The 114,564-nt window shown below is 60.2% G+C and carries 100 protein-coding genes and 1 tRNA gene (2 of these 101 only partly in view); 67 read left to right on the plus strand and 34 right to left on the minus strand.

The window, feature by feature from the left end:
• The 7 genes from AC3Y64_RS00735 to AC3Y64_RS00765 all read left to right on the plus strand — a co-directional run.
• A protein-coding gene (locus AC3Y64_RS00735) for a TauD/TfdA dioxygenase family protein (protein WP_489986082.1) crosses the window boundary here: on the plus strand, positions 1–716 show its 3' portion. It extends 181 nt beyond the left edge of the window; the window shows 716 of its 897 coding nt (coding positions 182–897); its start codon lies beyond the left edge, outside the window; its stop codon occupies positions 714–716.
• Between the two features lie 22 nt (positions 717–738).
• Positions 739–1,599 (plus strand): ABC transporter ATP-binding protein, encoded by an 861-nt coding sequence (locus AC3Y64_RS00740; RefSeq protein WP_016985557.1) that lies wholly within the window; start codon positions 739–741, stop codon positions 1,597–1,599.
• Between the two features lie 20 nt (positions 1,600–1,619).
• Positions 1,620–2,486, plus strand: coding sequence for an ABC transporter permease (locus tag AC3Y64_RS00745; protein ID WP_489986083.1), 867 nt, complete (start codon positions 1,620–1,622; stop codon positions 2,484–2,486).
• 197 nt (positions 2,487–2,683) lie between these two features.
• Positions 2,684–3,601, plus strand: a complete 918-nt coding sequence (locus AC3Y64_RS00750) for a LysR family transcriptional regulator (RefSeq protein WP_257356710.1) — start codon at positions 2,684–2,686, stop codon at positions 3,599–3,601.
• Positions 3,602–3,791: 190 nt separating this feature from the next.
• The gene (locus tag AC3Y64_RS00755) at positions 3,792–5,330 is read left to right on the plus strand and encodes an MFS transporter (protein WP_489986084.1); all 1,539 of its coding nucleotides are present in this window, start codon (positions 3,792–3,794) and stop codon (positions 5,328–5,330) included.
• Between the two features lie 26 nt (positions 5,331–5,356).
• A complete protein-coding gene (locus AC3Y64_RS00760) occupies positions 5,357–6,427 on the plus strand; it encodes an HlyD family secretion protein (protein ID WP_489986085.1) in 1,071 nt (356 codons plus the stop codon).
• Entirely contained in the window at positions 6,424–8,004 is a 1,581-nt protein-coding gene (locus AC3Y64_RS00765; protein ID WP_489986086.1) for an efflux transporter outer membrane subunit, read from the plus strand. Before AC3Y64_RS00760 ends, AC3Y64_RS00765 begins: the two co-directional genes overlap by 4 nt.
• On the opposite strand, the gene AC3Y64_RS00770 is transcribed toward AC3Y64_RS00765, so the two are convergent.
• On the minus strand, positions 7,985–8,674 hold the full coding sequence (locus AC3Y64_RS00770) for an NYN domain-containing protein (protein ID WP_489986087.1): 690 nt from the start codon (positions 8,672–8,674) through the stop codon (positions 7,985–7,987). The two genes, AC3Y64_RS00765 and AC3Y64_RS00770, sit on opposite strands and share 20 nt — an antisense overlap.
• A 486-nt stretch (positions 8,675–9,160) precedes the next feature.
• On the opposite strand from AC3Y64_RS00770, the gene AC3Y64_RS00775 reads away from it, so the two are divergent.
• Genes AC3Y64_RS00775 through AC3Y64_RS00790 form a run of 4 tightly spaced genes read left to right on the plus strand, consistent with a single transcriptional unit; the run spans position 9,161 to position 13,859 of the window.
• The gene (locus AC3Y64_RS00775) at positions 9,161–9,940 is read left to right on the plus strand and encodes an efflux RND transporter periplasmic adaptor subunit (protein WP_489986088.1); all 780 of its coding nucleotides are present in this window, start codon (positions 9,161–9,163) and stop codon (positions 9,938–9,940) included.
• On the plus strand, positions 9,937–11,256 hold the full coding sequence (locus tag AC3Y64_RS00780; protein ID WP_489986089.1) for an efflux RND transporter periplasmic adaptor subunit: 1,320 nt from the start codon (positions 9,937–9,939) through the stop codon (positions 11,254–11,256). Before AC3Y64_RS00775 ends, AC3Y64_RS00780 begins: the two co-directional genes overlap by 4 nt.
• Positions 11,257–13,353, plus strand: coding sequence for an efflux RND transporter periplasmic adaptor subunit (locus AC3Y64_RS00785; RefSeq protein WP_489986090.1), 2,097 nt, complete (start codon positions 11,257–11,259; stop codon positions 13,351–13,353).
• A gap of 11 nt (positions 13,354–13,364) precedes the next feature.
• Positions 13,365–13,859, plus strand: a complete 495-nt coding sequence (locus AC3Y64_RS00790; protein WP_489986091.1) for a GNAT family N-acetyltransferase — start codon at positions 13,365–13,367, stop codon at positions 13,857–13,859.
• Between the two features lie 58 nt (positions 13,860–13,917).
• Here AC3Y64_RS00790 and AC3Y64_RS00795 read toward each other — a convergent pair whose 3' ends face one another.
• Positions 13,918–14,229, minus strand: coding sequence for a DUF6916 family protein (locus AC3Y64_RS00795; protein WP_489986092.1), 312 nt, complete (start codon positions 14,227–14,229; stop codon positions 13,918–13,920).
• A 56-nt stretch (positions 14,230–14,285) separates the two neighbouring features.
• Entirely contained in the window at positions 14,286–14,873 is a 588-nt protein-coding gene (locus AC3Y64_RS00800; RefSeq protein ID WP_489986093.1) for a phage tail protein, read from the minus strand.
• A 239-nt stretch (positions 14,874–15,112) separates the two neighbouring features.
• On the opposite strand from AC3Y64_RS00800, the gene AC3Y64_RS00805 reads away from it, so the two are divergent.
• From AC3Y64_RS00805 to AC3Y64_RS00835, 7 genes are all read left to right on the plus strand, one after another.
• Complete coding sequence (locus tag AC3Y64_RS00805; protein WP_489986094.1) at positions 15,113–16,693, plus strand: glycosyltransferase family 39 protein; 1,581 nt, start codon at positions 15,113–15,115, stop codon at positions 16,691–16,693.
• A 149-nt stretch (positions 16,694–16,842) separates the two neighbouring features.
• The gene (locus AC3Y64_RS00810; protein ID WP_489986095.1) at positions 16,843–17,688 is read left to right on the plus strand and encodes a sulfotransferase family protein; all 846 of its coding nucleotides are present in this window, start codon (positions 16,843–16,845) and stop codon (positions 17,686–17,688) included.
• Positions 17,689–17,744: 56 nt separating this feature from the next.
• Positions 17,745–24,161: an Ig-like domain-containing protein gene (locus AC3Y64_RS00815; protein ID WP_489986096.1), complete on the plus strand. Its 6,417-nt coding sequence runs from the start codon at positions 17,745–17,747 to the stop codon at positions 24,159–24,161.
• A gap of 46 nt (positions 24,162–24,207) precedes the next feature.
• On the plus strand, positions 24,208–25,725 hold the full coding sequence (locus AC3Y64_RS00820; protein WP_489986097.1) for a TolC family protein: 1,518 nt from the start codon (positions 24,208–24,210) through the stop codon (positions 25,723–25,725).
• Entirely contained in the window at positions 25,709–26,314 is a 606-nt protein-coding gene (gene cysC, locus AC3Y64_RS00825; protein WP_489986098.1) for an adenylyl-sulfate kinase, read from the plus strand. The genes AC3Y64_RS00820 and cysC overlap by 17 nt, the downstream gene beginning before the upstream one ends.
• Positions 26,311–27,096, plus strand: coding sequence for an aspartyl/asparaginyl beta-hydroxylase domain-containing protein (locus AC3Y64_RS00830; protein WP_489986099.1), 786 nt, complete (start codon positions 26,311–26,313; stop codon positions 27,094–27,096). The genes cysC and AC3Y64_RS00830 overlap by 4 nt, the downstream gene beginning before the upstream one ends.
• Positions 27,084–28,058, plus strand: coding sequence for a sulfotransferase family protein (locus tag AC3Y64_RS00835; protein ID WP_489986100.1), 975 nt, complete (start codon positions 27,084–27,086; stop codon positions 28,056–28,058). Before AC3Y64_RS00830 ends, AC3Y64_RS00835 begins: the two co-directional genes overlap by 13 nt.
• On the opposite strand, the gene AC3Y64_RS00840 is transcribed toward AC3Y64_RS00835, so the two are convergent.
• A complete protein-coding gene (locus tag AC3Y64_RS00840) occupies positions 28,024–28,782 on the minus strand; it encodes a slipin family protein (protein ID WP_003220464.1) in 759 nt (252 codons plus the stop codon). The two genes, AC3Y64_RS00835 and AC3Y64_RS00840, sit on opposite strands and share 35 nt — an antisense overlap.
• A gap of 2 nt (positions 28,783–28,784) precedes the next feature.
• Positions 28,785–29,315 carry an NfeD family protein gene (locus AC3Y64_RS00845; RefSeq protein WP_489986101.1) on the minus strand — a complete coding sequence of 177 codons (531 nt, stop codon included), beginning with the start codon at positions 29,313–29,315 and terminating at the stop codon, positions 28,785–28,787.
• A gap of 184 nt (positions 29,316–29,499) precedes the next feature.
• Here AC3Y64_RS00845 and AC3Y64_RS00850 point away from each other — a divergent pair, with 184 nt between their 5' ends.
• Positions 29,500–29,745: a DUF2789 domain-containing protein gene (locus tag AC3Y64_RS00850; RefSeq protein WP_158959096.1), complete on the plus strand. Its 246-nt coding sequence runs from the start codon at positions 29,500–29,502 to the stop codon at positions 29,743–29,745.
• Between the two features lie 3 nt (positions 29,746–29,748).
• Here the strand turns inward: AC3Y64_RS00850 and AC3Y64_RS00855 are convergent, their stop codons facing one another.
• Together AC3Y64_RS00855 and AC3Y64_RS00860 are read right to left on the minus strand one after the other, a co-directional pair.
• The gene (locus AC3Y64_RS00855; protein ID WP_489986102.1) at positions 29,749–30,030 is read right to left on the minus strand and encodes a type II toxin-antitoxin system RelE/ParE family toxin; all 282 of its coding nucleotides are present in this window, start codon (positions 30,028–30,030) and stop codon (positions 29,749–29,751) included.
• Positions 30,027–30,305, minus strand: coding sequence for a CopG family ribbon-helix-helix protein (locus tag AC3Y64_RS00860; protein ID WP_158830279.1), 279 nt, complete (start codon positions 30,303–30,305; stop codon positions 30,027–30,029). Before AC3Y64_RS00860 ends, AC3Y64_RS00855 begins: the two co-directional genes overlap by 4 nt.
• 200 nt (positions 30,306–30,505) lie before the next feature.
• On the opposite strand from AC3Y64_RS00860, the gene AC3Y64_RS00865 reads away from it, so the two are divergent.
• The 11 genes from AC3Y64_RS00865 to pgaD all read left to right on the plus strand — a co-directional run bounded on the left by AC3Y64_RS00865 (position 30,506) and on the right by pgaD (position 44,720).
• Positions 30,506–30,934 (plus strand): MarR family winged helix-turn-helix transcriptional regulator, encoded by a 429-nt coding sequence (locus tag AC3Y64_RS00865; protein ID WP_489986103.1) that lies wholly within the window; start codon positions 30,506–30,508, stop codon positions 30,932–30,934.
• Positions 30,931–32,994: an FUSC family protein gene (locus AC3Y64_RS00870; protein ID WP_489986104.1), complete on the plus strand. Its 2,064-nt coding sequence runs from the start codon at positions 30,931–30,933 to the stop codon at positions 32,992–32,994. The genes AC3Y64_RS00865 and AC3Y64_RS00870 overlap by 4 nt, the downstream gene beginning before the upstream one ends.
• Entirely contained in the window at positions 32,991–33,200 is a 210-nt protein-coding gene (locus AC3Y64_RS00875; RefSeq protein ID WP_007917703.1) for a DUF1656 domain-containing protein, read from the plus strand. Before AC3Y64_RS00870 ends, AC3Y64_RS00875 begins: the two co-directional genes overlap by 4 nt.
• Positions 33,197–34,099 carry an efflux RND transporter periplasmic adaptor subunit gene (locus AC3Y64_RS00880; RefSeq protein WP_064389057.1) on the plus strand — a complete coding sequence of 301 codons (903 nt, stop codon included), beginning with the start codon at positions 33,197–33,199 and terminating at the stop codon, positions 34,097–34,099. Before AC3Y64_RS00875 ends, AC3Y64_RS00880 begins: the two co-directional genes overlap by 4 nt.
• Positions 34,096–35,538 (plus strand): efflux transporter outer membrane subunit, encoded by a 1,443-nt coding sequence (locus AC3Y64_RS00885; RefSeq protein WP_489986105.1) that lies wholly within the window; start codon positions 34,096–34,098, stop codon positions 35,536–35,538. The genes AC3Y64_RS00880 and AC3Y64_RS00885 overlap by 4 nt, the downstream gene beginning before the upstream one ends.
• A gap of 93 nt (positions 35,539–35,631) precedes the next feature.
• Entirely contained in the window at positions 35,632–36,267 is a 636-nt protein-coding gene (locus tag AC3Y64_RS00890; RefSeq protein ID WP_158959091.1) for an NADH:ubiquinone oxidoreductase subunit N, read from the plus strand.
• 318 nt (positions 36,268–36,585) lie between these two features.
• Positions 36,586–38,091, plus strand: a complete 1,506-nt coding sequence (locus tag AC3Y64_RS00895) for a YdgA family protein (RefSeq protein WP_489986106.1) — start codon at positions 36,586–36,588, stop codon at positions 38,089–38,091.
• 257 nt (positions 38,092–38,348) lie between these two features.
• Complete coding sequence (pgaA, locus tag AC3Y64_RS00900; RefSeq protein ID WP_489986107.1) at positions 38,349–40,829, plus strand: poly-beta-1,6 N-acetyl-D-glucosamine export porin PgaA; 2,481 nt, start codon at positions 38,349–38,351, stop codon at positions 40,827–40,829.
• Positions 40,830–40,841: 12 nt separating this feature from the next.
• A complete protein-coding gene (gene pgaB, locus AC3Y64_RS00905) occupies positions 40,842–42,839 on the plus strand; it encodes a poly-beta-1,6-N-acetyl-D-glucosamine N-deacetylase PgaB (RefSeq protein WP_489986108.1) in 1,998 nt (665 codons plus the stop codon).
• A 1-nt stretch (position 42,840) separates the two neighbouring features.
• Positions 42,841–44,196, plus strand: a complete 1,356-nt coding sequence (gene pgaC, locus AC3Y64_RS00910) for a poly-beta-1,6-N-acetyl-D-glucosamine synthase (protein WP_489986109.1) — start codon at positions 42,841–42,843, stop codon at positions 44,194–44,196.
• Entirely contained in the window at positions 44,193–44,720 is a 528-nt protein-coding gene (gene pgaD, locus AC3Y64_RS00915; RefSeq protein ID WP_489986110.1) for a poly-beta-1,6-N-acetyl-D-glucosamine biosynthesis protein PgaD, read from the plus strand. Before pgaC ends, pgaD begins: the two co-directional genes overlap by 4 nt.
• 122 nt (positions 44,721–44,842) lie before the next feature.
• Here pgaD and AC3Y64_RS00920 read toward each other — a convergent pair whose 3' ends face one another.
• Positions 44,843–46,366, minus strand: a complete 1,524-nt coding sequence (locus AC3Y64_RS00920) for an FAD-dependent oxidoreductase (RefSeq protein ID WP_489986111.1) — start codon at positions 46,364–46,366, stop codon at positions 44,843–44,845.
• A gap of 139 nt (positions 46,367–46,505) precedes the next feature.
• On the opposite strand from AC3Y64_RS00920, the gene AC3Y64_RS00925 reads away from it, so the two are divergent.
• The 5 genes from AC3Y64_RS00925 to AC3Y64_RS00945 all read left to right on the plus strand — a co-directional run bounded on the left by AC3Y64_RS00925 (position 46,506) and on the right by AC3Y64_RS00945 (position 50,321).
• Complete coding sequence (locus tag AC3Y64_RS00925; protein WP_489986112.1) at positions 46,506–47,066, plus strand: YbhB/YbcL family Raf kinase inhibitor-like protein; 561 nt, start codon at positions 46,506–46,508, stop codon at positions 47,064–47,066.
• Between the two features lie 89 nt (positions 47,067–47,155).
• A complete protein-coding gene (locus AC3Y64_RS00930; protein WP_489986113.1) occupies positions 47,156–48,835 on the plus strand; it encodes a vWA domain-containing protein in 1,680 nt (559 codons plus the stop codon).
• Between the two features lie 30 nt (positions 48,836–48,865).
• Positions 48,866–49,447 (plus strand): RNA polymerase sigma factor, encoded by a 582-nt coding sequence (locus AC3Y64_RS00935; RefSeq protein WP_489987911.1) that lies wholly within the window; start codon positions 48,866–48,868, stop codon positions 49,445–49,447.
• A complete protein-coding gene (locus AC3Y64_RS00940) occupies positions 49,444–50,034 on the plus strand; it encodes a hypothetical protein (protein ID WP_489986114.1) in 591 nt (196 codons plus the stop codon). Before AC3Y64_RS00935 ends, AC3Y64_RS00940 begins: the two co-directional genes overlap by 4 nt.
• A gap of 20 nt (positions 50,035–50,054) precedes the next feature.
• Complete coding sequence (locus AC3Y64_RS00945; protein WP_489986115.1) at positions 50,055–50,321, plus strand: hypothetical protein; 267 nt, start codon at positions 50,055–50,057, stop codon at positions 50,319–50,321.
• Positions 50,322–50,373: 52 nt separating this feature from the next.
• Here the strand turns inward: AC3Y64_RS00945 and AC3Y64_RS00950 are convergent, their stop codons facing one another.
• A complete protein-coding gene (locus AC3Y64_RS00950; protein WP_489986116.1) occupies positions 50,374–51,414 on the minus strand; it encodes a virulence RhuM family protein in 1,041 nt (346 codons plus the stop codon).
• A 200-nt stretch (positions 51,415–51,614) separates the two neighbouring features.
• Positions 51,615–51,691: transfer RNA gene (locus tag AC3Y64_RS00955), tRNA-Arg, on the minus strand.
• A gap of 442 nt (positions 51,692–52,133) precedes the next feature.
• On the opposite strand from AC3Y64_RS00955, the gene gabD reads away from it, so the two are divergent.
• From gabD to AC3Y64_RS00970, 3 genes are all read left to right on the plus strand, one after another.
• Positions 52,134–53,576, plus strand: coding sequence for an NADP-dependent succinate-semialdehyde dehydrogenase (gene gabD / locus AC3Y64_RS00960; protein ID WP_489986117.1), 1,443 nt, complete (start codon positions 52,134–52,136; stop codon positions 53,574–53,576).
• Positions 53,577–53,761: 185 nt separating this feature from the next.
• On the plus strand, positions 53,762–55,039 hold the full coding sequence (gabT, locus tag AC3Y64_RS00965; protein ID WP_489986118.1) for a 4-aminobutyrate--2-oxoglutarate transaminase: 1,278 nt from the start codon (positions 53,762–53,764) through the stop codon (positions 55,037–55,039).
• A gap of 137 nt (positions 55,040–55,176) precedes the next feature.
• Entirely contained in the window at positions 55,177–56,388 is a 1,212-nt protein-coding gene (locus AC3Y64_RS00970) for an HDOD domain-containing protein (protein WP_489986119.1), read from the plus strand.
• Positions 56,389–56,524: 136 nt separating this feature from the next.
• Here AC3Y64_RS00970 and AC3Y64_RS00975 read toward each other — a convergent pair whose 3' ends face one another.
• Both AC3Y64_RS00975 and desA read right to left on the minus strand, forming a co-directional pair.
• Positions 56,525–57,514, minus strand: a complete 990-nt coding sequence (locus AC3Y64_RS00975) for a GGDEF domain-containing protein (RefSeq protein ID WP_489986120.1) — start codon at positions 57,512–57,514, stop codon at positions 56,525–56,527.
• 144 nt (positions 57,515–57,658) lie between these two features.
• Entirely contained in the window at positions 57,659–58,843 is a 1,185-nt protein-coding gene (desA, locus tag AC3Y64_RS00980) for a delta-9 fatty acid desaturase DesA (RefSeq protein ID WP_489986121.1), read from the minus strand.
• Positions 58,844–58,989: 146 nt separating this feature from the next.
• On the opposite strand from desA, the gene dibA reads away from it, so the two are divergent.
• The 6 genes from dibA (at position 58,990) to AC3Y64_RS01010 (ending at position 65,351) form a co-directional block, all read left to right on the plus strand.
• Positions 58,990–60,909 carry a phosphodiesterase DibA gene (gene dibA, locus AC3Y64_RS00985; RefSeq protein WP_489986122.1) on the plus strand — a complete coding sequence of 640 codons (1,920 nt, stop codon included), beginning with the start codon at positions 58,990–58,992 and terminating at the stop codon, positions 60,907–60,909.
• A 247-nt stretch (positions 60,910–61,156) separates the two neighbouring features.
• Positions 61,157–61,339, plus strand: a complete 183-nt coding sequence (oscA, locus tag AC3Y64_RS00990; protein WP_007917682.1) for a sulfur starvation response protein OscA — start codon at positions 61,157–61,159, stop codon at positions 61,337–61,339.
• 145 nt (positions 61,340–61,484) lie between these two features.
• Complete coding sequence (locus tag AC3Y64_RS00995) at positions 61,485–62,498, plus strand: sulfate ABC transporter substrate-binding protein (protein WP_489986123.1); 1,014 nt, start codon at positions 61,485–61,487, stop codon at positions 62,496–62,498.
• 155 nt (positions 62,499–62,653) lie between these two features.
• Positions 62,654–63,472 carry a sulfate ABC transporter permease subunit CysT gene (cysT, locus tag AC3Y64_RS01000; RefSeq protein ID WP_008080019.1) on the plus strand — a complete coding sequence of 273 codons (819 nt, stop codon included), beginning with the start codon at positions 62,654–62,656 and terminating at the stop codon, positions 63,470–63,472.
• Positions 63,473–63,485: 13 nt separating this feature from the next.
• Positions 63,486–64,358 carry a sulfate ABC transporter permease subunit CysW gene (gene cysW, locus AC3Y64_RS01005; RefSeq protein WP_034151824.1) on the plus strand — a complete coding sequence of 291 codons (873 nt, stop codon included), beginning with the start codon at positions 63,486–63,488 and terminating at the stop codon, positions 64,356–64,358.
• 3 nt (positions 64,359–64,361) lie between these two features.
• Positions 64,362–65,351, plus strand: a complete 990-nt coding sequence (locus AC3Y64_RS01010; RefSeq protein ID WP_102354732.1) for a sulfate/molybdate ABC transporter ATP-binding protein — start codon at positions 64,362–64,364, stop codon at positions 65,349–65,351.
• Between the two features lie 146 nt (positions 65,352–65,497).
• Here the strand turns inward: AC3Y64_RS01010 and AC3Y64_RS01015 are convergent, their stop codons facing one another.
• Positions 65,498–66,025 carry an Mpo1 family 2-hydroxy fatty acid dioxygenase gene (locus AC3Y64_RS01015; RefSeq protein WP_150692866.1) on the minus strand — a complete coding sequence of 176 codons (528 nt, stop codon included), beginning with the start codon at positions 66,023–66,025 and terminating at the stop codon, positions 65,498–65,500.
• Between the two features lie 84 nt (positions 66,026–66,109).
• On the opposite strand from AC3Y64_RS01015, the gene AC3Y64_RS01020 reads away from it, so the two are divergent.
• Positions 66,110–66,787, plus strand: a complete 678-nt coding sequence (locus AC3Y64_RS01020; RefSeq protein WP_489986124.1) for a Crp/Fnr family transcriptional regulator — start codon at positions 66,110–66,112, stop codon at positions 66,785–66,787.
• Between the two features lie 101 nt (positions 66,788–66,888).
• On the opposite strand, the gene uraH is transcribed toward AC3Y64_RS01020, so the two are convergent.
• Both uraH and AC3Y64_RS01030 read right to left on the minus strand, forming a co-directional pair.
• The gene (uraH, locus tag AC3Y64_RS01025) at positions 66,889–67,299 is read right to left on the minus strand and encodes a hydroxyisourate hydrolase (RefSeq protein WP_016987599.1); all 411 of its coding nucleotides are present in this window, start codon (positions 67,297–67,299) and stop codon (positions 66,889–66,891) included.
• Between the two features lie 12 nt (positions 67,300–67,311).
• The gene (locus tag AC3Y64_RS01030) at positions 67,312–67,797 is read right to left on the minus strand and encodes a GlcG/HbpS family heme-binding protein (protein ID WP_489986125.1); all 486 of its coding nucleotides are present in this window, start codon (positions 67,795–67,797) and stop codon (positions 67,312–67,314) included.
• Positions 67,798–67,933: 136 nt separating this feature from the next.
• Here AC3Y64_RS01030 and AC3Y64_RS01035 point away from each other — a divergent pair, with 136 nt between their 5' ends.
• From AC3Y64_RS01035 to AC3Y64_RS01050, 4 genes are all read left to right on the plus strand, one after another.
• Positions 67,934–68,614: a heavy metal response regulator transcription factor gene (locus AC3Y64_RS01035; RefSeq protein ID WP_158959061.1), complete on the plus strand. Its 681-nt coding sequence runs from the start codon at positions 67,934–67,936 to the stop codon at positions 68,612–68,614.
• On the plus strand, positions 68,604–69,992 hold the full coding sequence (locus AC3Y64_RS01040; RefSeq protein WP_489986126.1) for a heavy metal sensor histidine kinase: 1,389 nt from the start codon (positions 68,604–68,606) through the stop codon (positions 69,990–69,992). Before AC3Y64_RS01035 ends, AC3Y64_RS01040 begins: the two co-directional genes overlap by 11 nt.
• A 110-nt stretch (positions 69,993–70,102) precedes the next feature.
• On the plus strand, positions 70,103–70,351 hold the full coding sequence (locus AC3Y64_RS01045) for a helix-turn-helix domain-containing protein (protein ID WP_095125245.1): 249 nt from the start codon (positions 70,103–70,105) through the stop codon (positions 70,349–70,351).
• A complete protein-coding gene (locus AC3Y64_RS01050) occupies positions 70,344–71,567 on the plus strand; it encodes a type II toxin-antitoxin system HipA family toxin (protein ID WP_489986127.1) in 1,224 nt (407 codons plus the stop codon). Before AC3Y64_RS01045 ends, AC3Y64_RS01050 begins: the two co-directional genes overlap by 8 nt.
• Before the next feature lie 3 nt (positions 71,568–71,570).
• Here AC3Y64_RS01050 and AC3Y64_RS01055 read toward each other — a convergent pair whose 3' ends face one another.
• On the minus strand, positions 71,571–72,575 hold the full coding sequence (locus tag AC3Y64_RS01055; protein WP_489986128.1) for an AraC family transcriptional regulator: 1,005 nt from the start codon (positions 72,573–72,575) through the stop codon (positions 71,571–71,573).
• 100 nt (positions 72,576–72,675) lie between these two features.
• Here AC3Y64_RS01055 and AC3Y64_RS01060 point away from each other — a divergent pair, with 100 nt between their 5' ends.
• Positions 72,676–73,749: a fatty acid desaturase gene (locus AC3Y64_RS01060; protein WP_489986129.1), complete on the plus strand. Its 1,074-nt coding sequence runs from the start codon at positions 72,676–72,678 to the stop codon at positions 73,747–73,749.
• 129 nt (positions 73,750–73,878) lie between these two features.
• Here the strand turns inward: AC3Y64_RS01060 and AC3Y64_RS01065 are convergent, their stop codons facing one another.
• From AC3Y64_RS01065 to AC3Y64_RS01075, 3 genes are read right to left on the minus strand one after another with little or no spacing between them, the layout of a single operon-like run.
• Positions 73,879–75,489, minus strand: a complete 1,611-nt coding sequence (locus tag AC3Y64_RS01065; RefSeq protein ID WP_489986130.1) for an arylsulfatase — start codon at positions 75,487–75,489, stop codon at positions 73,879–73,881.
• A 14-nt stretch (positions 75,490–75,503) separates the two neighbouring features.
• Complete coding sequence (locus AC3Y64_RS01070; RefSeq protein ID WP_489986131.1) at positions 75,504–76,319, minus strand: ABC transporter ATP-binding protein; 816 nt, start codon at positions 76,317–76,319, stop codon at positions 75,504–75,506.
• Positions 76,316–77,914, minus strand: a complete 1,599-nt coding sequence (locus AC3Y64_RS01075) for an ABC transporter permease (protein ID WP_489986132.1) — start codon at positions 77,912–77,914, stop codon at positions 76,316–76,318. Before AC3Y64_RS01075 ends, AC3Y64_RS01070 begins: the two co-directional genes overlap by 4 nt.
• A 393-nt stretch (positions 77,915–78,307) precedes the next feature.
• On the opposite strand from AC3Y64_RS01075, the gene AC3Y64_RS01080 reads away from it, so the two are divergent.
• A complete protein-coding gene (locus AC3Y64_RS01080; RefSeq protein WP_489986133.1) occupies positions 78,308–79,321 on the plus strand; it encodes an ABC transporter substrate-binding protein in 1,014 nt (337 codons plus the stop codon).
• Between the two features lie 42 nt (positions 79,322–79,363).
• Here the strand turns inward: AC3Y64_RS01080 and AC3Y64_RS01085 are convergent, their stop codons facing one another.
• Entirely contained in the window at positions 79,364–80,284 is a 921-nt protein-coding gene (locus AC3Y64_RS01085; protein WP_489986134.1) for a LysR family transcriptional regulator, read from the minus strand.
• 181 nt (positions 80,285–80,465) lie between these two features.
• On the opposite strand from AC3Y64_RS01085, the gene AC3Y64_RS01090 reads away from it, so the two are divergent.
• Positions 80,466–81,386: a TauD/TfdA dioxygenase family protein gene (locus AC3Y64_RS01090; protein WP_053116486.1), complete on the plus strand. Its 921-nt coding sequence runs from the start codon at positions 80,466–80,468 to the stop codon at positions 81,384–81,386.
• A gap of 107 nt (positions 81,387–81,493) precedes the next feature.
• Here AC3Y64_RS01090 and AC3Y64_RS01095 read toward each other — a convergent pair whose 3' ends face one another.
• Positions 81,494–83,110, minus strand: coding sequence for an alkaline phosphatase family protein (locus AC3Y64_RS01095; RefSeq protein ID WP_489986135.1), 1,617 nt, complete (start codon positions 83,108–83,110; stop codon positions 81,494–81,496).
• A gap of 214 nt (positions 83,111–83,324) precedes the next feature.
• Positions 83,325–84,269, minus strand: a complete 945-nt coding sequence (locus tag AC3Y64_RS01100) for a LysR family transcriptional regulator (RefSeq protein ID WP_489986136.1) — start codon at positions 84,267–84,269, stop codon at positions 83,325–83,327.
• Positions 84,270–84,434: 165 nt separating this feature from the next.
• Between AC3Y64_RS01100 and AC3Y64_RS01105 the strand changes: the two genes are divergently transcribed.
• The 12 genes from AC3Y64_RS01105 (at position 84,435) to AC3Y64_RS01160 (ending at position 96,751) form a co-directional block, all read left to right on the plus strand.
• Positions 84,435–86,795 carry a TonB-dependent receptor gene (locus AC3Y64_RS01105; RefSeq protein WP_489986137.1) on the plus strand — a complete coding sequence of 787 codons (2,361 nt, stop codon included), beginning with the start codon at positions 84,435–84,437 and terminating at the stop codon, positions 86,793–86,795.
• Between the two features lie 23 nt (positions 86,796–86,818).
• On the plus strand, positions 86,819–88,162 hold the full coding sequence (locus AC3Y64_RS01110; protein ID WP_489986138.1) for an aryl-sulfate sulfotransferase: 1,344 nt from the start codon (positions 86,819–86,821) through the stop codon (positions 88,160–88,162).
• Positions 88,163–88,444: 282 nt separating this feature from the next.
• Positions 88,445–89,248, plus strand: a complete 804-nt coding sequence (locus tag AC3Y64_RS01115) for an energy transducer TonB (RefSeq protein WP_489986139.1) — start codon at positions 88,445–88,447, stop codon at positions 89,246–89,248.
• 44 nt (positions 89,249–89,292) lie between these two features.
• Positions 89,293–90,018: a MotA/TolQ/ExbB proton channel family protein gene (locus AC3Y64_RS01120; RefSeq protein ID WP_489986140.1), complete on the plus strand. Its 726-nt coding sequence runs from the start codon at positions 89,293–89,295 to the stop codon at positions 90,016–90,018.
• Between the two features lies 1 nt (position 90,019).
• Entirely contained in the window at positions 90,020–90,421 is a 402-nt protein-coding gene (locus AC3Y64_RS01125) for an ExbD/TolR family protein (protein ID WP_003220570.1), read from the plus strand.
• 273 nt (positions 90,422–90,694) lie between these two features.
• Positions 90,695–91,276 carry an alpha/beta hydrolase gene (locus tag AC3Y64_RS01130; RefSeq protein WP_489986141.1) on the plus strand — a complete coding sequence of 194 codons (582 nt, stop codon included), beginning with the start codon at positions 90,695–90,697 and terminating at the stop codon, positions 91,274–91,276.
• Between the two features lie 52 nt (positions 91,277–91,328).
• Positions 91,329–92,261: a sigma 54-interacting transcriptional regulator gene (locus AC3Y64_RS01135; protein WP_489986142.1), complete on the plus strand. Its 933-nt coding sequence runs from the start codon at positions 91,329–91,331 to the stop codon at positions 92,259–92,261.
• A 167-nt stretch (positions 92,262–92,428) separates the two neighbouring features.
• On the plus strand, positions 92,429–93,226 hold the full coding sequence (locus AC3Y64_RS01140; protein ID WP_489986143.1) for a MetQ/NlpA family ABC transporter substrate-binding protein: 798 nt from the start codon (positions 92,429–92,431) through the stop codon (positions 93,224–93,226).
• 571 nt (positions 93,227–93,797) lie between these two features.
• On the plus strand, positions 93,798–94,463 hold the full coding sequence (locus AC3Y64_RS01145) for an amino acid ABC transporter permease (RefSeq protein WP_489986144.1): 666 nt from the start codon (positions 93,798–93,800) through the stop codon (positions 94,461–94,463).
• A complete protein-coding gene (locus AC3Y64_RS01150; protein WP_489986145.1) occupies positions 94,444–95,103 on the plus strand; it encodes an amino acid ABC transporter permease in 660 nt (219 codons plus the stop codon). Before AC3Y64_RS01145 ends, AC3Y64_RS01150 begins: the two co-directional genes overlap by 20 nt.
• Positions 95,100–95,882, plus strand: a complete 783-nt coding sequence (locus AC3Y64_RS01155) for an amino acid ABC transporter ATP-binding protein (protein WP_489986146.1) — start codon at positions 95,100–95,102, stop codon at positions 95,880–95,882. The genes AC3Y64_RS01150 and AC3Y64_RS01155 overlap by 4 nt, the downstream gene beginning before the upstream one ends.
• Positions 95,879–96,751, plus strand: coding sequence for a transporter substrate-binding domain-containing protein (locus AC3Y64_RS01160; protein WP_489986147.1), 873 nt, complete (start codon positions 95,879–95,881; stop codon positions 96,749–96,751). The genes AC3Y64_RS01155 and AC3Y64_RS01160 overlap by 4 nt, the downstream gene beginning before the upstream one ends.
• Before the next feature lie 117 nt (positions 96,752–96,868).
• Here the strand turns inward: AC3Y64_RS01160 and AC3Y64_RS01165 are convergent, their stop codons facing one another.
• Complete coding sequence (locus tag AC3Y64_RS01165) at positions 96,869–98,029, minus strand: AAA family ATPase (RefSeq protein WP_489986148.1); 1,161 nt, start codon at positions 98,027–98,029, stop codon at positions 96,869–96,871.
• Positions 98,030–98,166: 137 nt separating this feature from the next.
• Between AC3Y64_RS01165 and AC3Y64_RS01170 the strand changes: the two genes are divergently transcribed.
• The 3 genes from AC3Y64_RS01170 to AC3Y64_RS01180 are packed head-to-tail and all read left to right on the plus strand — an operon-like array spanning position 98,167 to position 103,381.
• Positions 98,167–99,270: an efflux RND transporter periplasmic adaptor subunit gene (locus tag AC3Y64_RS01170; protein ID WP_489986149.1), complete on the plus strand. Its 1,104-nt coding sequence runs from the start codon at positions 98,167–98,169 to the stop codon at positions 99,268–99,270.
• Positions 99,267–100,331, plus strand: coding sequence for an efflux RND transporter periplasmic adaptor subunit (locus tag AC3Y64_RS01175; protein WP_489986150.1), 1,065 nt, complete (start codon positions 99,267–99,269; stop codon positions 100,329–100,331). Before AC3Y64_RS01170 ends, AC3Y64_RS01175 begins: the two co-directional genes overlap by 4 nt.
• Positions 100,328–103,381, plus strand: a complete 3,054-nt coding sequence (locus AC3Y64_RS01180) for an efflux RND transporter permease subunit (protein WP_489986151.1) — start codon at positions 100,328–100,330, stop codon at positions 103,379–103,381. Before AC3Y64_RS01175 ends, AC3Y64_RS01180 begins: the two co-directional genes overlap by 4 nt.
• A 100-nt stretch (positions 103,382–103,481) precedes the next feature.
• Here the strand turns inward: AC3Y64_RS01180 and AC3Y64_RS01185 are convergent, their stop codons facing one another.
• From AC3Y64_RS01185 to tcyJ, 11 genes are all read right to left on the minus strand, one after another.
• Positions 103,482–104,111 carry a class I SAM-dependent methyltransferase gene (locus AC3Y64_RS01185; protein WP_489986152.1) on the minus strand — a complete coding sequence of 210 codons (630 nt, stop codon included), beginning with the start codon at positions 104,109–104,111 and terminating at the stop codon, positions 103,482–103,484.
• A gap of 376 nt (positions 104,112–104,487) precedes the next feature.
• Positions 104,488–105,132, minus strand: a complete 645-nt coding sequence (locus AC3Y64_RS01190) for a methionine ABC transporter permease (RefSeq protein ID WP_034151854.1) — start codon at positions 105,130–105,132, stop codon at positions 104,488–104,490.
• Positions 105,122–106,243 carry a methionine ABC transporter ATP-binding protein gene (locus tag AC3Y64_RS01195; protein ID WP_489986153.1) on the minus strand — a complete coding sequence of 374 codons (1,122 nt, stop codon included), beginning with the start codon at positions 106,241–106,243 and terminating at the stop codon, positions 105,122–105,124. The genes AC3Y64_RS01190 and AC3Y64_RS01195 overlap by 11 nt, the downstream gene beginning before the upstream one ends.
• A 2-nt stretch (positions 106,244–106,245) precedes the next feature.
• Complete coding sequence (locus tag AC3Y64_RS01200) at positions 106,246–107,055, minus strand: MetQ/NlpA family ABC transporter substrate-binding protein (RefSeq protein WP_489986154.1); 810 nt, start codon at positions 107,053–107,055, stop codon at positions 106,246–106,248.
• Between the two features lie 125 nt (positions 107,056–107,180).
• Positions 107,181–108,539 (minus strand): LLM class flavin-dependent oxidoreductase, encoded by a 1,359-nt coding sequence (locus AC3Y64_RS01205; RefSeq protein WP_489986155.1) that lies wholly within the window; start codon positions 108,537–108,539, stop codon positions 107,181–107,183.
• A complete protein-coding gene (locus AC3Y64_RS01210) occupies positions 108,539–109,732 on the minus strand; it encodes an SfnB family sulfur acquisition oxidoreductase (protein ID WP_489986156.1) in 1,194 nt (397 codons plus the stop codon). Before AC3Y64_RS01210 ends, AC3Y64_RS01205 begins: the two co-directional genes overlap by 1 nt.
• A 25-nt stretch (positions 109,733–109,757) precedes the next feature.
• Entirely contained in the window at positions 109,758–110,999 is a 1,242-nt protein-coding gene (locus AC3Y64_RS01215) for an SfnB family sulfur acquisition oxidoreductase (protein ID WP_489986157.1), read from the minus strand.
• A 289-nt stretch (positions 111,000–111,288) separates the two neighbouring features.
• Positions 111,289–112,053, minus strand: a complete 765-nt coding sequence (locus AC3Y64_RS01220) for a hypothetical protein (RefSeq protein ID WP_489986158.1) — start codon at positions 112,051–112,053, stop codon at positions 111,289–111,291.
• A 463-nt stretch (positions 112,054–112,516) separates the two neighbouring features.
• Positions 112,517–113,266, minus strand: a complete 750-nt coding sequence (gene tcyN, locus AC3Y64_RS01225; protein ID WP_489986159.1) for an L-cystine ABC transporter ATP-binding protein TcyN — start codon at positions 113,264–113,266, stop codon at positions 112,517–112,519.
• A 2-nt stretch (positions 113,267–113,268) separates the two neighbouring features.
• Positions 113,269–113,934, minus strand: a complete 666-nt coding sequence (gene tcyL, locus AC3Y64_RS01230) for a cystine ABC transporter permease (protein WP_007918741.1) — start codon at positions 113,932–113,934, stop codon at positions 113,269–113,271.
• Positions 113,934–114,564, minus strand: the 3' portion of a protein-coding gene (gene tcyJ / locus AC3Y64_RS01235; RefSeq protein ID WP_489986160.1) for a cystine ABC transporter substrate-binding protein. 170 nt of this gene lie beyond the right edge of the window; 631 of the gene's 801 nt are visible here — the last part of the coding sequence; the start codon falls outside the window, past its right edge; the stop codon is at positions 113,934–113,936. Before tcyJ ends, tcyL begins: the two co-directional genes overlap by 1 nt.

Raw genomic sequence — 114,564 nt, forward strand, 5'->3', positions numbered from 1 at the left:
GCGACCAACAAATTACCCCGCAACAACAAATCGACTTCAGCCGCCGCTTCGGCGTGCTGCAGATCCACGTGCTCAAGCAGTTCCTGCTGGTCAGTCACCCGGAAATCCTCATCGTTTCCAACATCATCGAGAACGGCCAGAACATCGGCCTCGGCGATGCCGGCAAGTTTTGGCACTCCGACCTCTCCTATAAAGAGTTGCCGAGCCTTGGCTCGATGCTGCATGCGCAAGAGCTGCCTTCCGAGGGCGGCGACACGTTGTTCGCCGACATGCACAAGGCCTGGGACAACTTGCCCGAAGCCTTGCGCAAAGCAGTCGATGGACGCCGCGCCGCGCATTCCTACACCGCGCGCTACAGCGAAACCAAATTCGAAGGCAACTGGCGTCCGACCCTGACCCCGGAGCAACTCGCTCAAGTGGCGGAAGTGGTGCACCCGGTGGTGCGCACGCACCCGGAAAATGGCCGCAAGGCGCTGTTCGTCAGCGAGGGTTTCACCACGCGCATCGTCGGCCTGCCGGAAGACGAGAGCCAGCAACTGCTGAGCGAGCTCTATGCCCACAGCGTGCTGCCGCAAAACATCTACCGCCATCAGTGGCAGCCCCACGACCTGGTGTTCTGGGACAACCGTTCGCTGATCCATCTTGCCGCCGGCTGCCCCGCGCACCTGCGCCGCAAGCTGTATCGCACGACCATCCAGGGCGACGCGCCTTTCTGATTCAGCGGAGATTGATCAAAAAATGAACGCTCCCTTGCCAGGCCACGCGGCCAGCAACCCGATCGCCCGCAGCGAAGCGCTGCTGGCCGTCGATCACGTCAGCCTCGAATACCGCACGCCGCAACGCGTGGTGCGCGCCACCCATCAGGTCAGTTTCGAAATTGATCCGGCCGATCGTTATGTGCTGCTCGGCCCGTCCGGTTGCGGCAAATCGACCTTGCTCAAAGCGGTCGCCGGGTTCATTCAACCGTGCGAAGGCGAGATCCGCCTGCAAGGCCAGCGTGTTGACGCACCGGGGCCGGACCGGATCGTGGTGTTTCAGGAATTCGATCAGCTGCCGCCGTGGAAAACCGTGAAGCAGAACGTGATGTTTCCGCTGCTGGCCTCGCGCACGCTGAAGAAAAAAGAGGCGGAAGAACGCGCACTGCACTATCTGGAAAAGGTTGGGCTCGCAGCTTTTGCCGATGCCTATCCGCATACCTTGTCCGGCGGCATGAAGGCGCGCGTGGCGATTGCCCGGGCGTTGGCGATGCAGCCGAAAATCCTCTTGATGGACGAGCCATTCGCCGCACTCGATGCGCTGACCCGCCGCAAGATGCAGGAAGAATTGCTGCTGCTCTGGGAAGAAGTGCGCTTCACCCTGTTGTTCGTCACCCACTCGATTGAAGAAGCACTGGTGGTCGGCAATCGCATTTTGCTGCTGTCGCCGCATCCGGGCCGGGTACGTGCCGAAGTGCACAGCCATCAATACGATTTGCACAGCCTGGGTGGCGTGGCGTTTCAGGAATCGGCGCGGCGTATTCATCGTCTGTTGTTCGACGAAGGCCAGTCGCCAGAAACCGAACGTGACCACGACTTCAACGATATTCGCATCGCCTATTGAGCGGCCAGGAGGAGTACCCGATGAGCCATTCATCATCCGTGCGTGAAGAATTCGAAATTGTGTTGGAGCCGCTGAAAGAGGTGCCGGTCGAGCGAGAACTGTCCCTCGGCACGCGGCTGTGGCAACAGGGCTGGCTGCGTAAAAGCCTGATCCTGATTGTGCTGGCGGTGCTGTGGGAAGTGGTCGCGCGGATCCAGAACAATGATCTGATGCTGCCGAGTTTTCTGCAGACCAGCCATGCGCTGTTCGATGGCTTGCTCAGCGGTGAACTGCTGGCCAAGGTGTGGATATCGCTGGTGGTGCTGATCAAGGGGTATCTGATCGGCATTGTCTTGGCGTTTGCCCTGACCACGTTGGCGGTGTCGACGCAGTTGGGCCGCGATCTGCTGAGCACGATGACCTCGATGTTCAACCCGCTACCGGCGATTGCCTTGCTGCCCTTGGCGCTGCTTTGGTTTGGCCTGGGGCAGAACAGCCTGATTTTTGTGTTGGTGCATTCGGTGTTGTGGGCCTTGGCGCTGAACACTTACGCGGGGTTTCTCGGCGTGTCTGAAACGCTGCGCATGGCCGGGCGCAATTACGGTTTGAAGGGTCTGCGGTTGGTACTGTTCATTCTGATCCCGGCGGCGCTGCCGTCGATTCTGGCCGGGCTGAAGATTGGCTGGGCGTTTGCCTGGCGCACGTTGATCGCGGCTGAACTGGTGTTTGGCGCGACCAGTGGCAAGGGTGGGCTGGGTTGGTACATCTTTCAGAATCGTAATGAGCTGTATACCGACAAGGTGTTTGCCGGGTTGGCGGTGGTGATTTTGATTGGCTTGCTGGTGGAGAATCTGGTGTTCGATACGCTGGAGCGGGTGACTGTCAAGCGGTGGGGGATGCAGCGGTAGTTTTGTGGCGTGCCGGCTGGCGGCATCGCTGGCAAGCCAGCTCCCACAGTGATGGGGGCGTTCACAAAACCTAGAACACCACAAAACCTGTGGGAGCTGGCTTGCCAGCGATGGCGTCCTGTCGGGCGCCTCCATATATCAAGGATGTTTGCTAGCATTGCGCACAGATCAATCCTGATCGGCCACGAGTGCTCAGCATGCAACTCCCGGACATGAACCTTTTGGTCGCCCTCGACGCGTTGCTCGACGAAGGCAGTGTGGTCGGCGCTGCGCGGCGGATGAACCTCAGCCCGGCCGCCATGAGCCGCACGCTGACGCGAATCCGCGAAGCCATCGGCGATCCGATCCTCGTGCGGGCCGGTCGTGGCCTGGTGCCGACCCCCAAGGCGCTTGAGTTGCGCGAGCAAGTCCGCGATGTGGTCGAGCAAGCCGCGCTGCTGTTCCGCTCCGCCGACACCGTGGAACTGGGCACGCTACGCCGGCGCTTCAGTATCCGCGCCAATGACTTTTTCATCGGCGTCTATGGCGGCAAGCTGTTCGACACCCTCGATCAACTGGCTCCGCACTGCGAATTGCGCTTCGTCCCGGAAGGCGATGGCGACGATGAAGCGCTGCGAGAAGGGCGGATCGACCTGAGTGTCAGCAACACCCGACCGGTCACCCCGGAAGTCAAAGTGCAAAACCTGTTTTCCACGCATTTCGTTGGCCTGGTGCGTGAGGACCATCCGTTGCTGGATGGCGAAATCACTGCCGAACGCTACGCCGGGTTTTCCCATATCAGCATGTCGCGCCGGGGCATTGCCCGTGGCCCGATTGATACCGCGCTGAATGCGCTGGGCCTGGAGCGGCGCGTGGCGGTGATCGCGCCGAGTTTCCATGCGGCGATGTTCGCGCTGCCGGATTCCGATCTGATTCTGCCGGTGCCCAAGGAAGCGCTGCTCAGCGTGCGTCGGCTCGGCTTGAAGCTGCGCTCGTTCGACCTGCCAATTCCATTGCCAACCCTGATGCTGACCCAGGCCTGGCACCCGCGTTTCGACAAGGATCCGGCGCATCGTTGGCTGCGTGAAACCCTAAAGACCTGCTGCGACGAAACGTGGTTGGCGGCACAGCCCTGAAGATCAAAAGATCGCAGCCTTCGGCAGCTCCTACATTGAAATGCATATCCCTGTAGGAGCTGCCGAAGGCTGCGATCTGTTGCTTTAATGATTGCGTCTGACGCACTTATAACCTGCCAATAAGTCAGTTTTCGTCATTGCCAAGCCCGACTAAGATGCTCCGGTATTTTTCCCTTCGGAGTGTGTATTCATGACATCCCTGACGGCGGCAGCGCCCATCGCTGCGGCCAGCCCGGCAAAGGCGATCACGCCACCGGTGTTCGGGGCGCGGATCATCATCGGCCTGGTCGGCGTATTGCTGGCGGTGCTGGTGTCGGGCCTTAACGAGATGGTCACCAAAGTGGCCCTGGCCGACATCCGTGGCGGGTTGAACATCGGTTACGACGAAGGCACCTGGCTGGTCGCCAGCTACACCGCCACCTCGGTCGCGGCCATGGCGTTCGCGCCGTGGTGTTCGGTGACCTTCTCGCTGCGCCGCTTCACCCTCTGCGCGATCGGTCTGTTCACCTTGCTCGGCGTGCTCTGCCCGTTCGCGCCGAACTACGAAAGCCTGCTGTTGATGCGCATCCTGCAAGGTCTGGCCGGCGGCGCGCTGCCGCCAATGCTGATGACTGTCGCGCTGCGTTTTTTGCCGGCCAACATCAAACTCTATGGCCTGGCCGGTTATGCGCTGACGGCGACGTTCGGCCCGGGCCTCGGTACACCGCTGGCCGGTTTGTGGACCGAGTACGTCGGCTGGCAGTGGACGTTCTGGCAGATCATCGTGCCCTGCCTGATCGCCATGGCCGCTGTGGCGTATGGCTTGCCGCAGGATCCGCTGCGTCTGGAGCGCCTCAAGTCGTTCAACTGGAAAGGCCTGCTGCTGGGCTTTCCGGCGATCTGCATGCTGGTCATCGGTCTGTTGCAGGGCAATCGACTGGACTGGTTCGAGTCGAGCCTGATCTGTGGATTGCTCGGCGCCGGTTCGCTGCTGCTGGTGGCGTTTCTGATCAACGAGTGGTCGCAGCCGATTCCGTTTTTCAAATTGCAGATGCTCGGCATCCGCAACCTGTCGTTCGCCTTGATGACCCTGGCCGGGGTGTTGGTGGTGCTGTTGGCGGTGGTGTTGATTCCGTCGAGTTACCTGGCCCAGGTGCAGGGCTATCGCCCGGTGCAGACCGCGCCGATCATGTTGATCGCCGCATTGCCGCAGTTGATCGCACTGCCGCTGGTGGCGGCGCTGTGCAACCTGCGCTGGGTGGATTGTCGCTGGGTGCTCGGCATCGGCTTGAGCATGTTGGCGTTGTCCTGCCTGGGTGGATCGCAACTGACTTCGCAATGGATTCGTGACGATTTCTACGTGCTGCAGTGGCTGCAGATTTTCGGCCAGCCGATGGCGGTGTTGCCGTTGCTGATGCTGTCGACCGGCAGCATCACGCCGCTGGACGGGCCGTTTGCCTCGGCGTGGTTCAACACCGTTAAAGGCCTGTCAGCCGTGGTCGCTACCGGCGTGATCGAGGCGCTGACCACCTCGCGCCTGCATTTCCATTCGAGCATGTTGGTCGACAGCCTCGGCAATTCGCCGATGACCGATCACAGCGATCCGGGCCTTGCCCATCGACTGCACGAACAAGCCGTGGTGCTGACCTCTTCCGATCTCTATGTGTGCATGGCCGGCGTCGCGGTGGCGTTGATCCTGCTGATTTTCTGGCTGCCGACGCGGATCTATCCACCGCGCGCGCCGACCTGATGGCTGTACTGAAACAGAAGGTTTTTATGACGACTCAAGCAAAGCAAAAACTCGCGGTGGCCGTGGCGGCCGCGCTGGCCGTAGGCGTGCTGGTGTACCTGGCGCTGCCCGGTCTGTTCGGCAAACGCACCGAGCAAACCACCAACGATGCCTTTGTCTCCGCTGATTACACGCTGGTCGTGCCGCGCGTGGCCGGGTTTATCAAGGAAGTGCTGGTGGAAGACAACCAGCAAGTCAAAGCCGGACAATTGTTGGCGTTGATCGATGATCGCGATTTGCGCGCTTCAGCCGAAGCGGCGGATGCGCAAACGCTGGTGGCGCGAGCGCAGTTGCAGAACGCCAAGGCGACGCTGGAGCGCCAGACGTCGGTGATCGCTCAGGCGCAAGCTTCGGTGGTTTCGGCCAAGGCTGAAATGGCCTTCGCCCAGCAAGAACTGAATCGCTACAACCATTTGGCCGGCGTCGGTGCCGGGACGGTGCAGAACGCGCAACAGGCGCGCACCCGCATCGATCAGGCCACGGCGCATCTCGACACGGCCACGGCGAAACTGGCGGCGGAGCGCAAGCAGGTCGATATCCTCAGCGCTCAGCGCGACGCCGCCGAAGGCAGTTTGAAGCACGCGCAAGCGGCGCTGGAAATCGCCAGTTTCGAACTCTCCTACACGCGCATCACCGCCCCGCAGGACGGCATGATCGGCGAGCGCGCCGTGCGCGTCGGCGCCTACGTAACGCCGGGCAGCAAGCTGCTGGCGGTGGTGCCGCTGAAACAGGCCTATGTAGTGGCGAATTTTCAGGAGACGCAGCTGACTGACGTGCAGCCGGGTCAGGAAGTGCAGGTGCGTGTCGACAGCCTCGGCGGCGAGGCGTTGAGTGGTCGCGTCGAAAGTATTGCCCCGGCGACCGGTGTGACTTTTGCGGCGGTGAAACCGGACAACGCCACCGGCAACTTCACCAAGGTGGTGCAGCGGATTCCGGTGAAAATCATGCTCGAACCGGGTCAGCCGCTGGCCGAACGGTTGCGCGTGGGGATGTCGGTGGAGGCGAGTATCGATACGCGCAGTTCGGCGACGTCGGTGCGTGAGGTGACTCAGCGATGATTGGTGTTGAATCGGCTGTCCTCATCGCTGGCAAGCCAGCTCCCACAGGGTTTCTCGGCGGGACTAGAGTTCTCGGACAACCTGCAAAGTCTCTGTGGGAGCTGGCTTGCCAGCGATTGGGCCAGTGGCAGCCACTCACCTTAAGTGCCTTGCTTGTGGTCAGCCTCACCGCCTGCACCGTCGGCCCGGACTTCCAAAAGCCTCAAGCCACACAAATCGCCGACTGGGCCAAACCGGCCAAGTCCGCGCCCAGCCAAGCCGTCAGCGAACCGTTGAACGAACGCTGGTGGGAGGTCTTTCGCGACCCGCAACTCTCCGCGCTCACTCAGCGTGCGGTGAAGAGCAACCTCGACCTGCAACTGGCCAGCAGCCGCCTGCAACAAAGCCGCGCCGCCCGCCAAATGATCGGTGCTGACCGTTACCCGAACACTGCCGCGAGCGGCAGTTACGGCCGCGAACGCAACAGCGGCAAAGGCCTGAGCGACCCGTCCGGGCATAACGGCGATTCCGCTTTCAATCTGTGGGACGCCGGTTTCTCCGCCTCTTGGGAACTGGATTTCTGGGGCCGCGTGCGCCGCGAAACCGAAGCCGCCGACGCCAATCTTGAGGTCGCCGAAAATGACCGTCGCGGCGTGTTGCTGGCGGTACTCGCTGACACCGCACAAAACTACATTCAGCTGCGCGGCGTACAGAACACTCGTGCGGTCACCGAAGAAAACCTCGACGTCGCCCGGCACAGCCTGAAACTCTCGCAACTGCGTTTGGCTGACGGCGTGGCGACTGACCTGGACGTCGCCGAAGCCGCCGCGCAAGTGGCCGCCATCGAATCGCGTCTGCCGGCGCTGGAACAACGTCAGTCGCAACTGATCAACGCCATCAGCCTGCTGATGGGTGAGCCGCCACAAGCGCTCGCTAAAGAGTTATCCACAGACGCCGCCGTGCCGCAGTCGCCGCTGCAAGTCGCCATCGGCCTGCCGTCGCAACTGGCCGAACGCCGTCCGGACATCCGTCAGGCCGAAGCGCGCCTGCACGCTGCCACCGCCAATATCGGCGTGGCCAAGGGCGATTTCTATCCGCGCATCACCCTGTCCGGCAACCTCGGCTCGCAAGCCATGCAACTCAGCGACTTCGGTTCGTGGGGCTCACGCGCCTTCGGCATCGGCCCGCAATTCAGCCTGCCGCTGTTCGACGGCGGACGCCTGCGCGGCGTGTTGCAATTGCGCGAAGCTCAACAGCAGGAAGCCGCCGTCGCCTACCAGCAAACCGTGCTGCGCGCCTGGCATGAAATCGACGATCAGCTGACCGCCTACAACGCCAGCCAACGCCGCCGCGACAGCCTCGCTGAAGCCGTCCGCCAGAACCAGATCGCCCTGCGCACCGCGCAACAGCAATACGTCGAAGGCGTGGTTGATTTCGTCAACGTGCTCACCGTGCAAGGCGCGTTGCTGGCGACGCAGGAGCAATGGGTTGAGAGCTCGACCGGGGTTTCGCTGGCGATGGTCGGGTTGTACAAGGCATTGGGCGGGGGATGGGAGTCGGTGTATCCGGCGCAAGTAACTACCAATAATCCGGTTTGATCGCTGGTTTTTTGTGAGTGGCTACTCGGTCAGGAAACTGATGGAGAAGCAATTCATCCGCAGTGATTACACGTCGCAACCAATGAGAGTGATCTTTCAGAGAGCCTGGAGTGGGCCGGTTCAAACCTGCCCTGTGCGGAAGGATCACGCCAACGGTTAGATGAGGAAAATCTGTCCGTATCGATCTCAATGCGGGAGTGATATCGGTGTCACTCGAAACCAGTACGAGTTGTTCGACACGCTCTTGCGTTGCGAACATCATCTGCTGGCAGGCGGTGCGGTACATGCTGATCGCTATATGAACGTCGGTTTCCTTTTCTTCAAGCTTCCAGATGTCGACCTTGTCCTGACGTGAGGCCTTGGTGTTTTTGTCGATGAATCGAGGCGCTTTAGCCTGTTCAAGGTGATGTCGACCAAAATGTACCCTGACATTGGTCGTGCGCAGTGCCCTTATATAAGTGTCTTGTGCCTCTTTTGAAATTCGGCCCAATGTCGCGAGCTCGGGTTTTATTGAGGAGGTGAAATAGTCAATCGAGACAACGGCGTTTTGCGGGTTTTCGATGTACGCCACATGGACCAGCAATCCTTCAAGATTGAGCCATTTATAGGGGGTGCCAGCGAGCAGCCCATAAAACAAGTTGTAGCCATCGACAAAGAAAGCAGTTCGCACAAATCATTCCTCAGAAACGAAAAAACCGGCCTAAGCCGGTTTCTTCACCCCAACTGCCAGCGAACTGAATCGCTACGTACGGGGTTGAGTAAGGCAATCCTAGATTGAGTGCGTCATGCAGGTCAATCACCAAATAATTGCGGGCTCACTCCACTGGTTTATTTCCAGCACCGGCTTGCCAGTTTTGGCTACCAATGCCGACTAGGGTCAAGCCATTTAAGGGCGCCAATATTAGAAGTTGTTGCAGAAAGAGGTACATTCGGCCCGCGTTTACTTCCATAGGTAGCCTGTCTATCGCCTTTTTCGCAATGCGCTATCGGTAGCATTCCTAACTCGTGTAGGAAGGCGGAGCGTGCCTACATCTCTTAAACGGTCATTGAGCGGCTGTCTCTTTTGAAACATTACATTTCCGAAGAGTGATGGCCTTTCGCTTGACGCTAATCCCCGCTGTCGTAGACTCCGCACATCCGTCAGGGAGTAGCGGTTATGCAGCGTTTTCGTGGTTGGGTTGTCGGATTGACCTTAGTTACGTGTGCAGTTCAGGCGCAAACGCCCGGGCCAGACTATCCGCTGCTGGATAATCCGGGGACGGCGGCGGCCACCGTGAGCAGTGAGGCGCGCGGGGTGTTGCGGGCGCGTGATCAGGCGACGCTGGCCAGTGAGCTTTCCGGGCGGATTGTCGAGTTGCCGTTCAGCGAGGGCGAGTCGTTCAAGAAGGGCGATACGCTGGCGAAGTTCGATTGTTCGGCCTATCAGGCGCAACTCAATGCCGCGCAGGCGGCCAGTCGTGGTGCCGGTGAAGAGCTGGCGCACAACAAGCAGTTGGCTGCACTCAATTCCGTCGGGCGTTTCGAAGTGGCGAGGGCCGAGGCCAAGGTCAGCGAAACCCAGGCGCAATCTCAGGTGTATCAGGTGCAGGTCAAACGCTGCAGCGTGATCGCACCGTTCGACGGGCAAGTGGTCGAACGCAAAGTGCAGCGCTATGAAAGCGTGCCGGCCGGCGCACCACTGCTTGATGTCGTCGATAACCGTACCCTCGAAATTCATTTGCTGGTGCCGTCACGCTGGATGGCCAGGCTCAAACCTGGCCAGACCTTCAGCTTCGTTCCCGATGAAACCGGCCAGCCGATCGATGCCACGGTCAAGCGCCTGGGCGCGCGAATCGATGAGGGCAGTCAGACCCTGTTGCTGGTCGCCACACTTCCCGACGCCAAAGGCTTGCTGGCCGGCATGAGCGGCACGGCACGTTTCCCGGAGCTTAAGTGAACGCCCCGGTGAGCGGCGGCGCCGAGCAGGTATTCGCCAGGTTTCTTGACCTTGAACGCCAGACCCGCGCTGCCCGCGACGCCTCGCAACTGGCCTACAGCCTGGTCAACGATGGCCAGGCGCTGTTCGGCTTTCGTCATGCGGCGTTGTTGATTGCCGGCAAGGTGCAGGCGGTCACCGGGGTCAGTGCGGTGGAGCCCAACGCGCCGTTCGTGGCCTTCGTCGAGCAGGCCGTGGCGCAGTTGTTCAAGCAGGGTGTGCTGCAGCAGGCACGGGTGATTGCCCCGGAATTGCTGAACGACAGCATCCAGGCTGACTGGCGCACGCTGTCGGCGGCGCAGGTGTTTTGGCTGCCACTGATTGATCGCGACACGCAAGTGTTTGGCGGCTTGTGGCTGGCGCGCGATGTGCCGTGGAATCCTTCCGAACAAGTCTTGCTGTCGCAGCTCGGTGACACCTACAGCCATGCCTGGCTGGCGCTGCAACCGCGCAAACCGTGGCGGCTGCGCTGGACCCGTAAGCGTCAGGTGGCGTTGGTCGCGGTGCTGTTGCTCGGACTGTTGCTTCCGGTGCGTCAATCAGTGCTGGCCCCGGCCGAAGTGGTGCCGCTGGGTGGTCGCGTGGTGGCGGCGCCGCTGGACGGAGTGATCGCCGATTTTCTGGTCAAACCCAATCAGACGGTGAAAACCGGCGATGTGCTGGTGCGTTTCGAAAGCACCACGCTGAAGGCGCAGGCCGATGTTGCTGAACGTGCGCTGGGAGTGGCCGAAGCTGAATTGAAATCCAATTCCCAGCGTTCGTTTGCCGACGCCGAATCGAGCTCAAAAGTTGACTTGCTTGCCGCCCGCGTCGAGCAGAAGCGCGCGGAACGTGACTACGCCCGCGAACTGTTGAATCGCAGCGAAGTGCGCGCCGAGCGTGACGGCATTGCGGTGTTCGCCGACGCCGAACGCTTGACCGGCAAACCGGTACAGACCGGCGAACGCCTCATGGAAATTGCCGATCCGAACCAGGCTGAATTGCGCATCGAACTGGCGGTGGGTGATGCAATCTCGCTGGAGCCCGGCGCTGAAGTGGCGCTGTTTCTTGATAGCGATCCGTTGAAACGCCATCTCGCCACACTGGAGCGCTCGGCATACGAGGCGCAGCCGACGGCGGGCGGTCAACTGGCCTATCGGCTCGACGCCAATTTTACCGAGCCGCCGCCACGCATCGGCCTGCGTGGCACGGCGAAAATCTTCGGCGACCGTGCGCCGCTGGCGCTGTACTTGTTGCGTCGGCCGCTGGCCGGTTTGCGTCAGAGCGTAGGCCTCTAGATGAATCTGCCGAGCCTGCGTGCCGACCTGCAACTGTCGTCCGCGGCGCCGGCATTGGACGGTTCGCCGCGCTGGACCCTCGCCGACCCTGTGCGCGGCCGTTACTTCAAGCTCGGCGCGGCGGCGATGCGTCTGCTGCGGCATTGGTCGCTGGGTGACGCCGAGCAAGTCTTGCGCGCCGCCAATCGTGAGCCGGGCTTGCCGCTGGACGGCACGGAGCTTGAACAGTTGCTGGAATTTCTTCGCGGCCACGATTTGATCTCTGCGCTCGACGATCAACAGCGCGCCAGCTACCGCCTCAAGGCCTTGGCGCAGAAGCAAAGCCTGTGGCAAATCCTCCTGCATCAATACCTGTTTTTCCGCATTCCGCTGTGGCGCCCGGACGCATTTCTCAATCGCGCGTGGCCGTGGCTTGCGCGCTTCGGTCCGCGCCTGCTGCGCTACGGATTACCGGCGACGCTGGTGTTGGGTGTGTTTCTGGTCTCGCGCGACTGGCAGCGTTTTGTCGGCACTTTTCCGCACTTGTTCAGCCTCGGCGGGGCAATGGCATTTGGCGTGGCGTTGTTCTTTGCCAAGCTCTGTCACGAATTCGGCCACGCGTTCATGGCCAAGCGCGCCGGGTGTCGAGTGCAGAGCATGGGAGTGGCGTTCATGGTTTTGCTGCCGATGTTCTATACCGATGTCAGCGACGCCTGGCGGGTCAATGACCGCCGCGCGCGGTTGCTGATCGGTGCCGGCGGTGTGCTCGCGGAATTGCTGTTGGCGTGTATCGCGTTGCTGGCGTGGTCGTTGTTGCCGGATGGGCCGGGACGCACGGCGGCGTTCATGCTCGCCAGCGCCACGTGGATCACGACGCTGGTGGTCAATCTCAATCCGTTCATGCGCTTTGATGGTTACTTTCTGATCAGCGACTTCTGGGAAGTCGACAACTTGCAGGGGCGCGCGTTTGCCTTGTGTCGCTGGCGCCTGCGGGAGTTTTTGTTTGGTTACGGCGCCCCGGCGCCGGAGCCGTGGTCGCCGAAGATGCAACGGCGTTTGCTGATCTGGGGGTATGGCTCGTGGTTATGGCGTGCGGCTTTGTTTTTCGGGATCGCGCTGGCGGTCTATCACCTGTTCTTCAAGGTATTGGGGATCTTCCTGATGCTGGTGGAACTGGTGTGGTTCATTTTTCTGCCGATCATGCGTGAGTGGCGCCAGTGGTGGAGCCGCCGTGAGCAGGCGCACGGCCCGCGCGTGCTGCTCAGTGCGTTGGCGCTGCTCGGGCTGTTGCTGGTGCTGATCGTGCCGTGGCGCAGTTCGGTGGAGTTGCCGACCATGCTCGAGGCCGGGCGCGCCAGTGTCCTGCATGCGCCGACGGCGGCAAGGGTCAAAGCGGTAAACGTAAAGGACGGACAAGAAGTCGCTCAGGGCGATGTACTGATTGAACTGCAATCCCCGGATCTCGAATCGCGGCTAGCCATCGTGCGCCGGGAAATCCAGATTCAGCAGCTATTGATGCGTCGTCAGGCCAGCCGCAGCGAAACCGCCGCCGATGCCGGCATTGTCGAGCAGCGTCTGGCGGAAGCGGTCGCCGAATACCGTGGCCTGAGCGCCCAGCGAGAACGCCTGCAACTGCGCGCGCTGCATGCAGGCCGCGTGCGCGATCTGCTACCGAACATGAGCGCCGGACGCTGGTTGTCGAGCCATGATCCGCTGGCCCGGGTGGTCGAGGACGGCGTGCGGCTGCGCGGCTATCTGGCGGAAGCCGAGCTGTGGCGAGTCAAAACCGGCGCCAGTGGCCGCTTCATCGCCGACGATCCGATGCACCCGGCGCTTGCCGTGCGACTGAATGAAATCGACACCAACGGCGTGGCCTATGTCGATCAGGAGGCACTGACCTCCGATCACCACGGGCCGATTGCCGTACGCCGCGATCAGCAGCAGCGGGCGGAGCCGGTGCAGGCGCAATATGGCGCGCGCTTGAGTGCGCTGGATGACGCCTCGACACCCGTGCAACCGCTGCGCGGCGTGGTGGTTGTGCAGGGCAGCGGCGAATCGTTGCTCGGTGTGGCATGGCGCCGGTTGGCCGCGCTGGGGGTCAGGGAAAGCGGTTTCTAACGGAGAGCACGATGGCGGACAACGCAGCAATGATGGCAAACGGTTTGGTGGTGCGACCTTCTCGGGCAACGGATGGGCCGTTTCTGCACAACCTGTATCAGACGGCGCGCCCGGACTTGCAGTTGATAGACGGCGAACAGGAACTGGTGCAACAAATCGTCGCCCAGCAATTTCAGGTGCAGGAACTGGGCATGGGCGAGAGCCACCCAAATGCCATGCACTACGTGGTCGAGAAACTTGGCACGGCCATCGGTGCGCTGAGCACCGACTTCGGCCCCAACGAAATTCGTCTGTTGTATCTCGCCTTCATCCCGCAGGCGCAGGGCAAGGGTTATGGCCGCGAGGTGCTGCTGGGCGTGCAAAAAGCCGCGCAACAGATTCGCTGCCCGGTGGCTACGGTGGTCTGGACCAACAATCCCCATGCGCGCCGGCATTACCTGGCGCTGGGGTTTACGGTTGAAGAAAGCAACCCGGCGGCGGAACGGCTGGTGTGGTATCCCGCCTGAAATGATGTGGAACCCTGTGGGAGCGGGCCCGATCGCTCCCACATGGGTTGATGTCGGTTCAGTTGAACACGATGTGGAAATAACCCAGCACCGGATCCCGCCCCATCGGCGGCACCCGCGATACGAAGATGCCGTCCACCCGACCCAGCTCCGGCAACTCCAGCGCACACAATCCATCGACAAATTCCGTCGGTTCCAGGCTGCTCAATTCAACGCTGAACGGCGTGCGTTCGCTGTAGCGCATTTTCGCCAGGGGCTTTTCTTCGAGTTGACCGATGTGGATTTGCAGCGCACTGCCATCGGGCAGATGCAGGGTGCCGACCCGGCCCTGAAGGGCCTCGAAATGTCGGCTTTGAACCGCTTGCAGCATGGTTGTTACTCCAGCAAGGAGGGGAGCCGGAGGAATGTGATCCCTCCGGTCGTCAGTTAATTGCGTGACGGGAAGATGCCTTCCAGTGCGATGCTGAAGTTGAGCACCAGATAAGGGTTCATGATCGGCAGTGGCAGGCCGTTGCCGGTGGGCGTGATGGTCCCGCTGATGCTGGTCGCAGCGCCTTTGAGGGGAACAGGCGAAGCACCCTGGGCATCGGAGAAGATATTGGCCAGCCCCGGCCCTGTACCTGAAGCACCGATATAGGCATTGGTAGCCGTTGGCGCGCCTGCCGGATTGCTCGCCGGATTGGCCAGTTGCACGGTGGTGGTGGCGGTGAGACCAGCGAGGGTGTGGGTGTGGTTTGGCAAGTTGTTGATGGTAGCGGTGACTTGCTCGGTGCCGGAGACTTCCCCCATGACCCGTAGCGTAAGGCCGGGGCCACTCCCCTGACAGACCGGCAAACGGCTCTGCAGGTTGGGCAGCCCGAAAGTCTGCTGGCCGTTACCGCCGTACACTGTCCCCAACAACGAAAAAAGCGCCTGATTCTGATTGATTCCGATGATCTGACCGTTGCACAGCGCCCATCCTCTAGGGGCAAAGTTGAAGGCAAACATCTGAACATTACCCAAGAAAACTTCCATAAAATCCTCATCCCTTCTGATTGGTTATCGGCGGGCCATCGTTGGTGTCCGGGCTGCTGATGTTGCCTTGGCACTCCGTGGCCAGTTCACGCCACGCCGAAGCGTAGACGCGGATTGGCAAGGTTGCCGGATGTCGTGAAGTCGCAAATCGGCATCGACGATTCTTGCGCGGCTGACCTAGAGTGACTGGCAGGCTCGGGCTCATGAGGCGTGGTGTTTTGGCACGGCAAGAGGAAACAATGGCGCTCAACAGAGTTACGCCGATGGGCGACACCCAGGATCCACACGCGACGCCGGGTTCGTGGTTTGGCGGCTTGCGTCTGATCCGTTGGGCAAGGGAGCACTGGCTACTGCCGATTCTGTTGTTGGCGACGGCTGTACGGTTCTACGATCTGACTGCCGCCGCCATCTGGGGTGATGAAGGCTCGAGTTTGTTGCTGGCGCGCTATTCGCTGGAGGAAATCTGGAATCACGCCGCCTTCGATGTGCATCCGCCGCTGTATTTCATGTTGCTGCACGGCTGGATCGAACTGTTCGGCGACGGCATTTTTGCCCTGCGCGGTCTTAGTGCGCTAGCGGGAATTGCGGCAGTTGGCGTTGGCATCTGGCTGGTGGATCGATTGGCCACGCGCCGCGCCGCGATCATCACTGGTCTGCTGCTGGCGCTGTTGCCAACGGCGGTGCGCTACAGCCAGGAAGTCCGCATGTATGCGCTGCTCGGTTTGTTGCTGCTCGCCGCGACGCTGGCGCTGGTCTACTGGATTCGCCGCCCGCAACGCCATCGCTATCTGGTGGTTTATGCGCTGCTGATGAGCGCGGCGCTCTATACCCACTACTTCGCCGTGCTGGCAGCGCTGTGTCACTGGACTTATCTGGGGCTGATTCGTATCCAGCGTGGCTATCGCTTGCGGCATGTCCAGCGCCCGGGCTGGTGGCTGGCGAACCTGGCCATTGCCGCGCTGTACCTGCCCTGGCTGCCGAAGCTGTTCAATCTGATGCAACACATGGAGCAACTCAAGGTCGGCGGAGATGTCGGCTGGGAAGATCCGGTGACGCTGGCCTCGCTGCCTTCGATGCTGTGGACGTGGCTGTTGCAGGACGATGGCGAACATTTGCCGTGGGTGGTGTTCGGCGCCATGCCACTGGCACTGTTAGTGCTGGGAACGGTGGCGGTGATGCGTGATCGCAGTGTGTCGCGCGGCAGTGTACTGCTCGCGCTGTACACCGGACTACCACTGCTGCTGGTGTTTGCGGTGTCGTTCATCACGCCCGTGTTCATCGAGCGTTACTTGACCGCGTATGCGATGGGGCTGCCGATGCTCGCGGCACTGGCCATCGACCGCTTGTACAGCCGTGTTCGGCTACTGGCGCTGGCGGTGCTGGTGTCGCTGGTCGGCGTCGAACTGGCCGGCTTGAACAACAACGCCATGGTCGACAGCAACGACCAGCTCGACCACGTGGTGGATTACGTCAACCAGCACTTCCAGACCGGTGACCGCATCGTCACCAGCGACATGCTCTGGTATTTGAGCTACGTCTACTACGATCGCACCGGCACACACATACGCCTGTTCACGCCGCCTGCTGCAGAAGGGCGCTCGACCCGTCCGAACGAGTATGGATTTGGCGCATTGGTCAGCGAAGACGTGTATCTCGACAGCCTTGGCGAACTGGCGGGCAATCAGCGGGTGTGGCTGGTCGGAACGCTCGACGATCCGGCGGAATTCTTGCCTTTGCCGGTGACGTGGAAGGTCAGCGCAGAATTTCATGCCGGGGGTGAACAGGCGCGATTACTTGTGCCGGCTTCATCGGTCCAATGAGTGTTGAGATGACTAAATCGATTCATCTTCAATTTCGCGATAAAAAACTACCAAGCTAGTTCTTTTTGCTCTGAGTGATATCAAAACACTACTAGGCGCAAGGGCTGCCGTTGAACTACGCTTTGCCGGACAAAAGGACTTCGATTACGGTGAAGGGATTGCAGCAGTTCCACTTTATCTCCGGTTTGCCGCGCTCAGGCTCGACCCTGCTTTCTGCGATTCTGCTGCAGAACCCGCGCTTTCATGCCGGCATGACCAGCCCGGTCGGTTCGCTGTTTTCCAGCGTCCTTGAACAATGCAGTGCCGGCAGCGAATACGGCGCGGTGATCGACACCGCCATGCGCCGCCGTCTGTTGCGGGGCTTGTTCGAATCTTTCTACGCCGACAAAGCCGACAAGCCTGTGGTGTTCGACACCAACCGGCAGTGGAGCTCGCGCCTGCCTGCGCTCAACGACCTGTTTCCCCAGGCTAAAGTCATCGCCTGCGTGCGCAATGTGGCGTGGGTGATGGACAGCCTCGAGCGGCTGTACCGCGCCAATCCTTACGAAAACACCAAACTGTTCGCCGATACCGCTGAACGAAATACCGTCTACAGCCGTTGCGAAACCCTCGCCCAGCGCAACCGTCTGGTCGGTTTTGCCTGGGCGGCGCTCAAGGAAGCCTATTACGGCGAGCACGCCGATTCCTTGCTGATCGTCGACTACGACCTGCTGACCCAAGCCCCGGAACGGGTACTGCGGCTGGTTTACGCCTTTATCGGCGAACCATGGTTCGAGCACGACTTCGAACATCTGGCCTATGACGCGCCGGAGTTCGACCAAAGCCTTGGCCTGGCTGGCCTGCACAAGGTCAAACCGAAGGTGGTCTTGCAGTCCCGCCGGACGATTCTGCCGCCCGACCTGTTCAAGCAATACGCCGATTTGTCCTTTTGGCTCGATGGTTCTGCCAGCGCCGCCAATGTCATTCGTATGAAGTCCGACGCCGCGATCAACTGATCGCGGCGTTTTTCATTGATGCCTTACGTACTTACGTTCGAGTTCGGGTGAGCAACATGTGGTGGTCTCTTTTTGGCGGTGCGAAGGTCAAGTCACGGACAACCGAAGGTCAGCGCTCGCTGGCATCGCCGATGATCATGTCGCTGGAGCCGCGCATGTTGTTCGACGGCGCGGTCGCCGCCACTGTCGCCGATACTGCCGCGCAGGCAGACAGCCATGCACCGACCGCTGCCGATGCGGCCAAGGCGCCCACGGCCGATCACCCGGTCGCGAGCAAAGACACCCACGGCCAGGCTGACGCCGCCCCCGCCGCCAGTCCTGTTGCCGTACCGGGCCAGAGCGTGGTCTTCGTCGACTCACGAGTGAAGGATGCTGACGCCCTGCTGCAAGGGATCGCGCCCGGCACGCAAGTGGTCAAGCTCGACGCTACCAAGGACGGCCTGCAGCAGATCGCCGATTACCTTGATCAACATCACGGCGTCAGTTCGGTGCAGATCATTGCCCACGGCAATGCCGGTGATTTGTGGCTGGGCAACAGCTATCTGTCCGCCGACAACGTCGCGCAACGCAGCGCGATTCTCGGCGAAATCGGCAAGGACATGAACGTCGGCGGCGACATCCTGATCTACGGTTGCTATACCGCCGAGGGCGATCGCGGCTTGAGTTTCGTCGACTCGCTGGCGCAGTTGACCGGGCGTGACGTGGCGGCATCGAACAACCGCACCGGCGTGGGTGGCGACTGGGATCTGGAGATCGCCACCGGCACCATCGAAAGCGCCAACGTGCTGTCGAGCAAAGCCATGAGCGAGTACCAGTGGGGCCTGGCCACCTGGACGGCGACCAACAACCTCAACTCGGGTGTCGGCTCGCTGCGCGCGGCGCTGGCTTCGGCGCAGAACGGCGACATCGTCACGTTCAGTTCCGGCATGACCATTCAGCTCACCTCTGAATTGCTGATCAACAAGAGCATCACCGTCGATGGCGACCTGAACAACGACGGCGTCGCCGACGTGACCCTCGACGGTCAATACAAGACTCGCGTGGTGGAAGTGACCTCCGGCAACACCGTGACCCTCGACGGGCTGGTGATCACCAAAGGCCTGGTGGCGGGCAACGGTGGTAATGGTGGCTCAGCCGCTGCGGGGGCCATGGGCGGCGGCATTTTCAACGCCGGGACTCTGACCCTGAACAACGTGACGGTGACCGCGAACGCCGCTTCCGGCGGTGGTGGTGGCGGTGGTGTGACCGGCGGTTATGTCGGCGGTGGCGGTGGCGGCGGTGCGGGTATCGGTGGCCAGACCGGTGGCCATGGCGGTACTTCTGGCCCGGGCACCGGCACCTATGCCGGCGGCGCGGGCGGTGCCAATGCCGGTGGTTATGGCGGTGGTTACAGCCCGACCGACATGGGTGGCCGCGGCGGCAGCAGCACCGGTGGCGTCGGCGGCAACGGCGGCAGCGCCGGTGCCGGTTACAGTCATGGCGGCAATGGTGGGTCGGCGACCAATGGCAGCCTTTCCATTGGCGGCGGCGGTGGCGGTTCCGGCTGGGACAAAGTCGGTGGCGTCGGCGGCAACGCGGCCGGCGGTATCTACAACGCTTCGAGCGGCACCCTGAAAGTCATCGGCACCTCGGTCATCAGCAACAACATTGCTGCCGGCGGCGGCGGTGGTGGTGGCGGTGGTGTCGGCAGCAACGGTGCCGATGGCGGTGCCGGCGGTCGCGGCGTCGGGGCGATCTGGAACAATGGCGGCGTGGTGCTGATCACCGCGAGCAACTTTGCCGCGATCAGCGGCAACGGCGCCGCCAGCGGTGGCGGTGGGCTTTCCAACGGTGGTTCGACCGGCACGACGCCGAGCGCACTGGTGGGGATCTACAACAACGGCGGTACGCTCAACACCGCTTACGTGGAACCACCCACAGCCACCGTCGTGGTCGCCGATACCGCGCTGAGAATTGGCGAAACCTCGCTGGTGACCATCACCTTCAGTCGTGCGGTCAGCGGTTTCACCAACGCCGACCTGACCATTGTCAACGGCACACTGACCAATGTGTCGAGCGCCGACGGCGGTATCACCTGGACGGCAACCTTTACGCCGACCAACAACATTACCGACACCACCAACCTCATCACCCTCGACAACACCGGGGTGACGGCGGTCTCCGACAGCGTGGCTGGCGTCGGCACCACCAATTCCAACAATTACGCGATCGATACCCAACGTCCGACCGCAACCATCGTGATGGCAGACACTGCCCTGAAAATCGGCGACACCTCGCTGGTGACCATCACGTTCAGCGAGGCGGTGAGCGGTTTCACCAACGCCGACCTGACCATTGCCAACGGTACGCTGACCAACGTCAGCAGCGCTGACGGCGGCATCACCTGGACGGCGACGTTCACCCCGAACGCGAGCATTACCGATGCCACCAACCTGATTACCCTGGACAACACCGGGGTGGCGGATCTGGCCGGCAACGCCGGCAGTGGCACCACCGATTCGGCCAATTATGTGGTCGACACCGTACGACCGACAGCGACCATTGTCGTTGCCGACACCAATCTGGCGGTAGGCGAAACCTCTGTGGTGACCATCACCTTCAGCGAAGCGGTGAGCGGCTTCACCGCCGCCGACCTGACGGTGGCCAACGGCACCTTGACCGGACTGAGCAGCAGCGACGGCGGCATCACCTGGACCGCCACGCTGACGCCAACCACGAGCGTCACCGACGCGACCAACCTGATCACTCTGGACAATACCGGGGTCAATGACCTGTCCGGCAATGCCGGCACTGGCAGCACCAACTCCAACAACTACGCGATCGACACCGCACGGCCGACGGCGACCATCGTGGTCGCCGACAACGCGCTGAAAATCGGTGAAACCTCGCTGGTGACGATTACTTTCAGTGAAGCGGTCAGCGGCTTCACCAACGCCGATCTGAGCATTGCCAACGGCACGTTGAGCGCAGTCAGCAGCGCGGATGGCGGCATCACCTGGACGGCGACGTTCACCCCGACCAGCAGCCTCACCGACGCCACCAACCTGATCACCCTGAATAACAGCGGGGTCGCGGATCTGGCGGGCAATGCCGGCAGCGGCACCACTGATTCCAACAATTACGCGATCGACACCGTGCGCCCGACCGCCACCGTGGTGTTCACGCAAAGCACCTTGAAAATCGGCGACACCTCGCTGGTGACCATCACCTTCAGCGAAGCGGTCAGCGGTTTTACCAATGCCGACCTGACCATCGCCAACGGCTCCCTGACGGCGGTCAGCAGCGCGGACGGCGGCATCACCTGGACGGCAACGTTCACACCGAGCGCGAACATCACCGACGCCACCAACCTGGTGACACTGGACAACACCGGCGTCGCCGACCTCGCCGGCAATGCCGGCAGTGGCACCACCGATTCGAACAACTACAGCATCGACACCCAGCGGCCGACCGCGACCATCGTGATCGCCGATCCCGCGCTGAGCGCCGGCGAAACGACACTGGTGACCATTACCTTCAGCGAAGCCGTCAGTGGTTTCACCAACGCCGACCTGACCGTCCCCAATGGCACGCTCACGGCGGTCAGCAGCGCCGATGGCGGCATCACCTGGACGGCCACTTTCACGCCGACCGGCGGGATCAACGACACCAGCAACATCATCACCCTGGCCAACACCGGTATCGCTGACCTGGCCGGGAACGCCGGCACGGGCACGACCAACTCCGGCAACTTCACCATTAACACCGTGGCGCCCACCGCGACCATCGTCGTCGCGGACAACAGCCTGACCATCGGCGAAACGTCGCTGGTGACCATTACCTTCAGCGAAGCCGTCACCGGTTTCAACAACGCCGACCTGACGATTGCCAACGGCACGCTGTCGGCGGTGAGCAGCAGCGACGGCGGTATCACCTGGACGGCGACCTTCACGCCAACCAGCAACATCACCGACGCCTCCAACCTGATCAGCCTCGACAATAGCGGCGTGCAAAACGCCTCCGGCAACGCGGGCAATGGCACCACCAACTCCAACAACTACGCCATCGACACCCAACGCCCGACCGCCACCGTGGTGCTCGCCGATTCAGCGCTGGGCGTCGGCCAAACCACTATCGTGACCATCACCTTCAGCGAGGCCGTCAGCGGTTTGACCCTGGCCGACCTGACTGTGGCCAACGGCACGCTCTCCGGGCTGAGCACCTCGGACAACATCACTTACACGGCGACGTTCACTCCATCGGCGGGCATCACCGACACCAGCAACATCATCACCCTGGACAACACCGGCATCACTGACATCGCGGGCAATTCCGGCAGCGGCACCACCGATTCCGCCAACTACGTGATCGACAGTCAGCGCCCGACCGCCACCATCGTCATCAGTGATACCGATCTGCGTCCCGGTGAAACCGCGCTCGTCACCATTACTTTCAGTGAGGCGGTCAGCGGCTTCGACAACAGCGACCTGAGCGTTGCGAACGGTACGCTGAGCAATGTCTCGTCGAGCGACGGCGGCATCACTTGGACAGCCACCTTCACGCCGACCATCGGCGTCAGCGATGCCACCAACCTGATCGTGCTGAACAACGCTGGCATCAGCGATCTGGCGGGCAATGCCGGCATCGGCATCACCAACTCGGCCAACTACGCGGTGCAGACCGAAGTGCCGACGGCGACCATCGTCGTCGCGGATACCGCGCTCAAGGCCGGCGAAACCTCGACGGTGACCATCACCTTCAGCGAGGCTGTCAGCGGTTTCACCAATGCGGACCTGACCATCGCCAATGGCACCCTGAGTAACGTCGCCTCCAGTGACGGCGGCATCACCTGGACAGCGACGTTCACGCCGACCGCCAACATCACCGACACCAGCAACCTGATCACCCTCGACAACAGTGGCGTGACCAACGCCTCTGGCAACAGCGGCGTCGGCACCACCGCTTCGAACAATTTCGCCATCGACACGGCGCTGCCGACCGCGACCATCGTGGTCGCCGACAATCGCCTGGGCATCGGTGCAACCACCACGGTGACCATCACTTTCAGTGAAGCGGTCAGCGGTTTTGATTTGTCGGACATCAGCGTCGCCAACGGCACGCTGTCGAACCTGGCCAGCAGCGATGGCGGCATCACCTGGACCGCCACGCTGACACCGACGGCCAACGTCAACGACACGACCAACCTGATGATCGTCGACACGGCCGGTGTGCAGGATCTGGCCGGCAACCTCGGCGCGAGCATTGCGATTTCCAATAACTACGCGCTCGACGCGACCCGGCCGACGGTGAATATCGTGGTCGCCAATCCCCACTTGGGCATCGGCCAGACCACCACGGTGACGTTCACCTTCAGCGAGGCGGTGAGCAACTTCGACCTGTCCGACCTGAGCGTGACCAATGGCGATTTGAGCAATCTGAGCAGCAGCGATGGCGGCAAGACCTGGACCGCGACGTTCACGCCGACCGCCAATGTCAGCGATCCGAGCAACTTCATTGCGCTCGACACCAGCAATGTCACCGATCTGGCCGGCAACGTCGGCAGCACAGTGGCGGTGTCGAACAACTACGCGCTCGACAGCGAGCGGCCGAGTGCGACGGTCGTCATTGCCAACCCGAACATCGGCCTCGGCCAGACGTCGCTGGTGACCATTACGTTCAATGAAGCGGTCAGCGGGTTTGATCTGGCGGACATCAATGTCGGCAACGGCACCTTGTCCAACCTGAGCAGCAGCGACGGCGGCAAAACCTGGACCGCCACTCTGACGCCGAACGCCAACGTCAACAGCTCAAGCAATGCGATCAGCGTCAACAGTGCCGGAGTCAGTGATGCGTCCGGCAACAGCGGCAGCGGTGTCAGCAGTTCCAACAACTACGCGATCAATACAGTGCCGGTGGTCGTGCCGCCCACCGTGCCAACTGTGCCGACCAGTGTCGTGATCCCGGATCCGTTGGTTCGCAGCAGCGACCCGGTGGTGCCGGCACCGCCATCAAACGTGCCGCTGCAACCGTTCATCTTCACTCCGCCAACCGGCGAACTCGGTTCACCGCTGACCTTTGCGCCGCTGTTTGAACAACGGGTGATCGGCAATGGCATTCGTCCACTTGGCGATATTTTCATCAATCACGGTGCTCTCAGCCGCAGTTACATCGCGCAAGTGTTCAGCAGCAGTGACAGCAGCGGCGATGGCTCCGGCCACGGGTTCCTCGGTTTTGGCGGTGGTGATGGCGGCGTATTCGCCAGCAGCACACTGGCGAGCCTGTTCAGTCAGGACCGTGCTGCCGAGCGGGATGCGGTGAACGCATTCGGCAGCCAGTCGCTCAAGGCCGGTGATGTTTCTCAGGGGTTGCGCGGCGTATTCGCCGCACCGTCTCTGGTGCAGCAACTGCAAGAACTCAAAGACAGCGAGCAGCAGCGGGTTGATAGCCTGGCGGCGGCTTTGCGACAGGTCGGCATCAGCGAAATTCCGGCCTGAACACACAACTACTCAACACTGTGCGGGACCTAGGGGCGATCCAGGGATGAAAAGAAGTCAGAAGTTGTTCGGCGCCAGTCTGCTGGCGCTGGCGATCAGCGGATGTGCAGTGACCAGTGAGCCGATTGAACGCAGCGTCAGTGAACAGCGGGCCAAAAGCGACCTGCAAAGCATGTACAAGGATCAGGAGCCTCTGCGCGGTCCGCTAACCTTGCATCAAGCCATGGCCCGCGCGGTGAAATACAACCTCGAAGGCCGTTTGAAAATCATGGAGGAAGCGCTGGCCAAGCGGCAGCTCGACCTTGCCAGTTTCGACATGCTGCCGCGCATGGCGCTTGACGCCGGTTACGTCGGGCGCAACAACGTCAACGCTTCCAGCAGCCAGAGCGTACGCACTGGCACCCAGTCCTTGGAACCGTCGACCTCGCAGGATCGCGACCGTGACGTCGCCGACCTGACCATGGTCTGGAACGTTCTCGACTTTGGCGTTAGTTACATCAGCGCCAAACAGCAGGGCGACCAGCGCCTGATCGTGCAGGAACGTCGGCGCAAGGTCATCAACACCATCGTGCAAGACGTGCGCTCGGCCTATTGGCGGGCGATGGCGGCCGAGCGTCTGCTCAAGCAGATCGACAGCCTGATGGCGCGGGTCGACACGGCCCGGCGCGACAGTGAAAGCATGAGCAGTCAGCGTATCGGTGACCCGGTGCAAGCGCTCGGTTATCAACGCTCGCTGATCGAAGCCACGCGGCAACTGGAAGAGCAGCGGCGTGCTCTGTCGCTGGCGAAAACCGAATTGGCGACCCTGATCAACCTGCCGTTGGGCACCGACCTGACCCTGGCCACCGATGATGGTTATCAGGTGCCTGAACTCAAGGTCGATCTGGCCAAGCTTGAACAAGAAGCCCTGACCAGCCGCCCGGAACTGCGTGAGCAGGATTACCAGACGCGCATCAGCGCCGCCGAAACGCGCAAAGCCATGCTGCGCTTGCTGCCCGGTCTGGAGTTTTCCGCTGGCGGGCATTACGACAGCAACTCGTTCCTCGTCGAACAGGGCTGGGCCGACTATGGCGTCAAAGTCACCTGGAACCTGTTCAACGTGATCTCCGCCCCGGCGGCGATTGACGTCGCCAAGGCCGGCGAAGAAGTCGCCAGCGCCCGGCGTCAGGCGATGTCGATTGCTGTGCTGGCGCAGCTCTATGTGGCTAATGCCAACTACCAGGAAGCCAAGCGCCAGTTCAAGACCAACCAGCAGCTGTCGGACATTGACGGGCAAATCGTCGACCAGTTGCGTAACCGCCATCAAGCGGCAGGCATTGGTGAACTGGAACTGATTCAGGGTGAGTTGAACAACCTGCAAGCGGACCTGCGCCGCGATCTGTCATACGCCGATTTGCGCAATGCCTACGGTCAGATCTTCGCCAGCGCCGGCCTCGATCCGCTGCCGGATCAAGTGCAGTCGACCGAAGTGCAGTCTATCGCCACTGCGCTGGCCAATCGCGAATCGGCCTGGGCGGCGGGGAATATCTCCGTGCCCGTGGTGGCGCATGCCCCGGCGCAGTGATGTGCTGGCGCCGTGCGCCAGTGTCAGTCGCCCGCAACGCGAGGCCCGCAACGGCCATCGCGGGGCAGCGATCCTGCTGACGGGCTTGCCCGCTGCGGGCAAATCGACGTTGGCGCAGGCGCTGCACGCCACGCTGTTCGGGGGGGGCTGGCACAGTGTGGTGCTCGATGGCGACAGCTTGCGTGTGGGTCTCAATCGGGATCTGGGCTTCAGCGATGCGGATCGCCAGGAAAACATTCGCCGTGCCAGCGAACTTGCCGCGTTACTGGTGGACAACGGCCAGATCGTGATTCTGGCGATGATTGCGCCGCTGGCCGAGCTGCGCGAAGTGTTCGCCCGGCGCTTGGGTGAAGACTATCGCGAGGTCTGGTGCAGCGCCTCGCTGGCAGTGTGTGAGCAACGTGATCCGAAAGGACATTACGCGCGCGCGCGGCGCGGTGAATTGGCCGAATTTACCGGCGTTTCGGCCCCTTATGAGCCGCCTCTGCACGCGTCGTTGGAACTCGACACCGGTGCTCAACCGGTCGAAGCTTGCGTTGATCGTCTGCTGACCTGGCTCGGCGAGTGTTCAGTGTTGCCCAAAACATGACACGACCGGCCTTCGCACGGTTGCCGGTGACGGTCGATTTGCCGCTGCTGTTGCAGGCGCTGGCAGCCATTGCCGACGAGGCTTGGCGCGGTCATTTCAACACGCAGTATTTCTCGGGCGACTGGAGCGGCGTCGCACTGATTTCAGCGGCCGATGCATTGACCGAGTTGTCCCCCGGACGCGGTGAACCCCAGCAGCGCCCGCCCTGGCAGCGTGATCCTCGGTGGTCACTGGCGCTGCAGGATCTGCCGCTGCAGATCGTCAGCGCGCGCCTGCTGCGCCTGGGTCCGGGCGGGCAGATTCATGAGCATCGCGATTATGATCTTGAGGGGCCGGATGCCGATTGGCGCTTGCACATACCGCTGCTCAGCCCGCCGCAAGTCGATTTCTGCCTGGACGGGCAACGTATGCCAATGAAAGCGGGGGAATGCTGGTTTCTCGATCTCGCGCGTGCGCACCGGGTGGATAACCGCGACACCACTGCGCGGGTGCACCTGGTTCTCGATTGTCGGCCCAGTACCTGGTTGATGCAGATGATTGCCGAAGGCTTGCCGGACACGCCCGAGCCGGGTTTGCCTGATACTGCATTGCAAAGTTTTCAGCGCCGAGTGGCTGAGGATGTCCTGCTGTCTGTCGAATTGCAGAGGCTGCACGATCCGGAAGTGTTCATCAGCCGAACGCTGGCATTGGCCGCTGAACAGGGCCTGGGGTTTTCTCGCGAAGAGCTGCGCGCCGCCATGCGCAGCGGTCGCCGGCAATGGAATGACCAATGGCGTTACTGAATTTCGACGGCTGGTTGCCCATTCGTATCTGGCCGCTTGCCGGGCAGTGGCAGGTAGATTGGTGCTGGTTCGGTGACACGCCGTTGCATCAGCCGTTTTTTCGCGAAGCCGTCGATGATGCGTTGCGACTGCCGTTCAATCTGGCCTTTCGTCGCCAGACGCCGCTATCGGCGTTGAGCGAATGGCAGGCGCAGAGTCCGGGGCTCCCACCGAGTGCCTTCATTTTGCACGCCTCGCGCTGCGGCTCGACGTTGATCAGCCAGATGCTCGCACGCCTCGACGATCACATCGTGGTGTCCGAGCCGCCGCCGCTGGACGCCTTGTTGCGCAGCAATTTACCGGCCACCGAACGCCGAGCCGCCATCACCGGGTTGTTATCGGCTTACGGTCAGCGTCGACGCGGTGGTGAACAACGCCTGGTGATCAAACTTGATGCCTGGAACATCGGCGAATGGCCGTTGCTGCAGGAATGTTTTGCCGACACACCCTGGCTGTTCCTCTACCGCGAGCCACTGGAGATCGCCGTCTCTCATCTACGGCGGCCAGGCATGCACATGGTGCCGGGGATGCTGGGCGATTGCGTATTGGAGGACGGTTTACCCTTCGAAGGGCGCGAAGATTTTATAGCCCGTCGTTTGGGGCGACTGCTCGACGCGGGTCTCGTGCATTGCCGGGAGTCGGCCGGTTTGCTGGTCAATTACAGCGAATTGCCGGAGGCGATGACGGGGCGTTTGGCGAGATTCTTCCGCTTGAACGATGAACAGCAACAGCAGGTTTTTGCCGCTGCAACACAGTACGCGAAACAACCTGCGCAAACGTTCGTCGCCGATGGCGAAGAGAAACGCCGCGAGGCTTCGGCGCTGCTGGAGAGTCGAGTGCGTCATTGCACCCGAGCACCCTATGAAGCACTCGAACGCTTGCGCCAGCTCATGACTTGCCGGACAAATCCGCCATGCCCTTGAGCAACTCAATCGGCAACGGAAAAACAATCGTCGAACTCTTGTCCCCGGCAATCGAACTCAAGGTCTGCATATAGCGCAACTGCATGGCACCAGGCTGGCGACCGAGCATCTCGGCGGCCTGCATGAGTTTTTCCGAGGCCTGCAGCTCGCCCTCGGCATGGATGACTTTGGCCCGCCGTTCCCGCTCAGCCTCGGCCTGTTTGGCGATGGCGCGCACCATCGATTCATTGAGGTCGACGTGTTTGATTTCGACGTTGGCGACCTTGATGCCCCAGGCATCGGTCTGGGCGTCGAGCACTTGCTGGATATCGATGTTCAGTTGCTCGCGCTCGGCCAGCAGTTCATCGAGCTCGTGTTTGCCGAGCACCGCGCGCAGGGTGGTCTGCGCCAATTGGCTGGTGGCCGATAGAAAGTCTTCAACCTGAATGATCGCCTTCTGCGGATCCAGCACGCGGAAGTACAGCACCGCGTTGACCTTCACCGACACGTTGTCACGGGTGATCACGTCCTGTGGCGGCACGTCGAGCACTACGGTGCGCAGGTCCACGCGAACCATTTGCTGCACCACCGGAATCAGCAGGATCAGCCCGGGGCCTTTGACCTGCCAGAAGCGTCCGAGCTGGAACACCACGCCGCGTTCGTATTCGCGCAGGATGCGAAACGTCGACCCGGCGAGGGCAATCACCAACAACAGCAGCGCAACAAAACCGATTTGCAGACCCATGATCACTCTCCGAGCGGCGCCGCGTCAGTCGCGGCCACTTGCAGCAACAATCCCTTGCGACCCACCACGCGCACCGATTGCCCGGTGTGCAGGGCTGTCGCGCTGAGCACTTGCCAGCGTTCACCTTGCAATTGCACCCAGCCGTTGCGCGCGTTATCCGGTTGCACGGTGGTGATCGCGGTCACGCTGCCGAGCAGGCCGGCATCGCCACTGACGGCATGGCGCGGGCGGGTTTTCAGGGCGCGAATCACCAGCGCGAGCAACAACAGCGCGCTGATCAGACCGAGGCCAATCATCATCGGCACCGGCAATTCGGCGTTACTCAGAATCAGCGCGCCGATGACGAACATGATGATCCCGCCCAGGCCAATCACGCCGTAATTGGGCAGCGCGGCTTCAGCGATCAGAAAGACGATGCCCAAGGTGATCAGCCACAGGCCGACGGGGCTCATTGCTGGCAGCGGAGTTTCGGCAGCGAGCGCTGAGCCGCTGAGCAACAGGAGCAAGGCAAACGCACAACAACGGCTGTTCACGTGACCCTCCGCGAGCGTCATGGGCTGGTTTTATCAGTCTAGTTGAGGGTTGTACTGGTTGAATTTTGATCAGTGTGAAGATATGTCCGGCGAGCGGATTTCCCTGCATCAGATACCCGCCGAACTAGACTCCAAGGCACGGGGGAGTTGAGACCACGCACCACATCTTTGAAGGAGTTCAGCAATGGAACAACCCATTCACAGCCTGCCATCCCTGTTCAAACAACTCGGCCTGGACAACGACCCGGTCAGCATCGACCAATTCATCGCCACCCACTCCCCGCTCAAACCCGAGCTGCATTTGGCGGATGCGTTTTTCTGGACGAAGAGCCAGTCGCAGTTTTTACGGGACGAGATTCTGGATGACGCCGATTGGGCGGAGGTGGTGGATCAGTTGAATGTGATGTTGCGGAAGGGGCGGGCGGGCTAATCGCTACTTAGGCAAAGGCCAGGCCCGTGCCGTATGAACCAGCGCCATAATCCAGATCACGTCCTGATCTGACTGGTAGACAAGACGGTAGCTGGGGTGGGGAATTAATTCGCGAGTGCCAGCAATGATGCCGACCGGGCCAATTTTGGGGTTTTGGGCCAGGCGCGAAGCCGCTTCGGTGAAGCGGCGATCCATGTCGAGCGCTGCGCCTGGATTTTCCGCCTGAAGGTAATCCCAGATTTTTTCGCGATCCTGTACGGCATTTTTACTCCAGATAATCTTCATCCTTGATTTTCTACCTGCCTGCGCCTGGCGGCGAATTGCGCTTCAACTTCCTCGTTGGAAACGCCTTCACCGGCTGCCATCGATTCTCGTGCGAGGTCGACTTTTCGTTGCAGGAAGACTTCGTATTCTCGGGCTTCCTGCTGTGTGCGAACAAACTGACGCATCATTTCTCGCATGATCTGCGAGGCAGGACGATGAGATGCCTCCGCCTCCGCCATGAACTGCTCACGCAGCTCCGGTTCAAGCTTCATTGTAAAAACGGCTTGTTTTGACATCTGCAGGCTCCTTCAGAATTTTGGTAATGACGACGTATATACATCGTCAGTACGTAGGTTAATAGGCTCGAGTTTTGGCGGGCGACCAATGGAGCAATTTGTTTCAAAACTTGACTGAAATTCCCCTCCAATGCGATATTGATAGTTAGCAAACTAACAGTGTGCATTTTCTCGTGCCGAACGAACTCGACGCTCTCCAAATGAACATCAGCAGTGCCATGGTGGTGGCCGCCAGGCATTGGCGGAAGATCTGCCAGACCACGCTGGTCAACTATGGAATCTCCGAAGCCTGTGCCGTGCCGCTCTTGATGATCGGCCGTTTGGGCGAGGGTGTGCGGCAGGTGCAGGTGGCGCAGGCGGCCGGGATGGAGAGTCCGTCGCTGGTGCGTCTGCTCGATCAGTTGTGTCATTCGGGTTACGTCTGCCGTACCGAAGATGCCCACGATCGCCGCGCCAAGTGTCTGAGCCTGACTGATACCGGTCGTGAACTGGTGCAAGCGGTGGAGATCGAACTGGTGCGCCTGCGTCATGAGGTGCTTGAGGGCATCGACCAGAGCGATCTGGAAGCTACGCTTCGGGTACTCAGAGCTTTTGAGGCGGCCCATCCGCCTGTGGTGATCAATTCTTGAACGGTTTTTTCTCCGGCATTCCGCCCGCCCGTGACTGGTTCTACGGGATCCGCACCTTTGCAGCGTCGATGATCGCGCTGTACATCGCCTTGCTCATGCAAATGCCGCGTCCGTATTGGGCGATGGCCACGGTGTACATCGTCTCCAGCCCGTTCCTCGGCCCGACCAGTTCCAAGGCGTTGTACCGTGCGATCGGTACTTTTCTCGGTGCGGCAGCGGCGGTTTTTTTCGTGCCGATGTTCGTGCAGAGCCCGTATGTGCTGGTGGTGGTCATCGCGCTGTGGACGGGGATTCTGCTGTTCATGTCCCTGCATTTGCGCACGGCCAACAGCTACGCGCTGATGCTCGCCGGTTACACCTTGCCGCTGATTGCCTTGCCGGTGGTGGATAACCCGCTGGCGGTGTGGGACGTCGCGGAAGCGCGCACCGAAGAGATTTTCCTCGGCATCGCCGTGGCGGCGGTGGTTGGCGCAATGTTCTGGCCACGGCGTCTGGCGCCGGTGTTCAACGATGCCGTGAGCAAGTGGTTCGCCGACGCCACCACCTACAGCCTGAAATTCCTCAGCCGCGACGTGCAGCCCGAAGAAGTCACCGCGCTGCGCATGGCCATGGTCGCCAACTTCAACAGCCTCGAATTGATGATCGGCCAGTTGCCTCACGAAGGCTCGCGACCGCAAACCGTGCGCAACACCAAAGAATTGCGCGGGCGGATGATTCATCTATTGCCGGTGATCGATGCGCTGGAAGACTCGCTCTACGCCCTCGAGCGGCGCACGCCGGAGCTTGTAGAAAAGTTCGAACCGCTGCTCGTTGCGACCCGCGAATGGCTCGGTCATCAGGACGCTGATCTCGACCGTTGGCAAGCGCTGAAAGATCAGCTCGAAGCCCTGCAACCGAGCGCCGAAGCGCTGGAAGATCGCCGACAATTGCTGTTCTCCAACTCGATCTATCGCCTCGGTGAATTCATCGATTTGTGGCAAGACTGCCGCAGCTTGCAAGACGCGATTCTCTGCGAACGGCAGGACAACTGGCGCGCGGTGTATCGCCACTGGCGTCTTGGTCGGCTGACACCGTTCATCGATCGCGGGCTGATGCTGTATTCAGTGGCCTCGACGATTCTGGCGATCATCACCGCGTCGGTGCTGTGGATTCTGCTTGGCTGGCCGGACGGCGGCAGCGCGGTGATTCTGGCGGCGGTGGCGTGCAGCTTCTTCGCCTCGATGGATGACCCGGCGCCGCAGATTTACCGATTCTTTTTCTGGACCGGCATGTCGGTGCTGTTCGCCAGCCTCTATCTGTTTTTGATCCTGCCCAACCTGCATGACTTTCCGATGCTGGTGCTGGCGTTTTCCATCCCGTTTATCTGTGTTGGCACCCTCACCGTGCAGCCGCGTTTCTACCTCGGCATGCTGCTGACGCTGGTCAACACTTCGTCGTTCATCAGTATTCAGGGCGCTTACGATGCGGATTTTTTCGCCTTCGTGAACTCCAATCTCGCGGGGCCGATCGGTCTGTTGTTCGCGTTTATCTGGACGCTGGTGGCGCGCCCTTTCGGTGCTGAACTGGCGGCCAAGCGCCTGACCCGTTTCAGCTGGAAAGACATCGTCCACATGACCGAGCCGGCCAACCTCGCCGAGCATCGGAAACTGGGTGTGCAGTTGCTTGATCGGCTGATGCAGCACTTGCCGCGTCTGGCGCTCACCGGTCAGGACACCGGCATCGCCATGCGCGAAGTGCGCGTCGGCCTGAACTTGCTCGATTTGCTCGCCTACACGCCACGGGTGACCGGTGCGCCGAACGTTTTGTTGCAGCAAGTGGTCAGTGAAGTCGGCGAGTATTTTCGCGCCTGCCTCAAGGCTGGCGAACGCTTGCCGGCGCCTGCGCCTTTGCTGATGACCCTGGATCGTACCCGTCGCGCACTCAATGGCCACGGCGACGATGAAACCCGTCTAAACCTGTTGCACGCCTTGAGCGGTTTGCGTCTGGCGTTGCTGCCCGGCGTCGAATTCGTCTCCAGCGCCGAGCCCGAAGAACCGCTGCCCGATGGAGCGCCCCTATGATCGGTGATCTGGACATCAGCGGCATATTCCTGCCGACCCTGCTGGTGTTGATGGGCATCACTTATGTGCTGTTTTTGCTGGTGCATGCCGTGCTTACGCGCGTGCACTTTTACCGTCTGGTCTGGCACCGGGCATTGTTCAACGTGGCCCTCTACGCCGTGCTTCTGTACGGCGTGGACTCACTCAGTCGATACCTGATGACATGAAAAAACCGTTTTTGACCATCGGTCGCGTGGTACTGACCCTGCTGATCGTGACTTTTGCCGTTGTCCTCGTCTGGCGCATGGTGATGTATTACATGTTCGCGCCGTGGACCCGTGACGGCCACATTCGCGCCGACATCATCCAGATCGCCCCGGACGTCTCCGGGTTGATCCAGCAGGTTGAAGTGAAAGACAACCAGCTGATCAAACGCGGCCAAGTGCTGTTCAGCATCGACCAGGATCGCTTCAAACTGGCCCTGCGTCAGGCCAAAGCGGCTGTCGCCGACCGCGAAGAAACCCTCGCCCAGGCCCAGCGCGAAGCCAAGCGTAACCGTGGCCTCGGCAACCTGGTGCCCGCCGAACAGCTGGAAGAAAGCCAATCGAAGGTTGCCCGTGCGCAATCGGCACTGGCCGAAGCCATGGTCACCGTGGACAGCGCCCAGCTCAACCTCGACCGCTCGGTGATCCGCAGCCCGGTCGACGGCTACGTCAACGATCGCGCGCCGCGTCCGCAGGAATTCGTCACTGCCGGGCGTCCGGTGTTGTCGGTGGTCGACAGCAATTCCTTCCACATCGACGGTTATTTCGAAGAAACCAAACTCGACGGCATTCATGTCGGCCAGTCGGTGGATATCCGTGTGATTGGCGACCGTGCGAAATTGCGCGGGCATGTCGAAAGCATCGTCGCCGGTATCGAAGACCGCGACCGCACCAGCGGCAGCAACCTGCTGCCCAACGTTAACCCGGCGTTCAGCTGGGTGCGGCTGGCGCAGCGGATTCCGGTGCGGATTGCCTTTGACGATGTGCCGGAAGATTTCCGCATGATCGCCGGGCGTACCGCCACGGTGTCGATCATTGAAGACTCAAAGGTCGACGATAAAAAGCAGGAGCCCGCGCAATGAGCAGGGCCCTGATGATCGCCGGGTTGGGCGTGATGTTGTCGGCGTGTCAGATGGTCGGCCCGGACTATCACGTGCCGGAAGATGCGGCAGTGCAACGCAAGGATTTTCAGGGCGAACTCGCCGTGGCCGGCAAACCCGTCGTATCCGCGCCAGTGCCGGCGGACTGGTGGCGGCTGTATAAAGATCCGCGCCTCGATCAACTGGTTCAGCAGGCTATGGCTTCCAACACCGATCTGCGCGTTGCGGCTGCCAATTTGCAGCGTGCCCGTGCTCAGGTCGATGAGGCCGAGGCCGCTGGTGGCTGGAGCGGCGGGGTGAAAATGGGTGCCCAGCGTTTGCAGGAGTCCGGTCAGGCGTTCTTGCTGCCGGAAAAAGTCCCGGTGGCGAATATCGGCGATATCGGCATCAGCGCCTCGTATCAGTTCGACCTGTGGGGCACGTTGCAACGTGGCATCGAAGGCGCGAAGGCCAATGCCGACGCGACGCAAGCCGCAGCGGATACGGCCCGGATCACTTTGGTAGCGGACGTGGTTCGCGCTTACACCCAGGTCTGCGCAGCCAATGAAGAGCGCGAAATCGCCCAGCATTCCCTCGACCTGCAGTCCCAAGGCACCACGCTGATCCAGCGTCTGCGCGACGCTGGCCGTGGCGATGAAACCCAGGTCACTCGTTCGCAAACCCAATTCAAATCCCTGCGCGCCGACATGCCGCGCTATGAAGCGGCGCGTCAGGCCGGGTTGTTCCGTCTGTCGATGCTGCTGGCGAAACCGGTCGATCAATTGCCGGCCGGCACCGCGACTTGCGCCGAATTGCCGAGAATCGCCCAGTTGGTGCCGGTCGGTGACGGTGCCGCACTGCTCAAGCGTCGCCCGGACATTCGTCAGGCTGAACGACGTCTGGCCGCCGCAACTGCCGGGATCGGTGTAGCGACCGGTGAGCTGTACCCGGACATCAGCATCGGCGCGACCATCGGCACCGTCGGTATTTTCGATGACCTCGGTGATCCATCGACCAACCGTTGGGGCTTCGGTCCGTCGCTGAGCTGGAAAGTGCCGACCAACGGCGCCCGTGCGCGCATTCGTGAAGCGGAAGCGACCACTCAAGGCGCCCTGGCACATTTCGACGGAGTGGTGCTCAACGCCATTCGCGAAACCCAAACCGGTCTGGCCCAGTACAGCGCGCTGCTGCAACGCCGTGATGCGCTGGCCGATGCCGAGCAGTCAGCGAAACTCGCAGCGGATCAGACACACCGCTTCTTCCAGGCCGGTCGCGAGTCGTTTCTTGCTGACCTGCAAGCAACCCGCACCTATACCGATGTCACCGCGCAACTGGCCGCCGCCAACACCCAAGTTGCGATGAGCCAGATCGATTTGTTCCTCGCCCTCGGCGGCGGTTGGGAAAGCGGACGAACGCACGCTCCAAGCCCGAGCAAACCCTGAGGCCATAGCTATGCTTTGAAGTGTTGGAAGGGCGCCCCGTGCAAAGCACCCTTCCAGCGCACATTGCTAGCGCTGGTCTAGGGGAAACCAATAATGAAAAACCCTTACGCTCTCGGCTTCTGGTGTGCCCTGGTAGCACTGGTGCTGCTATCGGCCACCTATTTCTACGGCATCATGCTGGCCCATCAGATCGACAAGGCCATGGTCTTTCTCGACAGCGCTGTCGCGCTGATCGCGGTCATGGCAATTGTGGTGGTGGCGTGGGCATCGGTTCAGGTGCAGCGGGTCAAGAAACGCCAGCTCGAACAGGGCAAGACTCTGGTACTGATCTGGGACACCAAAGTCGCCCTGCGCCGGGTTGAAACCGTGTTCGACCGGTATTTCTGGGGCAGCTACTGGCAGCCGGGGCGCACGTTCGCCGAAGTCATGGGCGAACTCACCGGCACGCCGCTGGAAAAAAGCCTCGAAGCGCTGAAAAAGCAGTGCCTGGAACTCGACAAGCAGATCGATAACGAGGGCTGGCATTGGCTGAACAATGCCCGCGAGTTGTCCGATGTCGCCACGGCCATGGCCCGCGAGCGTTATCAACTGGATTTCTGCGATCCGCGCGCCGACGGGCCGGGCGGTGCGGTGATCGATCGGGATTTTGAAGTGCTGGTTTATACCTGGACGGCGCGGTTGAAGAGTTTTGATCATCAACTGGATGAGATCGAGGTTCAGTATTCCTGATTCCCGCTGAATCGACTGGCCTCATCGCTGGCAAGCCAGCTCCCACAAGGTTTTGTGGTGTTCACAGAATTTGTGTTCGCTGAAGATCGTTGTGGGAGCTGGCTTGCCAGCGATGGCGTCCGCAAAAACAGCGAAACTCTCACGGCCTGCTCACTGTCCACTCTCCCCATAGACACTCTTTAACCTTTAAACATTGGGCCGTCTTGCGCCCCCGGTGCTAATCTCCATCGCTAATTTCAGCGGAGTCGAGCCGCGACCCGGTCACGGGTTCAGGGAAGACGACCACACTCACAGCCACGGAAATCGATCAGGTCATTCATGAATAAATCAGCAGGCGTGCTCCTCGGAATTGTTGTTGCCATTGGCGCGATCAGCGCAGGCGGGGCCTGGTACACCGGGACCAAGATCGAAGGCGTGTTGAACAACGCCGTCAGCAACGCCAACAAAGAGCTGCAGACCGCCATGGCCGGTTCCAACGGCACCGCGTCGCTGGAACTGGTGTCGCTCGATCGCCACACCTTCACCAGCACCGCGCACTACCGCCTCAAGGGCGAAGGCGAGATGTTTGGCGACAAGCCGGTCGAATTGCTCTTAGTCGACCACATCGAACACGGCCCGCTGCCGTTCTCGCGTCTGGTTTCGCTGAAGTGGCTGCCGGTCATGGCCACCAGCAATTACGAACTGGAAAAGAGCCCGGCCACCGAAAAATGGTTCGCTGCCACCAAAGGCGCGGCGCCGCTCAAGGGCGTGACCAACATCGGCTACGACGAATCCACTACGAGCACCCTCGAACTGCTGCCGTTTGAAACCGCGCTGGACGAACAATCGAGCCTGAAATTCTCTGGCCTGACCATGGACATCTCCGCCAGCGCCCAGGCGCAAAAGGTCAAAGCCAACGGTTACATGGACAACCTGAAACTGGTCACCGTGGCTGAAGATCAGGCGCCGGTGCAGGTCGAACTCAACGGTCTGACCCTGGCCAGCAACCTCGCCAAGAGCAGCTTCGGCTACTACACCGGCGAGAACACCCTGGAGCTGACCGACAGCAAAACCACCTTCGGGCCCAAGCAGTCAGTGCTGGGTGTGAAGAAGTTTGAAATGAAGAACCTCACCGAAGAAAACGGCAGCAGTGCCTCCGGTCGCGCCGATTACAAGATTGGCGAGGTATCCCTCAACGACAAGAAAATCGGCTCGGCCAACATGGCCATGAGCCTGAAGAACCTCGACATCCCGTCGACGATGTCGCTGATGCAGATCTACCAGACCAAACTGCAGCCGTATGAAAAAGCCGCTGCCGAAGCCGCTGCTCAAGGCTTGCCGGCTCCGGAGCTGAACCTCACCGAAGCTGAAAATGCTCAGGTCAAAGCCGACCTGCAGAAACTGCTGGCCGCCGGCCCGCAGTTTGCCCTGGAAAACCTCTCGTTCAACACCGCCAACGGCGAGAGCAAGGCCAACCTGGTGATCGACCTGACCAAGCCGCAGTCGATGGATCTGCCGCCGGATCAACTGGGCAAACAGCTGATTGCGCTGCTTGACCTGAATATCCAGGTGTCCAAGCCGATGCTGGTCGATCTGCTCAGCGTGCAGGCGCAGCTGGACGGCCAGACTGACGCCAAAGCCATCGTCGATCAGTCCAAGGAAGCCGCCGACATGTTCGCCGGCATGGCGGTGGGTTCGCAGTTGGCCGTCGTCGACGGAACCAATGTCGTGACCAAGTTGCATTACGCAGCCAATCAGGTCGAATTCAACGGCCAGAAGATGACCGTCGAGCAGTTCGTCGGCTTCCTGATGAGCAAGTTCGCCGGCGTCACGCAAGTGCAGTAATTCTGCGTTCTAAATAGCAACGCCCGGCCTCTGGATCCTCCAGACGCCGGGCGTTTTGCTGTCTGGCGTTCGGGTTTTGGCTGTCGCGGCGTAACCGTCGTGACGATTCTGAACAATTATTGTGTTCTGGATTTTGGTCTACGCTTGCGTGCAAGACTGCCTGACTAAGCTTGGCCGAGTGCTGTCATTTTCGGCCACCGTTACGAATGGGCAAGGAGGGCATTGCGACCCGGCTGGCCATGTAAGGATGCTGACGAATGCCGCGTATTGATGTTCCTGTATTGCATCGTGGTTTACGCCCGTTGTTCCGCGTTGCGCTGTGCAGCCAATTGCTTTGGCCGGCACTGGCGTTTGCCGACACCCCCTACGATCAGATGGTGCGTGATGCCCGTGCCGGACAAACCACGCCGGCGCTGACGGTATTGCGCCAAGTGCCGCCGGGTCAATCGACTACCGGGCAGATCAGCGATCACCTGCAAATCGCCAGTTGGGCCGGGCTCGACGCCGAAGTGGTGCAGGTTTATGAAACCCAGGGCCGTGATCGCGTGCTGCCGGTGCAGGCACTGACCGCCACCGCCCGCGCCTATCGCAATCTCAAGCGCTGGGATCAGGCAACTCAGGTTTACAACAAGGCCTTGGCGCTGGAACCGGATAACGCTGATCTGCAACTGGGCCTTGCCCTGACTCAGGCTGACGCCGGTAAACCTGACGAAGCGGTGACTCGCGCCAAAGCGCTGGTGGCGGCAAAGCCTGATGATCCTTCGCGCCGCCTCGCGCTGGGCTACGCCCTGACCCGCGCCGGCAAGCAATACGACGCGCTGTTCGAATACGACCAAGCCTTCAAACGCGCCGGCAGCAAACCGGAGGTCGCCCGTGAATACGTGGTCGCGCTGCAAAAGGCCCGTCTGCCAGAGCCCGCGTTGCGCTTGGCTAACCAACGTCCGGGTCTGATTGATCCCGTCACGCTACGTCGCCTCGAAGGTGATCTGGCTGCCGAGCGTGTGCGCCTCGCCGAAATGGCCAGTCGCAGCGAAAAAGAACGCTACGTCATCGCCGATCGTGCGCTGGCCGATTACGACAAACTCCTCGCCACCTGGACGCCAGACGCCAGCGCCAAGGAAGACGTGACCCGCTGGCGCATCGACCGCATGGGTGCGCTCAAGGCCCGCGCGCGAACTGCCGACGTCATTGCTGAATACCAAAAGCTGCAAGCCGAAGGCGTGAAGATTCCGACCTACGCGATGCGTTGGGTCGCCGCCTCATATCTGGATCAACGCGAGCCGGAAATCGCCACCGATCTTTATCGTCAGGTACTTTCCGCCCCGGACGCCGATGTCGGCAATCGCCTCGAAGACAGCACGGCGCTGTATTACGCGTTGCTGGAAAGTGACCGTGCCGACGAGGCGCGCAAAGTCGCCGAGGACGCCGCCAAGTCGCAACGCCCGCGCATCGAACTCAAGGGCTTGCCCGTCGGCAACCCGAACGATGAATGGATGGACGCCCAGCAACTGGCGGCGCAGGCCGGCACCTACGGTTCCGATCTGCCCCACGGTGAAGAGCGTTTGCAGGCCCTGGTCGATCAGGCGCCGGGCAACATCGGTTTGCGTCTGGCGCAGGCGGATTTGTATCTGGCCCGCAACTGGCCGCGCCGCGCAGAAATGCAGCTCAAGGAAACCGAGAGCATGGTGCCGCGCGACATGGGCCTGGAAATTGGTCAGGCGCATACGGCCATGGAACTGCAGGAATGGCGGCAAATGGATGCGCTGACCGACGACGTCGTCGCGCGGTATCCGGACAACCGCCAAGTGCAGCGTTTGGCCCGTGAGCGTGAAGTCCATGACATGTCCGAGCTGCGCGTCGAAGCCTACGGCGGCAAAGCCAACGGTGGCGGCGACAGCGATGCAGGCGCCGTCAGCGGCAGCCGCGATTTCGGTATCCAGACCACCCTTTACAGTCCGCCGATCGACGAAGACTGGCGGGTGTTTGCCGGGGCCGGTTATGCCACCGGCGACTTCACCGAAGGCACCGGTCACCACCGCTTCCAGCGGGTTGGTCTGGAGCGGCGCACCCGCGATATGACTCTCGAAGCCGAAGTCTCCAATCACGATTACGGCTTCGGTGACAAACAGGGCGCGCGCCTGGCGATCGCCCGCGACATCAACGACAACTGGCAGTACGGCGGCAGCCTCGAATACCTCTCGGCTGAGACACCGCTGCGCGCGCTCAACAGCGACATCAAGGCCAATGGCGGCAGCGGTTTCATCCGCTGGCGCGCCAACGAAAGCCGCGAGTGGCGCCTGTCGGTCAGCCCATCGCACTTCAGCGACGGCAACAACCGCGTCGAAGCCTTGCTCACCGGTCGCGAGGGTGTTTACAGCGCGCCGAACGTGCAGGTCGATGCGGGTCTGGAAGTCGGCACCAGCCATAACTCCAAATCCGATGACGTGCCGTACTTCAACCCAAAATCCGATCTCAGCGTGATGCCGCTGGTCAACGTCAATCACGTGCTCTACCACCGCTACGAAACCTCCTGGAGCCAGCAATTCCAGGCCGGTGCGGGCACGTACAGTCAGCGCGATCACGGCACCGGCGGCATGGGCCTGCTCGGTTATGGCCAACGCTACGCCTGGAACGACGTGCTTGAGGTGGGTGGCTTGCTCAGTGTGATCAACCGGCCCTACGACGGTGATCGGGAGACCGATCTGCGTCTGCTCGTCGACCTCACTTTCCGCTTCTAGAAGAGTTTGAAGATGCCTTTGATTTCGCGTTTCATCCTTCTGCTGGGAGTGCTGCTGATCAGCGCTTGCGCCCAGCAAGCCCCGGCCTTCGCGCCGCCGTCCGAGCGTCCGCTGGCGGCCAGTGAAAAACCGTGGCCGAAAAACCACGTGCTCGGCATCGCCTACCACGACATCGAGGATCGCGATCCCGATCAGGCCGTGGTGGCGGTGCGCACCGAACGCATGATCGAGCAACTCGCGTGGCTGCGTGAGAATGGCTACAAACCGGTCACGGTCGACCAGATCATGGCAGCGCGCAAGGGCGGCCCGGAGCTGCCGGCGAAGGCGATTCTGCTCAGCTTCGACGACGGTTATTCGAGCTTCTATACGCGCGTGCTGCCGGTACTGCGCGCCTACAACTGGCATGCGCTGCTGGCGCCGGTCGGCAGCTGGATCGACACGCCGCTCAATCAACCGGTGGATTTCGCCGGTGCCCCGCGTGCGCGTTCCGACTTTCTGACCTGGGATCAGGTGCGCGAAATCTCGCAATCGGGTCTGGTGGAAATCGCCGCGCATACCGACGCCAACCACAAAGGGATTCTGGCCAATCCGCAGGGCAACATGCAGCCTGCTGCCGCGACCCGGCGCTACGATCCGGTGACCAAACGTTATGAATCCGAGGCCGATTTCCAGGCGCGGATTCGCACTGACGTGAACAACATCTCGGAGAAAATCCGCAAGGTCACCGGCAAGAAACCGCGTGTCTGGGTCTGGCCGTACGGCACGGCGGACGGCACTTCGCTGACCGTGGTGGGCGAGGAGGGCTATGAAATGGCCCTGACCCTCGACGACGGCCTCGACTCACTCGACAACCTGATGAGCAGCCCGCGCTTCCTCGTCGCCTCCGACCCAGACGGTGAGCATTTCGCCAACAGCGTGGTGGCGGTGCAGTCCGATTTCGCCATGCGCGTGGTGCATGTCGATCTGGACAACGTCTATGACCCGGACCCGGCGCAACAGGACATCAACCTCGGCAAACTGGTGCAGCGCATGGCTGACCTCGGTGCCAACACGGTGTTCCTGCAAGCCTTTGCCGATCCGAAGGGCGATGGCCTGGTGCATTCGCTGTACTTCCCCAACCGTCATTTGCCGGTGCGCGCCGACTTGTTCGACCGCGTCGCCTGGCAACTGCGCACCCGCGCTCATGTGAAAGTGTTTGCGTGGATGCCGGTGCTGAGTTTCGGCCTCGATTCGAAGCTGCCACGCGTGACGCGCTGGGATCCGAAAACCGGGACTACATCAGTCGATCCGGATCAGTACAAACGCCTGTCGCCATTCGATCCGGAAGTGCGGCGGATCATCGGTGAAATCTACGAAGACGTGGCGCGACTGACGTCGGTCGACGGCATTATTTATCACGACGATGCGGTGCTTTCGGATTTCGAAGACGCCGGCCCGCAGGCGCTGAAGGTTTACGCCGCCAACGGTCTGCCGGGTTCGATCGCCGCCCTTCGCGATGATCCGGCGGCGATGCAGCGCTGGACGCGTTTCAAGAGCAAATACCTCATCGATTTCACTAACGAGCTGACTGCCAAAGTCCGCGCCATTCGTGGCCCGCAAGTGCAGACAGCGCGCAATATTTTCGCCGAGCCGATGATCAATCCGGCCAGCGAAGCGTGGTTCGCGCAGAACCTCGACGACTTCCTCGCGACCTACGACTGGACGGCGCCAATGGCGATGCCGTTGATGGAAAAACAGACGCAGGCGCAGTCCGGCCCATGGCTGGAAGCACTTGTCGAAATCGTCAAAAAGCGTCCCGGGGCACTGGATCGCACAGTGTTCGAATTGCAGGCGCGGGACTGGACGAAAAAGGACCAGGCCGACATCGATGCGGCGGTGATGGCGGACTGGATGGGGCGCCTCAAGCGTCAGGGCGCGACCAGTTTCGGTTACTACCCGGACAACTTCCTCGACAACCTGCCAGACCTGAAAATCGTAAGGCCTGCACTCTCCAACAAATGGAATCCATAACATGCTGGATAGACTGTTAGCCCTGCTTGTTCTGGCGCTCGTCCTCGGCGTGCCGCTGGGACTGATCTTCCTGGTGACCGGGCAGTTCCTGATGGACTTCGTGTTCTTCTACCCGTTGTTCATGTCCGGGTTGTGGATTGCCGGCGGCCTGTATTTCTGGCTGCACTGGGAGCGCCACTGGCCGTGGAAGGACGACACGCTGCCGCCACCGCTCGAAGGCGAGCCGCTGATCTCGATCCTGATCCCTTGCTACAACGAAGGTGACAACGCCGCCGACACCATTCACGCGGCGTTGGCCCAGCATTATCCGAACATCGAAGTCATTGCGATCAACGACGGCTCCAAGGACAACACCGCGCAAGTGCTCGACGCGCTGGCCAAGGAAGATCCACGGTTGCGCGTGCTGCATCTGGCGGAAAACCAGGGCAAGGCTGTCGCGCTGCGCATGGGCGCCATCGCTGCACGCAGTGAGTATCTGGTGTGCATCGACGGTGACGCGCTGCTGGCGCCGAACACAGCGGCTTATCTGGTCGCACCGATGCTGGATAACGCACGGCTTGGCGCGGTGACCGGCAACCCACGGATTCGTACGCGTTCGACGCTGGTCGGGCGGGTTCAGGTCGGTGAATTCTCGTCGATCATCGGCTTGATCAAACGGACTCAGCGGGTCTTCGGGCGGATCTTCACCGTTTCCGGGGTGATCGTCGCATTTCGCCGTAGCGCATTGAACCGGGTCGGTTACTGGAGCCCGGACATGATCACCGAAGACATCGACATCAGCTGGAAGCTGCAACTCGATCACTGGAGCATCTTTTACGAGCCGCGCGCGCTGTGCTGGATTCTGATGCCGGAAACCCTCGGCGGCCTGTGGAAGCAGCGTTTGCGCTGGGCCCAGGGTGGCGCCGAGGTGCTGTTCAAAAACATTCGTGGCATCTGGCAGTACCGCCATCGTTACCTGTGGCCGTTGCTGTTCGAATACTGCCTGTCGACCGGTTGGGCGTTTACCTTCCTGTTGTCGGTGATCTTCTGGGGCGTGGGCAAGTTTGTGGCGATGCCGGAAGCTATCGCTGTCGATCACCTGATGCCGCCGGCGTTCACCGGGCTGTTGTTGGCATTTGTCTGTCTGGTGCAGTTCGCCGTCAGCATCATCATCGACCGCCGTTACGAACCAGGCTTGGGCAAGACCATGTTCTGGGTGGTCTGGTATCCGATCGCATTCTGGTTTGTCAGTTTGCTGACGACCTTGGTCAGTTTCCCCAAAGTGTTGTTCGGCCAACATCAGAAACGCGCGCGTTGGGTCAGTCCCGACCGGGGCATCAAACCGATCGGCGACGACGAAGAGGAGGTCATCAAATGAAAATCATCCGGACCCGCCAGCGGCCTTTCCTGGTCGTGGTCGATGTGGTTCTTACCGTAGTGGCGTGGATCGGCTTGCTGTTCCTGCTGATACGCGGACTGTGGCCATTGATTGAACCCCATGTGGGTGGGCCGGGCGTCGACAACTCGGCGTTCGATGCATTGGGCACCCTGCAGATTTATCTGTGGGTGGCCTTGGTCAACGCGGTGATTCTGATCAGTTGGGCGCGTTATCAGCAGCGCAAAAGTCGCAGCTTCGCCCAGCGCCGTCTGCCGTCGCCGGTGATTGACGACGAAGGGCTGAGCAGGAGCTTTAAACTCTGCGATGACCGCTTTCAAAAGCTGCGCACGCCCGGGGTGATGACCATTCACAACGATCAGGAAGGCGATATCAGTCATGTGGTGACGCATTTCTGGCCGGTGCATCAGGAGGAATTGCCGCCGCCGCTGGCACCGCTGGAGCATCCGCGAGTGATCTTTTTGCATGCCGAGGATGATGACAATCGCGAGCCTCTGCCTCGTTAATTGATCGTTCCCACGCTCCGCGTGGGAATGCCTCTTGGGACGCTCTGCGTCCAGTGACGCAGAGCGTCACGGGCTGCATTCCCACGCGGGAGCGTGGGAACGATCAAACAGCGAATCGGTGGTCAGGCTTGGACCAGTGCCCATGCCTCTTCCATCGGCAATGGCTGCTTCATCCTTTCGGCCAACAGCGCCATCGCCCGTTCCTTCTCGCAAGCTACCGCAGCGACCAACACACCATTTCTACCAAACAGCCCAATGAACGGCGGGTGTTCGGGTTCGCCAAGAAACTCCACTTCATCCCAATGTTCGGCATGCCCGAGGTAGTCGTAGTTCTTGCCAAAATGCCAGGTCCAGAAGAACGGCACATCGAGGTAGTGCTCATCGCCACCGAGCATGTTCGCGGCAGCGATGCGTGCGTGTTGCTGGGCCAGGCGCCAGTGTTCGATGCGTTGCGGCTGGCCATGCAGCGGGAACGTGGCGATGTCGCCGATGGCCCACAAGCTTTCGCTCACGCGCATACCGTCATCGACGCGCAGGGACTGATCCTTTTCCCTCGGCAGTGATGCGAACGCCTCGGTCGCCGGGTGAACGCCGACTCCGGCCAGTACCAGATCCGCTGAGAGCCTTAATCCATTGTTCAGCAGCACCGCTTCGACTTTGCCGTCGCCAATGATTTCGGTCGCCTCATGATCGTCGATGAATTTCACGCCCTGTGCTTCATGCAGTGAGCGAATGGCTTTACCCACGGCTTCGCCGAATTGAGCGGCGAAGGGAATCGCGTGTCGAGCCAGCACCGTGACGTCGAGGCCATACTGGCGCAGGGCCGAAGCGCACTCGAGGGCGATGAAGCTGTCGCCGATGATCACGGCGCGTTGATCGGGGCTGGCGGTGTTCATGATCCGTTCGGCCTGAGCCTTTGAGCGCAGCACGAAGACTTGCGGCAGGTCCGCTCCCGGTAAATCCAATGGGTTGGGCTCGCCGCCGGTAGCCAGCACCGCCGCGTCGTAGTGCAGGACTTGGCCATCGCTCAGATGCAAAGCCTTATTGGTGGCGTCGAGCGAAGTGAGTTGTTTCTCCAGTCGCTCGATGCGCTGCTCTGTATAGAAATTTTCATCTCGCAGTGGCGGTGTTTCCTCGGGCGGCATTTCCCCGGCGAGGACAAATTTGCTCAGCACTGTGCGGTCGTAACCGGCGTCGGCCTCGCGGTCGATCATGACGATGCGGCCACCGAAGCCCTTTTCCCGCAACGCCGCCGCACACGCGGTGCCGGCCGCACCGGCGCCGACAATCACGAATGTGCGCGGGTCATCCGTCGGTGGGGTGTGCGGATCCGGCAATGGCTGATCATCAACCCAAACTTCATCGCCGCGCAGCTCCAGTGGATAACGCTTAAGGCTGTCGAGGGCGGGCGGCTCACACAGCGCGCCATCTTCTGCGCGAAAAGCTGCCTTGTGCCATGGGCAGATCAGCCGTCCATGACACAACGCGCCGTCAGCCAAAGGCGCACCGGCATGCGGGCATTCGCCCTGAAAGGCCCGCAACTGCTCGCCTGCGCGCAGCAGCACAATCTTGCAGTCGCCGATTTCAACGGCCAGGCCACGGTCGTGGGGGACATCTGCGCTACGGGCGACGCGGTGCAGGGACATGTTCGGCTTCCTCGCGGGCATTTCTCTTGTGAGTTTGCGCATCGGTGCGAGGTTCAGCCATTTGCCACTGCCACGGCACGAACGGTACAGCTATAGTTTGCAGGCCGACGACGGCCCAACTGCACAAGGTGCTCCCGGAATGCCCCGATTGACCTCTCTCAACCCCTGGCTGGCAGCCCTTGCTGTCACCCTTTGCGTGCAGTTTCCGGCGCAGGCCCAGGAACGTTTCACCCTCAGCATCCCGGGTGTGTCCGATAACCGTCTGTTCACTTCGGCTGCAGCCAGCGATGCGCCCGGTTGCGGCGGCAAGAACCAGTCGCCGGCGCTGAGCTGGAACGCTGGCCCTGCCGGCACTCAAAGCTACGCAATCGTCATGCATGACCCGGACGGCCAGAAAGGTTTGGGCGTCGATCACTGGATTCACTACGGCATCAAGTCCACCACGCACCAGATTGCGGCGGGCGTCGGCGCCAAATCCGCGTTCGAAGGTGTCGGCGGCACCAACAGCAAGGGCAACACCCATTACATGGGGCCGTGCCCGCCAGTGGGCGACAGTGCGCACCACTACATCATCCAGATCTACGCGCTGGATCTGGCTCCAGACGCCTTGCCCGCCGGTCTGACCCGCGCCGAGCTGATGGAAAAAATCAAAGGTCATGTGCTGCGTAACAGCAGTGCGGTGCGGCGTTATCACCGCTGAAAAAAATTTTTAGCGGCGTTTAACCCGAACTGAAAGGGCTGCCCGTCTCAGTGGATGAATGATCAATTTCATCCCCGAGGTCAGCCCCCATGTCTCTTCCTCTCTTACGCCCTGCTGCGGTTGCTGTGCTGCTGGCGCTCGCCGGTTGTGGTGCTTCTTCCACGCCCGATTCCGCTGCGGTGCCAGCGCCTGCGCAGCTTGAAGTGCTGGCTCAGCACGAAGCGATGCCGGCCGCTGGCGCGATGGCCAAGCGCATGGTCCGTTCGGCGCCCGTCGCCAGTTTTGCGCCGATGCCCAGTGCGGACAGTTATCCACAGGGCTATCGCGACGAGCAGCGCGAGCAATATCAGGCGCTGGCTGACAACCCGGTTCACAGCGTCGCCGAAACCCCGGTTTCAACCTTTAGCGCAGACGTCGATACCGGCGCGTACGCCAACGTTCGCCGCCTGCTCAATCAGGGACGTCTGCCGCCGGAAGGTGCCGTCCGGCTGGAGGAAATGGTCAATTATTTCCCCTACGACTACGCGTTGCCCAGCGACGGCTCGCCTTTCGGTGTGACCACCGAACTGGCCGCGTCGCCGTGGAACCCACACACCCGCTTGCTGCGCATTGGCATCAAGGCTTCCGATCGCGCCGTGGCGGAACTGGGCCCGGCCAATCTGGTGTTTCTGGTCGATGTGTCCGGCTCGATGGATCGCCGCGAAGGCCTGCCGATGGTCAAAAGCACGCTGAAACTGCTGGTCGATCAGTTGCGCGATCAGGATCGCGTGTCACTGGTGGTGTATGCCGGCGAATCCCGCGTGGTGCTTGAACCAACATCCGGACGCGAGAAGGCGAAAATTCGTACAGCCATCGAGCAATTGACTGCGGGTGGTTCGACCGCTGGCGCTTCCGGCATCGAACTGGCCTACCAAATGGCGCAGCAGGCCTTTCTCCCCCAAGGCATCAACCGCATCCTCTTAGCCACTGATGGCGATTTCAATGTTGGCGTCAGTGACTTCGACAGCCTCAAGCAAATGGCTGTGGATAAACGCAAAACCGGGATCTCCCTAACCACTCTGGGTTTTGCTGTGGATAACTACAATGAGCACTTGATGGAACAACTGGCCGACGCGGGCGATGGCAACTACGCCTACATCGACAACCTGCGCGAGGCGCGCAAAGTGCTGGTCGATCAGCTGGGTTCTACCCTCGCCGTGGTGGCGAAAAACGTCAAACTGCAGGTGGAATTCAACCCGGCGCAGGTCAGCGAATATCGCCTGCTTGGCTACGAAAACCGCGCGTTGAAGCGTGAGGATTTCAGCAATGACAAAGTCGATGCCGGCGAAATCGGCGCAGGACACACGGTGACCGCGCTGTATGAAATTGTTCCTGCGGGTGAAAAAGGTTGGCTGGAGCCGCTGCGTTACGGCAAATCGGCGTCGGTTGGTTCCGGAAAGAACGGAGAGTTGGCGATGCTGCGTGTGCGTTATCAACAGCCCGAAGGTGGGAAAAGTCTGCTGATCGAGCGGCCGATTGCCAATCAGGTCGCACCCGCCAGCGAAGACCTGCGGTTTGCCGCTGCGGTTTCCGCGTTTTCCCAGCAGCTTAAGGACGGTCGCTATACCGGCGACTTCAGCCTGAAAGACACCGAAATCCTGGCCCGTGGTGCGCGCGGCGATGACCGTTTTGGCCTGCGCAACGAGTTCGTGCAACTGGTCGAGTTGGCGCAGAGCTTGCGCAGCTCAACCGCATCGAACGCGCTGGCCACTGAGCGACGGATTGAATAAGTGAGTCGTCTGAAGGGGTTTATCAGTCAGCTGTTTGCCTCGGCAGACAGCTCAATCGCCAGCAGTGATGAATCGCTGCTGGCGCGTTATCGCGGGGGCGACAGCGCGGCGTTCGAGATCTTGTACGCCCGTCATCGTCAGGGTTTGTATCGGTTCCTGCTCGGGTTGAGCGGTAAAGCGGAATTGGCTGACGAAGTGTTTCAGGAGACTTGGCTGAGCCTGATCCGCAGCGCCAGTCAGCCACAAGGTCGGGCGACTTTTCGTACGTGGTTATTCCAGATTGCCCGCAATCGCTTGATCGATCACTGGCGCAAACACGGGGTTCACCAACCATTGCACGACAGTTATGACGAACAAAGCCACGCCGTCAGCGATGAGACGAATGATCCCGAACAGCTGCTGAGCCTAAGCCGCGATAGCCAACGCTTGGAAAGCGCTCTGCAAACCCTGCCCGCCGACCAGCGCGAAGTGTTCCTGCTGCGCGCCCACGGCGACCTCGACCTGGCGCAAATCGCCAGCCTCACCGAAACACCCCTGGAAACCGTCAAAAGCCGCTTGCGCTACGCCCAGCAAAAACTGCGTCGGCTGCTGGCCGAGGAGGTACTGACATGACTGACGCCCGCCAGACACCCGAAGATCCACTGATCAAGCATGTGCGCGAACAACACAACGCTGAACCGCCGGCTCACCTCGATGCGTTTATCCTCAACGCTGCCCGCCGCGAGGTCCCGGCGCCCCAGCCAAACCTGTGGCAACGCTGGCTCGATGCATGCCGCAAACCGCGCTGGCAAGTCGCATTCGCCAGTCTCGTTGGCGTCGCCCTGATGTTGTCGCTGGTGCAGCGCGCGCCAGAACCGCAAGGGCAATTCGACTTCGCCCCGGCAGCGAAACCCGCCGCACCGCTGGCGCGCAAGCAAGCGCCGCAAGCATTGTCGGCGCCCGCAGGTGCCATGCCCGCACCCGCACCGATGGCAGAAATGGCCGCACCGATGCAACGCGAAGCCATCAGTGCTGACCAAGCCAAACTCAGCAAACGCGCCGCCACCCCGGTCAATGGCCTCGACGCGCAACTGCGCGAAGTCCTGCGCCTGCGCGAAACCGGCCAGTCGCAAGCAGCAGACAGCCTGTTCAACAACCTGCACAAACGCTACCCGAACGCCGATCTCGACGCCCGACTCGAACAGTTGCAGAAAAAATGACCGCGTGACCCCTCAGCCATTTGGCATTGCCCCGCAAAAGCGCGCAATATCGGGACATTGCCAATACGCTGGAGGACAACGTGGCATCGAAAATTGACCGCATTGCCCAACTGCTCAACTGCCCGGAAAAGGGCGAAGAGATGCGGCGCGCTATTACTGAAGCACGTAAGGAATTTCTGCTGAACCAGCCGGAAGAAGACGTCGTTGATGAAGACGAGGTTTTTGGGGAGGTTGAAGAGGAAGAAGACGACGATGATTACGATGAGTTTGACTGGACGACTGAATAAATTGAGCGTCAGGCGCTGGTTCAGGTCTTGGTTGCCTGATCGAAGGCTGGGCTCAGTGCCGACTCTTTTGTGAAATGTGGCGAAGTGCTTCAATGGCGTCCCGTTCGCCTTCTTTCTCTTTCAGAGTCCTGCATCGTTCGGCATAGATTTCATATTCAGATCGGGCTTTTTCTTCGGCTGCTTGATTACTTGTGTGCCCCGATCCTTGCAAAATCTGGCGGCTGTTGAATTCCAAAAACTGGTTCAACTTCTCCTGCCAATCCCGTAGAAAAACCTGTTTGCGCATCAATGTTTGGTCTTCCGCGAAGTCCAGCCACATCGTAACGATGCGATTGAGAGCATTGATTTCTTCTTGGATGAGGTAGTTTTTAGCGATTGTTACATCGCTTTTACGCACTTCATCTCCCTTGAAGTTGGTTAGGCCCATATGTGTTTTTGAGGCGTCAACGCGCTGGAAGATTAACTCGGCGGCAGTCAGGCCCGTGCTGGCGAAATGAAGCTTGTTTTGGATGATCTGAAAGAACGCAGTCGTATCCTTGTTGGACGGCACGTAATCGGCCGCCATCGCGAAGATATCCTTCACCCTTAAATAAACCCGTCTTTCGCTGGCTCGAATATCCCGGATGCGCTCAAGCAAATCGTCAAAATAGTCAGGCACCTGTGAGTGTCCCACAGGAGGGTTTCTCAATCGCTCGTCGTCCATAGCGAAGCCTTTGACCAGATATTCTTGAATTACCTGAGTGGCCCATCGACGGAATTGGGTTCCTCGCTTGGAACGGACGCGGTATCCCACCGCAATAATCAAGGGCAGGCTGAAATACTTGACGTTGTATGGTTTGTTATCGGTGGCAGTTGTTCGGTAAAACCGAACAACTGAATCCTCTAACAACTCGCCCTCGGCAAAAATATGGCTGATATGTTCGCTGATGGTTGCTTTGGCTTTACCGTACAGTTCACAAATCATCGACTGAGATAGCCAAAGCGTTTCGGACTCGAATCGACATTCCAGGCGTACCTGGCCTTCGGAGCTTTCAAAAAGCAAAAGCTCCCCTTGAGGGGCTGCAGGATAGGCTGTGTCGTTCTGATCAATCATTGGGCTGTTCCGCGACCAGTTCTGGCGAGTCTTTACATTGATCGCAAAGGCTCAAGTGAGGCTACGTAGTGTGGCGAAAACCAATGGCCTAATGAACCCGATTGTCGTGTAATTTTGTTTCCAGCCAATTTTTTCTTAAAACCATCGCCCACAAAAAAGCCCCGGACCATCACAGTCCGGGGCTTTCTCGTTTCAATCAATGGTGCACCAGGCGGGATTCGAACCCACGACCCCTGCCTTCGGAGGGCAGTACTCTATCCAGCTGAGCTACTGGTGCAGCGGGCGACATCATACCTAGGTCGGCTCGGGGCGTCCATGCTGGGATTCGGCGCGGTTTGTCAGTGCGCGTGTCGGCGCAAAGCGCTGTATTCCATAAAGCTGTAACGTCCTGCAAAACCCTCGCTTGGCGCTTTGCCGGGGTTGATCTAAGGTTTTCCTGCGGCGGGGGCTTTTGGCTCGTTGATCTGAAAAATCCGGCAAAAGCGGCGTTTTTGTTCTTTTTTTCGAACGACCTATTGTCCTTTAACCCCTTTGATCCTACGATCCGTTTGAGATTTCAAACGCTCGTTGATGGGGTGTTGAAGCGCCGGTGGTTCGAATCGTCCACGGTTGATGCGCCACACCCGGTCACTGATTTCCCTGACGGCAGCCTTGCGAGGCGCCTTTCTACAATCATAATTTGCTCCGCGCAGGCCGCGGTGCTGTTAAGGAAAGCCGACATGCAGCTTAAAGACACCCAGTTGTTCCGCCAGCAAGCCTTCATTGATGGCGCTTGGGTCGATGCGGACAACGGTCAGACGATCAAGGTCAACAACCCGGCCACTGGCGAAATCCTCGGCACCGTGCCGAAGATGGGCGCCGCCGAAACCCGCCGTGCCATCGAAGCCGCTGACAAAGCGCTGCCGGCCTGGCGTGCACTGACCGCCAAAGAGCGTGCGGGCAAGTTGCGTCGCTGGTTCGAACTGATGATCGAGAACCAGGATGACCTCGCGCGTCTGATGACCCTCGAGCAGGGCAAGCCGCTGGCCGAAGCCAAGGGCGAAATTGTTTACGCCGCTGCGTTCATCGAGTGGTTCGCCGAAGAAGCCAAGCGCATCTACGGTGACGTGATTCCGGGTCACCAGCCAGACAAACGTCTGATCGTGATCAAGCAGCCAATCGGCGTGACCGCCGCGATCACCCCGTGGAACTTCCCGGCGGCGATGATCACCCGTAAAGCCGGCCCGGCACTGGCCGCCGGTTGCACCATGGTGCTCAAGCCTGCTTCTCAAACGCCGTTTTCCGCTTTCGCCCTGGCCGAACTGGCTCAGCGCGCGGGCATTCCTGCGGGCGTGTTCAGCGTTGTCTCCGGCAGCGCCGGCGACATTGGCAGCGAGCTGACCAGCAACCCGATCGTGCGCAAGCTGTCCTTCACCGGTTCGACCGAAATCGGTCGTCAGCTGATGGCTGAATGCGCCAAGGACATCAAGAAAGTTTCGCTGGAGCTGGGCGGTAACGCGCCGTTCATCGTGTTCGACGACGCCGACCTGGATAAGGCCGTCGAAGGCGCGATCATTTCCAAATACCGCAACAACGGCCAGACCTGCGTCTGCGCCAACCGTCTGTACATTCAGGATTCGGTCTACGACGCGTTTGCCGAGAAGCTGAAAGTGGCCGTGGCCAAACTGAAGATCGGCAACGGTCTGGAAGACGGCACCACCACTGGCCCGCTGATCGACGAAAAAGCCGTGGCCAAGGTCAAAGAACACATTGCTGACGCCGTATCCAAAGGCGCCACCGTGCTGGCCGGTGGCAAGGCGATGGAAGGCAACTTCTTCGAGCCGACCATCCTGACCAACGTGCCGAAAAATGCTGCCGTAGCCAAGGAAGAAACCTTCGGCCCGCTGGCGCCGCTGTTCCGCTTCAAAGACGAAGCCGAAGTGATCGCGATGTCCAACGACACCGAGTTCGGTCTGGCTTCGTACTTCTATGCTCGCGACCTGGGTCGTGTGTTCCGTGTCGCTGAAGCGCTGGAATACGGCATGGTTGGCGTCAACACCGGGCTGATCTCCAACGAAGTCGCGCCATTTGGCGGCATCAAGGCTTCGGGCCTGGGCCGTGAAGGTTCCAAGTACGGCATCGAAGATTACCTGGAAATCAAATACCTCTGCCTGGGCATCTAAGCCCGGACAAGGATCGCTGCAAACGCAAAGGGCACGAGAGCGCTGTCCCTTTGCGTCGTTTCAAACCGGAATTTTCTCTGCGGCCAGGAACGCCGTGGCAGTCGATCATCGCATGCTGCCACCGTCGATTTCTCCCGCTTAATCCTTGAACCACGCCGCCCGATGAGCGGCGAATGAGGACTGTAATGAGCAAGACTAACGCTGAACTGATGGCCCGCCGTACCGCAGCTGTTCCACGTGGTGTTGGCCAGATTCACCCGATCTTCGCTGAGTCCGCGAAGAACGCTACCGTGACTGACGTTGAAGGTCGTGAGTTCATCGACTTCGCCGGCGGTATCGCTGTACTGAACACCGGCCACGTGCACCCGAAAATCATCGCCGCCGTGACCGAACAGCTGAACAAGCTGACCCACACTTGCTTCCAGGTTCTGGCTTACGAGCCGTACGTAGAAGTGTGCGAGAAAATCAACGCCAAGATCCCAGGTGATTTCGCCAAGAAAACCCTGCTGGTCACCACCGGTTCCGAAGCTGTCGAAAACGCCGTGAAAATCGCCCGTGCCGCCACTGGCCGCGCTGGCGTGATCGCGTTCACTGGCGCTTACCACGGTCGCACCATGATGACCTTGGGCCTGACCGGTAAAGTCGTGCCTTACTCGGCCGGCATGGGCCTGATGCCAGGCGGTATCTTCCGCGCGCTGTACCCGAATGAACTGCACGGCGTGAGCATCGACGACTCGATCGCCTCCATCGAACGCATCTTCAAGAACGACGCCGAGGCGAAAGACATCGCCGCGATCATCATCGAACCTGTTCAGGGTGAAGGTGGTTTCTACGTCGCGCCGAAGGAATTCATGAAGCGTTTGCGCGCTCTGTGCGACCAGCACGGCATTCTGCTGATTGCTGACGAAGTTCAGACCGGCGCTGGTCGTACCGGCACGTTCTTCGCCATGGAACAGATGGGTGTTGCTGCCGACCTGACTACCTTCGCCAAATCCATCGCTGGCGGCTTCCCGCTGGCCGGCGTGTGCGGCAAGGCCGAATACATGGACGCCATCGCTCCAGGCGGCCTGGGCGGCACTTACGCCGGTAGCCCGATCGCTTGCGCCGCGGCTTTGGCCGTGATGGAAGTGTTCGAAGAAGAAAACCTGCTGGACCGCTGCAAGGCAGTCGGCGAGCGTCTGGTCACTGGCCTGAAGGCTATCCAGGCCAAGTACCCGGTGATCGGCGAAGTCCGTGCTCTGGGTGCGATGATCGCGGTCGAGCTGTTCGAAAACGGCGACAGCCACAAGCCGAACGCTGCTGCTGTGGCATCGGTTGTGGCCAAGGCGCGCGACAAGGGTCTGATCCTGCTGTCCTGCGGCACCTACGGCAACGTTCTGCGCGTACTGGTACCGCTGACCTCGCCGGACGAGCAACTGGACAAAGGTCTGGCGATCATCGAAGAGTGCTTCTCCGAGCTCTGATCACCCAGTGTGACCTGATCGACAAAAAACCCGCTTCGGCGGGTTTTTTTACGCCCCTTGAAACACATCCGGCGCTTTAGCGCTGTATCGAATGGCCAGCATTGGCTAAGGTTCAGGCATTGCAAGGGAGAGCGCGCATGACCGCCGTTGATTTACCCGCCGTACCAAGAGTGCTGATTGCTGAGGCCGACCCCTGGTCTCGCGACCTCCTCAAACAAGTGCTGTTGAACGTCCGTTGCGATGCGCGGCTGGATTTGTGCGCCGATGGCCAAGAGGCCATGTCGATGCTTCGCGAAGTGCCGTATGACCTCGCCATCGTCGATTGGGAGCTGCCCGGCATCGATGGTTTGAATGTGCTGCGCAGCGTGCGCCAGCGCAAACGCAATCCGCCGCTGCCGTTCATTCTGATGAGCAGCCGTAACGACAGTGCCAGTGTCCGTGAGGCGATTCCGCTGGCACCGACGGCGTATTTGACCAAACCCCTGAACATGGAAAGCCTGACCGAGCGGTTGCAAGGGTTGCTGCTCAATGGCGGGGAAGAAGTGTTCTGTGAAGTGCCGGCGCTGGCGCCGGGCATGACCTTGTCGGTGTTTCTGGAACGGCGCCGCGAGCAGGCTGACGGCGCGCCGTTGATGACCGATGTGCAGGTAGCCGTCAAACGCAGCCTCAATCCCAGTGGCCTCGATCTGAAGCTGCTGGAAGATGAGATCAAAACCGATCCGCAGATCACTGCCGTGTTGATCGCTGCGGCCAACAGCGCGGCGCAGCACCATGGCGCGCCGGTGCAGACACTGGCTCAAGCCCTGCATCGTCTGGGCACCGGGCAGAGCATGAACCTGATCCTCGGGTTGGCGCTCAAGCGCAGTGCCAAACTGAGTGATCCGTGTCTGGCCGACTATGCCGAGCGCTATTGGGGGCTGTCGCTGCACACCGCTGAATACGCACGGACGTTGGCGCGTCTGCTCGATCTGGATCAAGAGCGTTGTTACTGCGCAGGCATGCTCCATCGGCTGGGTGATCTGGCGTTGCTGCGGTGTTTGCAGGAGTGGCAGCAGGCCGGCGGCGCGCTCGATGAGCAGGAGGAGGTCGGCGAGGCGCTGGCGGCGTTTGGCGCTGCCTACGGTTCGGCATTGCGTACGCGCTGGCGGTTGCCGTTGGAGCTGCGGGAGTTGATTGCGTCGGTCTACCAGCTCGGTGGCGGGGTGTATTCCCGTGAGGCGCTGGTGATGAACATGGCGGCGCAAATGGCGCGCCTGACCGAGCATGAAGGTATTGAAGAACTGGCGAAGAGCCGCACGGCGCGGTTGCTCAAGATCGGCTTGCCGGAGTTGATGCGGATGCGCAAGTAACCCGGAACAATGCAAATCCCTGTGGGAGCGGGCTTGCCCGCGATGGCGTCGGCGCAGACAACATCTTTGCTGAGTGTGCCGGCCTCATCGCTGGCAAGCCAGCTCCCACAGGTTTTGTGGCGGATTCAAATAGGGTCTACGCAGAAATAATGCGGTTCTTGCCCTGCCGCTTGGCCTCGTACATTGCCGCGTCCGCACGGGCGAACAGGCTGTCGAGGCTTTCGTCTTCTGCGGTGAGACTGGTCAGGCCCTGACTGACAGTGATGCCGAACGTCTGGCCGTCGTGACTGAAACTCAATCGCTGAATCTCCTGCTGCAATCGCTCGGCCACTTGCATGGCCATGTCCGGCGCACAACCCGGAAACACTGCGGCAAACTCTTCGCCGCCAATGCGTCCAAACAGATCACCGCGCCGCAACGACCCACGTCCACATTCGGCAATCCGCTGCAGCACGTTGTCACCCTCCGGATGGCCGTAGCTGTCATTGATCACTTTGAAGTCATCGATGTCCAGCAGCAGAAATGCCAAGGGCGAGCCTTGCAGGCGGGCTTCTTCGAACTCGCGGTGGGCACACTCAAAGAAGTGCCGGCGATTGCTGCTTTGGGTCAGCACGTCGGTGGTCGCCAAGCGATGCAGCTCGGTTTCCATGTGCTTCTTGTCGGTGATGTCTTCGGCGATGCCGACGATGATCACCGGTTGTCCGGGTTCGTCCTGGCGATTGATGAAGCATTTGTCGCTGAGCCAGCGCACCTGGCCATCGGCGGCGATGATCCGGTACTCGCGATCTTCCACCGCGCCCTTGTGCAGCACTTCGGCGAGGCTGCGTTCGGCGTATTCAAGATCGTCGGGATAGATGCTGTCGCGCCACTGATTGTAGTCAGCCAGCAGAAGCGCTGCGGAACGACCGAAAATCCGTTCATAGGCGGGGCTGACGTACAACACCTGCCGGGTTTCCCAGTTGAAGGCCCAGAGTACGGCGTTGACGCTGACCAGCAGCGAGCTGAACAGTTGCTCGCGCTCGCTCAGGCGGGCGACTTCGCCTTGGGCGTGCATCAATGCCATAAGGGTTTGCGCGGCTTCTGGCCACTGCGGCAAGGATGAGTCTTTTTGGTTGTTATTGACCATCGGCACCAATCTCAAAAGGCGTGCCGGAAGTCGACAACGGCCACGGTACAACCCGCCGGAGGTGGCGAAGTGTCATTGAGATAGGGGATTGGAGGGGAAGTTCCAAAGGGTGCGCCCGGGTTGCGGGCGCACCGATCAATGGCTTCAGACCGCTGCTGGACGCAGCGAGTAGGTTTTCAACTGGTCGGCGAATTCACGCAAGGACTGGATGCCGCTGGCTTCCGCTTCGTGAATCCACTCTTTGATGGCGGCGAGCATGTCGTGGCCATTCGAGCTGGTCTTGACCCAGATCTGCTGCAGGGCCAGGCGTTTTTCGTAAATTACCTTCAGCGCCTGGCTGTGCTCAAGCATGGTCTGGATGCGCAAGTGGTGACGATCTTCCAGCAGGCTGGTTTCCCGCGACAGCAGACGTTTGGCGCGGTGGAACTGGTGACGCACCGAATGATCGACCTTGGCCAGCTCCTGCTTGACCAGTGGCCCGATCACTAACTTGCGGTACTGGGCCATGATCTGGAAGCGGTTGTTGAGGATCGCCATGGCGGTATCCATGTCCAGACTGCCCTTGCCTTCGACCCGGTGGGCAATCGGCGCGACACGCTGAACCTTGGCCAGACGCAGGAAACTGAAGACTTTGATCCATGCCCAACCGAGGTCGAACTCCCACTTCTTCACCGACAGCTTGGCCGAGTTAGGGTAGGTGTGATGGTTGTTGTGCAGTTCTTCGCCGCCGATCAGGATGCCCCATGGCACCAGATTGGTTGCCGCATCGCGGCATTCGAAGTTGCGGTAGCCGACGGCATGACCGAGACCGTTGATCACGCCGGCGGCCCACACCGGGATCCACATCATCTGGATCGCCCAGATGGTGATACCGATGGTGCCGAACAGCAGAAGGTCGATGACGCCCATGATCGCTACACCCAGCAGCGGGTAGCGGCTGTAGAGGTTGCGTTCGATCCAGTCTTCCGGACAGTTCTTGCCGTAGATGCGCAGGGTTTCCGGGTTCTGGGCTTCGGCGCGGTACAGCTCGGCGCCGGTACGCAACACCGTCGACAAACCCTTGATGACCGGGCTGTGCGGGTCATCTTCGGTTTCGCATTTGGCGTGGTGTTTACGGTGGATGGCGGTCCACTCGCGGGTGTTCTGCGCCGTGGTCAGCCACAGCCAGAAACGGAAAAAATGCTTCAGGCCGGCATTCAGCTCAAGCGAGCGATGGGCCGAGTAGCGGTGCAGATAGACTGTGACGGCAACAATCGTCACATGGGTCATCAGCAGGGTGACTGCGACCAGAGACCAGGCCGACAAGCCAAGAAAACCTTCGTACCACATAGGCTATAGGGCCCTCGATAAAGATAAAAACAGCCGTTGCATTATCACTAAGCACACAGATAAAACCAGTCGCCCTTTCAGATAAGAGTCGCTGGATGTTTCTTGACCTATAATTCCAACCTTTTTGTAGGGACATGGACAGCCGAATGTCTGCCACATATCGCGATGCCTTGCGTGCAGCGCTGCTCTATCTCGGGCTTGCCGTCGTCTGGCTGCAAAGTGCTGATCATTTATTAAACAATTTCTTCGATAGCTCCGTCGATCTGGCGCGATGGCAACTGATCAACGGTTACCTGTTTGCGGCGGTCAGCGCCGGTCTGATCTTTCTGGCGCGGGCGCGTTTGTGTGCGTTTCTCGGGATCGGTGCGCGTCTGCGTGAGCGGCATGCTGATCGCGAGCGCCTGCGCCAGGCTGCTGCGGTATTCGATTGCACCCGCGAAGGGGTGTTGGTCACCAACCATCAAGGGCTGATCGTCCACGTCAATCGCGCCTTTATGGAGATCACCGGTTATCAACGCGAAGAAGTCCTCGGGCAGCAGCCGAGCCTGTTCAAGTCCGGCCATCATCCGCCGGGCTTCTACCAGGCCATGTTCGCCACACTGGAGTCGCAAGGGGAGTGGAGCGGCGAAATCTGGAACCGGCGAAAAAGCGGCGAAATTTATCCACAGTGGCAAACCATCCGGGTCATTCACGATGATCAAGGCCGGCTCAGCCATTACGTCGCGGTGTTCTCCGACATCAGCGCGATCAAGGACTCCGAGCATGAGCTCAAGCATCTCGCCCATCACGATCCGTTGACCGACCTGCCCAATCGCCTGTTGTTCAGCGACCGCGCCGAGCAGGCGCTGGCGTATGCGCAAATTCACAAGCGCGGCTGTGCCTTGCTCATGCTTGATCTCGATCACTTCAAAATGATCAACGACAGCCTCGGCCATAACATCGGTGATCGCTTGCTCAAGGCTGTAGCGGCGCGTTTGCTGGCGTTGTTCGGCCCCGGAATTACCTTGGCGCGCCTCGGTGGCGACGAGTTCGCTGTGCTGGCGGAAAGTTGTCCACAGCCGGGGCAGGCAGCGGCGCTGGCGCAACGCATTCTCGATGTGTTCAAGGATCCGTTTCGCATCGACGGACATGAGCTGTTCATCAACACCAGCATCGGCATCAGCCTGTTTCCCAGCGATGCGCTGAGCGCCGAGCAACTGTTGCGCAATGCCGATGCGGCCCTGTTCAAAGCCAAGAGCAGCGGTCGTGACGGTTACGCCTTGTACACCGAAGAGCTCACCGCCCACGCCCAGCAACGGGTCGAAATCGCTTTCGAACTGCGCCGAGCGCTGGAGCAACAGGAACTGCGCGTCTACTACCAACCGGTGCATGACTTGAAAACCAGTCGCCTGATCGGTGTCGAGGCTCTGGTGCGCTGGCAGCATCCGCAGCGCGGTCTTGTGTCGCCGGCGGAATTCATCCCGATTGCCGAGCGCACCGGGCTGATCGCCGAGATCGACGCCTGGGTGATGCAGCAGGCCTGTCGGCAGATGTGTCAGTGGCAGCAGGCCGGCATCGTGCTGTCGTTTGTCGCGGTGAACGTTTCTTCGCGGCTGTTCGCCCGGCGAGAGTTGTATCAGCAGGTCGCGCAGGTGCTGCATGACACCGGGCTGAATCCGGCTTGTCTGGAGCTGGAAGTCACCGAAAGTGCGGTGATGGATGACCCGGAAGTGGCGCTGGAACAGATGCATCGTCTGCGCGAGTTGGGCATTCGTCTGGCCATCGATGATTTCGGTACCGGTTATTCGTCGCTGTTGCGGCTCAAGCGGCTGCCGGTGCAGAAGCTGAAGATCGATCAGGGATTCGTCGCCGGGCTGCCGTGGGACGAGGATGACGCAGCGATTGTCCGGGTGATCATTGCGCTGGCGCGGAGCATGGGCATGCAGGTGCATGCCGAGGGGATCGAACAGGTCGAGCAGGCGACGTTTCTGTTGGGACAGGAATGTGATCTGGGGCAGGGGTACTGGTTTGGGCGGCCGAGTCCGGCGCAGGAGATTGATTGGGCGAGAACTCCAGTGATTGGATAAAGCAGAGCAAATTTATCCGCGCGCTCAACGCGGGAATACCATTTGGGACGCTCTGCGTCCCTCAAAATCGCGCCGCAGAGCGCCGCCGGCTGCATTCCCACGCAGAGCGTGGGAACGATCAGCTTTTCAGTTATATAAACATTCTTAAATAGTCTTTTTAAGAATATCCGCGCCTCTCTTATATTGCTCCCACGCCGAACGCAGTGCCGCCCACTGCCAGGCACATCCCATTCAAAGGAGCAGCACCATGAGCGCATCCCTTCGCAGCGTTGACGGTCAGGACGAAAGCACCATCTTGCGTGAAATCCAGAGCGCCCTGCGCGATCTGCGTTTCGGCGCGGTGGAGATCACTGTGCACAACGCGCAAGTCGTGCAGATCGAACGCAAAGAGAAATTCCGTTTGCAGCAACCGGGCAAACAACCGGGCTGAGTGAAGATCAAAAGATCGCAGCCTGCGGCAGCTCCTACAGGGGGCTGTGTGTAGGAGCTGCCGAAGGCTGCGATCTTTAGCCGGCACAACCGATTCCAGATATTCATAAGAAAAAGCCACCACCAGAATTCCAGGAGCTTTCACCATGTCGTCGATTCGCCGTTACGCTTTGGCCGCCCTGGCCAGCGCTGTGTTTGCCGGTTCCGCGGTTGCCAAGGATTACGAACTGCTCAACGTGTCCTATGACCCGACACGCGAGCTGTATCAGGACTACAACGCTGAATTCATCAAGTTCTGGCAGAAAGACCACGCCGGCGACACCGTGAAAATCCAGCAATCCCATGGTGGTTCGGGCAAGCAGGGCCGTGCGGTCATCGACGGTCTGCGCGCTGACGTGGTGACTCTGGCCCTGGCCGGCGACATCGACGAAATCGCCAAACTCGGCAAGACCCTGCCCGCCGACTGGCAGAAGCGTCTGCCGGAAGCGAGCACGCCGTACACCTCGACCATCGTCTTCCTGGTGCGCAAGGGCAACCCGAAAGGCATCAAGGACTGGGGCGATCTGGTCAAGAACGACGTCTCGGTGATCACCCCGAACCCGAAAACCTCCGGCGGTGCGCGCTGGAACTTCCTCGCTGCATGGGCCTACGGCCTGAAAGCCAACGGTGGTGACGAAGCCAAAGCCAAAGAATACGTACAGACGCTGTTCAAGCACGTACCGATCCTCGACACCGGTGCGCGCGGTTCGACCATCACCTTCGTCAACAACGGTCAGGGCGACGTGTTGCTGGCCTGGGAAAACGAAGCGTTCCTGGCCCTGAAAGAAGATGGCGGCGCTGACAAGTTCGACATCGTCGTGCCTTCGCTGTCGATCCTCGCCGAACCACCGGTAGCCGTGGTCGACAAGAATGCCGAGAAGAAAGGCAACGAGCAGATCGCCGAAGCCTATCTGAAGCATCTGTACAGCCCGGCCGGTCAGGAAATTGCCGCGAAGAACTTCTACCGTCCGCGTGACAAGGACGTAGCCGCGAAGTACGCCCAGCAATTCCCGAAACTGGAACTAGTGACCATCGACAAGGACTTCGGCGGCTGGAAATCCGCGCAGCCGAAATTCTTCAACGACGGTGGCGTGTTCGACCAGATTTATCAGGCGCAGTAATCTGACCCACAACGAGCCTACTGTTTAGGCACACCACATGTGGGAGCGAGCCTGCTCGCGAAGGCGGTATTTCAGGCGACAGGGATGTTGACTGATACTCCCTCTTCGCGAGCAGGCTCGCTCCCACATTGATGCGTTTTTAACCAAGGACTTTTATGTCGCGTCGTATCTCCCCCGTCATACCCGGCTTCGGGCTGACGCTGGGCTACACCTTGGTGTACCTCAGCCTGATTGTGCTTATCCCGCTGGCGGCGATGTTCGTCCACGCCGCTCAACTCACCTGGGATCAGTTCTGGGCGATCATCTCCGCACCGCGTGTGCTGGCGGCGTTGAAGCTGAGCTTCGGCACCGCGCTGTGCGCCGCGATCATCAACGGCATCATCGGCACGTTGCTGGCCTGGGTGCTGGTGCGTTACACCTTCCCGGGGCGCAAGGTGATCGACGCGATGATCGATCTGCCCTTCGCGTTGCCGACCGCCGTGGCCGGTATCGCGCTGACCGCGCTGTACGCGCCGGCCGGTCTGGTCGGGCAATTTGCCGCTGATCTCGGATTCAAAATCGCTTACACCCCACTCGGTATCACCCTCGCACTGACCTTCGTCACGCTGCCGTTCGTGGTGCGTACCGTGCAGCCTGTGCTGGCCGACATTCCTCGTGAAGTCGAAGAAGCTGCGGCGTGCCTCGGTGCGAAGCCTTTGCAGGTGTTCCGTCATATTCTCGTCCCCGCGCTGCTGCCCGCCTGGCTCACCGGTTTTGCCTTGGCGTTCGCCCGTGGCGTCGGCGAGTACGGTTCGGTGATTTTCATCGCCGGCAACATGCCGATGAAAACCGAGATCCTGCCGCTGCTGATCATGGTCAAACTCGACCAATACGATTACACCGGCGCCACCGCTATCGGCGTGTTGATGCTGGTGGTTTCCTTCGTCCTGCTGCTGCTGATCAACTTGCTGCAGCGGCGCATCGAAACCCCATAAGGAGGCGCGAACAATGTCCCAATCGTCTATTGCGGCCGCCTCTTCGGCCAACGCTGCACGCCGTGGCAGCGCCACTTCGCGCAGAGTCCTGATCGGTCTTGGCTGGCTGGTCTTCTTCCTGTTTCTGCTGCTGCCGCTGTTCATCGTCGTATCGCAAGGCTTGAAGAACGGCCTCGGCGCCTTCTTCACCGCGATCTTTGAACCGGATGCTCTGTCGGCACTGAAACTCACGGTGTTCGCCGTACTGATTTCGGTGCCGCTGAACCTGGTGTTCGGCGTCAGCGCCGCATGGTGCGTGAGCAAATACTCGTTCCGTGGCAAGAGCATGCTGGTGACGCTGATCGACCTGCCGTTCTCGGTCTCGCCGGTGATCGCCGGTCTGGTCTACGTGCTGATGTTCGGCGCGCAGGGCCTGTTCGGCCCGTGGCTGCAGGATCACGATATCCAGATCGTCTTCGCCTTGCCGGGCATCGTGCTGGCGACGATTTTCGTCACCGTGCCGTTCGTGGCTCGTGAGCTGATCCCGCTGATGCAGGAACAAGGTACTCAGGAAGAAGAAGCCGCACGCCTGCTCGGTGCCAACGGCTGGCAGATGTTCTGGCATGTCACCGTGCCGAACATCAAGTGGGGCCTGATCTATGGCGTGGTGCTGTGTACCGCGCGGGCCATGGGTGAATTCGGTGCGGTGTCGGTGGTATCCGGGCACATTCGCGGGGTGACCAACACCTTGCCGCTGCACGTCGAGATCCTCTACAACGAATACAACCACGTGGCCGCGTTCGCCGTGGCGAGCCTGTTGCTGATCCTGGCGCTCTTCATCCTGCTGGCCAAGCAGTGGAGCGAAAACCGTATCAACCGCCTGCGCGCCAGCGCCGCAGAGGAATAATTCATGTCGATCGAAGTGCGTAACGTCAGCAAGAATTTCAATGCGTTCAAGGCGCTGGACAACATCAGCCTGGACATTCACAGCGGTGAACTGGTCGCGCTGCTCGGCCCATCGGGCTGCGGCAAGACCACGCTGCTGCGGATCATTGCCGGTCTGGAAACTCCGGATCAGGGCAACATCGTGTTCCACGGTGAAGACGTTTCCGGCCACGACGTGCGTGATCGCAATGTCGGTTTCGTGTTCCAGCACTACGCCTTGTTCCGCCACATGACCGTGTTCGACAACGTCGCATTCGGCCTGCGCATGAAACCGAAAAACCAGCGCCCGAGCGAAAGCCAGATCGCGGTCAAGGTTCACGAACTTCTGAACATGGTGCAGCTGGATTGGCTGTCGGATCGATATCCGGAGCAGTTGTCCGGTGGACAGCGTCAGCGGATTGCTTTGGCCCGCGCCTTGGCGGTCGAGCCGAAAGTGCTGCTGCTGGATGAGCCGTTTGGCGCGCTCGATGCCAAGGTGCGTAAAGAGCTGCGTCGCTGGCTCGCCCGTCTGCACGAAGACATCAACCTGACCTCGGTGTTCGTGACCCACGACCAGGAAGAAGCGATGGAAGTCGCCGATCGTATCGTGGTGATGAACAAGGGCGTGATCGAGCAGATCGGATCACCGGGCGACGTCTACGAAAACCCGGCCAGCGATTTCGTCTATCACTTCCTTGGGGATTCGAACCGCTTGCTGCTGAGCGACGACAATCACGTGCTGTTCCGCCCGCATGAGGTGTCGTTGTCCAAACATGAGCTGGAGGATCACCATGCGGCTGAGGTGCGTGATATTCGGCCGTTGGGCGCGACTACGCGGGTGACGTTGAAGGTTGAGGGGCAGACGGATTTGATCGAGGCCGAAGTGGTGAAAGACCACGACAGCCTGATCGGGTTGGCCAAGGGTGAAACCCTGTTCTTCAAGCCCAAGGTCTGGCAGAAAGTCGCCAGCCTTTAACTGATCGTTCCCACGCTCTGCGTGGGAACGCATCCCGTGACGCTCCGCGTCACAGTGGACGCGGAGCGTCCATGGCGGCATTCCCACGCAGAGCGTGGGAACGATCGAATGTAGGAGCTGCCGCAGGCTGCGATCTTTCAAGCGGCCTAAGCCGCCGCTTTACCGTTCGGATTGACCCGCACCACACCCGCCCGCGCCTCGATCTGCTCTTTCAATTCATGCCGCATGCCGAGCATGAACGCCAACTCGGCCACCACAAACAGCGGCCCGACGATCAGCCCCGACACGTCATCGACAAACGCCGGTTTGCGCCCTTCATAGTGATGGCCGACAAACTGGATCACCCAGCCGACCACAAACATTGCCAACCCGCTGCTCAGCCAGACCATGGTGCTCTGCTGCGCCAGCACATGCCCGGCCCAGACCGACAGGCCCATCAGCACGGTCATTAACACGCCAAGCTTCACCTCCAGGCGCAAGTAAAACCACGCCGAGGCCAGCGCCACGACAACCGCTGGAGATATCCACAACCCGCCCAGGGACCATTCCGGCCGCGACAACAAAACTGCCACGGCCACCACGATCAGCGGAATGCCGATAAAGTGGCTGGCGATGTTGCGCGGGTCGCGGTGGTAGGCGGCGTATTGACTGAGGTGGTCGACGAGGCTTTTCATTGTTGTTCCTCCGGTAGGGTTGATCGCATCATCCCTCGGGATCAGGGTTCGCTCTGTCAGGCAGGCGACAATCCAGGAGTGTTTATGCAAATACGTGCGCGATTGATGACCGGCCAGTGGTTCAGTCATCTGCCGGCGTCCTTTCAGGATAGCCTGCTGGCGGCGGCCCGGGAGCGGCGGCTGACGGCAGGGCAACGTTTGTTTCAGCGCGGAGATGCACCGTGCGGTTTGTACGCGGTGCTCGACGGCGCAGTGCGCATTGGTGCGGTGAGTGAGCAGGGCAAGGAGGCGTTACTGAGTCTGGTGGAAGCGCCGCACTGGTTTGGCGAAATCTGCCTGTTCGATGGCCAGCCGCGTACTCATGATGCCTATGCAGTCGGTCCGTGTACGTTGCTGAATATTCCGCAGGCTGCGCTGCTGAAACTGCTTGATGAGCAGCCGGTTTACTGGCGGCATCTGGCGTTGCTGATGAGCCACAAACTGCGCCTGACTTTTATCAACCTCGAACAACTGAGCCTGCTGCCAGCCCCGGCGCGCCTCGCTCATCGTTTGCTGATGATCGCCGAGGGCTACGGCGAACTCGACGCACCACGCCGTGTGCTGCAACTGCCGCAGGAGCAACTGGCGTCGATGCTGTCGCTGTCGCGGCAGACCACCAACCAGATCCTCAAGGATCTCCAAGGGCAGGGGATTATCGGGCTCGGGTATGGCGAGATCGAAATCCTCGACGCCACGCGATTGCGCGCCCTGGCCACGATCTGACAATGCACCCGAACCCTGTGGGAGCTGGCAAGCCAGCTCCCACAGGGTTTTCCACCGTCCACGATATCTCAGGCAAACCACAGAGCCTGTGGGAGTGGGGCTCAGGAACCGCGATAGGTCGAGAAGCCATACGGGCTGAGCAGCAGCGGAATGTGGTAATGCTGATCCGTCTGCTTCACTTCGAAAATCACCGGAATCTCCGGGAAGAAGGTGTCGTGCTTGACCTTCTTGAAGTACTCGCCGGTCTTGAACACCACACGGTATTCACCCGCTTCAAAAGGCTGTTTGGCCGGGAACAGTTCGGCAATCCGCCCTTGTTCGTTGGTTGTGCCTTGAGCCAACGGCTGCCAGTCCTGGCCGACGTGTTTTTCCAAAGTCACGTTGATGCCCGGCGAAGGCAGACCGTTTTCCAGATTGAGCACGTGGACGCTCAACGGGTTGCCGGCGGCCAGAGCCAAACTTGAAAAAGCGCTCAGGCCGAGCGCCGCAAAAGTCATGCGCAAAGTATTCATCGATGCATCTCCTTATTGGGAACGGGTGGTGGCCAGATCGGTTTTTTCGGCAGCCTTGATTGCACAGTTTTCGTCTTGCTCACCGCCGCCGGAACCGGCCACGCCCATGGCGCCCACCAGTTCAGCGTCGAGGAACAGCGGAATCCCGCCGCCGAGCAGCAGCAATTCGTCGAGGGTATTGAGATTGGCGGTTTCCGGATTGCTGCGGGCGCGTTCGGCGAATAATCGGGTCGCGGTTTTGGTCGACAGCGCGGTGTACGCCTTGCGTTGGCTGGCAGCGGTGTTGTGCGGGCCGACGCCGTCGCCGCGCAGGGTCACCAGCAAGTTGCCGCCACGGTCGAGCACCGACACCGTGCCGGTGCAGTTGGCCATGGCAGTGTCGGCGAGCAGCCGGGCGGTTTTCAGGTCGAGGTCGGCGTGACGCGGCAGTTCCGGGCTGGCGTAAACCCCGGCGCTAAGGCCGAGGGTCAGGCTGGCGAGCAAGAATTTCAGGGTCATGGGCAAGCTCCAGAAGCGAAGGCCGCCACCTTAATCGCCGGTCTTCGTCAGAACCTCGTCAGTCTGATTACAAGTTTGTAATGGGCAACGCCGCCGAAGGCGCCTAGCCTGTGTGTCTGAACAATCGAGGTGTGCCATGCGTTTGCTGGTCGTAGAAGATGAAGCCAAAACCGCGAATTTCCTCGCCAAAGGCCTGGGCGAGTCGGGTTTTGCCGTGGACGTGGCGCTCAATGGCCTCGATGGGCGCTACTTCATCGAGCAACAGGAGTACGACCTGATCATCCTCGACGTGATGCTCCCCGGCCTCAATGGCTGGCAATTGCTGCAGTTGATCCGCCAGCGCGGCGCCACGCCGGTGCTGTTTCTCACCGCCAAGGACGCCATCGAAGACCGCGTGCGCGGTCTCGAACTGGGCGCCGACGACTATCTGCTGAAACCCTTCGCTTTCGCCGAGCTGCTCGCGCGGGTGCGCACGTTGCTGCGGCGCGGGCCGATGCGCGAAGCCGAGTCGTACAGCATCGCCGATCTGGAAATCGACGTGCTGCGCCGCCGCGTCAGTCGCGGCGGCCAGCGCATCGCCCTGACCAACAAAGAATTCGCCCTGCTGCAACTGCTCGCCAGTCGCCAGGGCGAAGTGCTGTCGCGCACGCTGATTGCCTCGCAGGTGTGGAACCTGAATTTCGACAGCGACACCAACATGGTCGAAGTCGCCGTGCGACGTCTGCGCTCCAAAGTCGATGATCCGTACATGCCGAAACTGATCCACACCGTGCGCGGCGTCGGTTATCAACTGGAAGCCCCTGAAGATGCGCTCTAGGTCGATCGCCTGGCGCCTGGCGCTGGCGTTTGCACTGGTCTGCGCGTTGGTGTTGAGCGCGATTGGCGTGTTTCTCTATCGCTCACTGGCGTCGGAAATCGCCTACCGCGACGACCTCGCCTTGCTCGGCCGACTGGAGCAGGTGCGCGCCTTGCTCGCCGACAGCGACAGCCTCGATGCCTTGCAGGCTCGGCCACGGCTGTATCAGAACATGCTCGGCAATCTCGACAGCCTGCTATTGGTGCGCCGCGCCGACGGTTCCAGCGTGATCGCCATCAACCCGCGTCAGCGCGATCTGCCAACCCTCAACGCAATCCCCCGCGAGCAAACGCCACAGCGCCGCGACGTGCTGACGTGGCAAGCACCGGACGGTGCCGAGCTGGCGCTGTTATCCGGTGAAGCCCAAGGGCCGAACGGCGAACCGCTGATGATCATCGCCGGCAAGGTGCTGAGCGAGCGTGAGCAGATGCTCGGCAGTTATCGCCTGCGCTTGTACCTGTCGGTTGGACTGGGCGCGTTGCTCGCTTTTGCCTTGGGTCTACTGCTACTGCGACGGGGCCTGCAACCGTTGCGTCAGTTGAGCGAAGCGGTACGCGGCATCGATCTGCGTAGCCTCGACCAACGCCTTCCCGCCCATGGCACGCCCGCCGAACTGCTCGAACCGGTGCAGGCGCTCAACGGCATGTTGGCGCGGCTCGACGAAAGCGTGCAGCGGCTGTCGCAGTTCTCCGCTGACCTCGCCCACGAGATTCGTACGCCGCTGCACACCTTGCTCGCCAGCAACGGCCAAGCGTTGAATCATCCGCGCAGCACGGCGGAATATCAGGAGGTCCTGGCCTCGAACATGGAAGAGTTCGAACGGCTCAAACGCATGGCGGAAAACCTGATGTTTCTTGCCCGCGCCGAACAGGCCGAGAGGGCGCTCAATCTGCAAACGCTGGATTTGCACAGCGTTGGCGGTGAGCTGTGTGATTATTTTGAAGCGTTGGCCGATGACCGAGATTTGCGCCTGGACAATCAACTGCACGGTGAATTGCTTGCCGATCAGCAGTTGCTGCAACGGGCGCTTGGCAATCTGTTGGCGAATGCCGTGCGTCATGCCGATCCCGCCAGCGTGATCAGCCTGCGTCGCCGCGACGAGTCGGGAGTCTGCTGGTTGCAGGTGCACAACCTCGGCCCGGCGATTGCGCCGGAGCATCTGAGCAAACTGTTCGACCGCTTCTACCGCGTTGACCCTTCACGGGCAGAACCGGGGGATTCGGGTGGGTTGGGGTTGGCGATTGTGCAGTCGATCATGCAGTTGCATGGGGGGCAGGTGCGGGTGAATAGTGATGCTGACGGCACCGTTTTTGAGCTGGGGTTTGTGGTGAGCAAGTGATTTCTTCGTGATCACTCGGAACTAGGCTAATCTTGTTCAGTGAGTGCATCAAATACGATGCAAACTATACATATATCGAATTTTGCACCGTATTTGATGCAGGAAATCACATGGAACAGCTTGGCGAATTGATCAAAGCCCTGCGCAAGGCGAACAAAATGACCCAGCAGGCACTGGCTCAGCAATACGGAATGAGCCGCGCGACGATTTCGGGGATCGAAAACAACACCATTGCCGAAATCGGCCTGCGCAAAGTCGAAGCGATCCTTAACGGGTTTGGCTATGAGCTGACAGCGGTTCCACGTCAGTCTCGCCGCCCGACACTCGATACGCTACAAAAGGTCAACTTCCATGAGTGAGTCGTCGGATCGATTAAACGTCTGTGTCGGCGGGCAAGCGGTGGGAACGTTGGCGCGCGGGAAAGATCGAGTCCACAGCGTCTTCAGTTACCGCGAAGAAACCAGCGCTGAAAATGCCGTGTCACTGACAATGCCGTCCCGCCTAGAAAGTTATGGTTGGGAGCATGGCATTCATCCGGTTTTCGAGATGAATCTGCCCGAAGGCGCCCTTCGTGATGAGCTGGTTCGGCGTTTCAGCAAAGCGGTTCGCGGCTTCGATGACTTTGCATTGCTGGCCATTGTCGGCCCCTATCAGCTCGGTCGGTTATCCATTGCCAGCGCATCGATGACGGATCGCCCGCCGGAAACATCGCTGGCCGATCTGCTGGTGCACGATGGTGCGCAAGGCTTGTTCGAGGATCTGTTGCAAACCTATGGCCAGTATTCCGGAGTGTCTGGGGTGCAGCCTAAAGTGCTGGTACGTGACAGTGCGGCTGCGATTGATCGTCTGACGCATCGGGGATCGACCCATTTGGTCAAAGCTTTTCGGGCTGATGAATATCCGCAGTTGGCGACCAACGAATACTTTTGCATGCGTGCCGCACAACACAGCGGGCTTGAGGTGCCGCAGTTTGAACTGAGCGAACATGGCAAGTTTCTGGTTATCGAGCGCTTTGACCTGAGCGCTGCGGGTTACCTCGGTTTCGAGGACTTCTGCGTGCTCAACGGCTGGCCGTCGAAAGCCAAATACGACGGCTCTTACGAAGGCGCGGCCCGGCAGATCAAAGCATTTGTTTCGCCTGCATTGCTCAATCAGGCGCTGGAAGCATTTTTCAAGATTGTGGCTTTGTCCGCCGGCCTGAAAAACGGCGACGCTCATCTCAAAAACTTCGGAGTGCTGTACGAAGATTGTGGCGAGGAATCGAAAATCAGACTCGCACCCGCTTACGACATCATCACCACATCGGTCTACATAAAGAACGACAGTATGGCGTTGCTCTTGGGTGGCTCGAAGGCGTGGCCCAAGCACAAAATGCTGATGCGATTTGGTCGTACGGCCTGCAATTTGACTGAGGCGCGTTGCAACGAATTACTGCAGCAAGTCGCTAACGGTATGCAGGTAGCAATGGGCGAAATGGCGGAGTATGGCGCAAGTCATCCGGCGTTCGCCGAGATGGGTGCTGCGATGATCGAACAATGGTCATCCGGTATGGAACGCAGTCTGGCTAAAGGCTGACGATCAGCGCAACCCATCCCGAAACTGCCCCGGCGTCAACCCCGTCCAGCGCTTGAACGCGCGGCTGAAGCTGCTGGTATCGGCGAACCCGAGCAAATAACTCACCTCACTCAACGAACACTGTGGATCGCGCAGGTGCAACAGCGCGAGGTTCTCGCGGCTCTCGTTGAGCAACGTATCAAAGCGACAACCTTCATCCGCCAGATGCCTTTGCAAGCTACGCAGACTCAGGTGCAACGCCTGGGCAATCCGCTCGGCACTTGGTTCACCTTCCGGCAGTTGTTCTTCAATGGCATCACGAACCTTGCGCTCCCAGGTCAGCGGTTGGAGCTGGGCCATCGTGCGTTTGAGCACGGCCTCGTTGTGTTCCGCGAGTTCCGGGTTGGCGTCGTCGAGGTGGCTGTCAAAGTCGGCGAGGGCGAACTCCAGGCGATCCTCGGCACAGCCGAAATGCACTGGGGCGCGGAAGACTTTGTGCCATTGCTGCGCATCGGTCGGCTCCGGGCGGCGCAGATAAACCGCCAGCGGCGCGTAGTCACGACCCAAGCGATTGCGGCAGGTGCGCACGTAGATCGCGGTGAACGCGTCGATGGCTTCGAAGGCTGGCGCTGGATTGCCTGACGGAATTTTCAGACGAAATTGATAGCGGTCGTCGCCGCGACTCAGCTCCAGCTCCAGCGCATCGCTGACCACCGGGTGATAACGCACGATGCGTTCGAACACTTCGCGCAGGCTGCCACTGGCAACCAGTGCATAACCGAGGGCATGGAACGTAGTCGGGCTGACGAAGCGCGACACGCGTAGACCAAGCGCCGGGTCGCCGCTGACCTGCACGGCGATTTCCCACAGGCGCGTGGTGCCGGACAGCGGATAACGCGCGTTGGGATCGTCCATCAAATTGGGGTCGAGCCCGGCCTGTTGGCACAGGGCAATGCTGTCCAGCCCCAGCGCATCGAGTTGCTTGCGCAAGGCACGGGTCCAGCTGGCGAGAGAGGTCGGTTCCTTCATGCTGATTGGCGCTTCCGGTCAACAGGTTGGCGTTCTCGGCTACCGCAATTCAAGCCCCGGCGAGGCAGGATGCGAACATCATAAACCCGAGGATGGAAGCATGGACGGTACTTCTGCAAGTCCCCAGCGACACAATGCGGCCCAGCGATCAGCACATATTCGCCAAGTGGTGCTGGCCAAAGGCGTTGAATTGCGTGAGCGCTACCCGATTCTCCAGCATCAGGATGCGCTTGGGGCGGGGATTCTGGCCTTTGCCCTGATCGGGATGATCGGCTCGGCGACGCTTTACATCACCGGCCATATGGCGTGGTGGGCGTGCCTGTTGCTCAATGCGTTTTTCGCTTCGCTGACCCATGAGCTGGAGCATGACCTGATCCACAGCATGTATTTCCGCAAGCAACGCGTACCGCACAACCTGATGATGGGCCTGGTGTGGCTGGCACGGCCGAGCACAATCAACCCGTGGATTCGTCGGCATCTGCACCTCAATCACCACAAGGTTTCCGGCACTGAAACCGACATGGAAGAACGCGCGATCACCAACGGCGAGCCGTGGGGTTTTGCGCGCTTGCTGATGGTTGGCGACAACGTGATGTCGGCGTTCATCCGCATGCTGCGAGCCAAGACCTGGGCGCACAAGTTCAGCATCATCAAGCGCACGTTGAAGGTCTACGCGCCGCTGGCGCTGGTGCATTGGGGCGCTTGGTATGTGTTTCTCGGGTTTCATGCGGCCAATGGCATTGCCTATCTGCTGGGCGCGCCGATCGAATGGTCGGCGACGACGTTGTCGGTGATGCAGGTGATCGACATCGCCGCGGTGGTGATCATCGGTCCGAACGTGTTGCGCACGTTTTGCCTGCATTTCATCAGTTCGAACATGCATTACTACGGGGACGTTGAACTGGGTAATGTGCTGCAGCAGTGTCAGGTGTTGAACCCTTGGTGGCTGTGGCCGTTGCAGGCGTTCTGCTTCAACTTTGGCAGCAGTCATGGGATTCACCATTTTGTGGTGAAGGAACCGTTTTACATCCGTCAGATGACCGTGCCGGTGGCGCATAAGGTGATGCGCGAGATGGGGGTTCGGTTTAATGATTTTGGGACGTTTGGGCGGGCGAACCGGTTTGTTCGGCAGGCTGAAGGGGTGAGTGAAGAGGTGCGTACAGCTCAGGCTTGAAGGTTGAATTTGAGGGCCTCATCGCTGGCAAGCCAGCTCCCACAGGTTTTATGTCATTCATTGGTTTTGTGAACGGCATCGCACCCTGTGGGAGCTGGCTTGCCAGCGATAGCGTTATACCAGGCACCCTCAATCCGGCTGAAACGGCGACTCACTCAAAATCACCCCGGTCTCGTCGACATACTGCTGCCAATGCCCGATCAGCGCGCTGAGCTTGTCCGGCTGACTCCCCGCCAGATCATGAATCTCCCCCGGATCACTGCTCAAATCATAAAGCTGCCAGGTTGCTGGCCCTACCGGCCCCGGGATCCACACCGCTTTCCACGAGCCCTGCCGAATCGCCCTTCGCCCGAACAATTCCCAACCCGTCACCGTGTGCTCGTCATGCACTTGCGCAGTCTCGCCAGACAAGAACCCCAACCACGATTTGCCGCGCAACGGCGCCACCGGTTTGCCGTGCCAGAGCTTGCCCGGATGACGCACACCGGCCAGATCGAGAATCGTCGGCGTGATGTCCATCACCGTGCCGAAACCATGGCTGATCTGCCCTTTGATCGCCAGTTGCGGATAGTGCAGCAGCGCCGGCACGCGAATCCCGCCCTCAGTGGTAAACGCCTTGAACAACCGTGACGGGGCGGTCGCGACCTGCGCCCAGTTCGGCCCGTACCAGACGTAAGAGTTGGCGCGGCCAATATTGTCGAGGCTGTTGTCGTAGTGCTGGCTGAGATACGTCACCAGTTCCGGGCCGAATTTCGGGAAGGCTTCGAGCAGCGCGCCTTCGGCACCGTTGTCGGACATGAACAGGATGAACGTATTGTCGAGTTGGCCCTGCTGGCGCAGGTAATCGACGACGCGGCCAATGTTCCAGTCCATGCGCTCGACCATCGCTGCGTAGACCTCCATCGCCCGCGCGGAAATCTGCTTTTGCTCCTCGCTCAATGCGTCCCACTGCTGAGTCAACTGGATCAGCGGATGTGGCTCGACGTCCGGTTCGATCAGGCCGAGGGCTTTGAGTTTTTCCAGACGCTCGAGTCGCAGCACTTCGGGGCCTGCGTCGTAACGACCACGGTATTTCTCGACGATGTCAGCGGGCGCCTGCAGCGGCCAGTGCGGTGCGGAGAACGGCAGATATGCGAAGAATGGCCGGGTCTGATCGCGCTCCTTGAGGTATTGCAGCAACTTGTCGCCGAAGGCATCGGAGGAATAGAAATCCTTCGGCAATTCGTCGAGGAAGGTCTCGTCTTCGATGTACAGCGCCGGGGTGGATTTCAGCAGGCCAGGGGTTTGCTCGTCGTAGGTCGGCTCGAAACCGTAGTGGTTGGCCGCGCCCGGCAGCAGCGAGAACGAGCGCTCGAAACCCCGCGCGTGAGGCGCCAGTTCAGCCTTCAGGCCGAGGTGCCATTTGCCGCTCATCAAGGTTTGATAACCGGCCTCGCGCAGCAGTTCGGGCAGGGCGACGACGCGGTCGTTGAGATAGCCTTCGTAACCCGGTTTGCCGATCAGCTCCGGGGTCAGTGTCTCGGCCATGGTGCCGATGCCCGCGATGTGGTGATCGGTGCCGGTCAGCAGCATCGAACGCGTTGGCGAGCAGGTCGGTGCGGTGTGAAAATCGGTCAGGCGCAGGCCGTTGTTGGCCAATGCATCAAGGTGCGGCGTGGCGATTTCGCCGCCGAACGCACCGATGTCGGAGAAGCCGAGATCGTCGGCCAGAATCACCAGAAAATTGGGACGTTGCGGCATTGCGAAACTCCTGTTCAGCAGGCAATGAACGTCAGCGGCAGATCGCGGATCTGCACCGGCACGCTCGGTTGGTAATGGTCATCACTGGTCAGTTCGTGGAGCAGTTCTTCACGCAACTGATGGAAATCGAAACTGCTGCGCTGGCGCGGATGCGGCAGCGCAATATCGACCACTTGCTTGATCCGTCCCGGACGCGGCTCCATCACCACCACGCGGTCAGCGAGGAAGATCGCTTCTTCGACGTCGTGGGTGACGAGGATCGTGGTGATTTTTGCGCGGTCGCGGATCGCCAGCAGTTCGTCCTGCATCTGCTGGCGGGTCAGCGCATCGAGGGCGCCGAAGGGTTCGTCGAGCAGCAGAATGCGCGGGCTGGCGACCAGGCCGCGAGCAATCGCCACCCGCTGGGCCATGCCGCCGGAAAGTTGATGCGGATAGGCGCGAGTGAAGTCGCGCAGGCCGACCAGATCGATGAAGTCGTCAATGCGTTTTTGCTTTTGCGCAGCGCTCAGCGGCTCGTTGACCAGGCCCAGGCCGATATTGTCAGCGACGGTCAGCCACGGAAATAAACGGTGTTCCTGAAAGACAATGCCGCGCTCGCCGCCGATACCGCTGACGGCTTTGCCGTCCACGCTGATCTGCCCGCGAAACTGCGTATCGAGACCGATCAACAAGCGCAGCAACGTCGATTTGCCACAGCCGCTGGAACCGACGATGGCGACGAATTCGCCCTCGGCGATGTCCAGGTTGAATTCGCGAATCGCCTCCAGTTCGAAACCGTCGACGTCGAAGGATTTGCCTACATGGGTGAAGCTGACAATGGGTGCGTTCATGCGTGTCTCCAGCGGGTCGCGCGAATTTCCAGGCGTTGGCCAATAAGGTTGAGCAGGGCGCCGGTGAGGCCGACGAAGAGCATGCAAGCCATGATCAGATCCATGCGCAGCAGTTGTTGCGCGCCGATCATCTGGCTGCCGATGCCGCCGTTGGACGGCATGAAATATTCAGCGCCGATGGTGCCGAGCCAGGCGTAGATCAGGCTCAGGCGCAGACCGGCGAAAATCCCCGGCGCAGCGCCCGGCAGCACTAGCCGACGCAGGCGCTGACCGAGGCTCAGGCGCATGACTTGTGCGGCTTCGTTGAGTTGCGGCGAAAGGTTGGCGACGCTGCGTTGGGTGGCGATGAACAGTGGAAAGAACGCGGCGAGGGCGACGAACACCCACTTCGCCAGTTCGCCCAGGCCGAACCACGCGGTGAGCAACGGCACCCAGGCGAAGATGGCGATCTGGCGGAGGGCGGCGAGGGTCGGGCCGAGCAGTCGTTCACTGGTACGCGACAGGCCCAGCAGCAGGCCGAGGGCGAAACCTAGTCCGCCACCCAGCAACAAGCCGCCGAGGGTGCGGCCCAGGCTCAGAGCCATGCCGCTGATCAACGTGCCGTCGAGCACACCGTCCCAAGCAGTGATCAACACGGCCAGCGGGCTGACCAGAATGTTGTTATCGACCCACTGCTGATCGTTCGCCAATTGCCACAACGCCAACAGGCTCAGCGGCAGCAGCCACGGTTGCAGGCGTTGCCAGCCTTCATAACGTGGGCCGCGACGAATTTCGGCGGTGGCGGGATGCGGCCAGTGCACCAGTTTGCGGTCGAGCAGACCAATGCCGCGATCCATTGCCACGCCGATCAAACCAATCACCACGATGCACACGAAGACGATGTCGAGCATGAACAGCTGCCGCGCCCAGACCATCAGGTAACCGATGCCTTCGCTGGAGGCGAGCAGTTCGACTGCCAGCAGCGATGTCCACCCAGCCGCCAGTGCCAAGCGTACGCCGGCCATGAACGCGGGGAGGGCGGCGGGTAATACCAGTCGACGAATCAGCAGGTATGGCGGCAGGCGCAAAACGGCGGCAGCCTCGCGCAGTTTTGGCTGGGCGTCGCGCACGCCGACCAATGTGTGCAGGGTCACCGGGACGACGATGGCTTTGATCAGCACCACTAGTTTCAACACTTCGCCGATGCCGAAAAACACCATGAACAGCGGAATCCACGCCAGCGTTGGCACCTGCGCCAGACCGGCGAAAGTCGGGAAGATCAGGCGTTCCAGACGGCGACTGAATCCCAGCGCTGCACCGAGTACGGCGCCCGCCGAAATCCCCGCAAGCAAGCCCCAGAACAACCGTTGCAAGCTGATCCACAAGTGGCTCCATAACTCGCCTTGCGCCAGCTCGACGGCGCTGTTCCACACCAGCGATGGCGCCGGCAGGATTTGCTCGCTCATCCATTCGTTACGCGCTGCCAGCCACCACAAAACGAACAGGCCGATGGGCAGCAGCCATGGCAACAAACGTTGGTTGATGGTTGGTGAAATGCTTCGGCTTTTCAGTGGCGGCGCTGGCAGCGGCAAACTGAGCAGGGATTGACGGGCCATGGGTGACCTCCGTTGTCGGGTTGGATCGAGATCGAGTCAAGATCAAAAGATCGCAGCCTTCGGCAGCTCCTACATGGAGATTGCATTGCCCCTGTAGGAGCTGCCGAAGGCTGCGATCTTTAGCGGTATTAGCTACAAACAAAAAGTTATAAATAATTTATAAAAATGTATTTTTAGAGATAAGCAGCGCCATTTAAGGCTTCCCGTGCACGCGCATCCAATGCATTCGAAGAATATTTTCGATGCTGTTAATGCATACACCGCCGTAAGCCCCGTGACTGCTTGCTTAGCGCTAAAAGCTATAAAAATGTGCGTTTATAGTATTTAAGTGAATGTATGCATTCGGCCTACTTTCGGCTCCTCAACGCCCGTCGTGATCAAGGAGCTGTACCCATGAACCTTCCATTCAAACGTGTCATCAGTCTGTTTGCCGCCCCGGCGCTGGCGGGTTTCCTCGCGCTCACCGCTCACGCTGACGAACTCAAGGAAATCAGAATCGCCGTGCCCGACCTGAGCGCCGGCACGCAGCACAGTGGCGGTGGTGTGGTTGATGTGTTGCGCGATCAGCAGATCTTTGAAAAGGCCTTCGCCGATCAAGGCATCAAGATCCAGTGGAGTTTTTTCAAAGGGGCGGGGCCGGTGATTAACGAAGCGTTCGCCAATGGCCAGGTTGATCTGGCTTATCTGGGCGATCTGGCGGCGATCATCGGCAAGTCCAATGGCCTCGATACGCGGTTGCTCAGTGCCAGTGCGCGCGGGGTGAAGCAGTATCTGGGCGTGGTGCCGGGGTCGGGGATCAAGACGTTGCAGGATCTGAAGGGCAAGCGTGTGGCGATTTTCCGTGGCACGGCAACGCAGCTCTCGTTTGATGCGGCGCTGGCCAGCCAAGGTTTGAGCGAGAAGGATCTGAAAGTCATCAACCTCGACTTCACCGGCGCGACCGCCGCGCTGGCGGCGAAGCAAATCGATGCATCGTGGGGCAGTTCCGGGCTGGCGGCGTTGCAGATCAAAGGACTGGCCGAGTTGCCGCTCAACACCAAGGATCTCGGCGGTGCCGGCAGCGTCCAATCGGTTCTGGTCGGCACCGGCAAGTTTGTCGACGCCCATCCGGAAGCGGTGGCGAAATTGCTCAAGGCGCAGCAACAGGCGGTCGAGTGGCTGACCCAGGACAGCAACAAGGATGCCTATGTGCAACTGGTGTCGGGTCTGGCGAGTTATCCACCGGTGATCCTGACCCAGGATCTGAAAGATCAGAAACTCAGTGAAGTGTTCCCGTCGACGCTGGATCCCGCGTTCTTGGGCAACTTGCAGGACAAGGTGGATCTGGCGGCGCAGCAGAAACTGATTCGCAAGCCGTTCAAGGTGAATGATTGGGTCGCGCCTGAGTTGGCTGCTGCCAAGCTCTAACGTACGCCGATCGTTCCCACGCAGAGCGTGGGAACGATCTCTTCAAATCGCGACGCTGTCTTCCTGCCGATCCACCGCCACCAACGTCTCAATCATCGCCCGCGCCGCTGGCGACAACCTGAACCCGGTGCGACTGACAATCCCGCAGCGCGCATTCATGCTCTCCAGGTTCTGCGGCAGATTGCGCCAATGCAACAGCACCAGCGAACCCTTGGCAATGTCCTCGACAAACGCCTCTTCCGTGCCCACGCCGATCGCATTCGATTGCAGCACCACTTTCACCAGCGCCGGAAAGTGCTCGGTCTCGATGGTCGGGGAAAAATCGATGCGGCCACTGAGGTTTGCCAGCAGTTTGCGAATGCCCGGCGGGATCCGTGTGGTGGCCAGCGGGTAGTCGAACATGTCGTTGGTCGACAGGCTTTCCTTGGCCAATAACGGATGCCCAGGCCGGCAGAAAAACACCCCGCGTTTGGGTGTCAGCGCCTGGGTCTGGAAGTTCGGATCGGACTCGAAATGACGAATGTCGGCAATGAAGAATTCGATCTCCTCACGGCTCAGGGCGCGACTGAGTTTTTCCCAGTTATCCACCTGAAAACAGGTGCGCACTTTCGGGTGCGCATTGATGAATTGCGCCACCGCATCCGGCACCAGTTTCACCGCCGGCGCCGGGCCGCAACCGAAGTGCACCTCGCCGGCATCGAGCTTGGTCATCTGCGTCACTTCAGCACTCAGCATTGCCGCGCCCTGCACCAGGCTCAAGGCGTGTTGCAGCACCACCTGGCCCTCGGGAGTAGGGCGCAGATCCTTGTTGCCGCGATCCACCAGCACGCAGCCGAACTCTTGCTCCAGCCCCTGAATGCTGCGACTGAACGCCGGTTGAGTGATGCCCATCGCGTCCGCCGCACGGACAAAACTGCGGTGTTCGTTGAGGGCGATGAAGTAACGCAACTGGCGAAGATCCATATGCTTTTCCGGCATCCTAAAAATAGCTCGAAGGCATTTGCGACGAGGGTTGCTAGAGGTTTTAAATGCAAGCTCTTATTCCGTCAACGAAGCATGTGAATATCTATTAGATGTAAATGGAATATAGATAGAGCGATGTTTCGCTGCCGTCCAACCGTAAGCAGTCGATGAGGGTCTACCCATGAGCAATGCCGCACTCGCAGTAAAACCCGCTGTCCACGCACTGGAAATTCATCCGGTGGCCGGTCGTATCGGCGCCGAGATCCGTGGCGTGCACCTGTCCGGTGAGCTGGACGCCGCCACCGTCGAAGCCATTCAACAGGCACTGGTGCAATACAAAGTCGTGTTCTTCCGCGAACAGACCCAACTCGACGATCAACGCCAGGAAGCTTTCGCCCATTTGCTCGGCGAGCCAGTGGCGCACCCGACCGTGCCGTCGCGGGAAGGCACGCGTTATCTGCTTGAGCTGGACGGTGCCGAAGGTCAGCGCGCCAACTCTTGGCACACCGACGTGACCTTCGTCGACGCCTACCCGAAAGCCTCGATCCTGCGCTCGGTGGTCGCCCCGGCCTTCGGTGGCGACACGCTGTGGGCCAACACCGCGACGGCCTACAACGGCTTGCCAACCGAGCTGCGCGAACTGGCCGACAAACTGGTCGCCGTGCACAGCAACGAATACGACTACGCCAGCGCCAAGCCGGACGTCTCGGCAGAGAAGCTCGAGCGCTATCGCAAGGTCTTCACTTCAACCGTCTACGAGACCGAGCACCCGGTGGTGCGTGTGCACCCGATCAGCGGTGAGAAAAGCTTGCTGCTGGGGCATTTTGTCAAACGCATCAAAGGTTATTCGCAGGCGGATTCGGCGCATCTGTTCGGGCTGTTGCAGAGCCATGTGATCCGTCAGGAAAACACCGTGCGCTGGCGCTGGAAGGCGGGTGACGTGGCGATCTGGGACAACCGTTCGACGCAGCATTATGCGATTGATGATTACGGCACTCAGGATCGCGTGGTGCGTCGGGTGACACTCAAAGGTGAAGTGCCGGTGGGTGCGAACGGGCAGCGCAGTCAAACCATCAAAGGCGCGGATATCGTCGGCGTCTGATCGGGCCCCATCGCTAGCAGGGCTAGCTCCCACATGGATCTGCGTCGAACACAATGGATGTGACCGACGCAGAACCTGTGGGAGCTAGCCCTGCTAGCGATGTTTTTTCACCACACGCCGATCTGCACGACTTTCTCGGTTTCCGGCTCACCGTAGCGAAACCTCTGCCCACGCAAATCAATCTCCTGATGACTGATGGTCGTGCGCCGCTTCAGACCCCGCACCCACTCAAACAAATAACCCGCATGCTCCTCGCGTACCGCCGCGAATTCCGGGTCATCACCCAGATCACGCAGCTCCTGCGGATCATTCAGCAGATCAAACAACTGTGGGCGAAAACCGTCGTACGCCAGGTATTTCCAGCGCTCGCTGCGCACCATGGTCATCCGGCAACGATCGATCGGCTGGCCCAAACGCTCACGCGCTGGGGCCTGAAAGGCGTAGTCGTATTCGCTGATCGCATAGCGGCGCCAGTCCGGGTTTTCACCGTGTAGAAGCGGGATCAACGAACGCCCTTCCAACCGATGCGCCACCCCCGGCAATCCCAAGGCTTGAAGAAAGGTCGGCAACGCATCGATGGTTTCCGCGAGGCGATCATCCACCGTCCCGCGAGTGCCATCTGCTGCCGGCCGAGGGTCGCGCACGATCAGTGGCACGCCTACCGCCTGCTCCAGCAAAAACTCTTTCTCGCCCAGCCAGTGATCGCCGAGGAAGTCGCCGTGATCGCTGGTGAACACGATGAGCGTGTCATCCCAACGGCCATTGCTCTGCAGAAAATCGAACAGCCGTCCGAGTTGATCATCCACCTGCTTGATCAGACCCATGTAGGTGGGGATTACAGTCAATCGTACTGAATCGCGGGAGAAGTTGAGGCTTTCCTCATGCTGGCGAAAGGCAGTGTATACGGGGTGTTTGCTGGCTTCGGAGGGCGTCGAGCGGACCGCTTTGAGAATCGATTTCGTACTGTACAAGGCGTGGTACGGCGCTGGTACGATGTAGGGCCAGTGCGGTTTGATGTAGGAAAGGTGTAAACACCACGATTTCTCGCCTTGCTCGGTGATGAAATCGATGGCTCGATTTGTAGTGTAGACAGTCTCTGAGTGCTGCTCGGGAATTCGTGCTGGCAAATTCGCATGACGCATTTGCCAGCCGCTGAGGATTTCACCGTTCTCACCTTCGGCGGCATTGGCCCAGTCGTGCCAAGGGTTTTTGCCGTCGAAACCCTGTTCGCGCAGGTAATGGGTGTAAGGCGCGGATTCGCGTTTGTCGTCGAACAGCGGATCGTCTGGATAAATGCCGTCGTGGCGCATGTAGGGCTCGAAGCCGACTTCGTTGAGGATTTCGGCTTGTTCGCTATCGGGATTGATCGCCAGGCGTTGCAAGGCATCGACATTCGCCGTGGCGTGGGTCTTGCCGACCAGTGCGGTGCGAATGCCGTGGGGGCGCAGGTAGTCGCCAATCGTCAGTTCTTCCAGCGGCAACGGCACGGCGTTCCACGCCACTTGATGGCTACTGACGTAGCGCCCGGTGTAGGCCGACATCCGCGACGGGCCGCAGATCGTGCCTTGGGTGTACGCGCGGCTGAACCGTACGCCGGCGGCGGCGAGGCGATCGATGTTCGGCGTGTGCAAATGTGGGTGGCCGTAGCAGGACAGGTAATCGCGGCGCAGTTGATCGCACATGATGTACAGCACGTTGCGCACGGGGTTTGGCGAGTTGGACATGGGTTCACCGGTCAGTGGGACAGGCGAGGGTTTTCGCTTTCGGTGGGGGTGTTCGGCAAGTGCATTTGGGGAATGGGTTTTATGCAGGCAGTGCATCGGCGCCCTGGCTGGCTCTATCGCTGGCACGCCAGCTCCCACAGGTATCTGGGGTGTTCACATGATTTATGTTCGGCGCGAATCCTGTGGGAGCTGGCTTGCCAGCGATAGCGGTCGGTCAGACAGCAAGGTTCTGCAGTGAACACACCTCCTCATCCACCGCATCAATCGCTTTGATCTGCTCAATCATCGCCTCGGCCAACGGCGACAACCGATACCCCGCCCGGCTGACAACTCCATAGCGGGTATACAGCTCCTCCAAATCATCCGCCAACCCTTCAATACGCAAACACACCAGCTCCCCCTTGGCCTGGTGCAACGCATCCGAATACGCCCCGACAATCCCGATTGCATCCGAGCGCAGCACGACACTGAGCAGACTCGAGCTGTTTTCACATTCCACATTCGGGGTGAAATCCGGTCGCCCGCTGAGATCGACAATCACCTTGCGCAGGTTCGGCGGCCGAATGCTCACCGCCAGCGGATAGCTCATCAACTGCTCAGCCGTAACCCGATCAAAAGCAGCCAACGGATGTCCGGCGCGGCAACAGAAATGCCACTTACGCGGGCGCAAGCGGTGGGTCAGGTAATCCGGATCGGCCTCGAACTGCCGGGTGTCGGCGACGAAGAATTCGAACTCCTCGCTCAGTAGTCGCTTGCTCAAACGCTGCCAGTCATCGACCTGAAACTGCACCCGCGCTTTCGGGTAGCGACCGATGAAGCTGCCGATCGCCCGCGGGATCAAACCCGCTGCTGGTGCCGGCCCGCAACCGAAGCGCAATTCCCCCGCCTCCAGCCCATTGAACTGGCTGATCTCGTTGGCCATTTGCTGCGCGCCACTGACCAGCCGCCGCGCATGTTCGAGCAGCACCTGGCCTTGTTTGGTCGGCGGCAATTCCTTGCGACCGCGATCAACCAACTGACAGCCGACGCTGTGCTCCAGCGCCTGAATGCTGCGGCTGAAGGCCGACTGCGACAGGTTCACCGCCTGCGCGCCGGCAACGAAGCTGCGTTGTTCAGCCAGGGCGATGAAGTGACGAAGTTGCCGTAAGTCGATATGCATTTTTCACATAAAAAATATCCGGGAAATGCATTGGATATGCATTAGGTCGACTCCTTATAAAGGCAATCTCTTATGCAGTAAATATTTGTAAATCCATAAATAAATAACTTAAAAGAATATGCAGCGCTGAAGATGTCTGTGTGTTTTTTGACCAGGAGCCGCGCCATGAGTCCGTTGAACCTTGCGTCACCCTTAACGCCACGACGGCTCAAACGCCTGCCTTTGGCCCTGTTGCTGGCAGGGAGCGCCAGCTGGACTCACAGCTACGCCGCCGAAACAGAAACCCCGGCCCCGGTGCCCGCAGGCAAACCGGCGGCCAACAGTTCGCAGCTGGAAACCGTGACGGTGACCACCCGCCGTCGAGAAGAAAGTTCGCAGGATGTGCCGACCCCGATGAGCGTGGTCAGCGGGCAGAATCTGGAGACGCAACGGGTCTACCGCATTCAGGATTTGCAGCAACTGGTGCCGAGCGTCAACGTCGCCTACATGCATGCGCGGCAGTCCAGCGTGTCGATCCGTGGCCTGGGCAACAACCCGGCGAGTGATGGTCTGGAAGGCAGCGTCGGGCTGTACATCGACAACGTCTATCTCGGCCGTCCGGGGATGGCGGTGTTCGATTTGATGGACATCGAACAACTCGAGGTTTTGCGTGGACCGCAGGGCACGCTGTTCGGCAAAAACACCACGGCGGGGGTGATCAACATCAGCACCCGCGCGCCGACATTCACACCTGAGCGCAGCATCGAAACCTCGGTGGGCGAGGACGGCTATTTCCAGACCAAGGGCACGATTTCCGGGCCGCTCAACGACGAACTGGCCGGACGTTTTTCCGCCTATCGCACCCGTAGCGACGGCGACATCAAGAACGAATACAACGGCCATGATCTGAACGGCGGCTCACGCGATGGCTTCCGTGCGCAGTTGCTGTTCAAACCCAACGAAGACTTCAACCTGCGCTGGATCGGTGACTACAACGAAGAGGATTCCAGCGCCGGCACCCGCGTGCTGTACAACACCGGGCCGACCATCAATGGCGTCAATCTCTACTCCGCGCGGGCGGCTGCCGCTGGTGCGACGCTGGTCAACGGTTCGCACCGCAAGGTCAATCTGGACAACGACCAACACGTCACCGTGCATCAGGGTGGCACCTCGGTCGAGGCGAACTGGACACTGCCAAGCGATTTCACCCTGACTTCGATCAGTTCGTATCGCTTCTGGAATTTCACCCCGAAAAATGACGATGGTCTCAACGTCGCGGCGACTTACAACGCTGGTGTTTCGGTGGAAGACAAACAGTACTCACAGGAATTTCGCCTGGCTTCGCCCAAAGGTGAATTCTTCGATTACGTGGTCGGCGCCTACTACTTCGGCTCGGATCTGGATAACAAATCCTTCGCCTATTACGGCCCGCAAGCCGACATCTGGAACGGCACGCCGGCCGGTGCTTTGGCCAACGTTGACAGCGTCGGCAACGGCCACATCAAGACTGACAGTTTCGCGCTGTTCGCCCAAGGCACCTGGCACCTCACCGAGCGTCTGGATTTCACTGCCGGCGTGCGTGGCACCTATGAAGAAAAATCCGCGTGGGTAACGCGTGATGCGCCGGCCGGTGGCGCGGCAGTCACCGGTGCTGCCGCCACCGCGCGGCGCGGTCGTACCGGCGCTTACGATTCCGGCGATCTCAATCAGTACAGTTCGAGCCCTTCCGGTTTGCTCAACCTCAGCTATCGCATCACCGACGATGTGCTCGGTTACGCGACGGTGTCCCACGGCGAGAAATCCGGCGGCGTTAACCTCGCTGTCGGCTCTGCACCGACGGCGGGCGCCGATTCACTTTTGATTGGCACTGAGCGCGCCAACAACGCCGAACTCGGCTTCAAGAGCACCCTGTGGGATCACCGTCTGCAACTCAATGCCAACGTGTTCTGGACCCAGGTCAACGCCTATCAGACCAACGCCTACGACGACGTCAACCGCGTGCAATACCTGACCAACGCCGGTTCCGTGCGCTCACGCGGCGTGGAGTTTGAAAGCACAATCATCCCGCTGCGCGGCCTGACCCTGAACTTCAACGGCTCCTTCAACGACGTCAGCTACCTCTCCTACAAAGACGCACCGTGCCCGCCGGAAATCAGCCAGGCGCCGGGTGCTCCAGCGTCTTGCGACCTCAGCGGCCATCAGGTTGTCGGCGCCTCGAAATGGATCGGCAACGCCAACGGCGAATACAAATGGAATCTGGATAACGGCTTCGAACCTTACGTCACCGGCAGCTATGCCTTCCGCTCCAAAGCCGTCGGCACGGTCGAGGATTCCGATTACGGGCAGATCCCGAGCTACGCCGTGGTCAACCTGTCCACCGGCCTGCGCGGCGACTTCAACCAGGGTCAGTGGGACGTCTCGCTATGGCTGAAAAACGCCTTCGACAAAACCTACTACACGACCCTGTGGACGGGCGGCAACGGCGGCTATGAAGGCCTGCTCGGCACACCGCGCACATTGGGCGTCACCGGTCGCTACGACTTCTGATTGGTTATTCAAGGAGCTGCATCATGTTGCCCATCAAGATCGCTTTCCCGCTGTTGCTGTCTAGCGTGGTTTTCAGCGCCGGTGCCTTCGCCGCGCCCAGCGTTTACCCGACCGGCGTCACCCGTTACGACCCGGACAAAGCCTTCAACCAGTACGTAATTTTCAGCGGCGCTGACAAGCAGACGCACCTGATCGACATGAATGGCAACGAGGTCAAGAACTGGCCACAGGCCGGTTTCCCGTCCGCGATCATCGATCCGAAACTGGTGGGTGGCGAACGTGGCCACGTGCTGCTGCAACTGAGTGACAAGGACCCTGGCAAGCTCGGTTCTGCCGGTAATGGTCTGGGCAATCAGAGCGTCGGCGAATTGGACTGGAACGGCAAAGTCGTCTGGCAGTGGGGCGACAAGGCGCCCGGTGGCTCGGCGCAGCAGCATCACGATCAACGCCGGTTGAGCAACGGCAACACCGTGGTGCTGGCGAACAAAGTGCACCCGATCAAAGGCTTCAAAGTCCCCGAGGTGATCGACGATGCGATCTATGAAGTCAGCCCCGACGGTGCGGTGAAATGGCAGTGGCTGGCGTCGGAGCACCTCAACGAGTTCGGCTTCACCCCAGAGCAATTGAAACTGGTGCGCGGCAGCGAGGATGCGGACTACCTGCACATCAATAACCTCAGCGTAGTCGGGCCGAACAAGTGGTTCGATGCCGGTGACAAGCGTTTCAATCCGGACAACCTGTTGTTTGATTCACGCAACGCCAACTTCATCGCGATCATCGACAAAACCAGCGGCAAAGTGGTCTGGCGTCTGGGGCCGAACCTGCCCCTGACCAGCCCGAAAACCGCGCGGACGCTGCCTCGTCCGGTCGATCAATTTGTCGGTCAGCATGACGCCCACATCATTCCGGCCGGGCTACCTGGCGCGGGCAATGTGCTGGTGTTCGATAACCAGGGTTCGGCGGGTTATCCGAACGTCACCCTTGGGCTGATTTCCGGTTCGCGGGTGTTGGAAATTGATCCGGTAAAAAACGAAATCGTCTGGCAGTACAGCGCCGCCAATTCGAAGCAGCCGGGCTGGGCGTTCTACAGCTCGTTTATCAGCAGTGCGCGGCGGTTGCCCAACGGCAACACGCTGATCGATGAGGGCATGAACGGACGGTTTTTCCAGGTCACGGCCAGCGGCGAAAACGTCTGGGAATACGTCAGCCCATATCTGGGCAAAGCACCGGGCAGCGATGCCGTCAGCAACTGGGTGTATCGCGCGTTGCCTGTGAGTTATGACTGGGTGCCGCAGGGCACGCCGCGCTCCGAGACCGCTGTGATTGCCCCGGTGGTGGGCGTGCAGCAGACCAACGCCAGTCGTTAGCAGAGGCGCGCATCGGGTCTTTGCCGATGCGTTGCGCGAATACTTTCAATGCCTGAAAAGCATGCTGTTTTCGCCTGAAGGCTACAGCCCTTATGGGCCGTGGCTTTGGTGAAATTGATCAGTTCATATATTCCATAAGATTCTATGCACAACGTCAAAAATTACTTTCGGAGATAAGCGTCTCGCCCAATGATTCACCCATCGATCACGTTGGGGGATTCAAAAAACGGCGAATCGATTGCTTGGTACACAAAACGCAAAAAGACCGCAGGGAGTGAATCAATGGGCAATGTCCAGACCGCCGCCAGCGCAGAGCAATTGCTGTGGCGTCAGACGCCGAGTGGCGAACTGGTCGATCTCGGCCGGCCTCATCGGGTGCCGTTGGGGCAGCTGCGTTTGCAGCGAGCGCCAAAAGGTATTTTGAGCCGTCGCGAGGCGATCCTGCTTGGCGTCCTGGCGTTGTTGGCGCACGGCGCGGTGATCTACTGGATCAGCCAGAAACCGACGCCGGTGCTGCCGATCGTACCGCCGGAAATTCCGCCGATGACCATCGAATTCTCGCGTCCGGCGCCGCCCGCGCCACCGGTTGTCGTGCCGCCACCGCCTGCGCCAGTGGTCGAAACTCCGCCGCCGGTGGAAGACGAACTGGCGGTAAAACCGCCTCCACCGAAGCCGATTCCGAAACCCAAACCGGTGGTCAAACAGCCACCCAAACCAGCCCCCAAAGCTATCGAGCAACCACCGGCGCCGCCACAACCAACCGCCCCGGTCGCGGCTCCACCCGCACCACCGGCGCCAGCACCGGTCACCCCGGCTTCGGCCAATGCCGCCTACCTGAAAAACCCGGCGCCGGAATACCCGTCGCTGGCTCAGCGTCGCGGTTGGGAAGGCACGGTGTTGTTACGAGTGCACGTGTTGGCCACCGGCAAACCGGGCGAAATCCAGATCGCCAAAAGCAGTGGCCGGCAACAACTCGACGACGCGGCGCTCAACGCCGTGAAGCGTTGGAGTTTTGTCCCGGCCAAGCAGGGTGATGTCGCCCAGGACGGCTGGGTCAGCGTGCCCATCGATTTCAAGATTCATTAAACCGAAACCAAATTCGCGCGAAACGTTTACACGAGGAAATCATCATGACGTTACTGGCATCTCCACTGGAATCCATCGAAAGCGCGGTGATCTGGCTGCTGGTGGTTTTTTCCGTCGCCACCTGGGGCCTGGCGTTGCTCAAGGCTGTGCAGTTCGGGCGTCTGAAGGCGCAGGATCGGCGTTTTCATAAACGCTTTTGGGCGGCATCGAGTCTCGACGCCGCCGCTGAACTGAGCGAAACCCAGCCGGGCGCTGCGGCCCGTGTGGCGCAGGCCGGTTATGCCGCGATTCAAGTGGGCGAGGCGCCGCAGGCCAATGATTTGAGCCAGGCGATCAACCATCAGGATCGCCTGGAGCGCGCTTTGCGCCAGCAGATCGTTCGCGAACGGCGTTCTTTGGAAACCGGTCTGGCGGTAGTCGCCAGTATTGGCAGCACCTCGCCGTTCATTGGTTTGTTCGGCACGGTGTGGGGAATCATGGAGGCGTTGGAAGGCATCAGCGCGGCCGGTTCGGCAAGCCTGGAAACCGTCGCCGGACCCATCGGTGCAGCCCTGGTTGCGACCGGTGTTGGGATCGCCGTCGCGGTGCCAGCGGTGCTGGTTTACAACTACTTTTTGCGCCGGTTGAAACTGACGGCGGCGGATCTGGATGACTTCGCCCATGACTTCTATAGCCTGGCGCAGAAGAGCTCGTTCCGCGTGTTGATCCACCCGACCGCGCACAAGGTTGCAGCGCCGGGCAGCGCGGCAAAAGTGAAGGAGGCGTCCTGATATGGCCTTCTCCACGCAAGACAGTGACGAGGTGCTCAGCGAGATCAACGTGACGCCGCTGGTGGATGTGATGCTGGTGCTGCTGGTGGTGTTTATCGTCACCGCACCGCTGCTGACCAACGCGATCCCGATCAACCTGCCGAAGACTGAGGCGGTGGCGCCGGTCGAGCAGAAGGATCCGCTGGTGGTGAGCATCGATGGCGCCGGCAAACTGTTTATCAACAAGGATGAGATTCAGCCGGACTTGCTGGAATTCAACCTGAAGTCGGCCAAGGCCAAAGACCCGGAAGTGCGCGTGCAATTGCAGGCGGATGACGGGGTGAACTACGGCGAAGTGGCGCGAGCCATGGCTTCGATCGAGCGGGCGGGGATTACCAAGTTGTCGGTGATTACTGCGCGGTAACAGATTTTCATGTTTTTCCGGGGCCGTCTCCTTGGCAGGGTGCGGCCCTTTTTTTATTTCTCGAACATCAACCCTGTAGGAGCTGCCGAAGGCTGCGATCTTTTGATTTTGATTTTTAAAAAACAAGATCAAAAGATCGCAGCCTTCAGCAGCTCCTGCTTAGGTTTTGTATATGCAATTCAGATCTTAATAAATAGCTTCTTATTCCTTAACGAATATAAATCCCCTCCCTATACTCGTTCCAGAACAGACACGACGCAGGAGAGCTCCCCCATGCGCAACGAATCAATCCGCTACCTGATTGTGCCGGGCTGGCAAGGATCGCCAGATGATCATTGGCAAACCCACTGGCAGAACAGCCTGCCGAACAGCGCACGGGTCGAGCAGGCCGATTGGCTGACGCCGCGTCGCGAAGACTGGGTCGCGGCCCTGGCCGAAGCGATCAGCGCCGACAGTACGCCGGTGATCCTGATCGCCCACAGTCTCGGCTGCATCACCGTTGCCCACTGGGCCGCCACTGCGCCGCTGCAATATTTGCGTCAGGTGCGCGGCGCCTTGCTGGTCGCGCCGGCGGATGTCGAGCGCCCGGCCTGCGCGCCGGCGCTGCGCAATTTTGCGCCGATCCCGACTGACCTGTTGCCCTTCCCGAGCCAAGTGGTCAGCTCCGACAACGACGCCGCCGTCAGTGCGCCACGCGCGTTGGAACTGGCGCGCAACTGGGGCGCCGAGGCGGGGATTCTCGCCGGTGCCGGGCACATCAATGTGAAGTCCGGGCATCAGCGTTGGGAACAGGGTTTTGCTTATCTCTATCGCCTGCAGAACCGCATGGAACACCACGCACGCCGTCGTGCCTGATTTTTTTCTTTGATCGCCCCCGTCTCCCGGCGGTTTGGGGCGGGAGTCTGCCATGAGTTTTGAAACGTTCGGTCAGCCATTGCTGACCTTTCCCGATGCGGAAAAAAGCCCCCTGAGCATTCGCGCCAAAGCGCTGGTGTTCGTCGATCCGCGCTCGCGACAGTTGCGCGAAGAACTCGAGCAATTGGCGCCGCGCTCGACCTCGGTGTTGATCCGTGGCGAGACCGGCACGGGCAAGGAATTGCTTGCTCGGCATATCCATCGCGCCAGTGATCGCAGCGGCCTGTTCGTCTCGGTCAATTGTGGTGCGATCAGCCCGACTTATGCCGATGCCGAACTGTTCGGCTATGCCGCCGGCAGCTACAGCGGCTCGGCCAGCAGTCGCGCCGGTTGGTTCGGTTCGGCCAATGGCGGCACCTTGTACCTGGATGAAATCGGCGATTTGCCGTTGCCGATCCAGATCAAATTGCTCGCTGCTTTGGAAAATCACGAGGTCACTCGCGTCGGTGCGCATCAGCCGAGCCCCGTGGATGTGCGCCTGGTGGCGGCGACCAGCATCGATCTGGCGCAAGCGGTAGACGCTGGAAAATTCCACGAGCGGCTCTATCACTATCTCAGCGAAGGGCATCTCGAGTTGCCGGCGTTGCGTGCGCGGATTGGCGATATCTTGTCGCTGGCCGAATATTTTCTCGGCATCTACAGCCAGCGTTTGGATCTGCCTGTGCCGCTGATCAGCGAAGCGGCGCAGCACCTGCTCGAACAGCACAGCTGGCCGGGCAACACCCGCGAGCTGGAAAACGTCATTCACTTTGCCCTGTTGGTGAGTACCGGTGATGAGATTCTGCCGGAGCACCTGAATCTTCCCGAAGTGTCTGGGCCGCACCTGCAGATCGAACGGCTGGTGGCGCAAATCAACATCGGCGGCAGCGTGGTCGAGCGTAAGGCACTGAAAGAATTGCTGATTCATTTGAGTGAGGCGTTGTAACCATTTTGTTCAACATGAACAAAATGGAATATGAAGCTGAATAAACGTTATTGTCCGGGAATAAAAAATCCCGGTATTGTCCGACCCACGCCAGCGATATCACTTCACTGGCACACGTATTAAATGCCGTCGTCGATGACGACCGTGATTTTCGATAAGGACACTGCATGAAAAAGGTTCTGTTGTTTACCGCATTGGCGGCTGCTCTGACTGCTTCCCTGGCCAATGCCGGCGAGAAACTGGTGGTTGCTGCGACCCCGGTCCCGCACGCTGAAATCCTTGAGCTGATCAAACCGACCCTGGCCAAAGAAGGCGTGGATCTGGAAATCAAAGTGTTCACCGACTACGTTCAGCCGAACGTACAGGTGGGCGAAAAGCGTCTGGACGCCAACTACTTCCAGACCCTGCCGTACCTGAACAGCTTCAACCAGGGTAAATACAAGGACGACAAAGCCAAGTACCTGGTGACCGTGCAAGGCGTGCACGTTGAACCGTTCGGTGGTTACTCGAGCAAGTACAAAACCCTGGCTGAACTGCCGGACGGCGCGACCATTGCTATCCCGAACGAAGGCAGCAACAGCGGCCGCGCTTTGATCCTGTTGCAGAAGGCTGGCCTGATCGAGCTGAAAGACCCGAAAAACGCTCTGGCAACGCCGAAAGACATCGCCAAGAACCCGCACAACTTCAAGTTCAAGGAACTGGAATCGGCCCTGCTGCCGCGCGTTCTGAAGGAAGTTGATCTGGACATGATCAACACCAACTACGCGCTGGAAGCCAAGTTGAACCCGACCAAGGACGCCCTGGTGATCGAAGGCGCTGACTCGCCGTACGTGAACTTCCTGGTGGCCCGTGAGGACAACAAGAACAGCGACGCGATCCAGAAACTGGCCAAAGCCCTGACCAGCCCGGAAGTCAAAGCGTTCATCGAGAAGAAGTACAACGGCGCGGTATTGCCGGCGTTCTGATCTGACGCTTGCGTGAACCCCTTCAAGGTGTGAAAACGCCGATGGCCAGTGATGGGCATCGGCGTTTTTGTGTGTACTGGGTTTGTGGACTCGTAAATCAGAAGCCAGAAGCAAAAGATCGCAGCCTTCGGCAGCTCCTACAGAGGAATGCGATCACCTGTAGGAGCTGCCGAAGGCTGCGATCTTTTGATCTTTGATTCAGGCCACCTGAGCCTTCAACGCCCGGCGCAACGCCACGAGCAATTTGACAATGTCCTGCGGATCCAGTCGCTGCGGTACTTTTACGTCCATGTTGTCTTCCTTGTAATGGTTTGGCCGGGGAGTCTGGCCAAAAGCTGTTCGTCCTTGGAGGGCTTTCGTGAAAAAAAGATCCTTCCTACAGCGAAAAGGAAAATAGCCTTCTTATTCCTTCCCGGCAAACCCACAACATAGTTTTTTGGGTGATATCAATATGCTTTAACGGTATTTAAATTCTGGTTTTTATACCTATAAAGTCGATGCTTGCCGGACAGCCATCCGCTGCCCATGGACTGCATCACCGTCGCTTACCGAGCGGCGTCCAGGACGTTTCATGACCTTCGACTACGCATTTATCCTCAGCACCCTGCCGGCGTTTCTCAAAGCCGTGGGCGTGACGCTGCAGGTCGGATTTATCGCCATCGGCACATCGCTGCTGGTGGCGCTGCTCAACGCGACGATTCTGGTGTTCCGCACGCCTTACCTGCAAAAACTGGTCGGTCTGTATGTCGAGCTGGCGCGCAACACGCCGCTGCTGATTCAGTTGTTCTTCGTCTACTTCGCCTTGCCGGCCCTGGGAATTCAGGTGTCCGGCTTCACTGCCGCCATCATCACCATGACCTTCCTCGGCGGCGCCTATCTGACTGAAGTGCTGCGCGCCGGCGTCGATGCCGTGCCACAGGCGCAACTGGAATCCGGGCGTTCGATCGGCCTGTCCCACGGCCAGTTGCTGCGCTACGTGATCCTGCCGCAAGCGGTGATCCTCAGCCTGCCGTCGCTGTTCGCCAATTTCATTTTCCTGCTCAAGGAAACCACCGTGGTCTCGGCGGTGGCGGTGCCGGAAATTCTCTACACCACCAAGAGCTACATCGCGCTCTATTACAAAACCTACGAAATGCTCGCCGTGCTGACACTGATTTGCGTGTTGCTGTTCTTGCCGCTGTCGCTGCTGCTCAGCCGTCTGGAAAGGAGGCTCCAGCATGGCCAGTTCGGGTCTTGAATTGCTCTGGGTGTCGTTGCCGCAATTGGCCAAGGGCGCCGGACAAACCTTGGCGATTTCGTTTCTGAGCATCGCCATCAGCACCGTCGGCGGCGTGCTCTACGGCGTTTTGCGCACGCTCAACGTAACCTGGCTGAACGCGATTCTGCGGGTGTATCTGGAGTTGTTCCGGGCGATCCCGGTGCTGGTCTGGCTGTACCTGTTGTTTTTCGGCTTGCCGATTTTCTTCGGCCTGAGCATTCCGAGTTTCTGGTGCGCGGTGCTGGTGCTGTCGCTGTGGGGCGCCAGCGAAGTTGGCGAAGTGGCGCGCGGTGCGCTGCATTCGTTGCCACGCGGGCAGCGTGAAGCGGGATTGTCGATTGGCCTGAACGCGGCGCAGCTCTATGGCTACGTGCTGCTGCCACAAGCGCTGAAACGCATGACGCCGCCGACCATCAACGTCTACACGCGGATCATCAAGACCAGTTCCCTGGCCGTGCTGATCGGTGTGGTCGACGTGATCAAGGTCGGCCAGCAGATCATCGAACGCACTTACGAATCGGTGCTGATCTACGGCGCGCTGTTCCTGTTTTTCTTTTTCATCTGCTACCCGCTCTCGGCCGCCTCGCGCGTGCTGGAGCGGCGCTGGACGCAAGCATGAACGCATTGATCGAGTTTCACGGTTTCAACAAATTCTATGGCGAACAGCAGGTGCTCAACGGCATCGACCTGCAGGTGCAGAGCGGTGAAGTGATCGTCATCCTCGGCCCCAGCGGATGCGGCAAAAGCACCTTGCTGCGTTGCCTTAATGGCCTGGAAGTCGCCCATAGCGGCAGCCTGAAATTTGTCGGCCGCGAGCTGCTGGACAAGGCTACCGACTGGCGCGACATCCGCCAGCAGATCGGTATGGTCTTTCAGAGTTATCACCTGTTCCCGCACATGAGCGTGCTCGACAATTTGCTGCTCGGCCCGCTCAAGGTGCAAAAGCGTCAGCGTCGCGAAGCGCAGCAGCAAGCCGAAGCGTTGCTCGAACGCGTGGGTCTGCTGGACAAGCGCGATGCCTTCCCGCGTCAGCTCTCCGGCGGGCAGCAACAACGCATCGCCATCGTCCGTTCGCTTTGCATGAACCCACGGGTGATGCTCTTCGATGAAGTCACCGCCGCCCTCGACCCGGAGATGGTCAAGGAAGTTTTGCAGGTCATTCAGGGCCTGGCCCGCGAAGGCATGACCCTGTTGATCGTCACCCACGAAATGGCCTTCGCCCGCGCGGTGGCCGATCGCATTGTGTTCATGGATGCCGGGCGCATCCTTGAACAGAACCCGCCCGAGATTTTCTTTACGAACCCGCAAACCGCACGCGCGCAGCAGTTTCTGGAGAAGTTCTCCTTCGTTGCAACACTGCCAAAAACGAATCCGACAAAGGAACTGGAACTGTTATGAAAACTGCCGCTTTTTTTCTGCCTCTACTGAGCCTTGCGTTGCTTGCCGGTTGCAGCAAAACCGAAGAACCACCGAAGCCGAAAGTCGCCAGCGAGAGCGCCGCGCCGGCCGGTTATCTGGACAAGATCAAGGCTCGCGACAAGCTGATCGTCGGTGTCTTCACTGATAAACCTCCATTCGGTTTTGTCGATGAAGCCGGGCGCTACGTCGGGTTCGATACCGACATCGGTCGGCGTTTCGCCAAGGATCTGCTCGGCGATGAAAACAAGGTCGAGTTCGTGGCGGTGGAGCCGGCCAGCCGTATTCCGTTCCTGCAAAGCGACAAGGTCGACCTGATCCTTGCCAACATGACCGTCACCCCGGAGCGCAAGGAAGCGGTGGAATTCACCAACCCGAACCTCAAGGTTGCGGTGCAGGCATTGGTGCCGCAAAACAGCTCGGTGAAGAATCTTGATGACCTGGCGACCCGCACCACCATCGTCACCACCGGCACCACGGCGGACATCTGGCTGACCAAGAATCACCCGGACTGGAAACTGCTGAAGTTCGAGAAGAACTCAGAATCCTTGCAAGCCCTGGCCAATGGTCGTGGCGATGCCTACGCGCAAGACAATCTGGTGCTGTTCAGCTGGGCCAAGCAGAACCCGGGCTATCGCGTGCTGGAGGACAAGCTCGGTGCCGAAGCGCCGATTGCGCCGGCGGTGAAGAAGGGCAATATCGAATTGCGTGACTGGGTGAATACCGAGCTGACCAAGCTGGGTGAGGAGAAATATCTGCTCAAGCTGTACGACCAATATGTGCGTAAAGAACTGAGCGATGACACCAAGCCTGAGAGCGTGATTGTCGAGGGTGGCAAGTGGCAGGGCTAGTTGGATGATCGTTCCTACGCTCCGCGTGGGAATGCCTCCGGGGACGCTCCGCGTCCAGTGACGCGGAGCGTCACGGGCTGCATTCCCACGCACAGCGTGGGAACGATCAGTGGGGAGTCAATCCGGCCAGTTCCACGCCGGTTCATCCAGCACTCGCTGTCCAACCATCCCGGTCTGGCCCAAGGTTTTCTCCAGCACGATGCAATTGCACTCGGGATCTTCCTGCAACGCCGAAATCAACCGCCGCGCATGGGACACCACCCACACCTGACACTGCTCCGACGCACGAATGATCAACCGGGCCAACGCCGGCAGCAGATCCGGGTGCAGGCTGGTTTCCGGTTCGTTCAGCACCATCAGCGACGGCGGCCTCGGCGTCAGCAGCGCCGCTACCAGCAGCAGATAGCGCAGCGTGCCGTCCGACAGCTCCGCCGCCGACAATGGCCGCAGCAAACCTTCCTGATAAAACTCGATGGCAAAGCGTCCGCCGGTCAGCGGCTCGATCCGCAGGCGTGCGCCGGGGAACGCGTCGCTGATGGCGCCCTGCAAAGCCTCGGGATCGCCGATTTCAATGATGGTCTGCAACGCCGCCGCCAGATCTCGACCGTCGTGGTGCAGCACCGGTGTGCGCGTGCCCAGTTGTGGTTGGCGCACCGGCGCATCGGCATCGCTGCGAAAGTGATCGTAGAAGCGCCAGCGCCGGATGAACTCGCGCATCTGAAACACTTCCGGCGAGTTGCGCAGGCTGCCGACTTGATCGAACAGGCTGTCGAAGTTGGGTGTGTGCTGCGCCAGCAGATCCCAGCCGCGGCCTTCGCGCGCACGAATCATCGGGCCGTTGCGATCCACCAGCAGGCTGGCCGGGCGATACACGGGCCCGGCCCAGATGCATTCGCGCTTGATTTCCGGGTCGAGAGAGAAAAACGAGCGGCTCGGCTCGGGCAACCCCAAAGCAATCGAATAACTGAAATCCTCCCCGGCGAACCCCAGGCGCAGACGTTTCACGCCCTGACGCACCGTCGGCTCGATCGCCACCTCACCGTTGCGCATGCGTCTACTGATGGTTTCCGGCCCGGCCCAGAACGTCGAATCCAGCCCTCCCTCACGGGCCAGCGCATTGACTACGCCGCCCTGCGCGGTTTCCGCCAGCAGGCGCAACGCTCGGTACAGATTGGACTTGCCGCTGCCGTTGGGACCGGTGATCAGGTTCAGACGGCCCAGCGGGATCACCAATTTATTGATCGAACGGTAATTGGCCACCGCGAGAGTATTGAGCATGGAATTCCTTCTCTTCAGGCGCCCATTGTAGGTGCTGCCGCAGGGAAATATGGGCGACGAGCGGGCGAACGTTGAACCCTGTTCTAAGCTCACAGTCGTATCGTCACTTGCACGTTCGTACACAGGAAGGAGTCTGCATGGCGAGTCCCGGTTTGAAAACAGCGGTCATGCTGAGTCTGTTCACCTTGGTGACCGCCTGCGGCGAGAAAAAAGCCCCTGAGGAATACTTGCCCAGGGTCTTCGTACAAGAAGTGAAACCCATGGATTACGCGGCTTCGGTGACATTGACCGGTGACGTACAAGCACGCGTGCAGACTGAGTTGTCGTTCCGCGTTGGCGGCAAGATCATCCAGCGCACGGTCGACGTCGGTGACCGGGTCACCGCCAAACAGGTGCTGGCGAAACTTGACCCTAAAGACTTGCAGACTAACGTCGACTCCGCCCAAGCCCAAGTGGTCGCCGAACAGGCGCGGGTGAAACAGAGCGCAGCGGCGTTCGTGCGTCAGCAGAAACTCCTGCCCAAGGGCTACACCAGCCAAAGTGAATACGACTCCGCCCAAGCGGCGTTGCGCAGCAGCCAGAGCGCCTTGAGCGCGGCGCAGGCGCAACTGGCCAATGCCAAGGACCAACTCAGTTATACCTCGTTGATCGCTGACGCGCCGGGCGTCATCACCGAGCGCCAGGCCGAAGTCGGCCAAGTGGTCCAGGCCACCGCGCCGATCTTCAGCCTGGCCCGCGATGGCGACCGCGATGCGGTATTCAACGTGTATGAATCGTTGCTCGCCGAGCGTCCTGCGGACAACAGAATCACCGTCAGCCTGCTCGACAACCCCGAGATCAAAACCACCGGCACCGTGCGCGAAATCACCCCGGCAGTGTCGGCGCAATCGGGCACCGTGCAAGTCAAAGTCACCCTCGACAAGCTGCCGCCGGGCATGCAACTCGGTTCGGTGGTCAGCGCCACGGCCAAAGGCTCGGGCAAGTCGGCGGTCGAATTGCCGTGGTCAGCGCTGACGAAAAACATCAGCGATACCGCGGTGTGGATGGTCGACGACAAGGGCGAGGCGCAATTGCACAACGTCACGGTTGGCCGTTACCTGACCGGCAAAGTCATCATCAGCGAAGGCCTCAAGGGCGGCGAGAAAGTCATCGTCGCTGGCGGACAATTGCTGCACCCGGGCATGAAAGTCGAGATTGCCGAAAACACCTACAAGGATCTTCAGCCGGGAGCGCAGCCATGAAGTCTCTGTGGCTGTTACCCGTCGCTGTGTTGTTGGCCGCGTGCTCGAAGAAAGAGCCGCCGCCCGAGCCCGTCCGCCCGGTGCTGTCAGTCAAGGTCGAAGCGTTGAGCGAGGAAAACCTCGGGCGTTTCGCCGGCAGCATTCAGGCGCGCTATGAGAGCAACACCGGTTTCCGCGTCGGTGGCCGTATCGCCAGCCGTAACGTCGATGTCGGTGCCGAGGTCGAGAAGGGCACGCTGCTCGCCACCCTCGACCCTTCCGACCAGCAGAATCAGTTGCGTTCGGCCCAAGGCGATCTGGCGAGAATCCAGGCGCAATTGATCAACGCGCAAGCCAATGCTCGCCGCCAGCAAGCGCTGTTCGATCGCGGTGTTGGCGCGCAGGCGCAATTGGACGTCGCCAACACCGATCTGAAAACCACCCAGGCCTCGCTGGATCAGGCACGTGCGGCGGTCAATCAGAGCAAGGATCAACTCGGCTACACCGAGCTGCGCTCCGATCACCGCGCCGTGGTCACCGCGTGGAACGCCGAGGCCGGGCAGGTCGTCACCGCCGGTCAGCAAGTGGTGACCCTGGCGCAACCGGACATCAAGGAAGCGGTGATCGATCTGCCAGATACCCTGGTCGATCAGATCCCTGGCGACGTGGTGTTCTCCGTGGCCGCGCAACTCGACCCGAGCATCAACACCACGGCGATCATCCGCGAGATCGAACCCCAGGCCCAGAGCGCCACGCGCACCCGGCGTGCGCGTCTGACCCTGGCCGAGACGCCGGACGGTTTCCGTCTCGGCACGGCGATCAGCGTGACCCTCAGCTCAGCGATCAAACCGCGTATCGAATTGCCCGCGACGGCGTTGCAAGAGGTCGACGGCAAAGCTCGCATCTGGGTCATCGACACGCAGAACAAAACCGTCAGCCCCCGCGATGTCACCGTCGTCAGCCGTACCGACAGCAGCGTCGTGCTGGCTGGCGGGGTGAAGAACGGCGAGCGCGTGGTCAGCGCAGGCGTCAACAGCCTCAAACCCGGACAATCGGTAAAACTTGACGAGGACAGTCAATGAAAGGCTCTTTCAACCTCTCCGAATGGGCCCTCAAGCATCAGTCATTCGTCTGGTATCTGATGTTCGTCGCGTTGCTGATGGGCGTGTTCTCGTACTTCAATCTGGGGCGCGAAGAAGATCCGTCGTTCACCATCAAAACCATGGTCATCCAGACCAAATGGCCGGGCGCGACGCAAGAGGAAACCCTCAAGCAGGTCACCGACCGCATCGAGAAAAAACTCGAAGAACTTGATTCCCTCGACTACGTGAAAAGCTACACGCGCCCCGGCGAATCGACGGTGTACGTGTACCTGCGCGACACCACCAGCGCCAAGGACATCCCGGAAATCTGGTACCAGGTGCGCAAGAAGATCGATGACATTCGCGGACAGTTTCCCCAAGGCATTCAGGGGCCGGGATTCAACGACGAGTTCGGTGATGTGTTCGGCTCGGTGTATGCCTTTACCGCTGATGGCCTGACCATGCGTCAGCTGCGCGACTATGTGGAGCAGGCTCGCGCCGAGATCCGCAATGTGCCGGGGCTGGGCAAGATCGAAATGGTCGGCCAGCAGGACGAAGTGATTTACCTGAACTTCTCCACGCGCAAACTGGCTGCGCTGGGCATCGATCAGCGTCAGGTGGTGGACAGTCTGCAATCGCAGAATGCCGTAACCCCGGCGGGTGTGATCGAGGCCGGGCCGGAGCGGATTTCCGTGCGCACCTCCGGGCAGTTCGCCTCGGAAAAGGATCTGGCCGAGGTCAACCTCAAGCTCAATGACCGCTTCTATCGTCTGGCCGACATCGCCGAGATCAGCCGTGGTTACGTTGATCCAGCCACGCCAGAATTCCGCTTCGACGGCAAACCGGCCATCGGCCTGGCGATTGCCATGCAGAAGGGCGGCAACGTTCAGGAGTTCGGCAAGGCCTTGCATGCGCGCATCGACCAACTGACCGCGGACTTGCCGGTCGGCGTTGGCGTGCATACCGTTTCCGATCAGGCCGTGGTGGTTGAAGAAGCCGTTGGCGGTTTCACCAGCGCGCTGTTCGAAGCGGTGATCATCGTGCTGGTGGTGAGCTTTATCAGCCTTGGCGTGCGCGCCGGGCTGGTGGTGGCGTGCTCGATTCCGCTGGTGCTGGCGATGGTCTTTGTATTCATGGAATACAGCGGCATCACCATGCAGCGGATTTCCCTCGGCGCACTGATCATCGCCCTCGGCCTGTTGGTGGACGACGCGATGATCACCGTGGAGATGATGGTCACGCGTCTGGAAATGGGCGAGACCCGCGAGCAGGCCGCGACGTTCGCCTATACCTCGACGGCGTTCCCGATGCTTACCGGTACGTTGGTGACGGTGGCCGGTTTCGTGCCCATCGGGCTCAACGCCAGCTCCGCCGGGGAGTACACCTTCACCCTGTTTGCGGTGATCGCAGTGGCGATGCTGGTGTCGTGGGTGGTGGCCGTGTTCTTCGCCCCGGTGATCGGCGTGCACATCCTCAGCGCCAACGTGAAACCCCATGAAGCCGAGCCGGGTCGCATTGGCCGTGCGTTCAACGGCGGGCTGCTGTGGGCGATGCGCAACCGCTGGTGGGCAATCGGCATCACCGTGTTGCTGTTTGCCCTGTCGATTTTTTGCATGCGTTTTGTGCAGAACCAGTTCTTCCCGGCATCGGATCGCCCGGAAATTCTGGTCGATCTCAACCTGCCGCAAAACGCCTCGATCGACGAAACCCGCAAAGCCGTCGACAAACTCGAAGCGACGCTCAAGGGTGATGCGGACATCGTGCGCTGGAGCACTTACATCGGCCAGGGCGCGATCCGTTTCTACCTGCCCCTCGACCAGCAATTGCAGAACCCGTACTACGCGCAACTGGTGATCGTCAGCAAGGATTTCGAGGCCCGTGAGGCGTTGACCCAACGTCTGCGCGAGCGCCTGCACAAGGACTTCGTCGGCATCGGCAGTTACGTGCAAGCATTGGAAATGGGCCCGCCGGTTGGGCGTCCGATCCAGTACCGGGTCAGCGGCAAAGACATCGATCAGGTGCGCAAGCACGCCATCGACCTCGCGACCGAACTGGACAAGAACTCGCACATCGGCGAGATCATTTACGACTGGAACGAGCCGGGCAAAGTCTTGCGTATCGACATCGCCCAGGACAAGGCGCGCCAGCTCGGGCTGTCGTCCGAGGACGTGGCGAACCTGATGAACAGCATCGTCAGTGGCTCGCCGTTGACCCAGGTCGATGACGACATCTACCTGATCAACGTGGTCGGGCGCGCAGTGGATTCCGAGCGCGGTACGCCGGAAACCCTGCAGAACCTGCAGATCGTCACGCCGAGCGGCACGTCGATTCCGCTGCTGGCGTTCGCCACGGTTCGTTATGAACTGGAGCAACCGTTGGTGTGGCGTCGCGACCGTTTGCCGACCATCACCATCAAAGCCTCGGTGCGCGACGAGATCCAGCCGACCGATCTGGTGAAAATCCTCAAGCCGTCGATTGATGCCTTCGCCGAAAAACTGCCGGTCGGCTACAAAGTCGCCACCGGCGGTACGGTCGAGGAAAGCGGCAAGGCTCAGGGGCCGATTGCCAAGGTGTTGCCGTTGATGCTGTTTTTGATGGCGACGTTCCTGATGATCCAGTTGCACAGCGTGCAGAAGATGTTTCTGGTGGCGAGTGTCGCGCCGTTGGGGCTGATCGGCGTGGTGCTGGCGCTGGTGCCGACGGGCACGCCGATGGGGTTCGTGGCAATCCTGGGGATTCTCGCGCTGATCGGCATCATCATCCGCAACTCGGTGATTCTGGTGACGCAGATCGATGAGTTCGAGAAGAAAGGTTATGCGCCGTGGGACGCGGTGGTCGAGGCAACCGAACATCGGCGCCGACCGATCCTGCTGACTGCTGCGGCGGCGAGCATGGGCATGATCCCGATCGCCCGGGAAGTATTCTGGGGGCCGATGGCTTACGCGATGATTGGCGGGATCGTGGTGGCGACGTTGCTGACGCTGCTGTTCCTGCCGGCGCTGTACGTGGCCTGGTACAAGATTCGCGAACCGCAAAAAGAGGCGCAGTAAAAGCGAGCGCTTCGCGCTCATCGCTAGCAGGGCTAGCTCCCACAGTTCGAATGCAATTTCCTGTGGGAGCTAGCCCTGCTAGCGATAGCGTCGCAATCGACTACGCAGATTTACCCCAGACACTGGCCAACCAAGCCTGCTGCTCGCGCGGCAGCCCCGCCGGCCGGTAGTAATGCTCCAGCTCGACAAACCCCGCCGCGGTCAACAAGCCTTGCCAAGCCGCCAGATCGTGATACGAGCCATAACGCGGCCCGTTCCAGCCTTCACGGTTATCCCCACGCGGATTGGAACTGAACAACACGCCACCGGGCTTCAACGCGCCGTGTAATTGCTTGAGCACCCGTGGCAACTCCTGCAGCGGCACATGAAACAGCACCGCATTGGCGAAGATGCCGTCGAAGCGCTCGGCCGGCAGATCCAGCTTCAGAAAGTCCTGCTGCAACACTTCGCAGCCGCTGTCCTCGCGGGCCATTCGGGCGAATTCCTGCGAACCGTCGAGGCCGACCGCAACGTGACCCATGCGCGTGAACGTCTGCAAATCCCGGCCCGGGCCACAGCCGAAATCGAGAATCGTGAACGGCGCCGTGCCCTGAATATGCCGCAGCAATGCATCGATGTTCTGGCTGACATCGTGATCGCGAGTGCCTTCACGAAAGTCTTCGGCCACCGAGTTGTAGTGGCCAAGGGTGGTGGCGGTGATCTGGTCGAGATCGCTGGGAGTCTGCTTCATGGTCGGGATACGCGGGCAATTGGGATTCGCCGAATATACGCCATTGGGTTTGAGGCTGCTGCGCAGCCATCGCCAGCAGGGCTGGCTCCCGCAGGGGAACGCACTCCAAATCTGAGAGCTTGCTGGCTGTCACAGGGGAATGCATTCAAAATCTGAGAGCTTTCTGGCTGACACAGGGGAACGCATTCCAAATCTGAGAGCTTGCTGGCTGTCACAGGGAAGTGCATTCCAAATCTGAGAGCTTGCTGGCTGTCACAGGGAAGTGCATTCCAAATCTGAGAGCTTGCTGGCTGTCACAGGGAAATGCATTCCAACTGTGGGAGCTAGCCCTGCTAGCGATAGCGGTCTCGAAGTCGCTGAATGATTTCGGCCAGACTCAACGCTTGTTCAACCCCCGAGCCAACCGATCACCACCCAACTGAATCACCGCCACCAACGCCACCAGCAACACAATCACCGTCAACATGATCTGGCTGTCAAAGCGCTGATAGCCGTAGCGATAAGCGATATCCCCCAACCCGCCAGCACCAATCGCCCCGGCCATCGCCGACGAGTTGATCATCGTCACCAAGGTGATGGTGAAACCGCCAACAATCCCCGGCAGCGCCTCTGGCAACAGCACATGCCAGACAATGTGCCAACGCCGGCACCCCATCGCCTGCGCCGCTTCGATCAAACCATGATCGACCTCACGCAAACTCACTTCGGCAATCCGCGCAAAGAACGGTGTCGCGGCGATGGTCAGCGGCACAACGGCGGCCCAGACACCGTAGGTTGTCCCGACAATCAAGCGGGTAAAAGGAATCAGCGCAACCATCAAAATCAGAAACGGGATCGAGCGAAACAGGTTCACGAACGCGCCCAGGGCACGGTTCAACACCGGCGCTTCATAGATTCCGCCCTTGTCGCTGGTGACCAGGATCACTGCCATGGGAATCCCCACCAGCAGCGCAATCAATGACGACACGCCGACCATCAGGAACGTGTCGATAAAGCCCTGCAGCAAGCGATCAAACCACATAACCCAGCACCTCCACCCGTTGCGCCCAAGGTGCCGCGCGTTCGTGCAACTGCTCAGCGCTGAGCGACGATCCGCTCACCGCCAACAGCAGTTGCCCCAGCGCATGCCCCTGAATCCGTTCGACGCCGCCCTGCAGCAGCTTCACCCGGCCACCCAGTGCAGCAAACAGCGCCGCCAGATCCGGTTCGTCACTGGCGCTGCCGGTGAACTGCAAGCGCAGCACTACGGCGGCAGCGGAAGAGGGCGCGTGCGCGTGCAAGCGGCTCTGCAATTCTTCCGGTAGCGCGTGTTGCAGCGGCGCGAGCAAAGTCTGGCTGACCTCGTGCTGCGGATTGCCGAACACTTCCCACACCGGGCCTTGCTCGACGACGCGGCCATGCTCCAGCACTACGACGCGATCACAGATTTCGCGAATCACCGCCATTTCATGGGTGATCAAAACAATGGTCAGGCCCAGGCGCTGATTGATCTCACGCAGCAGGCCGAGGATCGATTGCGTGGTTTCCGGATCGAGTGCCGAAGTCGCTTCGTCGCATAGCAGAATATCCGGGTCATGCACCAGCGCGCGGGCGATGCCGACACGCTGTTTCTGCCCTCCAGACAACTGCGCTGGATAGGCCTTGTGCTTTTCTTGCAGGCCGACCAGTTCGAGCAATTCGCGAACCTTGTTCTCGCGCTGTTCCTTGGGAACCCCCGCCACCTTCAGCGGCAGTTCGACGTTCTGCCAAACGGTCTTGGCCGACATCAGATTGAAATGCTGGAAGATCATGCCGATCCGTCGGCGCAGCGCTACGAGACGGTCTTCGTCGAACTCGCCAATGTCGACCTGATCGATCAACACTCGCCCCGACGTCGGCTGTTCCAGGCGATTGATCGTGCGAATCAGCGACGACTTGCCAGCGCCGCTACGACCGATGATGCCGAACACCTCGCCGCGCTGGATCGCCAGATCGATGCCCTGCAACGCGGCGACCGGGCCTTGTCGACCGTTGTAGGTTTTGCCCAGACCGATGAAGCGCACGTGGGCGCGATTCAGCTCGGGGTGCAGTTCGGTTTTTTCAGCATTATGTGGCTCTGGAATTTCCAGTCGCCGTTGGATCGCGGCCGTCATGCTCAGCTTTCCCAACCGGCTTGATACAGCTTGCCGTGGGCTTTATCCAGCGCCGCGCGAACGACCGGCGAATGCTGGTAGATGTCGACGAATTTGATTAGGCGCGGATCGGTTTTGCTCTTCGGCTGAATGACGAACTGAATCACGTATTCCTTGTGGTCGAGACCATCGAACAGCAGTGCCGAACCGGCATCGAAGGTCTTCGCCAGGCGGATGTAGGCCGGGTAGCCCTGGACCAGATCGGCATCGTCGTAGGCGCGGACCAGTTGCACGGCTTCGACCTGGAGGATTTTTATTTTCTTCGGGTTGGCGACGATGTCGTCTTCGGTCGCTTTGTAGCCCACGCCCGGTTTCAGTGTGATCAAACCGGCCTTGGCCAGCAGTTGCAGGCCGCGCCCGCTGTTGATCGGATCGTTGGCGATGGCGACGCTGGCGCCTTCTGGCAGTTCGTCGAAGCTTTTGTATTTCTTCGAGTAGAGACCGACGTTGTTGATGATCCCCGGCGCGAACGGCACCAGGTCAAAACCGGCGGCGGCCTTGGCGTTTTCGAGGAACGGGATGTGTTGGAAGTAGTTAACGTCGATGTCGCCGGCGGCGAGGCTGACGTTGGGTGCGATCCAGTCGGTGAACTCGACCAACTCGACTTTGAGGCCTTGTTTGGAGGCCTCTTCGACGGCGGCTTCCAAGGGAATGGCGAAGGCGGCGGTGGTGCCGATTTTCAACGGGGCGTCGGCGGCGAACACGGCCGAGCTGAACAGGCCGAGGGCCAGGGCCAGTGCTTTGACTGGGTGGGACAGGCGTTTCTGGGTCATGATGGGTTTTCCAGTCAGTGCATTGATTTGTGGTGTCTGGTCGGGCCTCATCGCTGGCAAGCCAGCTCCCACAGAGATTTGCGGTGTTCACAAAACCTGTGGGAGCTGGCTTGTCAGCGATGCTTTTAGCGGCGGTACGAAGATCCTGTGTGTTGCTCAGGTAGCTGCGCTTCACCGTGAAACAGCTTCTCGCGCAAGCTGCCGCAGTCATACGCGGTCTTGTACGACCCGCGCCGCTGCAACTCCGGAATCACCAGATCAATGAAATCGACATAGCTTTCCGGCGTAACAATCCGCGTCAGGTTGAAACCGTCGAGACCGGTCTCGGCGATCCACGATTCCAGCTCATCCGCCACTTGTTCAGGCGAACCGACCACGGTGATGTAACGACCACCGAGGGCGTGCTGGTCGAGCAACTTGCGCCGGGTCCAATCGTTGTTCTGCAGGTTTTTCGTGGCCGATTGAATGGCGTTGCTTTTCACGTACTGGATCGGTTCGTCGAATTCGTACTGGGAAAAATCGATACCGGTGGACGCCGAGAAATGCGCCACACCGGCCTCGGCGCTGGCGTAACTCAGGTACTCGGCGTGCTTGGCCCACGCGGCTTCTTCAGTCGCGCCGACGATGACGTTGAGGCCCATGAACACCTTGATGTCCTCAGGATTGCGTCCGGCTTCGACGGCGCTGGCGCGGACCTTGTCGACCTGAACCTTGGTCGACGGCTTGTTCTGGCCACTGATGAACACGCACTCGGCGTGACGCCCGGCGAAGAGCAAACCGCGATCTGAGCTGCCGGCCTGAAACAGCACCGGTGTACGCTGCGGCGACGGCTCGCAGAGGTGATAACCCTCGACCTGATAAAACTCGCCCTTGTGTTCAACCTTGTGCACTTTTTCCGGGCTGGCGTAGATGCGCTGCTCGCGGTTGTTAAGCACCGCGCCGTTTTCCCAGCTGCCTTCCCAGAGTTTGTAGAGCACTTCCAGGTATTCGTCGGCCTGGTCGTAGCGGCGGTCATGTTCGACTTGTTCGCTGAGGCCCATGGCTTTGGCGGCGCTGTCGAGATAGCCGGTGACGATGTTCCAGCCGACCCGACCACGGCTCAGATGATCGAGCGTCGACATGCGGCGGGCGAACAGATACGGCGGCTCGTAGGTGAGATTTGCGGTGAGGCCGAAGCCGAGGTTTTTGGTCACCGCAGCCATCGCCGATACCAGCAGCAACGGATCGTTGACCGGCAACTGGATCGATTCTTTTAGCGGCACATCGACCGAGTTCTGATAGACGTCGTACACGCCGACGATGTCGGCGATGAACAAGCCGTCGAACAGCCCGCGTTCGAGCAACTGCGCCAGTTCCGTCCAGTATTCGATGGTGTTGTAGCGGGTCGAGGTGTCGCGTGGATGCGTCCACAAACCGTGGTTGATATGGCCGATGCAGTTCATGTTGAACGCGTTAAGCAAAATCTTCTTTTTCGCAACGCTCATCAGATCGTCCCTCGCAGCGGAGGGTTTTCATCGTTGAGGTAGTAATTGCCCACCGCGTGATATTTCCAGCGCACCGGATCGTGCAAAGTGTGCACGCGGGCGTTGCGCCAGTGGCGGTCGAGGCCGTGTTCGATCAGGGTCGCTTGGCTGCCGGCCAGTTCGAACAAGGTGCTGCCGGCGGCGAGGGAGATTTCGGTGCTGATCGCCCGAGCTTCCGCGACCGCAATCGATGCGGCGGCGACCGTATCGGCGTTGGTCTCGGCCTGCGCGGCGTCGAGGAATTCGCCGGCGCGTTCGAGCAAGGCTTCGGTGGCGTGCAGGCGAATGCTCAAGTGGCCGAAGCTCTTCAGCGTCAGCGGATCTTCGGTGGCTTTGTCGTTACCGGAATCGATCCACGGCCGGGTCTTGCTGCGCACGAAGTGCAGCGCGTCTTCGTAAGCGGCGCGGGCGATGCCGGTATCGATAGCCGCGTGAAGGATCTGCGCCAACGGGCCGACGGTGGTCGGGCGCTCGAAGGCGCTTTGAAACGGGATCACGTCTTCGGCGGCGACGTACACGTCTTCGAATACCACCGAACCGCTGCCGGTGGTGCGCTGGCCGAAGCCGCTCCAGTCGTCGATCACGCTCAGGCCTTTGCTGTCACGCGGCACGAAAGCCAATTGCTGCACACCGTTTTCATCGACAACCGACGTAGGAATGCGCTGCGCGTAAATCGCGCCGGTCGCATAGAACTTGCGGCCGTTGATGCGAAAGCCGTCGCCGTCGCGATTGAGGCTGGTGACGCGGTCGTGAGCGGTTTTCGTACCCAGTTCCGCCAGTGCATTACCGAAGCGTTGGCCGGCGAGTACTTCGGCGTATAGCCGTTGTTTTTGCGCATGGCTGCCGTTCACGCGCAACACTTCCAGTGCATAGAAATGGTTCTGCGGAATCTGCCCGAGCGAGCCGTCGGCCTGAGCGATCAGGGCGATGACTTTGCCCAGCGTCACGTTGGACACACCCGCGCCGCCATATTCCTTGGGCACGCTGATGCCCCACAGGCCCGAGCGGGAAAACACGTCGAGTTCCGGCAGTGGCAGGCGACGTTCACGGTCGCGCAGGGCGCTGTCGCGTTTGAAATCTTCGGCCAGGTCGCTGGCGACGATCAGGGCTTGCTCATCGCTGGTGATGACCGCGACGTGATGGGATAGCGTCATGTTTTTCTCCAGAGGTCTGGTCGTCTCAGATCCAGGAATGGCGAGCCGGTAAAGTGCCGTTGAGGCGATAGGCGCCGACCGCGTGATATTTCCAGCGCACCGGGTCGTGCAACGTGTGCACCCGGGCGTTGCGCCAGTGACGGTCGAGGTTGAATTCGGCGAGGGTCGCGCGGCTGCCGGCCAGTTCGAAAAGCTTTTCGCTGGCGAGCAATGAGATTTCGGTGGTCAACACTTTTGCCTCGGCCACGGCAATCGACGCGTGGGCGGCGGATTCGGCGGTCAGCGGTGCGGCGTGCACTTGATCTAGCACCTTGCCGGCCTTGCGCAGCAGCGCTTCGGCGGCGTGCAGTTCGATTTTCAGTTTGCCGATGTCGGCGATCACGTAGAGGTCATCACTGGCGCGATCAACTTTGGCGTCGATCCATGGCCGCGCGCGGGTTTTGACGAACTCGATGGCGTCGTCGATGGCGCCACGGGCGATGCCGGCATCAATGGCCGCTTGAATCAGCTGCGACACCGCGCCTTGAGTGTTGGGGATTTCGTTGATCTTCCAGTTGTCGACCACCAGGCTCGATTCGACGCGCACGTTGTTCAGCAGAATCGTACCGCTGGCGGTGGTGCGCTGACCGAAACCCGACCAGTCATCGACGATGCGCAAACCCGGCGTGCCGCGACGGACGAAGGCCAGCACTTGCTTGCCGTCATCGTTGAGCGCCTTCACCGCGACCCAGTGCGCAAACAGCGCGCCGGTGGAATAGAACTTCTGGCCGTTGATCACGTAATCGTCGCCGTCGGCGGTGATCCGTGCTTTCAGTTCCAGGGTGTTTTTAGTGCCGCGCTCCGGACCGGCATTACCGATGCGCCAGCCTTCCAGAACACTCTGGAACAGCTGCTTTTTCTGCGCCTCGGTGGCACTGCCGAGCACCAGATTGATAATGCCGAACTGGTTCTGCGGAATCTGTCCCAACGCCGGGTCGGCGGCGGAAATGATCGCGAACACCTCGGCCAATGTGACAAACGAAACCTGCGGGCCACCGTATTCACGCGGGATGGCAATGCTGCCCAGACCGCTACGGGTGAACTGCTCGATTTCCGACCACGGCAATTTGCGCTGACGGTCGCGTTTGGCCGCCTGCACGCGGGCGGCTTGTGCCAGCTCATGGGCAGCCTTGATGGCTTGGGCGTCGTTGCGCAAAATCTGCGCGGGCAACAACAACGGGGCGATGTCCAGATCGGACTGGACGTTTGCATCGGCCAGGCTGGACATCAGTGCCGCTCCTTGGCTGCACGCAATGCCCTGGCGATCTGCACTGGGGTGATTGTGTTCCGGACCATGCTACCTACCTCACATCTTATGAAAAACGCCGCAAAAGTGCGGCGAACGAAAGAATGTCCGGTGGTCCGGTTCATATACCCTAAGCGTGTATAAATATTAAATAAACTAACTTTTAGGAATATGCATAGAAGGGGTGATGGTCGGGTTGGTTAACTGGTTTTCCATGGCAGGGGAGATTCAGCGGCGAGGTAACCAACTCCCTCGCCACTATAGGAACGACTCAAGGCTTACGCGTTTCGGCGGCTTTGAGGACAGGTTTCAGCGGTACTTTGAGGTAAGGATTCACGCAGCCGATCTTCAACGTTCGCGGCGGCGCCCAGCGCGAGTTATTGCCGACCCGGTCGATGACGCAGTAAGTCACGTCGAGGCGCAGATCCTCGCCCGCTTCGACAATCACTGCGGGCGGCACCCAGACTTGAATTGGCAGGCCGACATCCGCTGCCGTGATCCGCGCCAGGTCCATGCGCACATCGCCCCAGCGCAGCGTGATTTCATCGTCCTCGGCCATGTTCAGGTACGGCTCGATGGTCAGCGGGACGCCGCGTTTGATCTGGTTGGGATTGACGCCCTGGCGGCGAATGGTATCGGGCAGCATCACTGGTGCCAGCTGCTGGTTTTCGTCCCCGCACAGTGCTGAAGGCTGGCCACCGGGGCAATCGAGTTTCACTTGTACCCGCGTCGCCGCCGACAGCGCGGGACCCTGGCCGACCTGCATCACCCGATAGTGAACGCGCGCTGAGCCGCTGATCACGAAACTCTCCGGCACCCGCAGGCTGACCGGCGCGTCGACATCTTCAGCGGTCAGGACGTGGGAGGCGACGTAGCAGTTGTTCCAGAACAGCTCGATCAGGTCGCCGGCGTCCATGCCGGGATAGGGCTGCACATCGACCAGCAGGTTCTCGGCCGCTGTCAGGTTGATACCGGTTTTTTGTGCGAGCGCCAGAGTCGGCGCTGCCAGTTCGAGGGTATGCGAAGTGCGGGTCATCGATTTCTCTCCTTGAAGCATAGCAACGAAGTCCGTTTCTGAATAAACCAAAAGGCGTGAATTAACAGGCAATACAACAGGCTGATTTTGTTGCCACAAAATGCGGGATGAATGAACTAATTTGAAGCGCTTGGCGACTAGATAAGAGGGTGCGGGAAGGGGAGTCAATAGACGGATTTAGTTAATCCATGAATTACGGATTAATCAGAAGCTTCCTACATTGCTCAGGGCTTCTGCCTAGGCTGGAAAGAGAATGGGGCTACAGTTTCAGGGGTTTTTTGCCGCCTTCAAGACACTTGCTTTTCAACTCTACTCCACAGTTTTAGGCGAATTAATAGCGCGTTGTAACTGTTGCAGAACATATATGTGTGGCGAACTTGATATGTTTGAAGGGCGGGGGGTGTTCAGCGTAGAGAAGTACAACTTCCATCCGTGGAAGTTGATGGTCTTGCGTTGAAAGTTCTCAGGCGTGATTCAGAAACTTGCTGAGAAACTGTTTGGTGCGTTCTTCTTTTGGATTGGCAAACAACGCTTTCGCTTCACCTTGTTCGACGATCACGCCCTTGTCGAAAAACACCACACGGTTGGCCACGTCGCGGGCAAAACCCATTTCGTGGGTGACGATAACCATGGTGCGTTTTTCTTCGGCGAGGCCGCGAATGGTCGCCAGCACTTCACCCACCAGTTCCGGGTCGAGGGCCGAGGTCGGCTCGTCGAACAGGATCACTTCCGGCTCCATCGCCAGCGCCCGGGCAATCGCCACGCGCTGTTGCTGGCCGCCGGACAGACGACGCGGATAGGCGTCCTCCTTGCCCGCCAGACCGACCTTGGCCATGAGCTTCTTGCCCAGGGCAACGGCGGCGTCGCGCGGCATCTTCTTGACCACAATCGGGCCTTCGATGACGTTTTCCAGCGCGGTGCGATGGGGGAACAGGTTGAAGTTCTGGAACACGAAGCCAACGTGCTGGCGCAGGTTGCGCACCAACGCTTGCTGCTGGTTCAGCGGGCGGCTGGTATCGATCTCGATATCGCCGACCTTGATCCGGCCGCTGGTGGGTTGTTCAAGGAAATTAAGGCAACGCAGGAACGTCGTTTTCCCCGAACCGCTGGGGCCGATGATCGCGACGACTTCGCCTTCCTTGACCTCGAGGTCGATGCCGTTGAGCACGACCTGACTCTTGAATTGCTTGGTCAGTTTTTCCACGACAATCATCGTCAGGACTCCTGGTCGTGCCGATTGACCCGCTCTTCCAACTTGTTCTGGAAGTGCGAAAGCACCGTGGCCAGAATCCAGTAGATCAGCGCGGCGGCAAGATACATGGTGAAGACTTCGAAAGTCCGGGCGGTAATCAATTGCGCCTGACGGAACAGCTCCGGCACCTGAATGGTGGCGGCCAGTGCCGTGTCCTTGACCAGTGAAATAAAGCTGTTGCCCAGCGGCGGCAACGCCGTGCGCATTGCTTGCGGCAGGATGGCCCGGCGCAGGGTTTGCGCGCGGGTCATGCCGATGCTCGCAGCGGCTTCCCACTGACCGCGTTCGATCGAACCAATCGCGGCGCGGAGGATTTCACAGGCGTAGGCGGCCATGTTCAGCGAGAAGCCGATCAGTGCCGCCGGCAGCGGATCCAGTTCGAGACCCAATTGCGGCAAGCCGTAATAGATCACGAACAGTTGCACCAGTAACGGCGTGCCGCGAAAGAACGACACGTAGATGCGCGCCAGCCAGCTCACCGATTTGAAGCGCGACAGGCGCATCAGTGCCAGGCCGAAGCCCAGCAGCAGACCGAAGAACATCCCGCCGAGGCTGAGGACTACCGTGTAATACGCGCCCTTGAGCAGGAAGGGCGCGGAGTCCAGTGCGAGTTGGAAAGCTTCTTCCATTATTTCGTGACGTCAGCGTTGAAGTACTTCTCGGACAGCTTCTTCAGGGTGCCGTCGGCACGCAGCTCGTCGAGGGCCTTGTTCACGGCGGCTAGCAATTCAGGCTCGCCCTTGCGCAGGGCAACACCAGCTTCCTGACGGGAAAAGGCTTCACCGGCAGCCACGGTTTTCGGCGCTTTCTTGGCGTATTCCAGCGCGGCCAGACGGTCGATCAGGATGGCGTCGGTGCGACCGTTGTTGAGGTCGGCGAACTTGGTCGGATCATCATCGTAGGTGCGCACGTCAGCGCCCGGCACGTTGGCGCGGACCCATTGTTCGTAGTTGGTGCCCAGGCCCACACCGACTTTCTTGCCGGACAGGTCATTGGCGGTCTTGATGTTCAGCGCCGCTTCTTTGCTCTTCAGCACCAGCGCTTGAATGCCGGAAACGGTGTACGGCTCGGAGAAGTCATACTTCTTCTTGCGCTCTTCGGAGATGGTCACCTGGTTGACCACAACGTCCAGACGCTTGGATTCCAGCGCAGCTAGAATGCCATCCCATTTGGTTGGCTGAACCTTGGCTTTGACGCCGAGTTTTTGTGCCAGTGCTTCCGACAGCTCGACTTCGAAACCGGACAGTTTGCCGTCGGCG

The organism is Pseudomonas sp. 4CAES_32.4 (assembly GCF_058136335.1).

What these genes read in the sequence shown, in the direction of transcription:
- AC3Y64_RS01105 (WP_489986137.1), top strand. Translation starts at nt 84,435, where the DNA reads ATGAGTCCGTTGAACCTTGCGTCACCCTTAACGCCACGACGGCTCAAA.
- AC3Y64_RS01190 (WP_034151854.1), bottom strand. Translation starts at nt 105,132, where the DNA reads ATGTGGTTTGATCGCTTGCTGCAGGGCTTTATCGACACGTTCCTGATG.
- pgaA (WP_489986107.1), top strand. Translation starts at nt 38,349, where the DNA reads ATGCCGCGTATTGATGTTCCTGTATTGCATCGTGGTTTACGCCCGTTG.
- AC3Y64_RS01075 (WP_489986132.1), bottom strand. Translation starts at nt 77,914, where the DNA reads ATGGCCCGTCAATCCCTGCTCAGTTTGCCGCTGCCAGCGCCGCCACTG.
- AC3Y64_RS01215 (WP_489986157.1), bottom strand. Translation starts at nt 110,999, where the DNA reads ATGTCCAGCCTGGCCGATGCAAACGTCCAGTCCGATCTGGACATCGCC.
- AC3Y64_RS00775 (WP_489986088.1), top strand. Translation starts at nt 9,161, where the DNA reads ATGCAGCGTTTTCGTGGTTGGGTTGTCGGATTGACCTTAGTTACGTGT.
- AC3Y64_RS01125 (WP_003220570.1), top strand. Translation starts at nt 90,020, where the DNA reads ATGGCCTTCTCCACGCAAGACAGTGACGAGGTGCTCAGCGAGATCAAC.
- AC3Y64_RS01175 (WP_489986150.1), top strand. Translation starts at nt 99,267, where the DNA reads ATGAAGTCTCTGTGGCTGTTACCCGTCGCTGTGTTGTTGGCCGCGTGC.
- AC3Y64_RS00850 (WP_158959096.1), top strand. Translation starts at nt 29,500, where the DNA reads ATGGAACAACCCATTCACAGCCTGCCATCCCTGTTCAAACAACTCGGC.
- AC3Y64_RS00740 (WP_016985557.1), top strand. Translation starts at nt 739, where the DNA reads ATGAACGCTCCCTTGCCAGGCCACGCGGCCAGCAACCCGATCGCCCGC.
- uraH (WP_016987599.1), bottom strand. Translation starts at nt 67,299, where the DNA reads ATGAATACTTTGCGCATGACTTTTGCGGCGCTCGGCCTGAGCGCTTTT.
- AC3Y64_RS01150 (WP_489986145.1), top strand. Translation starts at nt 94,444, where the DNA reads ATGGCCAGTTCGGGTCTTGAATTGCTCTGGGTGTCGTTGCCGCAATTG.
- AC3Y64_RS01070 (WP_489986131.1), bottom strand. Translation starts at nt 76,319, where the DNA reads ATGAACGCACCCATTGTCAGCTTCACCCATGTAGGCAAATCCTTCGAC.
- AC3Y64_RS01040 (WP_489986126.1), top strand. Translation starts at nt 68,604, where the DNA reads ATGCGCTCTAGGTCGATCGCCTGGCGCCTGGCGCTGGCGTTTGCACTG.
- AC3Y64_RS01055 (WP_489986128.1), bottom strand. Translation starts at nt 72,575, where the DNA reads ATGAAGGAACCGACCTCTCTCGCCAGCTGGACCCGTGCCTTGCGCAAG.
- AC3Y64_RS01045 (WP_095125245.1), top strand. Translation starts at nt 70,103, where the DNA reads ATGGAACAGCTTGGCGAATTGATCAAAGCCCTGCGCAAGGCGAACAAA.
- oscA (WP_007917682.1), top strand. Translation starts at nt 61,157, where the DNA reads ATGAGCGCATCCCTTCGCAGCGTTGACGGTCAGGACGAAAGCACCATC.
- cysW (WP_034151824.1), top strand. Translation starts at nt 63,486, where the DNA reads ATGTCCCAATCGTCTATTGCGGCCGCCTCTTCGGCCAACGCTGCACGC.
- AC3Y64_RS00940 (WP_489986114.1), top strand. Translation starts at nt 49,444, where the DNA reads ATGACTGACGCCCGCCAGACACCCGAAGATCCACTGATCAAGCATGTG.
- AC3Y64_RS00890 (WP_158959091.1), top strand. Translation starts at nt 35,632, where the DNA reads ATGAAAAACCCTTACGCTCTCGGCTTCTGGTGTGCCCTGGTAGCACTG.
- AC3Y64_RS01170 (WP_489986149.1), top strand. Translation starts at nt 98,167, where the DNA reads ATGGCGAGTCCCGGTTTGAAAACAGCGGTCATGCTGAGTCTGTTCACC.
- AC3Y64_RS01115 (WP_489986139.1), top strand. Translation starts at nt 88,445, where the DNA reads ATGGGCAATGTCCAGACCGCCGCCAGCGCAGAGCAATTGCTGTGGCGT.
- AC3Y64_RS01060 (WP_489986129.1), top strand. Translation starts at nt 72,676, where the DNA reads ATGGACGGTACTTCTGCAAGTCCCCAGCGACACAATGCGGCCCAGCGA.
- AC3Y64_RS00865 (WP_489986103.1), top strand. Translation starts at nt 30,506, where the DNA reads ATGAACATCAGCAGTGCCATGGTGGTGGCCGCCAGGCATTGGCGGAAG.
- AC3Y64_RS00925 (WP_489986112.1), top strand. Translation starts at nt 46,506, where the DNA reads ATGCCCCGATTGACCTCTCTCAACCCCTGGCTGGCAGCCCTTGCTGTC.
- pgaC (WP_489986109.1), top strand. Translation starts at nt 42,841, where the DNA reads ATGCTGGATAGACTGTTAGCCCTGCTTGTTCTGGCGCTCGTCCTCGGC.
- AC3Y64_RS00755 (WP_489986084.1), top strand. Translation starts at nt 3,792, where the DNA reads ATGACATCCCTGACGGCGGCAGCGCCCATCGCTGCGGCCAGCCCGGCA.
- AC3Y64_RS00995 (WP_489986123.1), top strand. Translation starts at nt 61,485, where the DNA reads ATGTCGTCGATTCGCCGTTACGCTTTGGCCGCCCTGGCCAGCGCTGTG.
- AC3Y64_RS01065 (WP_489986130.1), bottom strand. Translation starts at nt 75,489, where the DNA reads ATGCCGCAACGTCCCAATTTTCTGGTGATTCTGGCCGACGATCTCGGC.
- AC3Y64_RS00840 (WP_003220464.1), bottom strand. Translation starts at nt 28,782, where the DNA reads ATGGGTCTGCAAATCGGTTTTGTTGCGCTGCTGTTGTTGGTGATTGCC.
- AC3Y64_RS00765 (WP_489986086.1), top strand. Translation starts at nt 6,424, where the DNA reads ATGATTGGTGTTGAATCGGCTGTCCTCATCGCTGGCAAGCCAGCTCCC.
- AC3Y64_RS00785 (WP_489986090.1), top strand. Translation starts at nt 11,257, where the DNA reads ATGAATCTGCCGAGCCTGCGTGCCGACCTGCAACTGTCGTCCGCGGCG.
- AC3Y64_RS00815 (WP_489986096.1), top strand. Translation starts at nt 17,745, where the DNA reads ATGTGGTGGTCTCTTTTTGGCGGTGCGAAGGTCAAGTCACGGACAACC.
- AC3Y64_RS01050 (WP_489986127.1), top strand. Translation starts at nt 70,344, where the DNA reads ATGAGTGAGTCGTCGGATCGATTAAACGTCTGTGTCGGCGGGCAAGCG.
- desA (WP_489986121.1), bottom strand. Translation starts at nt 58,843, where the DNA reads ATGTGGTACGAAGGTTTTCTTGGCTTGTCGGCCTGGTCTCTGGTCGCA.
- AC3Y64_RS00800 (WP_489986093.1), bottom strand. Translation starts at nt 14,873, where the DNA reads ATGGAAGTTTTCTTGGGTAATGTTCAGATGTTTGCCTTCAACTTTGCC.
- AC3Y64_RS01185 (WP_489986152.1), bottom strand. Translation starts at nt 104,111, where the DNA reads ATGAAGCAGACTCCCAGCGATCTCGACCAGATCACCGCCACCACCCTT.
- AC3Y64_RS00875 (WP_007917703.1), top strand. Translation starts at nt 32,991, where the DNA reads ATGATCGGTGATCTGGACATCAGCGGCATATTCCTGCCGACCCTGCTG.
- AC3Y64_RS01140 (WP_489986143.1), top strand. Translation starts at nt 92,429, where the DNA reads ATGAAAAAGGTTCTGTTGTTTACCGCATTGGCGGCTGCTCTGACTGCT.
- AC3Y64_RS00885 (WP_489986105.1), top strand. Translation starts at nt 34,096, where the DNA reads ATGAGCAGGGCCCTGATGATCGCCGGGTTGGGCGTGATGTTGTCGGCG.
- dibA (WP_489986122.1), top strand. Translation starts at nt 58,990, where the DNA reads ATGTCTGCCACATATCGCGATGCCTTGCGTGCAGCGCTGCTCTATCTC.
- AC3Y64_RS01085 (WP_489986134.1), bottom strand. Translation starts at nt 80,284, where the DNA reads ATGGATCTTCGCCAGTTGCGTTACTTCATCGCCCTCAACGAACACCGC.
- AC3Y64_RS01220 (WP_489986158.1), bottom strand. Translation starts at nt 112,053, where the DNA reads ATGACCCGCACTTCGCATACCCTCGAACTGGCAGCGCCGACTCTGGCG.
- AC3Y64_RS01090 (WP_053116486.1), top strand. Translation starts at nt 80,466, where the DNA reads ATGAGCAATGCCGCACTCGCAGTAAAACCCGCTGTCCACGCACTGGAA.
- AC3Y64_RS00830 (WP_489986099.1), top strand. Translation starts at nt 26,311, where the DNA reads ATGACACGACCGGCCTTCGCACGGTTGCCGGTGACGGTCGATTTGCCG.
- gabT (WP_489986118.1), top strand. Translation starts at nt 53,762, where the DNA reads ATGAGCAAGACTAACGCTGAACTGATGGCCCGCCGTACCGCAGCTGTT.
- AC3Y64_RS00975 (WP_489986120.1), bottom strand. Translation starts at nt 57,514, where the DNA reads ATGGTCAATAACAACCAAAAAGACTCATCCTTGCCGCAGTGGCCAGAA.
- AC3Y64_RS01180 (WP_489986151.1), top strand. Translation starts at nt 100,328, where the DNA reads ATGAAAGGCTCTTTCAACCTCTCCGAATGGGCCCTCAAGCATCAGTCA.
- AC3Y64_RS00920 (WP_489986111.1), bottom strand. Translation starts at nt 46,366, where the DNA reads ATGTCCCTGCACCGCGTCGCCCGTAGCGCAGATGTCCCCCACGACCGT.
- AC3Y64_RS00835 (WP_489986100.1), top strand. Translation starts at nt 27,084, where the DNA reads ATGGCGTTACTGAATTTCGACGGCTGGTTGCCCATTCGTATCTGGCCG.
- AC3Y64_RS00805 (WP_489986094.1), top strand. Translation starts at nt 15,113, where the DNA reads ATGGCGCTCAACAGAGTTACGCCGATGGGCGACACCCAGGATCCACAC.
- AC3Y64_RS01130 (WP_489986141.1), top strand. Translation starts at nt 90,695, where the DNA reads ATGCGCAACGAATCAATCCGCTACCTGATTGTGCCGGGCTGGCAAGGA.
- AC3Y64_RS01010 (WP_102354732.1), top strand. Translation starts at nt 64,362, where the DNA reads ATGTCGATCGAAGTGCGTAACGTCAGCAAGAATTTCAATGCGTTCAAG.
- AC3Y64_RS00860 (WP_158830279.1), bottom strand. Translation starts at nt 30,305, where the DNA reads ATGTCAAAACAAGCCGTTTTTACAATGAAGCTTGAACCGGAGCTGCGT.
- AC3Y64_RS01020 (WP_489986124.1), top strand. Translation starts at nt 66,110, where the DNA reads ATGCAAATACGTGCGCGATTGATGACCGGCCAGTGGTTCAGTCATCTG.
- AC3Y64_RS00745 (WP_489986083.1), top strand. Translation starts at nt 1,620, where the DNA reads ATGAGCCATTCATCATCCGTGCGTGAAGAATTCGAAATTGTGTTGGAG.
- AC3Y64_RS00880 (WP_064389057.1), top strand. Translation starts at nt 33,197, where the DNA reads ATGAAAAAACCGTTTTTGACCATCGGTCGCGTGGTACTGACCCTGCTG.
- AC3Y64_RS01165 (WP_489986148.1), bottom strand. Translation starts at nt 98,029, where the DNA reads ATGCTCAATACTCTCGCGGTGGCCAATTACCGTTCGATCAATAAATTG.
- pgaD (WP_489986110.1), top strand. Translation starts at nt 44,193, where the DNA reads ATGAAAATCATCCGGACCCGCCAGCGGCCTTTCCTGGTCGTGGTCGAT.
- AC3Y64_RS01160 (WP_489986147.1), top strand. Translation starts at nt 95,879, where the DNA reads ATGAAAACTGCCGCTTTTTTTCTGCCTCTACTGAGCCTTGCGTTGCTT.
- AC3Y64_RS01030 (WP_489986125.1), bottom strand. Translation starts at nt 67,797, where the DNA reads ATGACCCTGAAATTCTTGCTCGCCAGCCTGACCCTCGGCCTTAGCGCC.
- AC3Y64_RS01035 (WP_158959061.1), top strand. Translation starts at nt 67,934, where the DNA reads ATGCGTTTGCTGGTCGTAGAAGATGAAGCCAAAACCGCGAATTTCCTC.
- pgaB (WP_489986108.1), top strand. Translation starts at nt 40,842, where the DNA reads ATGCCTTTGATTTCGCGTTTCATCCTTCTGCTGGGAGTGCTGCTGATC.
- AC3Y64_RS00760 (WP_489986085.1), top strand. Translation starts at nt 5,357, where the DNA reads ATGACGACTCAAGCAAAGCAAAAACTCGCGGTGGCCGTGGCGGCCGCG.
- AC3Y64_RS01120 (WP_489986140.1), top strand. Translation starts at nt 89,293, where the DNA reads ATGACGTTACTGGCATCTCCACTGGAATCCATCGAAAGCGCGGTGATC.
- AC3Y64_RS01080 (WP_489986133.1), top strand. Translation starts at nt 78,308, where the DNA reads ATGAACCTTCCATTCAAACGTGTCATCAGTCTGTTTGCCGCCCCGGCG.
- AC3Y64_RS01210 (WP_489986156.1), bottom strand. Translation starts at nt 109,732, where the DNA reads ATGACGCTATCCCATCACGTCGCGGTCATCACCAGCGATGAGCAAGCC.
- AC3Y64_RS01205 (WP_489986155.1), bottom strand. Translation starts at nt 108,539, where the DNA reads ATGAGCGTTGCGAAAAAGAAGATTTTGCTTAACGCGTTCAACATGAAC.
- tcyL (WP_007918741.1), bottom strand. Translation starts at nt 113,934, where the DNA reads ATGGAAGAAGCTTTCCAACTCGCACTGGACTCCGCGCCCTTCCTGCTC.
- AC3Y64_RS00950 (WP_489986116.1), bottom strand. Translation starts at nt 51,414, where the DNA reads ATGATTGATCAGAACGACACAGCCTATCCTGCAGCCCCTCAAGGGGAG.
- AC3Y64_RS01145 (WP_489986144.1), top strand. Translation starts at nt 93,798, where the DNA reads ATGACCTTCGACTACGCATTTATCCTCAGCACCCTGCCGGCGTTTCTC.
- AC3Y64_RS00895 (WP_489986106.1), top strand. Translation starts at nt 36,586, where the DNA reads ATGAATAAATCAGCAGGCGTGCTCCTCGGAATTGTTGTTGCCATTGGC.
- AC3Y64_RS01200 (WP_489986154.1), bottom strand. Translation starts at nt 107,055, where the DNA reads ATGACCCAGAAACGCCTGTCCCACCCAGTCAAAGCACTGGCCCTGGCC.
- AC3Y64_RS00790 (WP_489986091.1), top strand. Translation starts at nt 13,365, where the DNA reads ATGGCGGACAACGCAGCAATGATGGCAAACGGTTTGGTGGTGCGACCT.
- AC3Y64_RS00795 (WP_489986092.1), bottom strand. Translation starts at nt 14,229, where the DNA reads ATGCTGCAAGCGGTTCAAAGCCGACATTTCGAGGCCCTTCAGGGCCGG.
- AC3Y64_RS01135 (WP_489986142.1), top strand. Translation starts at nt 91,329, where the DNA reads ATGAGTTTTGAAACGTTCGGTCAGCCATTGCTGACCTTTCCCGATGCG.
- cysT (WP_008080019.1), top strand. Translation starts at nt 62,654, where the DNA reads ATGTCGCGTCGTATCTCCCCCGTCATACCCGGCTTCGGGCTGACGCTG.
- AC3Y64_RS00855 (WP_489986102.1), bottom strand. Translation starts at nt 30,030, where the DNA reads ATGAAGATTATCTGGAGTAAAAATGCCGTACAGGATCGCGAAAAAATC.
- AC3Y64_RS01100 (WP_489986136.1), bottom strand. Translation starts at nt 84,269, where the DNA reads ATGCATATCGACTTACGGCAACTTCGTCACTTCATCGCCCTGGCTGAA.
- AC3Y64_RS01110 (WP_489986138.1), top strand. Translation starts at nt 86,819, where the DNA reads ATGTTGCCCATCAAGATCGCTTTCCCGCTGTTGCTGTCTAGCGTGGTT.
- gabD (WP_489986117.1), top strand. Translation starts at nt 52,134, where the DNA reads ATGCAGCTTAAAGACACCCAGTTGTTCCGCCAGCAAGCCTTCATTGAT.
- AC3Y64_RS00820 (WP_489986097.1), top strand. Translation starts at nt 24,208, where the DNA reads ATGAAAAGAAGTCAGAAGTTGTTCGGCGCCAGTCTGCTGGCGCTGGCG.
- AC3Y64_RS01015 (WP_150692866.1), bottom strand. Translation starts at nt 66,025, where the DNA reads ATGAAAAGCCTCGTCGACCACCTCAGTCAATACGCCGCCTACCACCGC.
- AC3Y64_RS01155 (WP_489986146.1), top strand. Translation starts at nt 95,100, where the DNA reads ATGAACGCATTGATCGAGTTTCACGGTTTCAACAAATTCTATGGCGAA.
- AC3Y64_RS01195 (WP_489986153.1), bottom strand. Translation starts at nt 106,243, where the DNA reads ATGACGGCCGCGATCCAACGGCGACTGGAAATTCCAGAGCCACATAAT.
- AC3Y64_RS00750 (WP_257356710.1), top strand. Translation starts at nt 2,684, where the DNA reads ATGCAACTCCCGGACATGAACCTTTTGGTCGCCCTCGACGCGTTGCTC.
- cysC (WP_489986098.1), top strand. Translation starts at nt 25,709, where the DNA reads ATGCCCCGGCGCAGTGATGTGCTGGCGCCGTGCGCCAGTGTCAGTCGC.
- AC3Y64_RS00970 (WP_489986119.1), top strand. Translation starts at nt 55,177, where the DNA reads ATGACCGCCGTTGATTTACCCGCCGTACCAAGAGTGCTGATTGCTGAG.
- tcyN (WP_489986159.1), bottom strand. Translation starts at nt 113,266, where the DNA reads ATGATTGTCGTGGAAAAACTGACCAAGCAATTCAAGAGTCAGGTCGTG.
- AC3Y64_RS01095 (WP_489986135.1), bottom strand. Translation starts at nt 83,110, where the DNA reads ATGTCCAACTCGCCAAACCCCGTGCGCAACGTGCTGTACATCATGTGC.
- AC3Y64_RS00930 (WP_489986113.1), top strand. Translation starts at nt 47,156, where the DNA reads ATGTCTCTTCCTCTCTTACGCCCTGCTGCGGTTGCTGTGCTGCTGGCG.